Below are 115,343 nucleotides of genomic sequence, written 5' to 3'. Positions count from 1 at the left end.
TGGTGTGGCGTTTTCGTTCTCTCTTGTCTGGAGGGTTTCCAGTGATGGAGAACAACACACGTTATTTCCGAATCAACATTCGGTACGTGTTATCGGTTTGCCGGTCAGTAACGCGAGTATCCGGCGCATATAGTAGCTGTTTAGTACGTTCGTCAACGTTCGTCACTGACGGCAACCAATAGCGCATCTTTGGACATGAAAGAAGAATACGACCTCATTATCGTTGGCGGGGGCATTAGTGGCGCATCGCTGTTGTATACGGTCGCGAACTTCACGGACATCGAGAGCGTCGCGCTCATCGAAAAAGAAGACGAGATTGCCGCGATCAACTCGCATCATACGAACAACTCTCAGACGCTTCACTTCGGCGACATCGAGACCAACTACACCCTCGAGAAGGCCGAGACGGTCAAACAGGGTGCTGAGATGGTCGCGGGCTATCTCGAGGAGAACGACCCCGACCGGGAGATGCACAGCAAGCGCAGCAAGATGGTGCTTGCAGTCGGCGACGAGGAAGTCGCGAAACTCGAAGATCGCTACGACGAGGAAGGCTTTGGCGATCTGTTCCCGAAACTTCGCGCAATCGACCGCGAGGAAATCGCAGAGATCGAGCCAAACGTCGTCAAGGGCCGCGAGCCACACACAGACATGCTGGCACTGCAGACGCCCGACGGCTACACGGTCGACTACGGCGAGGTCGCCCAGTCGTTTGTTGATGACGTTCGCGACGAGGATGGCGTCGACGTCTACACGGGGACGGCAGTCGAGTCGATCAACGAAACCGAAGACGAGTTCCTCGTCGAAACAGAAGCTGGCTGGTTTGGGGCTGACTCGACGGTCGTCGCCGCTGGCTCACACAGCCTCCAGATCGCCAAGAAAATGGGCTACGGCGAGAACAAGTCGCTGCTCCCCGTTGCCGGAAGCTTCTTCGAAGCCAACCGGAACTTGCTCAACGGCAAGGTCTACACCCTGCAGATGAAGAAACTGCCGTTTGCAGCCGTCCACGGCGATGCCGAGGTCCACGACGGCACCCTCACCCGATTCGGCCCGACCGCGAAGGTCGTCCCGATGCTCGAGCGCGGAAATATCTCGACCGCCTCGGATTTCTATGACGTGTTCGAACTCAACCTCGATTCGTTCCTGAGCTACGGGAACATCCTCGCGGATCGGATTCTGTTCCCCTACGTGCTCAAGAACCTCGTCTACGACGTGCCCGCGGTCGGCAAACGGGCGTTCCTCCCGCACGTCCAGAAGGTCGTTCCGACGGTCGAACTCGAGGATATCGAGCGCGCGAAAGGCTACGGTGGCGTCCGCCCGCAGATCGTCAACACCGAGACGAAATCGCTGGATATGGGCGAGGCCAAGATCCACGGCGACGGCATTATCTTCAACATCACGCCTTCGCCCGGTGCTTCGACCTGCCTGCAAAACGCCAAGAAAGACACCAGACAGGTCCTCGAGTTCCTCGGCGACGACTACGAGTTCGCTGAAGACGAGTTCGAGGCTGCGACGATCGAGAACTTCCCGCGCGAAGGCGACGAGGAACAGGATACGGATCCAGTTCCTGCGGGTGACTAACGGGCAGATTCGGACCCTCGTACTCGCGAAAAAATGCTCGCTTCTTACAGTTTCGACTCGAGTTCCTGTGCCAGCCAGATCGCTGGTGGCAGGTCCTCTTCTTCGACGAACCGGACGATTTCGTCGCCATCATCGTCCTCGACGACGACAGTCGGAATGTACTCAATGCCGTATTCCTCGACGCCTGGCCCCTGCTTATCTTCGTCGACGGCAATTTCGTCGATACGCTCGTCGGGAACGTCGGCCGCCTCGAGTGCGGCCCCGAAGTCAGGGAGCAGTTTTCGACAGTCCTTACACCAGTCGCCGCCCCAGACCGTGTAGACGAGATCGTCGTTGTGTGCTTCGAGTGTGTCGACAGCGTCCTCATAGGAGGCTGCGTCCCACGTCGGATTCGGATTCATGGTCTCGAGACTCATACCCGGTGGTTACGCGCCAGGGGGCTTAACGACCGTGCTTCTGGCGGGGCGCTCCGATAGCATGGTCGAAACTGGTCCTCGAGAGCGCGCCCGCAGTCAGTACCGGCAGCCGGGACAATAAACAGTATATGCGTCGACTCGCTATGCGTTGCTAATGAAAGGGAGTATCCTGGACACGATTGGCTCACCGCTCGTCCAGGTCGAGTCGCCGGAGGGGGCGACCGTCGCCGCGAAGATCGAATCGTTCAACCCCGGCGGCTCGGCGAAAGACCGGCCGGCGCTGCAGATGATCCGAACGGCCGAACAAGCGGGCGTGATCGAACCCGGTGACCGACTCGTTGAACCAACCAGCGGCAACACCGGAATCGGCCTCTCGCTGGTCTGTGCCGCCCGCGACTACGATCTGACCATCGTCATGCCCGCCGACAAATCCGAAGAGCGCCAGCAGATTATGGCAGCCTACGGCGCAGATCTCGAGCTCGTCGACGGCGACATGTCCGACGCTCGCGAGCGCGCCGACGAACTCGAGGCCGAGGGCGCAGTCCAGTTGGGCCAGTTCGACAACCCGGCGAATCCCGACGCGCACTACCGGACGACGGGCGCAGAGATCCTCGAGCAGGTCGGCGACCGCGAAATCGACGCGTTCGTCGCGGGCGTCGGGACTGGTGGCACGATATCGGGTACCGGCCGGCGACTCCGCGAGGCGTTCCCCGAAATGGACATCATCGCCGTCGAACCGGAACGAAACGCCGTGCTCTCGACAGGCGAAGCCGGCAGTGACGACTTTCAAGGCATGGGTCCCGGCTTCGTCAGCGAGAACCTCGAGCGCGATCTGATCGACCGCGTCGAAACGGTTCGACTCGAGGACGCTGAAGACGAGTGTCGCCGCCTCGCTCGCGAGGAAGGCGTCCTCGTGGGCCAATCCAGCGGCGCGACGAGCCTCGTCTCTCAGCGTATCGCCCGCGAAATCGCCGATCCCGACCTCGAGTGTCCGGACGTTCCGGGCGCGTTCGACGAGTCGACGGCGACACCTGAACCTGACGGCGGGACGGTCGAGGACTGCCCGCTCGTCGTCACTGTCTTCTGGGATAGCGGTGAGCGCTATCTGTCGACCGGGCTGTTCGATATCGACGGCCTCGAGTCGTAGGACAAACGGCTTTTTCACCTACGCGAAGGGTCTTTATCCGTCGTGGTCTACGACTTGGTATGCCCCCACAGTCCTCCACTCGCCGCACACTGCTGTGTGCCGGTGCCGGGATACTCTCGCTTACAGCCGGTTGTCTCACTGATTTTGATGACACGGATGGGCCGACCGATGACGATGAGTCGGCCACAAACGAACGCGGAGACGATACCGAAACTGACGATGAGACAACTGATGCGGCTGACGAGACAGACGACGACACGGATGGCGACGACACCGGCCTCGAGTACGACATCGAACAGTACAGTCACTCTGATCTGCCCGAGAAACCAGACGTAACGCTGCTTACAGAGCAGGACGAAACGGATGACTGGCTCGCCGCTCGAGGCCTGGCCGACTCACTCGAGGAGTTCATTGCCGAGACGGTTTTCGAGCAGTCATCGCTGATCGCACTCGAGGCCGAGGCACCGACTCACTGCTACGAACTGATCGTCGAGGAGGTGTCGGTCGGTGATGAAAGCGAAGATGCCAGCGACACGCTCACGCTCGAGGCTGCAGTCCGCGACGAGACAGACGACGATACGATGTGTGCCCAGGCGCTGACGGCAGTCGGCGCGCTCGTTCGCGTCTCCATCGACGGCTCGCCAGTTACGGATCTCTCGGCTCGAGTCACTGCCGCTGATGGCACTGAACACGGAGTCGGTCTCGCGACTGCCTCTGCGAGTGAGTCGGATTCAACTGAGTAAGAGACGCCGGCTACGGCGAATATTCGTCTTCCGTGAGCCGAACGATGAGCGTCTCCTCGACATCGCGTAGATCGTACGTCGGCAACTCGCCGTTCGTCCGGCGAACGTACAGTGGTTCGACCAGTCGCGGCCGACCCGGACTCGAGGCCGTTTCGTCCGGTTGTGTCGTCTCCTCAGTCGTGGGAGCGTCGTCGGCCGACAACGCGTTCGACTCGCGCTCGAGGCCGTAGATTTTGCAGTACTCGCCCGTGTCTGCGGGCTCGAGGGTGCCGTTTCGGAGCGCCTCTGCGAGCGGGCGCGAGAGCCACTCGTCGGTGCTGACGCTTGGATCCTTGATCAGTGCTTCGTCGACGAACCGGGTGAGATACCACTGGAGGTCGTTGAGCAGCGAGACGGCGGCACCGATGCTGACCGTCCGCATCGCGAGTGCGTTATCGAACGGGCGGGTGAGATCGTAGGTTGCGAGTGCCTCACGGGACGTCTCGCGCGAGAGCAGTTCGTACTGGAGGGTACAGTCGGGATTCCCGATGAGACAGACGCGCGTCACTACCTGCAGGTGGGGGCGTCGATGTAATGTGGGTTTCGGGTTTCCCACGAGTCACGCTGGAGTGAGTGTCCGGTACCACTGACAGTCACTATTTCATAAAGATCACGTATGTGAACCCAAGCCCCGATGGGGAGACCGACTCTCCATTCGAGTGAATGGGAGTGATGATTGCTGGTGTAACGGGTTCGGGAGGCGCGTGTGTGGGGACGCGACCGACTCGAGTGCGAACGGAGGCGATCCTGTGGCGGGTGTAGCAAACACACCCGTTGATCGACTCTACGAGGGATCGAACGGACAGTACTACACCGAATGGGAAGTCTCACGTCAGTTTCGACGCGGGGCGTGGCAACTCTGTCTCCGCCAAACAACCCCCGACCGACAACTCGTCGAAACGGGCGGCAAGCGACTGTTGATGTTGACAGCTATCGACGTCTGTAACGCCCCGTCGTGGGTCGAAATCCGCGTTCGTGGCGAGAGCGCACGCGTCGTCGACACCCGCCGATTCTCGAGGTCAAACTCGAGTCACGACGAGTCGGGCGGATAAGGGCTGCATCTGTTAACCACGAGTAATTGGATCGTTCGGATTCCAATGACAGTCATGAACCGGCGAGCGTTCCTCGGTGCAATTGGCTCTGTTGCATCACTGGGGACGCTCGCCTACGCGACTCGAGATCCTATCGAGACTCTCGAGATTGGTGTCTGGTTCTCCGAGCAGGCGGCGACCTACGATGGCCTCAAGCGCCGAATCCGCGAGTACGTCATCCGCTGTTTCGACTTCGAGTTCTGGACGGTCGACCTCTCGTTCGGTGGCCCAGTTGCAGTCGGAACCGAAGACGGGGCGCGAGTAACGAGCCGCGGCGAGTGGCCGCTTCAAGTCGGGTCGGGCGCGATCAGTCTCGGCGACATCGATCCAGCACGCCACGTCAATCTCCTCGTGACTGATGGGCAGATGAGAGTGGCACCGACAGGCTACGGCATGCCCCGCATCGCCTCAGTTGGCGGCGCACGCCACATCGCCGTCCTCGAGTCGTTCGATGACGTCCTCGAGACCGGCCCGGAGACGGCGTTCCCATGGACCGTTCCGGTGACGACGCGAGTGCGGACGATGCAGGTGCTGTTGCACGAAATCGGTCACGCGCTTGGACTGGATCACGAACACGGGGCTGTCGTTCGTGAGGATGGAATCGGTATCGCGACGCCGATGCTCAGTACGTACGCGTTCGGGTCCGACTATGCCGGCGAGCAGAGCCACTGTGGATCGGTCTATCCGGTTCCAGAGAGCAGTCAGCGAGCGCTCAGTCTGTCTTTTTCGGCGTGTTCACGTCGCGCACTCGCCGCTCGCGCTGCTGACGATTAGGGAACTGGTTCAGCTGTCGAAAACGAGAACCCCAGAACGCCATAGTTCGGCGGGCCGCCACGGCCCGTCCCAGCGTTTTCGAACCAGCCACTGTCTCGTTCGATAGCGTTACTCGTCGTCGGAGTCGTCCTCACCGCGGACGAACTCGGCCTGTGCGTCGGCGCCCGCAGACGAACCCGCGCTTGGCCCTTCGATGAGCGCCTCGAAGTCGTCTGCCTCGTCGTACTGGTCCTGGTAGACCAGTGCGGCTTTCCCCATCGAGGTGATCTCGTAGAGGCCGGAGCGTTCGGCCGGGCCGATCTTCTCGACGAGTCCGTAGTCCTCGAGAACTGGCAGTCTGGTGTTGATGTTCTTTCGGCTCTTGCCCGTATGTGCTGCGAGGTTCGTTGCCACGTTTCGCCCCTTGTCCTCGAGTGCTTCGAGGATCAGGAAGTCAGTTGGTTGACGTAGTTTCACACTGGTTCACTCTCGTACGAATACTATATTTCCACTGGTAACTAAGACTTTCGGCTCTCGTTCCACAATACTGTGAATTCCTGTGCAATATCGCTGCATGATATCTATGCCGATGGTTCACAATCCCAGAATGTCGATTACACAAATCCAGTATTGCAGACCTGTTCGATGAAAAACAGCACTTGTCTTCGGGGAGACACTCATGACTCGAGGTCGCGAGTGTGTGTCATCGCTTTCGGGGCGTGACGGGTTCGCGAGCACCCGACTGTGACGGCGTGGCGTCGTCCTCGAGTATCGAGAGTCCGGCAGATCCGAGCCACTCGAGGAGGGCTGCAACGTCGGCGGGTGAGTCGACCCGATACGACGCCTGCGATGGCTGTTCATCGCCGACTCTGATCCCAATGCCGTCAGGCTCGACCGCCTGAAACGCGGATTCGTCGGTGACGTCGTCGCCGATGTAGATCGGCACCGTCGCGGGCGGACACGTCGATTCGATCAACTCGACGGCGTTTCCTTTTCCCCACGGCACCGATGGCCCGATCTCGAGGATGCGTTTCCCATCCGACACGGTCAGTGCGTCGCCACCGATACGGTCGACGACTGATTGTGTGAGACGAGCAATAGCGGGGCGTGCGGCGTCTGGGACGGCTCTGACGTGGACGGTCCCAGTCAGGCGCTTGTTCTCGATCCGTGCGTTTGGAATTGGCTCGAGGACGGTCTCGAGGGTCGAACAGACGTGATCGATTGTCGTCGCCCGCTTGCGTGCGATTGGATGGACCGCAACCGACTCGTTGCGTTCTAACTCGAGGCCGTGGTTTCCGGCGTAGATCGTTGGCCCGTCGATGCGCTCGCGGACGTCAGTGAGTGCGCGGCCGCTGACGATTGCTGTCGTCACGCTCGCTTCGCTAGCGAGGCTCGCAACTGCGGACTGGTTTGCTGGCGTCGGCGTCGCCGCGTCCGGCTCAGCGACGATTGGCGCGAGCGTCCCATCGAAGTCCAGACAGACCAGCAGCTGCGAGGCAGACTCGAGTGTGGTTCGAACCAATGGCAGTGCCTCCTCGAGCGGCGACGGAACGGATGCTGTCCCTGTCATCGATCAGGCAGTGGGTTCGTGGGGTTTGTAGTCGCTCGAGTCGCGGCGCGAGTCAGGATCATCTCGTTCGTCTGAGTGGGGATGAACGTGGTGTATCCAGTCGAACTGGGCATCCATCCACTGCTCGAGGTCGCCATCGAAGACGCGCTCGCGGAGCGTGGTCAGTCGACGCTGGCGCTCCTGGGTGGGCATCGAAAGGGCCTCTTCGATTCCGGAGGCAATGTCATCGACGGCGGTTGGGTCGATAGAGACCGCATGCGAACCGAGTCGATCATGTGCGCCTGCCTGGTCACTCAGGACGAGCGTCCCCGTCGCGTCGACGTTCGAGGCAACGAACTCCTGTGCGACCAGATTCATCCCGTCGATGAGCGGGTTGACGACCATGACGTCAGCGTGGCGGTACAGCCCACAGAGCGTCTCATGCTCGAGGTAGGCTTCCGTGTAGATGATCGGTTGCCAGTCGTCGGTCCCGAAGCGGTGGTTAATTCGCTTGGCCTCGCTGCGAACGAGTTCGCCGTGGTGCTGATAGGCTGGAATGTTCGTTCGCGAGGGCGTTGACTTCTGAATGAACGTAAACTCACCCTGCCATTCCGGGTTGTCTTCGAAGAAGCGCTCGAGGGCGGCGAATCGCTCGGGGATTCCTTTCGTGTAGTCGAGGCGGTCGACGCCGAGACCAACGGCAGTGTCCTCGTGGACATCGTACTCGTCGAACAGCGACGAAATCTGGCTCGAGTCGACCGAGCGGGCATCTCGGTCGTAGGACTCGGCATCGACACCCATCGGCGTCGCGACGGCACGCGTCGTCTGTCCAGCGTACGTGACAGTCCGCTGTTGTCGGTCGACATCCGCAGTCGGCAGGAACTGCTCGACGCACTCGAGGAAGCGGTCTGCGAACCGCTCGACGTGGAATCCGAGCAAGTCGTTGCCGAGGACGCCCTCGAGGAGGTGGCCTGCGGCGGGACAGCGCTGGAGGGCTGATGGTGTTGGCCACGGAATGTGCCAGAACTGGGCGACGGTTGTCGAGTCGGGAACGTCCTCATTGTCCTGAATCATCCGTGGTGCCAGCGCGAAGTGGTAGTCCTGTAGCCAGACAACCGACTCCTCGCTCGCGTGGTCAGCAACGGCGTCGGCGAAGCGCTCGTTGACCGTCTGATACCAGTCGAAGTCGTCCGAACGGTGGCAGATGAGATCGGTAAAGCCGTGACAGAGCGGCCAGAGGACCCGGTTGCTGAATCCGTAGTAGTACGAGTCGACGGCCTCGTCGCTGAGGTCGATCCGGCGCAGTGTGTATGCATCCTCCTCGGGTGGGACACTGACGCAGTTATGCTCGTCAGTGACCTTGAAGTCGGCATCGCCGTCACCCCAGGCGATCCAGGTGCCGCTGGTTTCCTGGACGACTGGGTCAAGTCCAGCGGTCAGGCCGCCGGCTGGTTCGTCGACCGAAATCGGTCGGTCACTATCGTCATCGCCATCCGTGCCACTGGCGTCCTCGTAGGTGTGGCGATACGGCTGACGATTTGAGACAACAATCAACGACTCGGGGTAGTTCGACCCGGTATCGAACGCTCGAGTACCGCCGTCGGCTCGTACCGACTGTCGATCCGAACTCGACGACGGACGCGCTGCAGTGAATCGCATTCGCTGCTATATCACAGCCCCACGACGGGTTGATTCGTGGCCTGCAACTGCATGGAGATTTAATAACCCGCCGTAGTGTTTCGAGCAGATGAACGGTCAATCAGTTTTAACGATCCAATTATCCATAATACATGACTAATTCTAAACACTTGTTCATGTGATTCGCTATAGCCTAGTCAACACCTCCACTGTGTGCGAGTAGTTCCACGCCCTCAGTCGCGTTTCGCACCCACAGCAGCGACTGATGGCCCGCTCCGGGATGTACTTCTGGACGCATGCGCTACGTTGTGTATGGAGTCACCGTTCGAACAGCGACTCACTGACTGTCAGTCTCGTCTCGAGGACGGACCGGCGCAACTGGCCGTGTGCGCCCCCGGATCGAATTTGACGTACCTCACCGGCTTCGACGAATCGCCGTCCGAGCGTCACCTACTATTGTTTATCCCGCATGCGAGCGCGGACGCATCACCAACGTTCGTCGCCCCCACGATGTACAACTCACAACTCGAGGACCTGCCGCTCTCGAGGCTGAAACTCCGGCTGTGGGACGACAATGACGACCCGCTCGAGGCGATTTCACGAACGCTCGAGTCGTTCGATCTCGACCTCGAGGGCGACGGCCAGCCAGCGATTCTCGTCGACGACCGCATGTGGGCGACGTTCATGCAGGATCTGCAGTCACTCTGTCCAGCCGCCGAGTTCGGCCTCGCGAGTGACGTTCTCGAGGGACTTCGGATTCGAAAGGACGAGGCCGAACTAGCGACACTGGCGCGGGCAGGCGAACTCGCTGATCGTGTGTCGATGGAGATTCGCTCGCGCGGCGAGCAACTGTGCGGGCTGACCGAGCGCGAACTAGCCGCCGAGATCGACCGACTGCTTGCAGAGTACGGTGGTCACGAGCCCGCGTTCGAGACGATTGTGGCGTCCGGGCCGAACAGTGCTCGCCCCCATCACCACAGCGGCGACCGGACGATTCAGCGCGGCGACCCACTCGTTCTGGACTTCGGCGCGTTCGTCGACAGCGACCTCGCGGGCGACACACAGTACCCCGGAGATCAGACGCGAACGATGGTCGTCGGTGACCCTCCCGAAGGCTACGAGACAATCCACGAACTCGTTGCCGAGGCCCAACAGGCCGCCGTCGACGCCGTCAAACCCGGCGTCACGGCCGGCGAGATCGACGCAGTCGCACGCGAGCACATCGCCGATGCGGACTACGGCGACGCATTCGTCCACCGAACCGGCCACGGCGTCGGCCTCGAGGTCCACGAACCACCGTACATCGTCGCGGACAACGACCGCAAACTCGAGGCTGGCATGGTCTTCAGCATCGAGCCGGGAATCTATCTCGAGGATCGCTTTGGGATTCGAATCGAGGATCTGGTCGCAGTGACTGACAATGGCGCAGAGCGGCTCAACGAGTCGCCGCGTGGCTGGGAGACGGGTGGCATCCATGAGCGCTGACGCACTGACGCGCTGGCGCTCACGGCGAGTCTGAATCAGTATCAGTAAAAGTAGAACTCGAGTTCGTGACCGCAGCCGTCACAGGTGGTCTCACGACCCTGAAGTCGGTTCGTTTCGTCGGTGCTGATGCCGGGGCCTGGTGGGACGAATCCGTTGACGGTGGCACCGCATTCAGGGCAGCCGATGTGCATTGATGAGCGATTCGAACGAGACATAGCCGGCTGTATTTGACCCCATTTGATAGTTATAGCAGTCGTACTGTCGCGTCTGCGAACAGTTTTGAATCGTTCGACGCGGTACGGGCGGCTTTCGGCAGGCGAATCGAGTGAAACGAACGCCACATACGCCGACACTCGAGGACGCGACGCCGATCTGTCAGCCCCTGCTTCGTGAGGTGTACCAACGAACCTTTGAGGACACCGGCTAACAGGCTAGTATGGAACGACGGACGTACCTCGGCTCACTCGGTGCGGCGAGTGTCACCGGTCTCGCTGGCCTCGCCGGTTGTCTCGACGACGCAATGGGGACTGTCGGACTCGGCGACGACAGCGACACCGTCCTTAGCCCGCCGGATCAGACTCGCGGTGATCCATCGCACCCGATTCACGGCGAGGCGTTCCCCGACTTTGCGATTCCGGACCCGATTGCCGACGAGACCGTCTCACTCGAGGATTTCATCGGCGACCGCGCACTTCTCATCACGTTTTTCTTCACTTCTTGTCCGGACGGTGCCTGTCCCGCACTGTTGACGCGACTTCGCCGCGTGCAGGAAGACGCACGCGAGAACGGCTACGAGGACGATATCGCGCTGTTAGCGTACACGTTCGACCCCGAACGCGACACGCCAGATGTTCTCGAGGAGTACGGCATCGAACAGAGCGTCGACTACGAGGCGGACAACTGGCATTTCCTCCGGCCGGAGAGCTACGAGGAGGGCGAACAGTGGCTCATGGAGGACTTCGGTATGGGGGTTGAACGAGTCGAGGACGAAGACGAGGATGCGGACGACAGTGAGCAGGACCACGACGGCGAGGATGACGACCACGATGGTCACAACGGTGACGACGCGGAAGGTGATAATCACGATAGCCACAACGGCGACGAACACGACAACCACGACCACGGCGAGTACACCTTCAACCACATCAATCTGGTCGTGCTCGCAAACAATCAGGGGATTACCGAACGCGCCTATCCACTGGCTGGGCCACTCTCGGAACGCGATGACCTCGGTGGCGATATCGGCGTCATCGTCGACGATGCTCGAACCGTCGCCCAGAACCAACCCGACGAGTAAGAACCAATGCGCAGACGTGACATCCTCGCAGGAATCGGCAGTGCAGGCGTCGTCGCCGGAGCTGGCGCGGTCGCCATCTACGGCCTCCCATCAGTCGAGGAACTCACCGGCGACGAGAGCGGCTACGCCGATGACCCCCTCGAGATCGAGACGGTCGACGCGCCGGGCAGCGACGCGGGGACAGTGCAGATTCCGGACCCCGACAAAGTGACGTTCGTCGATATCTTCGGCACCTGGTGTCCGCCCTGTATCGAGCAAATGCCAGCACTTGGCGAGGCCAGCGGCCGAATCGGCGACAGAGACGACGTACAGTTTCTCTCAGTAACCAACGAATCCATCGGCGAGAATCGGGCGATCACGATGGACGAACTCCTCGAGTGGTGGACCGATCACGACGGTGACTGGACGCTTGGGCTCGACCCACGCGCGGAACTCACCGAACGGTATCTACAGGGGGACTACCCGTCTGCGGTCGCCATCGATACCGCTGGCCGCGTCGTGTGGGGCGATTCCGGAATCAAAACCGCCGACGAACTCGTCGCTGGCATTGAACAGGCACTCGAGGCAGAGACCATGCTCGAGGACGAGTCCACGTAAGATGCTCGACGCTGCAGCCCTCTCTGCGCTGTCGTTTGCCCTGATTGCGGGCATTACGACGTTCTTTTCGCCGTGTGCGTACCCGCTATTGCCCGGCTACGTCGGCTACTACGTCAGCCAGACTGAGGGCGAACAGGCCTCACTCGGCGGAGCGCTCAGCCGCGGGTTCATCGCTGGTGCTGGCGTGCTCGTCACACTCGGCGTCCTCTTTCTCGTCGCGTTTCAGGTCAGTCACTCGACGCTGTCGAGTCTCGTCTACTTCGAGCCGATTGTTGGTGCGTTCCTCGTCATCTTCGGTGTGCTCGTCCTCTTCGACCGCGCGCCGTCGCTGTCAGTGGCACTCCCGAAACGGCGCTCGAGCGTGTTCGGCTTTGCCATCTTCGGCTCCGGGTACGCGCTGGCAGCCGCGGGCTGTGTCGCGCCGGTGTTCGTCGGCGTTGTCGCTCGAGCGATGTCGGCACCGCCGACGACTGGTGCGATGGTCGTTGGGACGTACGTCGGCAGCGTCGTCCTCTTGATGGTGTCGCTGACGGTGGCGACTGGCATGGGACTGGTTGCAGCGGGACAGTTCGCCAGCTACGGGCAGCGGCTCAAGCAGGTTGCTGGCGCGGTGATGATTCTCGCCGGACTCGGCCAATTGTATCTCTCGGTCGTCTTGCTTGGCGTCATTTAAGCGCCACCGGCGCCCCGTTCTCAAGACTGCGTCCAACCCCGGCAGCCGCAGGTCTGGCGCGTTTCACGGAGGCCGTTGAACGATTACTCCATGTATCAGGACGTGCTCCTTGCGACAGATGGCAGTGACGGGGCGAATCAGGCGACGGCACACGCAATCGACCTCGCCCAGCAACTCGAGGCATCGTTGCACGTCGTCACAGTCTCGGAAGACGGCCCACACAGCTCCGAAAAGCGCGACGAGTTGCGCCACGATCACGAAGACGAGGCTGTACAGGTACTCGAGGACGCTGAACGCGCGACGAGCGAGGCAGGCATCGACGCGACCACGACGCTTCGCCACGGCGTCCCACAGGACGAAATCATCGCGACAGCTGAAGAACTGGGCTGTGATCTGATCGTCGTTGGAACGGTTGGACGCTCCGGCCTCGAGAACGTCCTTGTCGGCAGCGTCGCCGAAGAAGTCGTCCGGAACGCGTCGGTCCCGGTCGTGACCGTTCGCGAAACGTAGCGTCTTGGTCGTTCCCCCTGTGCGGGTTCGCTCCCTCTCGGCTGCTCCAGTTGCCTCGAGCGCCCCAGCGTCCCGTAGGCGACTGTTACTCACAGATACGGAATCGATAATTAACCACTCGGGGGTGCAATCGCCACACAGTATGGGTCGTCGCTCGCGTGGCACCCGACGGGCAGGCACCCTCGAGGTGCGTCACCGATGAGCGACGGGACTGTCCGTCCTGCGGGCGACGTGTTACGCGTGCTCGTCGTCGGCGACTCGAGGCGGATCGAAACCGCGATACAGGCTCTTTCGTCGACGTTCGATCCTGCGTCGCTGGTTCGCGAGCAAACGATTGGTGGTGCACGCGAACGACTGGCAGACGCAGACGCAGGAATCGACGATCCCGTCCATTGTCTCGTCTGTGAGTTCGGGTCAGACCGGACGAGTCTCGATGACTCACAACTGCAGACACTCGAGGCCGAGACTGACGTGCCGATCATTACGGTCACAGACGGCGCAGACATTGCCGCGATTGATCGGGCGCTCGAGGCTGGCGCGACTGATATCGTCAACCCCGGCGATTCGCGGGCGCTCGTCGCAACGCGTGTCCGCAACGCTGCCCGACAGTACCAGCGTGCGGACAGCCGCGACGGTCGCCGGTCTGAGAGTGAACGGCGCTCGGAGACCGTTCTCGAGCACGCCGATGCGCTCGTCTTCGTCCTGACTGCGGATGGCTCGATCACGTACGCGAGTCCGGCTGTCGAATCTCGACTGGGCTACACCTCGAGCGAACTCGAGCGAACGAGCCTCGAGCACATCGTCCATCCAGATGACCGTGAGCGGGTACTGAACACAGTGGCCGCGATCTCGAGTGAGCCACTTGGATCGAGCGAGCGGACGGTCGTTCGCGTCGGTGACGGAGCCGATTCCTGGCGACGCGTCGAACTCACCTGCAGTAATCGGCTCGCCGATCCGGACGTCGCCGGCATCGTGGTCACGGCAACGGCGACGACAACCGAAACGGCGACTGATGCCCTCGAGCGAAACGATTCGCCGAGCGATCACGACCGCGCACCTGTCGCCGATGCGGCCGAAACCGACGTGGACACGGAAATCGAGGCAGGCACGCACGAGCGCCTCTCCCTCCTCGAGTCCGCTATCGACGCGCTCGAGGACGGCATCGCGATTCTCGAGGACGAGACCATCCGACTGGTCAACGGATCGCTGGTCGATCTCACCGGCGAGCGCTCGCTCATTGGCGAGGGCCTCGAGGAACTGTTCGAGGCCGACCTCGCGAAGACGATTCGCGAGCGTGCACGGTCGCCCGTCGTGCGCTGGATGGAACCCGTTCGTGGTGAGCTTCGAACCGACAACGAGTTGATCCCGGTCGACGTCGTCGTAACGCCGTTGCCGGACGAGGACGACCGGACGCTCTGTCTCGTCCGCGATAGACGTGACTCACCCGCTGCAATACTCGAGACGCTCACAGAGACGCTCGAGGAGTTACGTGAGGCGACAGCGCGGTCCCACGTGGCCCAGTCAGTCGCGAACGGTATTCGGTCCTGTGTCGGCGCTGAACTGGCAGTCTGGTATCGTCTCGAGTCGGAGACGCTCAGTGCCGCCGCGGTCGCAACGGCCGACGAGCAGCCACCGGTCGAACTGCCACCACTTGATCGAGAGGGAGTCGAAACCGACCATCTCGCAGTCGATTCGCCGACCGTCTTCGACCGAGTTGCTCTCGAGTCACTGCTCGAGCACGCGGGGATCCGAGCCGAGCGCGTGCTCGTTGTTCCAATCGGTGACCGCGGCGTCGTGCTTGCAACACACAGCGATCCGATGGCGTTCGAAGCGCTCGATTTCGGCCCGCCCAGAGCACTCGCGGATGCGGCAACTGTCTCCCTCGCCCGACTCAAGGCGGAGACACAGGCTCGAGATTGTCAACGCGCGCGAGAGCGACTCGAGGCAACACTCGCTCGCGAACGACAGGTTCGATCAATTGAGCGGGACCTGTTGCGTGCTGAGACCAGAGTCGACGTAGAAACGCGCCTCTGTGAGGGGTTGGTGTCGCTCACGGAAGGCCCCAAAATCGACCTGGCCTGGGTCGGCCGCGTCGCCACCGGCAGCGAGACCGTCTCAGCGCGGACGTGGGCCGGCGACGACGGAGACTTTCTCGAGTCACTCACAGTCACGGTCGATCCACGCGCCGGCTCGCCGACTGGGCAGACCGCTGCAACCCGTGACAGTACCGTCGTCGGCGACCTCGAGTCGGTCGTACGCGATCCGGACCGGGAGTCCGTGCCAGCGCTCGAGCAGGCACTCGAACACGGCATGCGCTCGATGGTCAGCGTTCCAATTGGGAACGGCGACTTCCAGTACGGGACGCTGACCGCATACGCCACCCAGCCCGCAGCGTTCGACGACGCGCTCCGCTCGACATGTGACCACCTCGCACAGGTCGCCGGCTACGCTATCGGCGCACTCGAGCGTAAACAGGCGCTGTTAGCCGACAGCCTCGCCGAACTCGAGATTATCGTCCGCGACGAGTCCGAACCGCTCTCGGCACTCGCCCGGCGTCTCGACTCGCGGATCGACGTCCGGTCGGTCGTCCCTCGATCTGGCGGTGGATCGACGGTGTACTGTACGATTCTCGAGGCGGATCCAAACGCACTCAACAGCATCGTAGATGCTCTCGAGGCAGTCGAAGCGGTTCGGTTCGTCGGTGACACTTCGGATGAGTCAGACACCAGCGATGCTAGCCAGCCAACACCAATCGAACTGACACTCGCTGACTCGACCGTCGCAGAAACGCTCGCTGAGTACGGCGGCGTCCTGCGCTCGATTACCCCCGCCGACGCACAGAGTCGACTCGTGATCGACCTCTCAAGCACCGTCGACGTCCGGGCGTTCGTCCGAACCATCGAGCGGACACATCCCGGCACCGAACTACTCGCTCGACGCGAGCGTGATCGGTCGACGCCATCGGCTCGAGCCTTCGATACTGAACTGCGGGATCGACTTTCCGAACGGCAACTGCGGACGCTCGAGGCGGCGTACTACGGGGGCTTTTTCGATTGGCCACGCGAGAGTACGGGCGAGGATGTCGCCGAGTCACTAGGGATTTCACAGCCGACATTCAGTCGGCACCTCAGGGTTGCACAGCGGAAGTTATTCGAGTTGCTGTTCGACGAACGCACTGATGAACGTTGATCAATCCCAAATTACAACAGAGCCCGTTCGCCTCGAGAGCCGGTAATACGTGATTTATTCCGGTGAGTTCCAGACAGCAGACTGATCGATGAATTAGTATTGGTATCTCTCTTCCAAGCATTTCCGTGTATAGCGTCTACGACCATGTACTCCCAGTCGAATCGTCCACGTAATGAGTGAGTCCCCGGTAACGACAACTTACATCGGTCATCTCCCTGGATGGCGGATGGACCTATGAGCATCGACATTGCCGACGCCGAACCTGAGGTTGACGTCGATGTTGAGGGCTCCGAACTCCGGTCCCAGGCTGACGGCGGAATCGTTGCACAACTTCGACTCGACCACTCGGCACTGTTCTTGCGCCCAACCCTCCGGCGCGCAACCGATGTCACCGTCGAACCCGACTACTGGACCACCGCCTCCTCCGGGCGCACACAGGTCTTCGTCACCGCCTACGGGTCGACGTTCGACGCCTTCGAAGCCGCCCTCGAGGTCGACTCGACTGTCACGAACCCCGTCCTCGTTGATCGCTATCCCGACCGGCGAGTCTATCGCCTCGAACGCACCGAGCGCACGCTCACGTTCGTCGACGAAACCACAGATGCTGAGGGCCGCATCCTCGACCTCTCGAGTTGTCGAAACGGCTGGTGTGTCCAACTTCGATTCCCGACTCGAGACGATCTGGTCACGTTCAACGAGTACTGTCGCGGGCAGGGTATTTCCCTGACTGTCGATCACCTGCGCGTCTCCGATGACGAAGACGACGGCGTGGTTGCGCTGACCGAGAAGCAACAGGAACTCCTCGCGGTCGCCCACGAAGAGGGGTACTTCGACGTACCCCGTGGCATCTCACAGGACGAACTGGCCGACAGACTCGGCGTCTCGAAATCAGCCGTCTCCCAGCGCCTCCGCCGCGCAATCGGTGAACTCTGTACGTCGGCGCTGTAAGAATTGACGCGTTCGTTTTCCGCTCGAGCACTCGCTCACTGAGAGGTGCAGTCGCAAACAAAAATCCCAGTCGCAGTACTACTGCCGGACAGTCCGGCTGGTTGTCCGGGAGTGTGAGGTGTGTCGGTCGACTCTTTTATGGTCTGACTCGAGACGCAGTCGCTGTCACCGCGTCACCACGGCGGTGGCGTCTGCAGGTCGTTACTCCTCGTCGTCTTCGTCTTTCATCGAACCGAGCTGGGAGATGAGTTCGTCCGTGGAGGCGTCGGATTCGAACGACATCTGCCCATCGTGATCGTGTTCGTGAACGTTGACGGCCTCGCCGTTGTCCTCGTCGTCACTCGTCTGTTGCTGCTGCTCGGATTCATCGTAGCTACCAAAACCCATATGCTACATACCACCCGCCGGTTCAAAGGTGTGGTGGTTCATGGCGGCTCCGAACGTGGCTCATACGTGTTTCAGAGCCGAACAGACTGCTTCGTTGAACACTCTCCTTACTTAAATCGCAGGTACTGCCGGTCGTACTCCGGCTCGCCCTGCCGGGGATGAATCGTGATGAACGACTCCGGCGGCATCGCTGCGAGGTCCGCCGGCAGCCCCGCGAGTTCGGCGTGCCAGCCCACGTCGCCACGCCGCGGCGAAATCGCGACGATCAGGTCGTCGTCCTCCGCCTCGTCCTCGAGTTGCTGGCGGAGGCGCTCCCAGCCATCGACCGATGCAAACTCGGCCGTGACGTCGTCCTCGACGAGTTCGAACAGATGCTCGAACTGATGGGCCGAGCCATCGACGACGAGGACGTTCAGTTCAGCACCAAGGCTTATCGCGAGGTGCGTGACCAGATGGACCGCCTCGTAGAATCCCTCGTGGTGGTCCGCACCGAGTGGCACCACAACGTGAATCCGTCGCGTCGTATTGATCGGGTGTCCGAGTCGACTGATGAGTACTGGCCGCTTCGAGCGCTCGAGGACCTGATCGATGATACTTCCGAAAATTCGGTGCTGGAAGCTCTGTGTTGCATCCCAGCCCATGATGATCTGATCTGCCTGCACTTCGACGGCCCCTTGCACGATCCCCGAGGCGACGTTGTGGTTTACTCGCGTTTCGGTTTCGACCGGCGTCTCAGCAGCGCTCCCCGCAGCTGCGAGTTCCTCGAGTTCTTCAGTGACGCCAGCAATGTATCGCTCGGTTTCATCGGCGTCCTGTCCGGGCTGGACGACGGTCATGACGTACACTGGCTCAGTGCTGTCTTCGCCTTTGATGACGAACGCGAGTTCCATGAGCCGCTGTTGGAGTTCGGCGTTGTGTGACAGCGGCAGCAAAATCGTCGGATCCGTAATCCCGGTGTCGTCGTCGCCGACATCTCGCTCGAGTGCAACGTCGGTTGCGGCCCGTTCGGTGAGCCACGGACTCACGACGGCGGTGACCAGCAACATGAGGACCACTGCGTTGAGCACCGCGGCATCGAACAGACCTTCCTCGAACCCGAGCAACGTAATCGCCAGCGCGGCGGCCGCTTGGCCGGTCGAAAGGCCGAAAATGACGTTTCGCTCAGCCGTGGTGTAGTCCTGTACTCGCGAGACGAGCCAGGCGGCCACGCCTTTCGTGACCAGCATGATCCCGATGATGAAGACCGCAATCTGGATCGTCTCGAGGCCATCGAAGATCACGGTCGGGTTGACGAGCATCCCGACGTGCAACAGGAAGAAGGGAACGAAGAAGGCGTTCCCGACGAACTCGATGCGATTCATCAGCGTCCCGCCTTCTGGAATCAGCCGATTGACGGCGATGCCGGCGACGAACGCGCCGAGAATGGGTGAGAGCTCGAGCAGTTCGGCGAGGCTTGCCGCCGCGAAGATGGCGACCATCACGAACAGGAACTCGAAGTAACTCTCCTGGCTAAATGCCTGGAAGAACCACCGTGAGAGTGGTGGAATAACGAACCAGGCAGCGCCAAAGAGGATGAGAAGCGACAGGCCAACTTCCGCGAACAGCAGGGCCGAGAGGTCGCCATCGGCAGCGCCCATCACGAGTGCAAGCACGACCAGTGCGAGCGTATCGGTAAAGAGAATGCCGCCGAAAACGGCCGTTACGGCACGATTCTTGGTTACGCCAAGCCGATTGACGATTGGATACGCAAGCAGCGTATGGGAGGCAAACACTGCAGCGAGCAAGAGTGAGGCCAATTCGGTGAGTCCCAACACCGTATACAGCGCGGCTGAACCAATGATGAACGGAATAAAGAAACTCGCCAGCCCGAAGATCGCCGCATTTTCAGGTGCCTCTTTGAACCCGCGCATATCGAGTTCGAGACCGACCGTAAACAGCAGATAGATCAGCCCCACCTCGCCGAGCAGTTCGATTGCATCGGAGTCACTGACGATCTCGAGAGCGTCGGGGCCAATGATCGCCCCGAGCAGGACGATGCCGACGATACCCGGCTGACCGAACCGTTTGACGAGCAACGGGCCGATCAGAAAGACCGCCATCGCGACGGTAAAGACCAGCACCGGCTCCTCAAGGGGAATATCGACGGCGGCGATGAATGGTGCGTACATGGCGTCGCTGGTTCCTGCGATCTCGTCGAGATGGCCTACCTGCGTCCGAGCGAGTGTTACAGATGGGACGGCATCGTTCTGTCCTCGGTTTCAGGTCGTATACCTGCCGTTGTAACCCGGATCACTAATAAAACGTTGGATTGCTGTCGCCACACGCCGGTTGTGCTACCCGCGTGTAACAGCATCACACAGCGGTAGCGTCTGAGACGAGGCGGTCACCCGAAACCACCCCGTTTTCACGGCCTACGGCTGAGTAGTAGCTGATATACGGCTGCTGGAGACACTGTATCCTCCCAATATGGCCGCGTTGGGTTGACATACTTCACCCGAGGAGTTGAATACTCTCCAAGTGTTGTTTTTGTACCCTAATTGGCGAATATTCATGGTAAAAACCCATCGTATGCAATGACTGTTTGTCTTCGATGGTTGTTCGATGGACAGTTGCTCGAGGTTGGCGTACAGCGATGCTACTGCGTGGAGTAGCCAATCTATAGTAATGGCCGCGGCTTGCTTTGTGCTCTATCATGCCCATGCACGCGCTCCGACCGCGACACGGTGTCGTGGACGCTCGGCAAGCCAGTGACCAGTGCACGCTGTGTCCCTCCTATCAATCCGACCGTTCGCGACTGACTGCTGTGGCTACTGCGCCTGAGCGCTTGCTTGCACGGTGATTAACAGATGTGTGGAATTATCGGTCACGTCGGCGACGGTAACGCACTTGAAACACTTATTACTGGACTCGAAAACCTCGAGTACCGCGGCTATGATTCAGCCGGAGTCGCTGTGCAGAACGGCTCCGGGATCAAGATCCAGAAGCGCTCTGGGAAAGTCGAGGAACTGAAATCAGCAATCGACAGTTCGACGCTATCGGGGGAAATCGGCATCGGGCACACGCGCTGGAGTACACACGGCCCACCAACTGACGCAAACGCACACCCGCATACGGACGGCACCGAAGACGTTGCAGTCGTCCACAACGGAATTATCGAAAATTACGCCGAACTCAAAGAGTGGCTTCGCGCGAAAGGATATGAGTTCACGAGCGACACTGACACCGAGGTCATTCCGCATCTCATCCAGTACTATCTCGACAGCGGGATGGACAGCGAGAACGCCTTCCGAACGGCAATCGAGGAACTCGAGGGAAGCTACGCCGTCACCGCGATGGTCTCCGACGAACACGTCCTCTACGCTGCCCGAAAAGGCTCGCCCCTGGTCGTCGGCGTCGAAGACGACGAATTTTTCCTCGCCAGTGACGTCCCCGCGTTCCTCGAGTACACGGACAGTGTCGTCTATCTCGAGGACGGCGACGTCGTCGTCGTCGACAACGACGGAATCGAGTTCACGGATTTGGCAGGAAATCCGATTCGACGCGAACCCGAAACGGTCGAATGGGACCCCGAACAGGCCGGCAAAGGCCAGTTCGAGCACTTCATGCTGAAAGAGATTTACGAACAGCCAACCGCCCTCACTCAGGCACTCGAGGGACGAGTCGACCCCGAAAACGGCCGCATCGCACTCGAGGACCTCGAGCTGGGGACGTTCAACGATATCGACAACGTCCAACTCATCGCCTGTGGGACGTCCTACCATGCGGCGTTGTACGGCTCGCTCACGCTGAATCAGGCGGGTATCAAATCGACGGCGCTGCTCGCAAACGAGTACAGCGTCGCCTCGCCGCCAATCGACGACAACACGCTCGTGATCGCGGTTACCCAGAGCGGTGAAACTGCCGATACGCTGAATGCGCTTCGCCAGGCGAACGAGGCTGGTGCAAACACGCTCACCGTGACGAACGTCGTCGGTTCGACTGCCGCACGCGAGGCCGACGACGCGCTGTTCATCCGCGCCGGTCCCGAAATCGGCGTCGCAGCGACGAAGACGTTCTCCTCGCAGGCGGTCATGCTCTCGCTGCTCGTCCAGCGTATCACCGAAGACATTCACGGCACGCCTGCAGCGACCGAGATCGAATCGTACCTGTCGGAACTGGCCGAGATGCCGGACCAGATCGAGGAATTGCTCGAGCGTTCCGACGCCGAGGCACTCGCCAGCCGGTACGAACAGAGTCAGTCGTACTTCTTTATCGGGCGTGGCCTTGGCTTCCCCGTTGCTCTCGAGGGCGCGTTGAAATTCAAGGAGATCACGTACGAGCACGCCGAAGGCTTCGCATCGGGCGAACTCAAACACGGGCCGCTGGCGCTGGTTACTCCCGACACACCCGTCTTCGCGGTCTTCACCGGCGAAGAAGACGAGAAGACGCTGAAAAACGCCGAAGAAGCCCAGACGCGTGGTGCACCCGTCGTTGCGGTCTGTCCCGAGGGTCATCGCGCTGTCGACGTGGCCGATGCCCACCTCGAGATTCCCGACACTGACGCCGATCTCGCCGGATTACTCGCGAACGTCCAGTTGCAACTGGTCTCGTACTACGCTGCAGACTTACTCGAGCGCCCAATCGACAAACCGCGGAATCTCGCAAAGAGCGTCACGGTCGAGTAACGAGAGCGATCAACTGGCGCGTTTTCTGGTATCTGTCTCAGCAGCGCGTAGAATCGTTCTCGACGGCACCGACGGCTATGGTCGGCCCGGCAGAGAACGGCACTCGAGTCCGAGTCTTCGAGGTCGCAGGACGCCAGCCACCCCCGTAGCAGTCGTCCACACGACGTCATCCGCGACTCGCACTCGGTGTCGGAATCGGATCGGAGGGACGTAGTGATCGAGTAATGGTGTGATACTGATCGACACCCTCCACGTAAACTACCCGCTCCGAGTTACATAAAGCCCACACTTGATTGATACGGTGTTGGGTGCTTGAGGCCGTGTCGTCCCCGTATTTCGGGATCGTCTCACCGTGACAGAAAACCGCTGCTCTCCGCGCTACCGATCCCGGTCGACCGTCTCGCCCGGATGCGTCGTCGCGCCAGTCTCGAGTTTGAGACCAGGTGTCAGACTCGTGTTGATGCCTGTCTTGACCTCGTCGCCAGCGACGACACCGAACTTCCGGCGACCAGTCGAGACACGGTCACCCTTGACAGTGAATTTTATGTCGCCGTCGTCGTGGCGGAGATTGCCAACTGTCGTCCCCGCGCCGAAGTTGACGTCGCGGCCGAGCACGCTATCGCCGACGTACGAGAGGTGTCCAACCGTTGCCCCCGGCGAGAGCACGCTGTTTTTCACTTCGACGGCGTGACCGACTGTCGCTCCCTCGTCGATCAGCGTCGCGCCACGGACGTAGGCGTTCGGCCCGACAGTTGCCCCCGAGCGGACCAGCACCGGTCCCTCGATGACCACACCCGACTCGACTGTCGCGCCCTCCTCGATCACAACGTTGCCCTCGAGTCGCGCCTGATCGCTAACCTCGCCATCAATCCGGCGCTCGAGCGTGTCGAGTTTCCACTCGTTGGCCTCGAGCAACTCCCAGGGTCGGCCGACATCCATCCAGCGCTCGAGCGTCACCGGCGAGACGGCGTACTCGTCGATAACCTGTGCGAGCACGTCCGTAATCTCGTGTTCGCCGCGCTCGCTTGCCGGCACCTCGAGCCACGCTCTGGCCTCCTCGGGGAAGGCATACGCCCCGGCGTTCGCGAGGTTCGTCGGTGGATCGGCCGGTTTTTCGACGATATCTGTGATTGTGCCGTCCGTCGTGCTCAACACGCCATAGTTCTGTGGCTGGTCGACTTCGACCGCACAGACTGCCGGACAGCGCTCGAACAGTTCGTCGATTGCCGCCGGATCGTAGAGATTGTCGCCGTTGAGGACCGCAAACGCACCGTCGATGTATTCTCGAGCCGCGTTGACTGCGTCGGCTGTTCCCGATTGCTCTTCTTGGATCGCGTAGTTGATCGGAACGTCTCGATACTCAGTCCCGAAATACTCCCGCACCGTGTCTGCTTCGTAGCCGATGACGAGGACGACCTCGTCAGCGCCGGCATCGATTGCGGCGTCGACCGTGTGAGCCGCCATCGGCCGATCAGCAACCGGGAGCATTGGTTTCGGCACTGCTGCAGACAGCGGTCGGATCCGCGTTCCTTCGCCCGCCGCGAGAACGACAGCTTGCATATCGACAATGTACGGCGATTCATGGGATAATTATACGGGTTCTACTCGTGCGTACAATTGTTGCAATTGGTCAGAGAGTGTGCTCAGGCAGAAGATCACTACCGACTCGCCGCTGCACGCCAACCGGGTCCTGTTCGTCACTGGTGTTGGCTGTTGGCGATCACAACACGGCCACTGTCCGGTACCTGATACACAGTCCACCGATTGTGGCCGTGAAATCGTGTATTTCTCGCCAGTAATTCCGTATTTCTCGAGTAGACTGCCCTCAGACAGCCGATCTCTAGTAGCTGGTGAAACCGGAATCATCGGGGTTAAATTAGAGACTAACACGGAATCTCGAGATTATGCGGTCTATATTAAATACCCTTCTGTGGCTACGAATTGTTGATGTCGACCGAATCATCCGACGCGAAGTGGACGCCGATGACGTCTCGAGAAGCAACAAGCGCGCCTCGCTGTGTCAACTGTGGTAACCAGGTTACCCCGCAGTTCGCCCGCGTCTTCGGCGACAACCGCGATGTCGTTCACGCTTGCCCCGACTGTGCAACCTACCGTGAAATGAAGACGTCTGATTTTATCCCGAAAGAAGCCCGATAACGCTGTTTTCGCGCATATCGTTCGTCCACATCACCACCGAGCAACCGGTATCTCTGCACTCACTCGAGCACAGCGCCCACTGGGTTACTCGCTCAGTGGCGTCTCGAGGCCGGCCGCATCGGCGACGAGCGACTGGGCCTCCTCGAAGATGTGCGCTGTCTCGTCCTCGCTGCGTGCCTCCGCCGTAATTCGGATGAGCGATTCGGTCCCGCTGGCACGGATGAGGAACCAGCCCTCGTCCGTATCGACGCGGACGCCATCGAGCGTATTCACGTTGTCACGGTCACTGACGTGTTCCTGAACGGCTGCCATTACGCCAGCCTTGTCCTCGACTTCGATTGAGGCTCGCTGAATCGGATACTGTTCGATCTCATCGACCAGTTCGGACAGCGGCCCGCGTTCGGCGACGAGATCGACGAGTTTGGCCGCCGCGAGCGGGCCATCAGGACAGCGGGTCTCTTCTGGCCAGATCCACGCTCCGCTCGGTTCGCCACCGAAGACCACGTCGTCTTCGGTCGTTCGCTCTGCGACGTAGACGTCGCCGACTTTCGTCCGCGTCAGCCCGGCACCCGCCGCCTCGAGTGCGTCCTCGACGGCGAGACTCGTATCGACCGGCGCGGCGGCGCGCTCGCCCTCGCCGACTGCGTCGCGGGCAAAGATCGCGAGCAGCGCGTCTTTCGGCACGAACGTCCCCGTCTCGTCGACGGCCATCATCCGATCTGCGTCGCCGTCGTGGGCGATGCCGAGGTCGGCGTCCGTCTGGGAGACGAGCGCTGCAAGCGTCTCGAGCGTTTCCGCGTTGGGTTCGCTCGGTCTGCCGGGGAACGAGCCATCCGGCTGGCCGTTTAGCGTGCGGACGTGACAGGCCAGATCGGCGAGCACGGACGGCGTAACGCCACCAGCACCGTTTCCGAGGTCGACGATAACCGTCGGCGCGTCAGCGGGTTCGAACGAGACGGCGTCTGCAATCGCCGCCGCGTGATTCGCTCGAACCTGTCCGCGACTGCGTCGCTGGCCGAGTTCGTCCCATCGCACGAGGTCGTAGTCCGCCTCGCGAATCCGGCGCTCGATAGAGTCGCGCTGCTCGGGGCCAAAGGCCTTCGCCGAGGGCGTCCAGAGTTTGATCCCGTTGTCCGTTGCGGGGTTGTGCGACGCCGTCACGACGATACCCGCGTCCGCATCCAGTGACTCGACCGCGCGTGCGACCGTCGGCGTCGACTCGAGGCCGACATCGAGGGCGTCTGCACCGCACTCGCGAAGCCCGGCGGTGACGGCGTCGACGAGCATCTGGCCGCTGTCGCGGACGTCACGTCCGATGACGACGCGTTCGTAGCCATCCGAGGCGACCGCGCGTCCGACCTCGAGAGCCAAGTCCGCCGTTACCTCCTCACCGACCGTTCCGCGTATGCCGCTCGTTCCGAAGAGTTCGGTCATAGTCGTGGGTGACGAGACGGATTGCCTTACTATATTGGGTCTAAAACGGATGTCCACAGTATCAGGGCTGTACTAGTCCGTCCGCTCGAGAGAGTCGCGGTTGTGCGCCACATGATTCTGTGAGGGGCCCTTTCCCGTTCTCGCGTAATCCGGCCCGTTCGACCGTGAATTCGCCGTTAGTACCTCCCTATATTTCTGAACTGTCGACACTGTATATACGCCACACTGTCGTGGGTTGTGATACGAACTCGCTATGAGCGCAACTGATCAGGACGTTTCCCGCGACCGTACCGCCGACGCTGAGTCCGAGGCCGAGACCGAAACTGACGGCGACAACCCTCCCTCCGTCGCGGACCTTCCACCCAGCGCAAAACTCGTCTACAAAGTCCTCGAGTACGAGGGCTCGATGACCCAGGAAGAGATCGCCGCAGAGTCCCGTTTGTGTTCGCGAACGGTCCGCTATGCACTCGGTAAACTCGAGGACGACTTCGTCACCAGTCGCGTCTGTCTCGAGGACGCCCGCCAGTCGAAGTACACTATCGGGAACTGACCACAGCCTCCCCCGTTCCACCCGCACAGATCGGCTGCTCGGGACGACGACAATCGTACTCGAGTGCGCTGGCGGCGATGCTGCTGCCGTCGATACTAACGAGCGACCCATTTGCCCGTCACTTACACGCGGGCACAGAGCGTTTCCTCGAGAAACACCTCAAAACTCCAGAGGCGCTCCTGTCTCCAGCCTAACCGAGCTTTCGGTACCGATCAATCGCCAGATCCAGCCCGAACGCGCCCCTGGTAATCGTGTAGTTGGTCTCGAGGCGTGGGTTGAACTTCGCCTTGTACCGGTTGATGCTCGGAACGCCAGCGCCGACGAGGTCGTAGCGCTCGAGGCCCGCACGGAGACCGTCGCGCATGACCGTCCAGTCGAGCAGGTCGTTGATCGGCAGGTCGATGTCGGCGTCGGGTTTGACGCCGCCTTGCCACCGGTAGCGGGTGGTGTCCGATTCGACGACGAGAATGCCACCGAGGACGTCGTCTTCGCCGGCGGAGCGACAGACGTACGGCCGAACGGAGCCGTCGGGCAACACCGCGTGCGCCGAGCGGACGAAATCAGGGCTCAGATGGAACGACCGGCCCTGATTCTCGTATCGCTGGCCGACCTGCTCGACGATGGCTTCGATATCGTCCGCGGTGCCCTCCTCGACGACGTAAGCGTCGTCGTCCGCGTTACGAACGTTACTGCGTGCGTCGCTACTGAATCGGTTCAGTAACTCCTCTTCGGTGCCCTCGAGATCGACCACGTACGTATAGCCCGGTTCGACCTGATACTGGTTCCAGGAGAACGGCCGCACGTCGTCGAACTCGGCGGCGACGATCCGCGTGTACAGCGGCGAGATTTCGGTTTCGATCCACTCGAGTGCGCCCTCGAGAAAGCGTTTGATTCGCTGGTCGGCTTTCCGCTGTTTGACCTTCTCGAGGTTGAGCGTCGCGGGACCAAGGTATGGCGACCACGAGCGCGGGGCTGGCGAGAACGCGCCAGTTACCGGGCCACGAGCGTACTCGAAGACGGGGAAGATGCCGACCGCTTCCTGCCCCTTGAATCCGGTGAGGAGATGGAGTGTCGTGCCGGTATCCTCGGCCTGCAGGCGGAGCGCTTCCGCGCGGAAGAAGGGATTTGTCCCGTTCGATTCCTCGACGTAGCGGTTCCACTCCTCGGCCTCGGTCCAGGGGTCGAGCGTCGTGACTTCGATGGTCATAGGTACCCGAGATCGGAGAGTCGATCCTCGACGGCGCGGTCATCGGTCGCCGTGATCGGCTCCGGCTCGTAGGCCGGGTACTCTGCTTCAGCTCCCGCGTCGATTATCGGCAGCGTCTCGCCATCCATCTCGGCATCGATTGGCACGTCGAACAGCGAACAGATCGTCGGCGCAACATCGAACAACGTCGCATCGTCACCCTCGAGCGACCGGTCCTCGTCGAACGCCGGCCCGGCCGCGGCAACGACGCCCGTTCGCTTGTGGTTCCACGACTCCATCGGCTCGCCAAACTGTTCCTGGCCGAGATCGGCGACGAGCGCATTGTTGAACTCCGTCGGGACGGTGACAATATCCGGTGCGTGCTCGAGGTACGGCCCCTCGAAGAACGATTCACGCGGGCCGACGGCATCGAACATCGGTTCGCCACTCGGTGTCGTCACGTCGGAAAGTTGCTTGATGAGATCCTTTCGCACTGACTCGTACTCCGATTCCGGTACCTGTCCGTTCGGCTCTCTGCCCTCGAGATTGATGCGCAAGCCGAGTTCGCTCTTCGAGCGCATGTAGACCGTCGATTCGGGGAAATCGACCTGTTCGCTGGCCGCGCGAATCATGTCGTTTGGCACCCGTCGGCCAATCGGTTCTTTGAGTCCGACGCGCTCGAGTGCACCTGCGACGCGCTGGGTCGTAATCCCAACTTTCGCGGCGACGTTCATCGCCTTCTCGAGTGGGCTTTCGTCGTGCTCGCTTGCGTCTTCACCCTCGAGTAAGTCGTTCTCCCAGGCCCGCGACCAGTCAGGCATCCCCTCGCCGCCGCTTCGGGCCTGCAGGTAGCCCTCGTCACGGAGGAACTCGTTGATCCGGAACTCGTCGCCCGTTATCTTGCCCATTCCGTGATCGCTGACGATCAGCACGTTCTCGGGATCGACTTCCTCGAGGGTTTCTTCGATCTGCGTGTCGACTTCGCTGTAAACAGCCTCGATGGCCTCCTTGTCGCCGGGTCGCTCGTGAAAGACGGAGTCTGTCTGTTGGAACTGCAGGAAGCCGAAATCGGGTTCCATCCGCCGGCAGAGGTATCGAAACGCCTCGCCTCGCAATTCGATTGTCTTCTCGTAGCCCTCGATAGAGTGGTCGGGTTCGGGCCCGCTCTGTGGATAGATCCGGTAGTCCCCACACTCCATTTTGACATCCTCGAGAATTCCCTCAGGGTGACACGCCGGGTCTTCAGGCGCGGTCATTCCGGGGATCAGCGCGCCATCGAACTCCGATGCCGGGTGCGTGACCGGCAGGTTGACGACGACACTCGTCAGCCCGTGTTCGGAGAGCAGTTCCCACACTGGTCGCTCTCGAACGTGCGTCGAATTGACGACATCCCAGTCGTAGCCATCGAACGAGAGAAAATCAAACACACCGTGTTTGCCCGGATTCTTTCCGGTGTACATCGACGGCCAGGCGCTTGCTGTCCACGGCGGTATCTGCGATTCGAGTGGACCGCTCGCTCCCATCTCGAACAGTGACTCGAGTGTTGGCGCTTTGCCAGCGTCGAACAACGACTCGAGAACCGGGCGACAGCCTGCATCGAGTCCGATGACGAGCAGTTGCATGTCGTCATCAGTAGTCGAATCTGTCATACGGTGTCGATTGCGGTCACCCGGCTTTGTTATGCGAGTGCTTTTTGACTGTAAGACGCGTTTTCACCCGATATTGGACCACCGATCTCACGGCGTCTGAGCGGTGTAAGCGATGCCTGTCACGACACCACCACTCGTATCGACCCCATCACTAAAGGTCCTGTTCGGGTTATACGATCTAATGCGCGTATGGTTGATGATCGGGGGATCACTGACTGGGAACCGTTGTCTCATATGATCAGTGCAGGACCATCGTTGTCGATCCGGTCACTCTCGAGACACCACTCGAGTCCAACAGGCGTCGACTCGTTCCTCGAAGAGTATTCAGCAGCGTACACCTTCTATGGTGCAGGGAAGGTAGCACTGCGCGACGGACTCGCCGGACTCGTCGAACCGGGCGAAAACGTCCTCATTCCGGCATACGTCCCAGATGCCGTCGTCGAGCCGTTTCACGAACTCGGCCTCGAGTCGCGATACTATCGTGTCGAATCCTCGTTCGCGCCGAATTTCGTCGACGTCGAGCAACGCATCGACGCCAACACGGCGGCTATCATGTCGGTCAACTACTTCGGATTTCCACAGCCCGGACTCGAGGAACTCCACCGACTCGTCGATGAGTACGACTGCTATCACATTGATGACAATGCTCATGCCCCATTGAGCGTCGACAATGGGACACTACTCGGAACCCGTGGCCATCTTGGGATCACGAGCCTCTGGAAACTCCTGCCGGTTCCAAACGGCGCAGTGCTCTTTCAAAACGATGCTGAGACCATCGAGAACTTCCAGCCATCACCGATTGCCGGCGTTCGCGATGGACTCGACGTCTCCGACTGCCAGTTTATCGTCAAATCTGTCGTCCAGAACCTCCTCGATGGGAACGAAACGATTCGTGACTCGCTCGATGCCATGTTTGCAACTGAGGACGATGACACCCCAGCAGTTGGCGGCCCACACGAACGGTACGAGGAAGGCAAACGACAGATGTCACGACTCACTGCCCATATCCTCGAGGAATCGACTCCAGACACGATTCGAACCCGCCGCCGGACGAACTATCAGACCTGGCAGCGACTGCTCGCCAGCCGCGACGACCTCGAGTTCGTCTATGACTCTCTGCCACGTGGCATCTGCCCGCAGGCGATGCCCGTTCGAGCCGACGAGCCACAGCAGTTCCTGACGGAACTCCAGCGCGCCGGGGCTGGCGGCGCATACAACTGGCCGCGACTCTCTCGGAGTGTTCTCGAGGACCCTGCCTACGAGGTGGCAACCCGTCTCTCGAGAGAAATCGTCGCACTGCCAGTCCACCAGCACGTCGATGCAGCCGCAATAGAAGACGTCGGAACACAGCTTCGGCGCTGACGGTGACTAATTCGTTTGCTCATCTCCGCTATCCTCACCAGACATTACTGGCTCATCCTCGGGGGGAACGAGCGCTGACCGAACGTCCGCCTCGAGGCCGTAGGTTCGCTGGTCGGTCCGACTGAGGAGCCCTTCACTTCGCAACTCCGAGAGGAGACTCTGGACGGCGACAGTCGACCGGTCGACCTGTTCGGCAAGCGGCACAACCTCGAGTGGCCCCTCGCGGACGAGAACGGCGAGAATCGCCTCGGTCGTCTCGAGTGAACACTGCGAGCGCTCGCTTGCACGCTCGAGTTCGGTGTCGACTGACTCTGTCTCGAGGCGGTCGGCGAGCGTCGAAATCGCTGTCGACCACTGTCCCGATGGACTCGCAGTTTGAGTCCGTCTTCGAGGTCGGGAGTCTGCGCCCTGACTCGAGTCTGGCTCGCTGTCGGCGTGGGTGAGGTCGGCGTAGCCACGGGTTGCTGCCTGACGGTCGTCGTCAGTTGCTGCATCCTCGCCAGCGACTGTGATCGAGTCGTCGTTGGTCTCGTCACGCTCGAGATTCCGTTCACGACTCACGGTCGGCCAGTTGCCACCTTCGTAACCCGAAAGTGGCCCGGCAGTTGCGTCCGTCCCGCGTGCGCTGCTGGCGCGGTCTCCATCCTGTTGACCGGCGACCACCAGTTCCGAATCATCGTCTTCGTTGTCGACATCCGTATAGCCGAACTCGAGTGGATCGCCACTCACCTGGAGAATCTCCTCGGCCGCATCAGCGTCAAGTTCGTTGGCCGCCGCCCGCGATGCCAACTCCTGAAGTTGCTCGCGAAGGCTCTGGTTCACCTCGCGAAGACGACGAATCGTCTCCGCTCGCGACTCGAGGTCGCCCTCCAAGGTTTCAATGCGCTGGTCGCGCGTCTCGAGGGTCTCCTCGAGGTCGTCGCGTTCGTCCTCGAGTGCAAGAATTTCGTCGTGAAGTCGGCGTTCGCCGTCGTCACCCGTTGGCAGTTGCGTCTGGAATAGTTCGGGCTTGGTCAGCGCATCAGCCATCTGCTTTGCGGCGTTCGAAATATCGCGTGCGGACTCGAGGTCGTCCTCTAAGGTCTCGATGCGTTTCTCTTTTTTCTCGAGTTCGTTCTCGAGTTCGAGGATGCGACTTTCTTCCTGTTCTTTACGCTCGGAGATGTTCTGGAGGTCGCCGACGAGCGCTTCCGAAACGGACTTGAGTTCGGGTCGTTCGAAGTCGTCGAGTCCCGGCGTTGCGCCGGCGTCGAAGGTTCGTTTGCGCCGGAACTGGACCTTTTGGACCTCGACATTTGTCCAGTCGGTCTGGACGAACCCCTGTCCGTCGCCCAACTCGGAGACGAGTTCCGAGTACTCGGTGTCGATAATTCGGCCGACAACGTTCGTATCGTTGTCCCAGGTTAGGCGATGCCAGACGAGCCAGTTCGCCTGCGTGATGAAGTCCTTCTTGACGTCGGCGGGGCGCTGGCTGATGCCGACGATACCGAGGCCGTGTTTCCGGCCGCGCTTGCTGATCTTGATCAGGAGATTGCCCGTCTCGCCGACGCCGCCACCTTCGGGAATGTACTCGTGAACCTCCTCGACGACGAGCAAGAACGGCTTCTTCAGTTTCTTTTCCTTGACGAACAGCTGCTGGGCGACCTTCTTGATGAGTTCGTCCGCCACGCCCTCGTCGAGATACCCCGACACGTCGAGGATGATCGGCACGTTCTCCTCGAGTGCAAGCGCCGCCATCTGTTCGGCGTGTTCGGGGCCGATCTGAATGTCACACTCTTCGTCCGCGCCCGCGTGGAGCATTTCGTACTCCTCTTTGAGGCCGTAGTACTCGCCGTCCGTGTCGATGATCAGGAGGGGGAAGCCAGCCTCGAGCAGTTCCTCGGCGATCACCGAGGCGGTGTTTGACTTCCCAGACCCGGATTTCCCGGTGACGAATCCGCGTCCGGTCAGCAGTTCGACGACGGGGAGCCACAGGTCGTGGCCGTCGTCCGTCTCGCCGACGAGAACCTTCCGTTGCTCGTCGTCGCTCACCGCATCCTCACCTCGAGCGGGGCCGCGTCGTTCATGCTACATACAGTTCGAACGCGGTCCCTTGAACGTTGGCCTCATGGGCGATACCATGGTGGGTGTGCACACACTACAACAACAATTATGTCAATTGCGCATAATCGTTGAAACAGGTTCGCTGATCGATGATCCCGAAAACGCTCACTCGCCACAATGGCCTGCTTGCACTCGCGGCGAGCAGTGGGCGTTGCACCCGTTATGGCCTCGGCACCTGGCTCGAGGCCATCGGCCGTGGACGGGATCTCGGTCACGCACTCCACTCGAGTTCGATTGGAGTCGCAATCGCGTCCGTCCGCGCCGTATAATCGTCGCTGGCCGGACGGAACCGATGACGCCGTTTTTCGGAGTCTCTCACCGCTGACGGGTGGTCCCGTCTGCGTGTTCTACGTCCGGCCAGCGGGGATGCCGTCCCCGTAGTGTACTGGCCACCACGCGAGCGCCGACCAGCGCTCGAGCGTCGAGTTCGACTCTCGACGGGGACCTATGACCGCACTCACACTGCAGGTCGAGGTATCGCTTACCGTTCGCGTTCCACTCAGCGCCACGGGGAGCCTCGCCGACGGCGCACTGGTCGTCGTCGAACGCGTCGACACCGTCGACCACGTCGCCGATGTCGACATCAAGCAGGTCTCACCAAGTCTCAACGATACGACCGTCGCACTCGACGCTCGAGTGGCCTTCACCGACGCCGAAACCGTCGCCTGCTGCGAGCGTGCCCTCGAGGACGGGTTCGGCGTGAAGTGCGTCGACCGAGTGGAAGCGGTCGAACCGGACGCGCCGCCGGTGATGGAGGTGGGCTAACACGAACGCCGTCACGAGAGCAGATAGTAAAATCGCGATTAAGCTAATCACGATTAAGCTAATCGTCAGTATTTTCGTCTGTGGCCTCGGAGTGTGTGTATGTCCCATCCGCAGTTCGTCAATCGCGAGGACGAACTCGAACTGTTGCGGTCGCGGTTTGACCGGGAGACGGCCGATTTGCTCGTTGTGTACGGGCGTCGCCGACTCGGCAAAAGCGCACTCGTTCGTGAGGCAATCGGTGAGCGCGACGATGCCGTATACTGGCAGGCAACCGAAGAGACTGCAGCCGTCCAACTCGAGGACTTCGTCGAAACGGCCAGCGAGACGGTTCCCCTCATCGAGGATCTCAAACGCGACTGGGAGACAGTGTTGCGAACGCTCGGCCAGCAGGATACTATCGTTATCCTCGATGAGTTTCCATACCTAATCGAATCGGATGAGTCCCTGCCGTCGAAACTCCAGCGAGTCTGGGACATGCACCTCGAGGAGACGTCGATGACGCTCGTTCTCGTCGGCTCGTCGATCAGCATCATGGAAGAGAAAGTGCTGGGCGGCGGCAGTCCGCTGTACGGTCGACGAACCGGGGCAATTGACTTACCACCGCTCGAGTTTGGGGACGCGCGGCGGTTCTATCCGAACTCGGAACCTGACTCGATCATCCGGTCGTGGGGCGTCTTCGGTGGAACGCCGTACTATCTACAGGCGCTGACGCAGTCGAGTACCCTCGCGGAAAATATCCAGACACATATTCTGTCGGAACACGGCGTCTTGCACAACGAACCCGAGTTCCTCCTTCGGACGGAGTTTGGCATTCGGGACCCACAAACCTACTATACGATTCTTCGGGCCATCGCCACGGGCAAACGCGAGGTGAGTGAAATTGCCGGGTTCGCTGGAATCGAATCGAATTCGGTGGGTTCGTACCTCTCGAAGCTCCGCCGACTGCGACTCATTGAACGAGATACCCCGGTTACGGCGAATCCGCAAACGACCAGAAAGAGTCGTTATCGACTCCGGGAACCGCTGTTTCAGTTCTGGTTCCAGTACGTCTACGGGCAGCAAGCAAAACTCGCCCAACTTGGCGATGACGCCTACGAGCAACTCGTCGAGCCGACGTTCTCGTCCTATATGGGCACCATGTTCGAACGAGTGTGCCAGCAAGCGCTCCCGGAACTCGTCCCAAAAACGTATCACGGCATCGGCTACTGGTGGCACGATCACCACGAACTCGATGTCGTCGGACTCGGCGGCGATGGCACGCTCGTCGCTGGCGAGTGTAAGTACACAACCCGACCAATGGATGAGGGTGATCTGGCCGACCTCGAGCGCAGCACCGCACAGATTCGGTGGACGCCACCGAACGGTGGCGAGTCGACACCGCAGTACTGCTGTTTCTGTCGATCCGGCTTTTCTGAGGGGTTGCAACAGACGGCTGCAGAACGAGACGACATCTCACTATTCACCCCGACGGACATCGTGAACGCCTACCGGTGACGCCTACGCCGCGTCGCTCGAGTCGCCTTCCTCTTGTGGCGCGTCATCGTCCTCGTCTGCTGACTCATCCGTTCGCTCGACCGTCTGTTCGCGGACGGTCATCCCTTTTCGACCGAGGTGCTGGAGTTGCCGGCGGGCGAAATCCTCCTCGCGCGTGCCACGCGTCGCGAGCACGTAGACTAGCGCGCCGCCGGCGGGGCGCATCGTCCGGCCGGCACGCTGTGTGCCCTGTCGACGGGACCCGCCCAGTCCGGACGCGACAATCGCCAGATCCGCCGTCGGGAGGTCGATCCCCTCGTCACCGACTCGAGAAATAATCAGTAGGTCGCGTTCGTTGCGCCGGAACTCCTCGAACAGCCGGCGGCGCTCGTGATGGCGCGTTTCGCCGCTGATGAAGGGTGCCTCGAGCGCGTCGGCGAGTTCGTGGCCCTGATCCAGATAGTCGACGAAGACGAGCGCCCTCGAGTCGGGATGAGCCGAGAGCAGATAGCGAACCTCGTCGATCTTCCCTCGATTCTCGGCGGCGATGCGGTACTTCTTGCGGCCCTCAGCTGAGACGTAGGCGTTTTGCTGTTCGTCCTCGCCCCACGGCACGTAGCGAATCTCGAGTTCGGGTTCGGCGACGAAACCGGCCTCAAAGAGGGCCTGCCAGTCGGTGCCGATTGGTGGGCCAACGAGGGTGAAGATCTCTTTCTGCCGGTCGTCTTCCCGGATCGGGCTCGCCGAGAGGCCAAGGCGATGTCGGGACTGCAGGCGGGTACTCCGGCGGTAGACGTCGCTCGGAACGTGCTGGCACTCGTCGAAAACCACCAGTCCCCACTCGCGGTCGTCGAACAGCGAGCGGTGGCGATCCATCCCCGCGATCTGGTAGGTCGCGATGGTGACGGGGCGGACGTTCTTCTGACCGCCGTGATACTGACCGATCTGGTGGGACTCGAGCGTCGTGTACTCCTCAATCGTCTCGGCCCATTGGCGAGCGAGGTCGCGACTCGGCACCAGAATCAGGGTTTCGCCGCCGACGTGTGCCATCGCGCCCATCGCGGCCACGGTTTTCCCGCTTCCTGGTGGGCCGACGAAGACGCCCTCGCCCGACTCGGCGAAGTGGTCGACCCACGTCTGTTGATAGTCCCGAAGCGACACCGCGAGGTCGATCTCGAGCCCGTCGCCCGACTCGAGGTCGCGATGATCCTGGACGGGGTAGCCCGCCTCGTAGAGAATGCGCTTGATCGCGGCCTCGGAGCCCTCGTGAACCCAATCTTCGGTTTCCGAGATGGGGGCGTGGACGTGTTCCTCGTCCAATTTCTGCCGGGCGACGTTGCCCATGACCTCGGGTGTCTCCGCCTCGAGCACGGTGTAGCCGTCGTCGTGCGTGTAGAGTCGGAACTGGTGGGCGCGGGTCCACTGGCTCTGGACCCACTCCTCGAGCGGGTCGGATCGCTGGCCGAGTGCCTGGCGCATCGTTCGCGCGAGGTCCGCGAAGTTGTCGTGGGGGGCCTGCCAGATATCTTCGGGTCTGAGCGCGTAGCGATACCCCTCCTCGCCGTTTGCATCCTCGAGATGGGCGAACTGGGCGAGTTGGGCGCGCGTGAACTGGTCCGGCCGGTCGACGACGATTTCGCGCCGTTTCGGAAAGACGACGACTCGCTCGCGCTCGGTCAGGTCCTCGAGTTCACTCGGATACCAGACGACCGGATCGTTCGAGACGGAGCGGCGCTCAAGGTCGCCACGCTCGGCGAGGGTATCGAGTTGCTCGTGTACCGTGTCATGGGGCAACTCGAGCGTTCGGGCCACTGCGCCGGCGGTGAGCACCGGAGTGCCCTCGCGCTGGCTGGCCTCGTGAAAGTCTGCAATCGTCAGTTCGTCCTCGCTGTCCGTCGACTCGGCAGCCGAGTCGGTCTCCTCGGTCTGCTCGTCTGTCGACGAGGGCGACGCCGACGGCGCTGTCGAACGTTCGTCAGTCACTGCCGAGCCTACCAGCGGCGCGAGTAAACCGATTTCGCTTGGCCGGTCGTGTGTGCCTACAGCGACGGCTAGCCATCCACGGTATTACTACGCTGTGGGAACTCCCGACCCGTTTAGGTTCCATTCGGCGAGTCTCATCTGCATGTCAACGTCGACGACGGACCACCTTGGTCCGAACGGAGAGCGCCCCTCGAGCATCCGGGGACGATATCAGTCCCTGCTCTGGGCGTCGATGGACAGGTTGGGTATCGCCGACAGCCTCGAGCGAAAGATGATGGCCGCAGTCGTCTTGCAGTTTTGCTCGACGCTTGCCGTCTTCGCGCTCCCCATCGTCTTTCTCGGACCGACCGAGGCGTTTGCCGTGTTCCCGACGGCACAGATCGCACTGACGGGCGTCGTCTTCGTCCTCGCCGTCGCCGCCTTCGTCAACACGCTGGTGATCACTCGCGAAGACGTGATCAGCCCGCTCGAGCGCCTGCGGGCAGACGCCGACCGAATCGCAAGCGGCGACCTTGAGGAGCGCCCGGCCGACCCCACACAGGCCGACGAAATCGGTGAATTACAGGCGTCGTTCACCGACATGCATGACTCGCTGACGACCGTTGCGGCGCAGGCCGATGCGCTCGCTCGCGAGGAGTTTGACGCATCCGTCCTCGCCCAGCGTGTCCCCGGCGAGTTCGGCGACTCGCTCGAGAGGATGCAGACCGGCCTCGAGAGCCGGATCGATGACCTCGAGGAGAGTCGCGAGCGGATCGAACGCCAGCGCGAGCGTGTCGAACAGCGAAACGCAGCCCTCGAGGCCGATGCCGAACGAATTCGTGCCGTCCTCCAGCAGTGCGCCGAGGGAGACTTCACCCGGCGTGTCTCACTCGAGAGCGACCACGATGCGATGGCCGACATCGCGACCGGACTGAACGCGACGCTCGACGATCTCGAGGCGACGATTTCTGAGATTCAGTCACTGGCAGACGAAGTCGACAACGTCGGAACGGAGGTCTCGACGAGTATCACGGAGATCGAACGCGCGAGCGAAGCGGTGAGCGAGTCAGCTGATGAAATCTCGAGCGCCACCGACGAGCAAAACGACCGATTCGAGGGCGTGCTTGACGAGATGAGTGCGCTCTCGGCAACAATCGAGGAAATCGCTTCGACTGCAGACGGCGTCGCCGAGGTCTCAGATCACGCCGCAGACAGCGCTCGAGACGGCCGACAGACAGCAGATGAGGCACTGGACGCACTCGAGCGACTCGAGGACCGATCTACGGAAATTGTCGACCGAATCGAGCAATTGGACGAGGAACTGGCCGAGGTGAGCAACATCGCCGATCTGATCGATGGCATCGCGGAGGAAACGAACCTGCTTGCAGTCAATGCCTCAATCGAGGCGGCACGGGCGGGCGGCGACGGCAGCCGATTCGCTGTCGTCGCGGACGAAATCCGCTCGCTCGCGGAAGAGACGAGCGACGCGACGACCGAGGTCGACGCCATCGTCACCGACGTTCAGGAATCTGCTCGAGCGAGCGCGGCGGAGGTCCAGTCGATGCAGGAGGAACTGCTCGATGGAACGGAGACGATTGCGGAGAGTCTGTCAGTGTTGACGACGGTTGCAGATCGCGTCCAGGAGGCAAACGAGGGCGTGCAGTCGATCAACGACGCGACGGACGAACAGGCGACCACGAGCCAGCAGGTCGTGGCGATGGTCGACGACGCGACCGACCAAAGCGAGCAGACACTCCAAGAGACGACCAGTGTGGCGGCGGCCGCCGAGGAACAGACTGCCACAATCGGCGAACTCTCAGATGCGGCAGGATCGCTCTCGCAGACGGCCACGGAACTCAACAGTCAGGTTGCGGCGTTCACGGTCGAGCAGTCGTAGGCCAAGTGGTCGAAGCTATATCTGGCTGGCCGTCCTATCTATAGGTATGCTCCGCGCCATCCTTCCAGAGGGCCAGATCGTCTGTGAACGATACGAGCGAGATAAACAGGGACTCGAACTCTACGACGAAGACGATGAGTTCGTCGCGTTCGTCCCGTATGCGAACCTCCACGCACTGGTCGACGAAGAGACCTACGGCAGTGACGAACGGTCGATAATGTAGTGCCCTGGTGAGAAAAACGGCGTTCTCGAGTCCACGCAGTCACGTCGTCGCCGGTGACCGATCAATCGCCTCGAGTTGCTCGCGGTACCTATTTCTGACAGTGACGACGGTTGTCTGGGCAGTTTCTGCGACGGCGCGTTGTGGAATCGTCTCCTCACAGAGTAAGCCAGCAGCGTAGATCGCTGCGGCGGCGAAACCGGTCGGTGACTTGCCCGAGTGCAGTCCCTGATCGGTCGTCTCGTCGATGATCTCGACGGCCATCGTCTCGACGTCTTTGCCAACGTCGAGTTCCGAGCAAAATCGCGGCACGAACTGGCGCGGATTCGTCGGCTCGAGATTGATGTTGAGTTCGTCGGCAATATAGCGATACGTCCGGCCAATCTCTCGCTGATCGACGCGGGAAACAGCGGTTACTTCCTCGAGACTGCGCGGAATGTCTTCCTTACGGCAGGCCGTGTAGAGTGCGCTCGTCGCGACACCTTCGATTGATCGGCCGCGGATGAGATCCTGCTCGAGTGCGCGGCGGTAAATGACGCTTGCCGTTTCTTTGACAGGGTCTGGGACGCCGAGTGCGCTGACCATGCGGTCGATTTCTGAGAGCGCGTATTTCAGGTTGCGCTCGCCTGCGTTTTTGGTGCGAATGCGTTCTTGCCAGACCCGGAGTCGGTGGATTTGGCCCTGCTTGTCGGCGGACATCGTGTGGCCGTTGGCGTCTTTGTTGCGCCAATCGATAGTCGTCGTCAGGCCACGGTCGTGCATCGATTGGGTGAGTGGCGCGCCCACGCGTGAGAGTTCATCGTGTTCTTGGGCGTTGAACGCCCGCCACTCGGGGCCGTAGTCGATTGGGTCTTCGGTGAGAACGAGCCCACACTCTTCACAGACGCGTTCGCCGCGATCCGGATCGTGAATTATCGTATCGGTTTCACAGTCGGGACACAGCTCAGCCGCCGTCTCTGTGGTCTCACTTCTGGCGTTATTGATAACGGACTGTGTCATCAGTAGGTTTCCAACCCGTGCTGACACTGTAAGGGGCTCACATGGTTTCACAAGAAACTCCGACTTACGAATGCCGGTTTCTGCATAGCAGGTATATATACCTCGTGCCAGCACTTCGTACGTTACAATCACGATTGCGGACCCACCAATTACCACAGACTGTCCACACAGTACTGGTGCCTTGAATACCCTATAGAAAACGACACGAAGGCCCTGATCGTCCGCTCAAACGATCAGGACTCGCGTCGAGATTGTGTCCCATCGATTGTCATCGGGCGAAGCAACCCCGCTAGATCACTTCGACCCAGTGCGAACAACGTGAACACACATCATGAATGCTATTCATCGTTCCGTTGCGGTCTCCGCATAAATCAGCAATTCACCGTGTAAATCCTCATTTCGGTGTCGAACCGTCAATCGCACTTATGTCGGTGGGGACAAACGTTCGTTCAAATTCCGTCTCGGCACCGTATAGTATGTCCCCACCTCACCCACTCCTCAAATCACCTGCCTCGTCCGTACGCTGGCGATACACGCCTGCAAGCACCTGCTATGCCGACGATACTCCCCCGCCGACTCGCCAGTCGGTTCCTCGGGACTCAAGCTGGGGACCACCACAAGCAAGAAGTCGGTCCGTACCGACTTTGCAGCCGGTGCGAAACGTGGCCGTGTTTAAGAGTTTCAGTGTTGGTGTACAACTTGGTGTGTCAATCGTGACTACGAATCGCCGTTCGGAAGTACAGCGGCCGCTGTTAGACCGACAGCACGGTGGTAGGTCGTCCCCAACCCCCGATTTCGACTATCGACGGCTCTCCAACATTTACATGACAATGAATCAGCTCAAAACACCGACTAACGGAGGCAGAAACTAATGTCATCAGTCGATACCTCCCTCCCTGATGAACTCGCCTCGTCAGCCCCCGAAGACGACGACGAATCCCTCTCAAAGGACGTCATTTTCGAACTGCTTAAGAATCGCCGTCGTCGCGAAGTCCTGACGTATCTCCTCGAGGCAGAAGAGACTGTGACACTCGGTGAACTCGCCGAACAGATCGCTGCCTGGGAGAACGATACGGACGTCAACGCGCTCAGTTCCGATCAGCGAAAGCGGGTCTATGTTGCACTCTATCAGACACATCTGCCGAAGATGGACGATGCGGGTATCGTTGAGTACGACCAGGATCGCGGACTGATCTCACTGTCAGATAACGCTGACTTGCTGATGATGTATCTCGATACAGACTCCCATCAGCAAGATCGGTGGGACCGCTGGTACGCCGTCACCAGCGTTGTTGGGGCGACCGTTCTCGGGTCATCGCTGGTAGGCGTGCCACTTCTCTCTGCTGTGTCTCCCCTTGCAGTAGCTGGCGTTGTCATTGCCGCATTCATTGGCCTGTCAGCCGTTCATGCAACGCTAAACCACCAGCGCGAACAGACAGTCAACGGAAAACTCTCACGCATCGATTAACGGCTCCGTCACGACGTCGCCTGTTCACTGATTGGTGTCCGCAACTTCACGTTCCGACGGTTTCGCACCGATTGCTGGGAGTGACTCACTATCAAATCAATTCGAGAAGAACTTTTACTCACGGCGCTCATAGGTCGAGTTGGCTCCCGGCGACCGTCATCCAGTACCGGAACAGTTCGCGTGCCAGCCTGCTGTTCCCGACGCGGGAGCCCTTTCATTCATCGGAACCACATCTCGAGCGACGGCCGATTTCAGACGGACCACTGGTATAGTAACAACTGCAACTATGTACACACTGATCGCCGAGCTGTCTGGCGATCAAGTGTGTATTGACTTGCAGTGGCTACTATAGTCACGGAATTCTCGTCGCGAGCCGACTGTTTCTGTCGGGCGGAGACTCCTGCTGGTCTCCCAGCGTACACGACGACCAGCGAAAACGAAACCGCGACCGCAAACGCATCTCGTCTCTCCCGTTGACTCGAGCGGCGAGTTATTGGTCGCGTGCGTTGTACTGGACGTCGACGGATGCGTCACCAAGCAGCGTGAAGTCCTCGATATCGCCGTCGAACCAGTAGGCATCGAGCCAGTTGCCGACTGCACCGCGGACGGACTGGCCTTCGATGACGTCTTCCTCGTCAATCGATGCGCCGCGGTAGTCAGATTTGACGACTGCGCCGCTGACCTCGAACGCGTAGGTACTTGCACCATCATCGTCCGTGCCATCGATAACGAGTGCGTGTGGCAGGAGTTCGTAATCGCCGTACTCGCTCGGGTCGATTTCGTCGCCGTCGACGGCAATTGTCGCCTCGCCCTCGGTAATCGTGACGTCCGTAATCGCACCGGCAAAGCGGAACGTCTGGCTCCCATCACTGACTGCGCTCTGGACGGTCGATCCTGAGATAATCGTCGCCTCCTCTGTCGGATCGTCGTCCGACTCGAAGTCGATCTCGCCGTCGACTGTGATCTCGAAACTTGTTGGGACGCCCGTGCCCTCGACCTCGAGAACGTGTGGCAGATCCTCGCCGAACTCTGCGGGGTCGATTGCCTCGTCGTTGACCAGAATCGTTCCCGGTCCGTCAACGGTGAGCTGTGTGATCTCGCCGTTGAAGCGGAACGCGTCCTTCCAGTCGGCGACGCTGCCGTGGACGAAGCCGTCTTCGATGACGTCTTCGTCGTCGATGGATGCGCCCTCGTAGTTCGATTTCTCGACGTCGCCGTCGACGTCGAACTCGTAGCGCGTCGCGCCCGAGTCGTCTCCCTCGATGAGAATGACGTTCTCGAGAACGTCATCGAAATCGGCGGGATCGACGGATTCGCCGTTGACGCGGACTTCCGCCTCTCCGTCGACGGTCAGGCGTTCGATTTCGCCCGCAAACCGCCAGGCGTCGCGGTAGTCCGCGACGGTGCCTTCGGCGTGGGTGCCGGTAACGGTCGCGCCCTCGTCGATTGTCGCATCCTCGTCAGTACTCGGTTCGACCTCGTCGCTGACGACGAACTCGTAGCTCGTCGCGCTAGTCGTTCCGTCACCGTCGAAGACGACGACGTTCGGCAGGTCGTGGTCGTCGTCGATGTCGTCTTCTGCTTCGTTCCCGTTGTCAGGAGAGCCGCTTGCAGCTCCCGCGGCCGCCTCCTCCGCAGAGGTTGGGACACCGCGTGGCATCGAGAGATCAGCCGAACTCGAGACGCTCGAGCGGTTGAGGCCACCACCGTGGACGTTGCCTTGAACGCCGCCACCGGACATGCGAGCGGAGCCGCTGCCTCGCATGACCATCGCGTGTGCGTACCGGCCGGCCGCGAAGTTGGAGTCGTCGATGGAAACGGTTCCGCCGGGCCAGACCCAGACGGGTCGGCCGGAATCTTCAGTGTAGCCACCCCAGCCGCGTCCGTAGTTGGTGTTGTCGTTGTAGGCGACGCAGTTGACGATGGCGTCGTTTCCGCCGGCGACGCGGTACGTCGAGACACCGTTGTTCTTGCCGTAACAGTTCTCGAAGCGGACGGAGCCGCCGTGTGCGGTGTTTGAACAGTAGAATCCGTTGTTCGGCCAGCCCTGTACGTTCATTTGTCGGAACGTCACGTCACAGGAGGCGTCGCGGTGATAGAACACTGCACCGGGCCCGTGGACGAAGCTTTCGCCCTCTTTGGTCGAGCCATCACCCAAATAGACGTTCTCAATCAGGACGTCACCGCGCGGGGCGGTGATCGAGATCATGAAGCCGTCGCCGCGGTGGAGTCCCTTGAATCCGATATTTCGGATTACGGAGTTCCCACCCTCGACGAGCAGGACGACGCTGTTCCCGTTCGTGAGATCGAACAGTTTGTTCTCGTAGGTTTCGCCTCGGCCAATCCGAATGACCTGCCCGCGTGCGGTGATCTCATCGTAGTCATCGCTGCTTGCAGCGGCCGCACCGGAGAACGCAGCCGCCGCAGTCGTTACGCCCGCAAGGCGCATATACGACCGTCGATTGAGTAATCCAGTATTACCGCCGCTGGCTCCCGTTACCGGGGAGTCAGCATCCGTCTGTTCTGCATCCAGTACCGAAGGTTCGCGTGCCATTGCAAACGGGTAATAATACACTATCGGTATAAACTTTCCGCTCGAGAATATTTAAATTTTGGCTATAGTCACTATTTCCTGAACAAATATACAGGAATTCATGGATAAATGGCCTCAAAATCATATCAAAAACCATCAGGAGACTGTGCGGGTAATACTCTCTTACCCAACAGGAACATGTCACACGTCCCGCCTCGAGCGTAGTAATCATCACTTACACTGGTAGGTATCAAAGAGCAGAACATCATACACTGGCTCGAGGACGCTTCTCGAGCGGGATTTCGTTTGGTCGGGGTCGATTTCACTGCCGGGAGAACTGTGATGAGCACACCTGTTGGTGTCGGTGAAAATCGTCAGGTAGAACGTGTCGTCAGTTGCGAAACTCAGCAGCTCAGCCCAGTGAAATAACCAAAAACGAGACCGCGAACAACGGAGGTGACGCCACCAGCGATTGCGTCAGGGGGACCAGTGGAGGGCGGAACGTGGAGGGAGGCAGCGTCAATGGAGGGCTGCGTCAGCGAGGGACCAATTCGCGTTATTCGCCGAGTGCGGCTTCTTCGGCGCTCGTCGGGACACCATCGGGAACGAACGGCTCCGGTTCGGTGCCCGTCTCCTCGAGTTCGACGCTCGAGCCGGCGTGTTCGGCGATGCCAGCGGTGTCGTCGTATTCACAGTCGATGACGTCGACGGTCGTGCCGTTGCCGTTTGCGCCCGCGTCGATTGCGGTGTGGTGACCGTTCATGTCGATCTGGCAGTTCTCGATTTCGATGGTACCGGGTGCCCAGGCCCAGATCCCACGGCCGGCGTAGTCTTCGTCGTCGACGTAGATGCTCGAGTTCGTCACTTTGCTGCCTTCAGTGGCGAGGCGGAAGTGAGAGACGTGGCAGTTCGCAGCGAAACTCTCGTCGATGTGGAGGGTGCCGCCACCGGCGTTGCCGGGTGCAGAGCCATAGATCGCGTTGTCCGCGAAGCCCTGGATGTTGAGGTGCTGGAAATCGACGTGGCCGGAGTGGTCAGGGTCGACCCAGAAGGCGGTCTGACCGTGGCCGGTCGAGGCACCGTTTCGCTGGTCGGAGCCGTCACCGAGGTAGATATTCTCGATTGTACTCGAGCCACCCTGCTCGCAGACGCCGAACGTCGCGGAGCCGGTGCCGGAGGTGTTTCGGCCGTCGAAGCCGATGTTTCGGATCGTCCAGTCGGAGCCGTAGGCGTTGATGATGATATCACCACCGGTCGACATATCGATGAGTTTGTTCTCCCAGGTGTCACCATCGCCAACCTGGATCGTCTGACCGGTTGCTTCGATAACCTCGTAGTCGTCGTCGGCGGCCGCCGTGCCGACCGCACCGAGTGAGGCTGCACCAGTCGCAACCGCAGCAATCGACTGTACGTAGCTGCGTCGGCTTAATTCGGCATTACGGCCTGTAGTCTGAGAAACGTCCGTCTCGGACGTACGGGGGTACTGCGCCATACACTTTCGTAACCAGCCCTTACACTCATAAACTTTTCTGTGCCATAATGGGTTGAATTTACAGATTGTATTTCTGACTGTTGGAGAATAGTTACAATGTACGACAGATTCTTCACGAATATATGAATTTAGGGACGTCGGTTCCACCCCGTCAATATCAAATTTTCCCGGTAAATACGTTCTTACTTCGCTCGAGCGGCGCTCACACTGTTGTTTGCAGTTGTGTCGGCGTTGCTACTGGTTCGAATTCACCACTCATCACACCGAGAGACCGTCTCGTATACGAGTCGATTTACTGTCTCTCGAGCGTCATAGCTGTGCGCGCGAGCCTACCAGGTGTCCTGTTCAGCGAAGGTGACTGTCCAGTTCAGTGGGTCGGTAATCGCTCGGCCGGCGACGGTCCACTCGTGGCCGCCATCACCCGCGAGTGGATACGTCACCTGCGTCGTCGGCTGTGTCAGTTTGGAAAATGGAAGTGACTGATCTGAGCGGAAGCCAAACTGTGCGAGCAGGTCCGATGGGATCGCCCGACCGCTGGCTGCCACCATCGCAACGTCGCGGCGATCCGCGAGGATCCGCTCGAGGATCGCAACCAGCCCGTCGCGTCGGTCCGGTGTCGTTCCGAGCGGTGCCACATCGGACAGACAGGTTTCTTTCGTCCCGTCGTCGGTCCGCGTGCCGGTGATGATCCCGGCGAGTGGCTCCCCACCGCGCGTTGCGACGTAGGCGTCGTAGGACCACAGCGGATTATTGAATCGCCACTCGTAGAACGTCTCGTCGCGATTCGCGTGAATCGTCCCCGGTCTCGCCTGCTCGGCGAGTTCGACGAACTGCTCGACCGGGACGTCCGCGAATCGACGAACGGTCACGTCACGTGGCGACCGCACAGTCACATCGCGCGTGCGAAGATACGCACCCGCGAAGGGTCTGGCGAATTTCGCCAGCGTCTCGAGGCGTTCGTTATCTCCCGCCAGCGCATCGGGTCGCTGGACGCGATAGTAGGTTGGCACCTCCTCGACGATCTGCCAGCCGTGTTTGAGACTGCCCGAGAGCGTCGCCTCGTTCGGGAAGTTAAAGAACAGCGCGGCCTCGCGGTCACGGTAGCGCTCTTTGAGCCGCTCAGTCGTCCGCGAGTACAACCCGCGCCGGCGGTGGTCCTCGTGGACCATCACGTCCGCCGGCTGGAGCCCCTGATAGGTCTCCTCGCCGATACGCAACTCGAGTGCGAACGCCGGTTTCGTGCCGACGATGCGGCCCTCGTCGGTTGCGACGATCATCGGGACGTGGTCGCTGTAGGGGTTGTCCTCGTACTTCCAGCGGAACCACTCGTCGTTTCGGTCGCCGAGGACCTGGTCGTACAACTCGAGGAAGTCGTCTCTGTCATCGGGTTCGTAGGGACGGATGACGTAGGGGTCGTCCTCGTCGTCCGGTGACGTGATGTCGGCCTCAGCGTCGGTCGCCGTTGACTCGTCGTCCCCTGCCGTTTCTGTCGGTCGGTCGGTCTGATCGGTAGCCATAATCGGTTAGTCGTCCTGTGACTGACTGGTTGGGAACCCCATTGCACCGACGTCCGATTCGCTGGCAGTCGGTTCGGTGTCCGGTTCGGGACCGGGCTCCGGCTTCGACGGCTGGTCAGCGTTTCCCAGCAGTTCCTCGCGGTGTTCATCGAGCAAGGGGGCACGCGCCCCCGGCTTTGGGGGTGTCTTTGTCATCTTGATCGGTGTCCCAGCGATTGTGACCGTCTCGTCGCTGTCTGGCAGCTCTGACTCGACGAGCATCTCGCGCTGATAGGCGTGCTCGCACTCGTAGACGTCCGAAACGTCCTGGACGCGCCCGCTCGGGACCGAGCCGTTGAGCAACTCGAGGGTTTCTTCGACGGTCTGTGCGGCGACCCACTCGGCGATTCCATCCCGGAGTGTATCGCGATGCTCGAGGCGGTCTGCGGCGTCGGGGTAGTCGACGGCCCACTCGGGGCGGTCCATCCGCTCGCAGAGGCTCTGCCAGTGGCGGTCGGTCAGTGCGGCGATGACGACGTAGCCGTCCTCGGCCTCGAAGGCGTTGTAGGGGAAGAGTGTGGGGTGAGCATTGCCACAGCGTTCTGGCACCTCGCCGGTGTAGGAGTACTGGTAGACCGAGCGCTCGGCCAGACTCAACATCGAATCGTACATCGCGGTGTCGACGAACTGGCCGACGCCGGTGCGGTCGCGGTAGTGCAGCGCCGAGAGAATGTTGACCGTGTGCAAGACGCCCGTGAAGATGTCGCCGATGCCGAAGCCGACTTTCGTTGGCGGGCCATCGGCCTGGCCGGTCTGGTGCATGACGCCGCCGAGCGCCTGTGCGACCAGATCGAACGCAGGTTCGTCCTGTTTCGGACTGGGGACGGTCCGCGGGTCGCCAAAGCCACGCATCGCCGCATAGACCAACTGTGGATTCAGTTCGGCCAGTTTCTCGTACTCGAGGCCGAACTTTTCCATCGTTCCCGTGCGGTAGTTTTCGACGACGACATCCGCCGCTTCGACGAGCGACAGGAAGTCTTCGCGATCCTCTGCAGTGGTAAAATCGAGTTCGATGCTTCGCTTGCCGCGGTTGATACTCTGGAAGTAGCCTCCGAAGTTGTCGTCATCGTCGTGAAACGGGGGTGTTTCGCGAACGAAGTCACCGCCCGGCGGCTCGATCTTTACGACGTCTGCGCCCATGTCGGCGAGCAACATCGTACAGTACGGGCCGCCCAGCACTCGTGTCAAGTCCAGCACACGAACGTCGTCGAGAGCAGGCATGATCGTACTACCATCGAACGGTCGTACGGGGCTTTGTTATGGCCTGAATTTGTCGTTCCTCGAGTGCTTACTCATCGCTAGCGACGGCGTACATGTCGAACTCGTCGTTCGAAATAACCTTGTCTGCCGCTGGATCGTACTGGATCCCCTCGAGTGCTGCGTCACTGTGGTGTAAGCCCTGATAGACCTGTGTTTCGCGGGTGACGTCGAATTCGGTAACAGTGAAATAGTAATCCGAATCGTGATAGGCCCCGCTGTAATTGCCCGCTTCGAACTGTTCAGAGTCGATCTCACCGCTGTCGTGTGTCGCCCCACTCAGAACGTCCTCGCGGTCGAGGCCGTTGATACCGTGGTCATACCGGTACGGATCGTATCCCATCCCGACGTGTGGGCGGTCTTCGGCTGCGTGCTCGAAGCCGGACTCGTAGCCGCTGAACTTCTGATCGGTAATGTGCTGACTTGGGCTGTAGATGATCGGCGAGGCGTAGACGGTCATCAACCCAAGAACGAGGAACGCACCGAGTGTGAGCGCCGCGACCGTGTTCGCACCCGGGCGAGTCACATAGGTCGACAGCCCACCGAAGAAGTGCGCGAGTGCAATCCCGGCAAGGATCGTTAAGATCACGTAAATGAACCCGACCTGTCGGAACGCCATTGTTGGCGTGCCGACGAAGTAGACGAGGAAGACCCCACCAAGCGGGATCAACGCGAGACTGAGATAGGTAACATGTGTCGCCGTTGCCCGACTTGTCTTCGTCTTGCCGAGCCACATCGCTAGGACGAACAGGCCGACAATCAGGCCGATCACCGCCGCCTCGAGGAACATCGTGACGAACAACTCCTCGATACTGCCGCCGATCTCGAGCAGCGAGGCTTCACGCTGGTCGACTTCCTGTCCAGCACCGACCTCATCGGAGAGAACGCCGTCGACGAGGCTGACAATCGCGTTCCGGAATCGCTCGTTCGATGCCGCCCAGACGGTGAAAAAGCCGCCGAGAACGGCCGTGTGTGCGTAGGTCGTCGGCTGCTCGAGAATGGGGTGGTCGTCGTAGCGCCAGCGGGCGAGGAGCTGAATCCCGGCGATTGCACCGACGAGGACGACGACGTTGACCATCTGTTGTGGGTGGACTAACAGGAGGGCAATCGCGGAGAGATAGAGCACGACGCTAAACGGCGAGAGTCCAAGTGGGAGTCGCTCGATTGTCGCCTGCCGATTCAGGTAGGCAACGAGCGCGAAGATGACAACCGGTGCCAGAAACAGAGCATTGGAGTTCGAGTGGACGCCCATGTGCGTCGCGATGTTGTTGATCGGCAACACCATCCACGAGACGACGGCGGCGAAGCCGACCGCCGCTCCCGGACCCGCGATCTCTCTGACCGTCAACGGCACGAAGATCAGAAACGGGATGAACAGGAGTAAGATCGTAAACAGGAGCGCGCGCTCGAGTGGAATTCCCCCGAGGAAGTGAAACACGACACCGATTGAGTGGACACCTGGGTAGAGCAGTTCGTGAGGGTACATGCCACCCTCGACGATGTCGCGCGTCCAACCGAGGTGAGAGAGTGCATCGCCCATCCCCGAAAACCGGTAGTTTCGCAGGATCGGGAGCGCGACAATCGCTGTGACGACCAGACTGCCGAGGCCGATTCCAACTGCTTGCTGTCGCCCCCGACAGGCGAGTGCCGTTCCGACGCCGATTGCCATCGCAATCGCAAACCCGATCCAGACGGCCGTCGGGGTTCCAAGATACACCGACGGCTCGTACCCCGTCGCAGGGTTCGCCCTGGCCACGAGGATGCCAGCTGCCGCCGCGAGAAACCCGAGTGCAAACGTGAGGTTCAGTGTCGCTCGTCTCATGCCAATTCATCACCAGAACAACGGCGTCGCGGTTCGCTGTCGATACGCATGTCTTTGCGAGCACGTCGTCGATAACTGGGTTTGTTATACGGCTCCTATCGCTTCGTTCCCGATCCCGCCCGAAACGCCGCCTCGAGCAGGGGCGCTCGTTCGGGGCTGAAAGGCCTCATTGCCCGCATTCCGTCGCAACACGATAACTCCACTCAGCCCGAATCAACCGCTCGCCGAAACGGTCGCGACCCCCATCCCTCTGTCGTGAGTACGACTCCCTTATCGGCTGTTGACCGTCTGCTATGGATCGATTTCAGGAATGGTGACCGATCAACGATTCTGATGGTTTTTGTACCCGTTCGTGATGGGTTGGGTCACACAATGTCATCGATTGTCATCGACTCACCCACTGCGGAGGGGGACACCGTCGAGTGTGTGGTTCGCCCGTCCGCCGATCTCGCTCGCTTTTTCACTGGAAAGCCGTTTACGACCAGCTACGACTGCTCTATCGAGGACGTTCCCGAGAGCGTCCTGGTGATTCCCGTCCTCGCAAACGTCTGTCCCGTCGCCTGGGCCAACGGCGCGGACGTCTACGTCGAGACGGTCGACGCCACCTTCGCGCGCGCACTCGAGGACGTCAAAGCCTCGTTACTCGAGATGTACGACTTCCTCGAGGGTGGGACGCTGTACGCTAAAGAGACGACCACGTCCGAACCGCTCGAGCGCGCGGCCGACGCGAGCGACAGCGCCTTGCTCTTTACCGGCGGCGTCGACTCGACAAGTTCCTACGTCCGCCACCGCGAGGAGTCGCCCACGCTCGTCAGCATCCGCGGCTGGACCATCTCCCCCGGCGAAGCCGGCGAGACTGACTGGCAACACCTCCAGAACCGAGTTACTGGCTTCGCCGACGAGCGTGACCTCGAGACGGCCTTTATCGAGACGAACACGCTCGAGGCGCTCGACCACGCGATGTTACTCGCACACTACAAACGGTTCGTCGACGGGGCCTGGTACAGCTCCGTCGGCCACGGCCTCGGCCTGCTCGGCCTCTGTGCGCCGATGGCCTACGCGCGCGGGATCGAGGATCTGTACGTCGCTGCGACCCACTGGGACGGCATCGACCTCGAGTGGGGTTCGCGCCCGGATATCGACGACTACGTCCGCTGGAGCGGCACGCGCTGTCATCACGACGCCTACGAACTCACCCGACAGGAGCGCCTCGACGCCATCGCCGACTACGTCGAGACGGACGCCCCCGACCTCCAACTCCAGACCTGCAACGTGCGGATGGACGGCAACTGCGGCGAGTGCGAAAAGTGCTATCGCACCGCCGTCGGCCTCCGACTCTCCGGCCTCGAGCCGAGCGACCACGGCTACGACTTCGCCGACACGGAGTACGCCGCGATCCGAACCGCACTCGAGGAGGGCCAGTGGATTCTCGGCCAGGACGAACGCTACATGTGGGCAGACATTCGCGACCGCGTTCGTGAGACCGAGCCCGACTCCCCCGAGGAGGAATCGTTCTTCGAGTGGCTCGACGGAGCCGATCTCGAGGCACTGGTCGATAACTCCGAGCCGCCGCTCTCACATCGACTCTTTCGCGCGGGCGCGCGTAACGCACCAACGCCGGTCTACAACGCGGCGTATCCGGTGTTGAAGTCGGCAAAAGGTGGATTGGATCGGGTTCGCGGCCGGTAGGGAGTTTGGGAGAGCGCTCGAGAGTGCGTTTTGACGGACTGACGAGGAAAGTAACTATGTCTGCGAACTGAACGCACCACACGTGAACGAGCCATTCGTTCCCTTGCTCTGTGAGTAGTTTATCAGCGATCCAGTGAATTTAGATCCTAGTTCAGTGATGTTTGAGACGATGGGCACTATTGAGGCTGTCTGTTTCGACCTCGATGGAACGCTTTGTGTGAGAGATCAGTCCGATGAGGAGGTCTATGAAGCGGTATTTGACCGGGTAGAGGCTCCAGCGTTTTTTGATTTGGCTGATATATATGCAGTCGATTACAGCTCCCTTCCAGAAGCCAACTCCGATAGAGAACATCACGAACATATCTATCGTGCTATTGCTCGGAACGTCGGTGCTGATCCGAGTTATGCGCCCAGACTTGCTGAGGCGACACTCGAGGTACTTGATCCGACCGCTGTCTCGTTCCGAGACGGTGCAAACGAGGTATTGGAATATGTCCGAGAAACGTATGCTGTTGGACTCATCACTGCTGGTTCCGAGGAGACACAACTCCCAAAGTTAGAGACGCTTGGTATCCAGGATGCCTTTGACGTTACTGTCTGCTGCGGGCCCGGGACTGGAATCGAATCGAAGCCTAATCCAGAACCATTCGAGATTGCTCTAGACGAACTCGGAAGTTCCCCTGCGCGGTCCATCTACGTGGGGAATCAGCATGATCGTGATGTTGTTGGTCCCCAGCGTGTCGGCATGCAAACTGCATGGGTGCCGGAAGAAGATGTCTCGTCGAATCCGAAGCCAGAACCGACGTTTCACCTCTCATGGATGCACGAAATCACCGACATCCTCTAACTACTCGTTTGATCTACACCCTAGCGTTTCCGCATGATGGGGGAGATATTCGATAGATATAGGTACTATTCTGGCCGCGAGTTTCACACCTTCCAGTGACTGCTGTTGCTCAGGAGGGAACGAACGGAAGAACGAGTTCACAACCTGCAGATCCACCACCAGACGACCGCGTGCGTTCGTTTTATTCCATGTAGCCGAGTCCTTTCAGCCGATCCTCCACATCGTCGAAGTCCTCGTCGACCTCGCCGTCCGGACTCGAGGAGCCAGTCAGGACGTCGGCGCGTTCGACTTTCGTCCGGGCGGGCGTCGCTTCCTCGTCGAATGCGTCGAAAAGGACGCGTCCGTCCGCATTGTCTGGAACTGGTTGCCCGATGCCGTGAAGCAGCGTCGGCGCGATGTCGACGACTCGAGCGCCGCGCAGCGTTGCACCCTCGTCGATTGACGGGCCGCGACAGAGGACAATGCCTTCGCTGCGGTGGCTGGCGGCGTAGTTGCCGGTGTCGCCGAACGGTTCGTCGGCGATACCGTTTCGGGCGTCGTAGCCGTCGATGCCTTTGACGATCAGATCCGGCGAGTCCTCGTCGGTCGGGAACAGGTCGTCGCCGTCGTAGACGGTGAGCAGTGTCGTGTCGTTTTCGTCGGTCACTGACTCGAAGACCTCGGTAAGTTCGTCTTTGATCTTCGAGATATCGGTCGGATCGACGACGCCGTTGTCAAATCGCTCGGTGTCGTTGATGTAGACGTTGCCGGCGTCGTGGACGAACGCAATCGTCTCGTCGTAGTCGACATCATAGAGCGCGTGATCGCCGGGAATCTGCTCGGCGACGGTATCGAGCAAGCTTCGCGGAAGATTCGAGATCAGCATCTCCTCGGAGATCCCCACCCGGTCGAGCATGTCCGTAATTCGCTCGCGCGAGATGCCCAGACTCGCGAGTGCGCCACGGGTTCCCTCGTCCTCTCGGCGGAAGAGATAGCCCTCTCGCTCCAGAATGTGGTTGACGTAGATCAGCTCGTTAATCTCGCCGAAGCCGTGGTCGGAGACGACGTAGAGGTCTGCGTCGTGCTCGTCCGTGTAGTCCATCACCTCGCCGAGAATGTCGTCGAGTTTTTTGTAGTGCTCGAGGATGCGATCCATATCCCAGATGAGGTGCTGGAAGCGATCCGGCGCGGTGTAGACGAAGAAAAACAGTTGCCAGTCGTCGCCGGCTTCCTCCATCTGGAGGTTCATGACCTCCCGGCGCTGGCTGAGCATGGTGTCGACAGCGCCCTCGAACTCGTCGAGTCGGTCGGCGTAGTCCGGATAGTCGAGGCTGATGTTGTACTCAGGAATGCGCTCTTTGAGTTTCTCACTGAGTTCCGGCGGATGCGTGAACTGCTGGTCGGTCGAGGGTGTCATCATTCCCGTAACCATCGTCCCGTCGATCTCTCGAGGCGGGAACGTCATCGGCACGTTGCCGACGTGGGACGGGCCGAGTTGCTCCCATAGCGCCGGTTGTTGCATGTCGTGGCTCGTATACATCTCGTGTGTATACTCACTCGAGAGGTTCTGGAAGCCGTAGAGTCCGTGTTTGTCCGGCCAGACGCCGGTTGCAATTGAGGGCCACGCAAGCGGCGTCGTCGCTGGCGTCGTGCTCTCGAGCGGCCCTGACGCGCCTTCTTCGCGCAGTCGGGCGAAGTTCGGGAGTTTGCCGTCGTCGCTCCATTGGTCGATCAGTCGCCACGGTACGCCGTCGAGTCCGAGAACGAACGCTCGTTCGGACGGAGTGGTAGATCCGCTCATGAGTCTAAAGGGGCTGCTATCCAGCAGGTGGCCGGATGACTGCTTTGTTATAGGGAGTGTTCACAGTAGTTGCAATCCTAACCTGTCGCGTTCGGTTGCGTTAACACGATGAATACCGCCCTTTCTCGCTGTTCGATTGGATTACCGTTGGTCAGCTTGTGAGTCACACAGACAGAGTTGTTCGCCTCACGAAACGGTTCACCCGAGTGAGCGCTGCTGTCGCTCTGGTGAGTGTACGCCCGCACCTGCAAGGGCCTGAATAACAAAAGCCGGTCCCAGAGTCCCTTCCGTGTATGTCGAGAACGCGTGGTGGCGTCTGTGGGTAGTGTCGTGCTTTCGCTTGATGCTGAACTCGGGTGGGGATTTCACGATCTCGAGTCCCCGCCACCGAGCCGTGTCGAAGCCGGCCGCCGCGGCTGGTCGACCATGCTCGAGTTGTGCGAGGAATACGATATTCCTGCGACCTGGGCCGTCGTTGGCCACCTGATGCTCGAGTCCTGTGATGGCCGTCACGAGGAGCACCCGGCACCAGACGGCTGGTTCGACCGGGAGCGCGGCGAGTGGACGGATCGCGAGGACTTGCGGTTCGCCCCCGATCTCGTCGATGCGTTGCTCGCATCTCCCGTCGACCACGAGTTTGCGAGCCACTCGTTTTCGCACGTCTTATTCGGCGACGCAGCAACCGATCACGCCCTCGCGAGGGCCGAACTCGAGCGAGCAACGGCGATTGCCGATGAGTGGGGCCAGTCAGTCGACTCGTTCATTTATCCGCGAAACGATGTCGGGCATCGAGATGTGCTGGCCGAGTATGGACTCACTGCCTATCGCGGGAAGTCGCCGACGGAGGACGGCCTCCGCGGGATTGTAGATACACGATTCCGGGATCAATCACTGCTCGTCGAGCCAGCCGTGGACGAGTTCGGTCTGGTTAACGTGCCCGCATCGATGTTCCTCTTTGGCTTCGAAGGACCGGCCCGAACCGTTGCGGAGTCGATCTGGACCGATCCGATGGTCGCACAGGCACGACGGGGAATCGACGAAGCAGTTCGGTCGGACGGCATCTTCCACATGTGGCTGCATCCGAACAACCTTACTCACGAGCGCGATGATCGGCGAATGCGTGCAATCCTCTCGTATCTCGAGCATACGCGTTCGAAAACCGATCTGGCCGTCGAAACCATGGGCCAGGTCGCACGCCGTGTCGCCGCTGCAACCGATGCCAACGGACAGGTAGTCGCCGTTGACGGCCACCCGACAGGCGATGACTAACCACTCGTCTTCTCGAGTTGAATCGACTGTTGCCGTCTGTTGGACGCAGTAACCCCACTTGACAGCCGCCCGATTTTGTATCGGATACCGGCACAAACAGGATCTCTATAGCGAGGAAGCAGCGACTACGAACCGAGGCGGCACAGTACGACATTGATAACAAAACCTGCGAACGCCACCTGTAGGAACAGATGCCACCAACACGACTTCTCAGCCGGTGGACCGACTCGAGTGCGCTCTCTGTTGGCGTTCTCGGCGTTGGAAACATCGGTCTCGTCCATCTGAAATCGGCACGGGCAATGCCCGGTGTCGACGTAGTTGCGGCCGCTGATGCGGTCCCGGAAAACCGCGAGCGTGCCGAAACCGAAGGTGTGACTCGTACGTACGACGACTATGCAACCTTACTCCATTCTGAGGATCTCGACGCAGCAATCGTTGCGCTTCCGCCGTTTTTACACGCAGACGCCGTCGAGGAGGCCGCCGCCGCCGGCGTCGACGTGTTCGTCGAGAAACCGTTCGCTCGCTCGACCGCGGAGGCCGACCAGATGCTTGAAACCGCAGCAGCGGCCGGCATTCACGTCAGCGTCGATCACACGCTTCGCTACCAGCCGGATATGGTCGGCGTCAAAGAGGCGTACGAGGACGGCTCGGTCGGTCACGTCCCCTACGCCTCGATCACGCGACTCAACGACGGCCCGCTTGGGCGGCCACCAATCCAGAATCCGCCCCCGTCGTGGCCGCTCGATCCCGACGCGGCCGGCGGCGGCTCCCTGCTCGAGCTTGGAATCCACTGCTTCGACGTCCTCGAGTGGCTCTTTGGCGACCTCGAGGTCGAGAGCGCGGCGATGGGTGAAACGCTCGACGTGCCCGTCGAAGATGCAGCAACTGTCCTTATGCGCGCGCCCGAGACACAGACGACCATCACGCTTCACTGTGGTTCCTACCAGTGGGAGCAGTTGCCAGAGGTGAACACCCGATTGCGACTCGAGGGGATCACGGGCACGATCAGCAACCAGAATCACCTGCGAGACAACTTCTACGCGGGCGCGGCGAAATCCGCCCTCGAGAACGTCGCCAGCCGGGTGGGTGGCGACCGGACGGTTTTCGGACCGACGTATTACTTGCAGGCACACTATAAGGCACTCGAGGACTTCATCGACGCGATTCGCAACGATGAGACGCCGCCGGTCGACGGCGAGGTCGGGCGGCGGACACTCGCACTCGCGGAAACCGCCTACGAACTGGCCGAGGAAACCGACCGCGGCGAAGTTCCGCCGCCGGAGGTGACCTCCTGATGGCCCAGCATACTGTTCGCGGAACGCCCACCGACGCCGACGACCGCCGCGGCGGCTGGACGCCCGATCTCGACACGCGGATGGTCCGTCTCGAGGCCCCGGTTCGAGCCGTGGTTGACCCCACGCTCGAGACACTCGCCCGGTCGGAGCCAGATCGGATTACCATCGTCCCCGACGCTCACTATCCGTTCCATCCATCGACTGGCATGGTGACCGATCCAGCGGTTGTCGGTGCGCTCGTCTCCCAACTCGAGGATCGCCTCGACGCCGAGATCGCTGTCGCGGGGGCGACCGACGAGATCATCGACTTCGACCGCACGGCCGAGTATCTCGGCTATTCGAGCCTGCTCGAGCGATTCGACGCAACAACCGTCGATCTCGCCGACGAACAGCGAAGCGATACCCAACGCGAGGTCGACGGCTGGTCGGTCACCGTCTCAGTTCCGAACCGACTCCTCGAGGGAGAAGTGATCTCTGTGCCGACGCTGCGTCCGACCGAAGCGGGACCGATTGCGGGCGGCATGCACCGTCTCGCGGAGTTCATCGACTCGACCGGCGATGACACACTCGCTGCGGTCGCTGCGACGCGTGCCATCGATCCGGCCGTCTCGATTCTGGATGCGACGGTTGCCTACGGCGACGAACCATACGCTGCCGATGCACTCTTTGCTGGCACCGCCCCCGCGGTCGATGCACTTGGAACCTCGCTCCTTGGCCGGTCGATCACCGACGACGACGTGCTCACCACGGCCGTCGGCATGACTGACGACGATAAGGCACTCTCGCTCTCGCTCGAGCAAGTCGGAACCGGCGACGTCGATCTGGACGCGATCCGCACACGACTCGAGGGCGGCGAGTTGCCGCCGACGGGCGAGATGCACCCTGTGGTAACAACAGCGTATCGCCTCTATGCCGGCGTCAGCGGCGACGCCGTTCCACCACAACTCGAGCACTAACCATGACAAGCAAAATCGCAGCTGTGACAGGGGCAACGGGCTTTCTCGGGACACATCTCTGTGAGCGCTTACTCGAGGACGGCTGGACCGTCCGCGCGCTCTCTCGACCCACGTCTGATCGGGGCGACCTCGAGGATGCCGACCTCGAGTGGTACACCGGCGACGTGTTCGATACCGAAACCCTAGAATCGATGGTTACTGGGACGGACGCCGTCTTTCACCTCGCGGGAATCGGTCTCTGGAGCGCCGGTCCGGAGACGGTCAAGCGGGTTAACCGCGACGGGACGGCGACTGTGCTCTCGGTCTGTCGCACCAGCGAGGACGTCGGCCGACTGGTCTTTACGAGCACCGCGGGAACGCGCCAGCCGAACGAAACCTCGCCGTTCGCGGACGAGACTGACGTCGCCGAACCAATCGGCGCGTATCAGTCCTCGAAAGCCGAAGCCGAACAGCTGGTCGACCGCTACGCAGCTACCGGCGGCGACGCGGTCACCGTCCACCCCACGTCCGTTTTCGGTCCCGGCGACGAGTCGTTTACGCCCCAACTGCTCTCGATGGGCCTCGAGCCGACGATGCCGGCGTATCTCCCCGGCGGGCTGAGCATCGTCGGCGTCTCCGACGTGGTCGACGGCATCATCGCGGCCTACGAGAAGGGCGGCTCCGGCGAACACTACATCCTCGGCGGCGAGAACCTGACCTACGACCGCGCCGTCTCGCGGATCTCCGACCACCTCGGCGGCGTCCCGGCACGGATTCCCGTCCCCGCCCAGGCGATCCACGCCGCCGGGCCGGTCGCCGAAGCCGTCGGTACCGTGACGGACCACCAGGTGTTCCCGTTTAACCGTCGGATGGCCAAACTCGCGACCGAGCGGCTGTTCTACACCTCCGAGAAGGCTAAAACTGAATTGGACTACGAGTACGCGCCACTCGAGGAGCACTTACCCGAGACGGTCACCTGGTACCGCGAGGAGTTCCGGTAACAGGCATCGCGGTCGAAGTCGCGCTGATACTCTCGTTTCGCTGTCTGTTTGTTCGACGCGAGAGCTGTACGTGAAACGGCGTCGGTACCGAAAAATCAGCACTGCTCAGTCGAGCGGTTCCGGCGCTCGAGCGACATCATCCGGTGACGATTCTGAGACGCGTGTGCCAGAAACCCGTTCGTACACGTCGATCATCTGATCGGCGGTTCGCTCGACGCTGACCTCGCGGGCGGCCTCGCGGCCGTTCGGTTCGATGTCCGACTCGAGGATGGACACGAGTTCGTCGATTAGGTCGCTGTCGTCGTCGGAAACGAGCGATGGGGAGACGCCCGCGAGTCGTTCGGAGACGTCGCCGACGTCGACGGAGACGACGGGCGTATTGCACGCGAGGGCTTCTTTGACTGAGTTTGGTGATCCCTCGCTTCTCGAGGTCAAAAGCAGTGCGTCGGCGGCGTTCATGTAGTCCGGCACGGTGTCGTGATCGACGCCGTGGACGGCCTGCAATCGAACTGGCCGCTCGAGGCGGCCGTTGACGGCGTTGACGATCCGGCGCGCTCGCGGGTAGTTTTTTACGTCGCGCTCGGGGAGATACGGAAAGAGGATCTGGTAGTCGTCTTCGTCCCAGCCGACCGCACGCCGAGCCTCGGCCTGTGGTTTGGGCTGGAACTTCTCGAGGTCGACCCCGTCGGGGATCACCTCACACGGGCGACCGAGCGTCGATTGCATCTCCTCGGACATGACGACAAGTTCGTCACACAGCGGCGCACAGGCGCGACTCACGGGGCCGACTGGCCCGTACAGGTCTGAACCCCACAGCGAGAGCACGACCGGCTTGCGAAGCTGTGCGAGTGCCATCGGCGCGATCAGCCCGTAGTGAGCGTGGACGAGATCGTAGTCGTTGCCGGCTTCGGCGATGACTTCCGGGAAGTATCGAAGATAGTCAATCGGGCTTCGGGAGTTCCCCCCGTCTCCCTCACCCGAAACCGAGAGCGTGGAAAACGAGACACCTCGTCGCTCGAGCGCGCGCATCTGCTCGTTCATGAACGGCGCATCGGCGTTCGTCGTCAGCGTGAGGACGTGCATCTCGGTTGCCCCAACAAAGGACTACCCACGGCTTTGTTATCCCTCACTTTTTCTGAAACGTCCGGAGACGCTCTCGAGAGCGTTTCTATACGGAGTACTGTCTTCTGCGAGAGAACGTTGTAACGACGTGAAACCGACAGTAGCATCGGCGAACACGGGTTGCTGTCGGCTCACTGCTCGAGTCGGTGGACGACAAAACGTTCGATCTGGTCGAAACCTGCGTCTGTAATCGATGATTGCGTGTCCACTCACGATGTCTGTTACACCTGCAAGAAGAGCAACCGCAGTATCCGATTCGACAACCGAGGTTACGTCGCGCTTGGATTCGTGCCAGCGTCGGGGTCCGTGTTCGTGCTCGTTCCAGTTCCGGTCTCCGGATGCGAGACCACGTGCGAGGGCTCTCGGCTCGAGTCCTGATCGGCGCTGGCAGCCCCGTTCGATCCGGCTGGCGCGCTCGAGTCGGCCGACTCAGCCGCGTGTTCGGCCGCCGTTGTCTCGTAGCTGGTCCTCTCGAGGGCTTCGTTCTCTGCGGCGTCCATCGCGATTGCGACGCCGAGCGAGACGACACCGAGCAAGAGGGCGACGAACGACGCGAGCACGCCAGTAAAGCCCTCTTTCCCGCGGAACTCTCGAGCGAGCGAGGTGATCGTACCTGCAACCCCTCCAGCAAGTCCGGCCGAGCCAGCGGCGTAAAAGACCACTGCGGGGTTGAATCCTTCGACGACGTAGCGACGGTTGAGCCGCCAGCAGAAACTCCGCAACAGCAGCATGGAGACGTAGCGGATGAACGACGTGTACGTGATACTCGATTCCTCATCGCCGTAGACTGCCGACATCGACACATCGGCCACCCGGCGTTCGTTGACGTTGAGATGGGCCAGGATGTGATTGAGGAAGCCGTACTGATCGGTGATCGACTCGAGGTCGAGTTCCTCGATGGTCTCTCTCGAAATGGCGGTGTAGCCGTTCTGTGGGTCGCCAACGGTCCAGTAGCCCGAGGCGAACTTCGAAAGGCCAGTCAGCATGGCGTTTCCGAAGAGGCGAAACGAGGACATGCCGTCTCGATCCTCGGCCGTGAGGAGTCGGTTCCCCTTCGCGTAATCGGCCTCGCCGGTGACGACGGGGTCGATGATTTGATCCATGATCTCGGGGTCCATCTGACCGTCGCCGTTTAGGACGGCGACGACGTCGATCCCGTCCTCGGCGGCGCGCTTGTAGCCGGTTTTGACCGCTGCGCCGTAGCCACGATTTTCGTCGTGCTGGATCGGGACGACACGTCGGTCGTCGCCGCCGTCGGCGAGGGCCACCTCCGATTCGGGTGTCTTCTCCTCGTTGAGCTGGGCTGCCACGCGCTGAATAACGCTCCAGCTTTCGTCTGGCGAGGCGTCGTCGACGGCATAAATTCGGTCGACGTACGCCGGCACAGTCTCGATGACGTTCCCGACGAACGCCTCTTCGTTGTACGCCGTCACGACGACGCCAATTGTGGTGTCCTTATACATCGGAGCCTCCGTCTGTTCGGGTTGCACCGGGTTCCGCCTCGGTCTCGGGCTCGGTACTTGCTCCCGCCTCGAGTCCAGTCGTCTCGCTGTCGACTGCCGGACGTGGCGGCCGTCCGTCACTGCCGCCAGCCAGGGTGTAGACGCGGTGGTGGGTCGCAGCGAGGTCGAGTGCATCCCGGCTGTCCACGACGACCATCGGCTCGAGGGCGTCCCACTCGATCTGCTCGAACTCCGCCTGTGGTGTAACGAGAACGACCGCATCGAGCGTGTCGGCTTCAGTTGCAAGGTCGTCGACCTCGAGCGGGCGTGTGCCGTACTCTGCGGGATCGACGAGCGGATCGACGCCGAAAACGTCCGCACCGCGGTCCTGTAGATTCTCGATGACGCCAAGCGCCGGCGACGCGCGGGTTTCCTCGACGCCCGCTCGGTAGGTGATCCCGAGGACGGCAACCGAGGCGTCCGCGAGATCGGTACCCGTGGCGGCGAGTTCCTGCTCGAGGCGGTCGACGACGACCGCTGGCATGCCGTCGTTGACCGCTCGTGCAGTTTGGGTCACCTCGAGTGGCTCCTCGTTCTGTGAGAGCAAGAAGTGCGGATAGTACGGAATGCAGTGGCCGCCAACGCCCGGACCAGGCTCGTGTAGCTGGCACATCGGAAGGTCGTTTGCGGTCTCGATTGCCTCGCGGACCGAAATGCCGAGTTCATCCGCGAGTCGGCCGAGTTCGTTCGCCAGGCCGATATTTACGTCGCGGTAGACGCCTTCAAAGACCTTGACCGACTCTGCGGTCGTCGCGTCCGAAACCGGATGGACCTCGTTGTCCGAAATTTCGTCGTAAATAATACTCGCCGCGCGGGTGCTCTCGTCGTCGACGCCGCCGACGACCTTCGGGTACGCACCGCGGATGTCTGCTAACGCACGGCCGCTCGAGGTGCGCTCCGGACAGAAGGCAAGCCCAAATTCGTCGCCCGAGAGCTCGCTTTCTTGCTCGAGGTGGGGCTTGATCACGTCGCGACAGGACGTTGGCGGCAGCGTCGACTCGGCGATGACGAGATCGCCCGGCGACAGACCCGCCGCGATATCGTCGGCGACGGATTCGACGGTTGCGAGGTTCGGCTGGTTGTCCTCGTCGATCAGCGTCGGCACGATGATGACGTGGATGCGCGCCTCGGCGGCCGCTTTCGCACCATCGGTCGTCGCCTCGAGTCGGCCGGCACCGACGTGTTCGGCGACGAGGTCGTCGAGTCCGGGTTCGCCGATAACGTGACTCTCGCCGCCGTTGATCGTCTTGACGACGGACGGATCGACGTCGACGCCGGTGACGTTGCCGGTCGTTTCGGCGTAGATGCTCGCAAGCGGCAGGCCCATTTTTCCCAGACCGTAGACGGCGACAGGAATTTCGCCGCTGGTGAGCAGGTCGTGTTGGCGCGGTTCATCGACGCTCGAGTCGTAGAGTGCGGGTGCGTCCACGGTGTCGTCCTCGCTCGCTGTCAAGGCGCTTCCACCTCCCGTTCGTCGGTCTCGTGTTCACGGTCGGATACCACCGCACCGGGCGTCTTGCCCTGTCGGTTGTCGACCAGTTGGTCGATGGTCTGGACCGCCTCGAGCGCCTCGATGCCGTCCTGTGGGGTGACCTCCGGTTTGTCGTTCCGTCGAACGCTCTCGACGAACGACGCTAACTCGTGACGCAGCGGTTCTCCGTTGTCGATGCGAGGGCGTTCGACGACGCTCTCGTGGCGATACCGTTTCTGGCCTTCGTCATTGACATACTCCGGATAGGAGTCCCGATGGATCAGCACCGACTGCTCGAGGTAGTCGACTTCGACGAAGCACTCGCGGGCAGTCACGTTCAGTTTTCGGACCTTCTTCTGGGTGACGCGACTGGCGGTCAGCGAGGCGACGATGTCGTCGTACTCCATCGTCGCGGTCGCATAGCGGCCGTCTTCGGTCCCCATCGCCGTAATCGAGTTCGGCGTCGACTCGAGGATCGAGCCGACGATATCCACGTCGTGGACCATCAGATCGAAGACGACGTTGCCGGGTGCGGTCCGGTCGATTGGCGGGCCGAGTCGCTCGGCCTCGAGACTGATGACATCGAGTTCGTCGATCAGTTCGCCAACCGTCTGGACGGCTGGATTGAATCGTTCGATGTGGCCAACCTGAAGGACGAGTCCACGGTCCTCGGCCAGTGCGGCCATTCGCCGGCCTTCCTCGACCGTCTTCGCGATTGGTTTCTCGACAAGGACGTTGACACCCGCCTCGAGACAGGTCGTCACCAGATCGTAGTGGACGTGCGTCGGGACGGCAACTGTGACGACCTCACAGCGCTCGAGCAACTCCTCGAGCGTGAGCGCGTCGGTGCCGTACTTCTCAGCGACCTCTTTGGCGACGGCAGTGTCGTGGTCGGTGACTCCGGCTAATTCGACGTTCGGTAATTCACTGTATACGCGTGCGTGGTTTGCGCCCATCGCGCCAACGCCGATGACGCCTGCGGGCGTTCGTGTTCGAGAAAGTGTGTGTTCCGTGCTCATTGGGAGGTGTAGTGATCGGTAACTGCTTTGACAACGGTTCGTCGCTCGACGTCGGATAGTCCGGGGTGGACTGGCAGGGACAGGACGGTCTCAGCTGCTCGCTCGGCTTTCGGGAACGACGCGGCAGCCGTACTCAGCGACTCGTAGGCCGGTTGCTGGTGAATGGGTGTATCGTAGTAGATCGCCGAATCGACATCGTACGCCTCGAGCGTCTCCGCGAGCGCATCTCGCTCGGCCGGACTGTCGGTTTGGACCGTGTACTGATGGTAGACGTGCCGGTAGCCACGAGGCTCCGTCGGCGTCTCGAGTGGCAACTCTGCGAGGTGCTCGTTATAGTAGGCGGCGGTCTCACGACGAGCCTCGTTGAAATCTGGGAGGCGCTCGAGTTGGCCGGATCCAATTGCGCCCGCGATGCTCGTCATCCGGAAGTTATGCCCGAGGTCGAGATGCTCGTAGCCGCCAGTCCCGCTCTGGCCGCGCCCATGATTGACGAACTGCTGGGCGCGCTGGGCGACGTCCTTGCTATCGGTCGTGATGATGCCGCCCTCACCAGTCGTCATGTTCTTCGTCGGGTAGAACGAGAAGCACGCGGCATCGCCAATCGAGCCGACGCGCTCGCCGTCGATCCGCGCGCCGTGGGCCTGACAGGCGTCCTCGAGGACGAACAGGTCGTCGTCGTCCGCGAGTGCGTTCAGGGCTGGCATGTCCGCCGCCAGTCCGTACAAATGCACCGGCAGCAGGCCGACGATGTCTGACCGGCGCTTGAGGACCGCTTCGACGGCATCGGGATCGAGCGTGTACGTCTCCGGGTCGATATCCGCGAAAACGGGCGTCGCGCCAGCGAGCCGAATCGCGTTCGCGCTCGCGACGAACGAGAACGGAGACGTGATCACCGCATCGCCTTCGCCGACGCCGAACGCCTCGAGGGCGGCGTGCAGCGCGGTCGTTCCGTTCGAGGTTGCAACGGCGTGGTCGGCAGTACAGTAGGTTGCAAACTCGTCTTCGAAGGCGCGGACTTCGGGGCCGTCTGCGAGCCCACCGCCGTCGATCACAGACTGGACGCGCTCGACGACTGCGTCACTGACGTCCGGCTCTGCAATCGAGACCGAGCCCTCGAGTTCCTCGGTCGCCGCCGTCTCGCTCGTCGGCGGCTCTGTTGGTTCCGTGTCGATGCGCCTGGCGTGGTCCGACTCACTCTCAGTATCGACGTTCGTCTCACTCATGCTATCACGCGATTTCGTTCGGTCCCTCGAGCGGTTCGGGGAGGTCCTGAATCGTCGCGGGCGTTCCGACCGCGAGACTGTTCGCCGGGACGTCGTCGGTGACGACCGACCCTGCTGCGACGAAGGCGTTCTCGCCAATCGTCACACCGGGTAGTAGCGTCGCGTTCGCACCGATTGAGGCCCCATCTTCGAGCGTTGGCCCCTCGAGTCCGTTGTCCGTCCGGACCGGGTACTCGTCGTTGGTCAGGGCAGCGCTGGGGCCGATGAAGACGTTATCGCCGATGGTCGTGTTCGTCGGAATGTAGACGTTCGTCTGCAGGCTCACGTGCGAGCCGATGGTCGTCTCGCCGTCGATGACCGTTTTCGTCCCGACGAGGACGTCGTCGCCGATGGTCGTGTTCTCGCGGACGAGCACGTCGTGGCCAGTGGTGAACTCGTCGCCAACCGTTACGTTGCCGTAGACGATTGCGCCGGCTCGGATCGTCGCCTCGTCGCCGAGTCTCGTCGGTTCGTCGAACTCGCCGTAGCCGACGGTTGCCTCGTCGTCGATTGCACAATCCTCGCCGCGAACGACCTGGCTGGGAAGTGCCTCACTCATCCGGGGCACCCCCCAGCTGTCGTGGCCTGTACAGATACTCATCGCGTGTTCGCTCGCTCGAGCGAGGCGCAGACGCTGATGGAGGGCCTGTTGTCCGTCTGTGACCGCGTACTCGGTGTGGTAGGTAATGCTGTGTCATCGGAGACTCGATCCGCTTGGGAATCATGCAGATACACCGGGTAACGAGGTTTTGTTATCCCGGCCCTGACGGATCCGTAGCCCAGAACTACAGGCCGCGTCTGGCCGCTCGAGGACTGGCTGAACCTCTCACTAGCGTGGCGATTCGAGACGCAGCGACGCTGTGTCGGAGACACTGATGGTCCGAGACGTGCTGAAACGTCGGCTCAGACGTCAGTCACGAACGCCAACTGGTACAATTCGATTTCGAAACGGTAGCCGAGTGATAGTAAAGGGTCAGCGGCTGGGAATCGGTACTGTGAGGTATCCGACCATCCCCGAACGATATTCGAGTCGGGAACGCGAGGGCACTCATGTCTGAGCACGAATTGACACAAGCCGAACTGTTCGATGTGTTCAGTAACGCTCGACGACGACGGGCGGTGCAATACCTGAAACAGTGTGGCGGCGGCTGCGATCTGGCACCGCTCGTCGAACAGGTAGCCGCCTGGGAGAACGACACCGACCCCGACGAGGTCACCCGCACGCAGCGCCGGCGGGTCTACATCTCGTTATATCAGACCCACCTGCCGATGCTCGAGGACCATGGGATCGTCGACTGGGATCCCGATGGCCACCGTATCGAGTTGTTGCCGAGCGATGAGGTGTTCGAGCCGTATCTCGACCGCCACCTCGGCTCCGACCGACCCTGGCATCGCCTCTATGCGGCATCGACGGTCGCTGGTGTCGGTTTCTTTGCCGTTGCCTGGCTCGCCGTGGGTCCGCTTACGGCCGCCGCTGCGCCGGTAATCGTTCTGGCGCTGTGTCTCGTCATCCTCGCGATCTCGATTGTACAGCACGTCTCGCGCCGACCGGATCTACAGGTTCCGTTCGGTCTCGCGGGTCGATAACGCACCCATCGCGTTCAGTCCGTCGTAGCCCTCCGTGTAACTGTTCTCCGCGCTGTGTCCCACTTGCGACTCGAGCACTTCCAGAGTCAGGAGAGCGTCCCACAGCCTCGAGTCTGGACTGCTGCTGATTTGTCAGCCTCGAGTCTGGACTACTCTCACTCGTCAGCCTCGAGTGTTCAGCACAAGCGCTTTCCAGCGCGAAACCTGCCTCGAGCGTCTGTGTGTCGGGGGTGAGCCACACTGTAGACAGCACGGCTGTACGCTGGACAGCAACCGTGTCGACGGGTGGATTGCCGTGTGATAGCGTCACGTCATCGATAATTGACTTCCGCACTCGAGATTCACCTGTTCTGGTACCACGCCATACCTACTGTCTCCTCTCGGAGAAGGACCCGGACACGCACGCGATCACAAGCGAGACTGTCCGCTCCAGTCAACTGCGACGCTCGAGAGACGCTCACACCTCGTAGCTCAAAAAGCCGTCAGCGATTAGCCGTCTTCGTCGTCACCGGCATCCTCGGTGACGGTGATCCAGAAGTAGGCATCTTCGTCGGCGTTTTCGTTCGTTGGCTCTGCTGGGACGTCGTCGTCATCGTAGAGCAAGACGCTGATTCGAACGGTGTCGCCGTCTTCTGCAGTCGGGGTAATTTCTCGTTCACCCAGGCCAGTGCTTCCATCCGAGATGCTGCCGTCGATTGTCCGCAGTTCGGTCCGGTCGATGATCTCACCGTCCTCGATGACCTGTTCCTGGACGACGAGGGTGTATTCGGCGTGTTCTCCCTGGTGGTTCTCGACTGAGAGCGTCACGGGGACGGACTCACCTGGTTCGATCTCGTCTGGGATCTCGCCGGCAACAAGGTCGCCATCGTCGGTTTCTGTGTACAGCCCCAGTTCGGTAAAGCCGCCACCGGCAGCTGGGAACAGAAAGCCAACGAGTAACGCGCCGGCAGCGACAGCGACGGCCACCACGAGCACGATGGACGAAAGCGTTGCAACAGCGCTTTCATCGTCGTGTACGCCGGCCACCGCAGCCGTAAACGACACGGTAAATCGCTCCGCTTTCGGGACTCTAATGCGGCGGAGTGCACCGAGTTGTGCTGCAACGACGGTAAGTCCTGCAAGGGCTGCAGCAAGCGATCCAGCGCCGAGCCCCCACTGCGTCACCGGAAGCGCAAGGACGACAAGTGGCAACATCGAGAGCGACAGGACGAACGAGAGCCCCAGTCGTTCGACGGTGTTGATCCCTCGAGGCCGTTGTTCGACCGTTGTCGCGGCTGTCTCCCGTGCGGCGCGTTCAACCGCCGGAAACAAAAACGAGGTGAGTGCGTAGCCGGGGAGAAACAGCGCAAGCGGGAACGCGACGAGCAATCTGAGCGGACTCTCTGCCGGGACGGACGTGATGAGGAGAAATGCAAGCGCCGCTGCAAGAGACACGATTGCAAGGTCCATCGGATACTCCCGCACGCGCCCGAGTCTAGTCTCTGCGGCTGTCGGAAAACTCATCGAGATCCCTCCTGGCGGCGAAGATCAATGACTGCGCTCCAGGACGATTCGGTCGTCATTATCGTTGGATCACTCACGCCACTAGTGTTTTGTTATGCCCGTGTTATCGCTGAGAAACCGATACTCGAGTGAGAGACAGCCCTTCCGGTCGTCGGTGATTGCCTCGAGGAGAGCGTCTCGGACTGTTCGGTCCTAAAACTCGACGTACTGCTCTTCCCACTCGCGACGTTCGTCGATTCGCTGTCGACCGGCCTCGGTAATCGCGTAGTAGTTGGTTCGCCTGTCGAGTTGGCCTTTCTCGACAAGCTCTTTGTTGACGAGCGTATCGAGATTGGGATACAGGCGACCGTGATTGATTTCTGCGCTATAGTACTGTTCTACCTCGTCTTTGACTGTCTGGCCCGATGGTCGATCAGCACCCGCGATCACGTACAACAGATCCCGCTGGAAGCCGGTCAGATCGTGCATTGCTCAATCACAGTGATCGTTCCACTGAGTAGATATTTGTTATCCGTGTCATACAGCGTTGTTAGGAATCCTTTCATGTATCGTTCCGAGATTTAAATAGATATTCTCACGACCGTCTGTGCGACTGAACCATCTCGAGCAACTCGATTGTCGAAGACAGTCTCTCCTCGAGTGTACCATGCGCGTCGCAGCAGCCGAGAGACACAGACGACAGATCGGCTCGCCGAAGTACCAGTTTCAGTATCCTTTCTGGTCGTCCTCACGTCGCTGTCGCGAGTGATCGCGCGTCGTTAGTGCTGGTCGGCATTCGCCAGTGCAACGTCGATCCCTTCGGCACCGATCTGTACCTGGAGGTGTTCGACCGTGGCCTCGTAGGCGGTCGTATGTGAGCCATCGCTGTCGAATCGAACACACTCGCTGAGGAGGTCACTCTCGAGGAGGTTGTTGATGCGACGGTAGACGGTAGCGGAAGAACTGTCCGTTCGCTTGGTTAGTTCTTTGGCTGTTTTCGGGCCTTCGCTGGTTGCGATGAGAATCGTTCGCGCACATTCGTCGCCGAGGACGTCGAGTTGTGCAGTTGGGTTGGCGGTCAGTTCCGATTGCGTGTTGGGTGCGTGAGTGGACATATGTAGGCTGTCGTTGTGGTTCCGTTGGTTCGCTCTCGAGTTCGAGAGGGGTGTTCCGTGACGATTGACCTCATCTCGTCCCGTTTCAGGGCGGTTTGGGTCCCGTCCAACGATACAATTGGTAAGCGATGAGGGTATTTTATAACGATGTACATTACAGATTGTAGGACAGTCATTCGATTCAGAAACATTGTATTTCGACCAGGAAATGAGTCATTTCATCAGTGGTTTTCGTCGATAAACCATCACTTTGCCATGCGAACCCGGGACAATCGATCTGAATTCACGTTGAGACCCGACAGTCACATCTCACTCACTACTCGGTGTGTTGGGTGCTTCTCGCGCGATATTCGGCGGCAAGCGTGTGTTTCCACCCCATAGACACCCTCGCTCGAGTGAACGGTCTCCCGCCTTTATTCACGTCTATCCCCCTGAGTTGTACTGTGCTCGGACGAGTCCGACTCCGGTGCGGTGACTCGTTGCAGGATCGGTGGCGACGCTCGTGTGGCTCCGATCACTGCAGGAGTCTCACACCATCGGCCACATGGCCGACTCGAGGCCGTCCACGCACTCACCCCCTACCATGAACTCTCGACAACAGAATTGGCGACCGATGGAATCGTCGACGGCAGGCGCACGCTGTCGAAATTGTGGGACACACGTCACCCAGCAGTTCGCCCGCGTGTTCGGCGATAACGGTGACGTCGTCCATGGCTGTCCCGGCTGTACGACGTACCGCGAGATGCAATCGGGGAGTCACCTCCCTGGCCCAGACTCGGAGTGAGACAGGTTTCTGTCCGTCATTTCTGGCGCACTCGCGACACGACCAGCGGGCGCGCCGGTACATCGGTACAGCGATCCGTTTGAGACGGTCGTTGTTTCGACCACCGCAGCCGTTTCTCGAGGTTTCCCTCGTTGTTATCATCTGATTTTCGCGCCGAACTCGAGTCAAACATGTCGGTTGCGGCCTCCGTCCATACTTCCTACAGAGACTAGTTGAAAATAATACAGCAGGTTAAAGTCGGTGGTTCGCAAACAGGAAGGATGTATGAAGGGAAGCGATGGATTGCCTGTTGATAGCGAGTTCGTGATCTGTTCCTAATCAATGTCCGTCCAGACGAGTCGCTCCGAGTCGCTCGCAGAAAGCGAGGTGTTTCACATCCTCGGCAACGACAGGCGTCGTGCAATCGTCCAGCTCCTGGCACGCGAGTCAGGCCACGTCGATGTCTCCGACGTTGCAACCGAAATCGCCGAAACCGAATCCGACAGTGGGTCTGTTCCGAACAACCTCTATAAAAGCGTCTACGTCTCGCTACAACAGACACATCTCCCACAACTCGAGGAGGATGGTGTCATTGAGTACGATTCGGATGCCAAGACGATTCAGGCTGGCTCGCACTTCGACGACGTGCTCGTGTATATCGATGGCCACACCGACAACCCATCAACATTCTTACAACTTCATTTTGCCGCGTGTGTCCTTGGACTCGCAGTCATCGCACTTATCGGCCTCGAGATTCCGCTCCTCTCGAGTGTTGATCCCGTGCTGTGGAGTGTGTTCGTGTTGCTCGCCGTCGCTGCCAGTAGCCTCTATCGGCTGCTGGCCTGAGACTGGGAGATCGCACACACCGGCTCATTGCACGACTCCATCAAACTGGGCTCGCATCCGTCCGTGACTGGCAAGCGGTGAGTTCGTTCCTCGAAAAAAGCAGCGGCGTGTCGCTTACTGAAGCGCGGCGACGCCAGCAGCAGGCGTGTCTCCGTCAGCCTCGCCGTCGATTGGCTGTGACGTGTCGGTCTGGTCAGCGTCGTCGCTGTGATCGACATCGTCCGTCTCGTCGGCGTCTGCATCAGCCGTCTCTGTTGTTTCCGTCTCGTCAGCGTGTGTCACCGACTGGACGGAGAGTTCGTCGATGGTAATCGAGAGCGTGAACGCGACAGCGTCAGTCGGAGCGTCCGACTCCGTGTCATCGGCCGCGTACTCATCAGCCGACTCAGTGGCGGTCTCAGCAGCAGGCTGCTCTGTCAGCGGCAGTTCCATCCCGCCAACAAGCGCGACTACCGTCGCCTGTTCGACCGTTACCTCGAGTTCGAGGTCAGACACTGCCGGCTCGCTGTCGGCTGCCTCATCAGCTGATTCGTCGGTCGCGTCCGCGTCAGTCGTCGCTTCGCTGTCAGTCAGTTCCTCGTCGTCAGTAGCGTCGTCATCGGCCACAGCGTCCATCTCGAGGACATCGTGGCCGTCGTGGACGAGGACGATGGTCGCCTGTTCGATAGTGACCTGCAGGTGGTCAGCGTCGGTCTGTGTTTCATCGTCTGCGGCGGCGTTGTCGCCTTCGTCGGCGTCAGCCGCAGTGTCTTCAGCTGCAGCGTCGTCGACAGCACCATCGTCAGCACCGTTTTCGAGGGCAGCATCCTCGAGTGGCGCGTCGATGTCCGTTGCGAGCACGAAGATCGTCGCCTGGCCAACCGTTACTTGTTCATCGTTGTCAACAGCGTCGTCACCCGCTTCAGCAGCATCGTGACCGTCGGCTGCAGCCTCGTCTTCGGTGTGTGGCAGTTCAACATCGTCGACGACGATGAACGCCGTTGCATCGCCGATTGTCACTTCCGCACCGGTCTCATCTACGTCCTCGAGATCATTCTCCTCTTGTTCAGTCTGTGCTGCATCGTCCTCGTGAGCGACTGCGTCGTCATCGGTCGCGTCCTCGCTCGAGTCTGCAGCATCAGCGTCCATCTCCGCAGGCAGGTCCGCTCCCGCATCGATTGTCGTGAGCGTTGCCTGCTCGATTTCGATATCGAGGTGGTGGCTGTGTAGGTCATCCTCGAGTCCGTTCGTGTCGGCATCCTCGAGGTTGGTCGCCTCGTTGTTGTCGGTGTCTGCGTCAGTATTCACTGCCTCGTCTGCGGGGTCTGTGTCGTCAGCAGCGTCGGTTTCGGTGTCGGAGTCAGCCACGTGGTCACCAACAACGACGATGTTCGCCTGCTCGATGAGGACGCTCATCGGAACATCGCGGTCGTCGTCGACCGCCTCAGGCGCGTCGTCAACTGGCTCCTCAATCTCGTCTTCAGTTTCGTCCGTGTCCTCTTCGACTTCTTCCTCAACCTCATCTTCGGTCTCGTTCAAATCTTCTTCAACTGGTTCCTCAACCTCGTCTTCGGTCTCGTTCAGGTCCTCGTCGACTTCCTCTGCAGTCTCATCCTCAGTCTCGTCTAGCTCCTCATCAACCGTATCCTCTGTCTCTTCAGGCTCGTCTGCATCCACATCCAGGTCATCCTCGAGCGTGACGACTGCCTGTTCGGTGACCGGCTCGTCGTTGAACAGGTACGGCGTATCGTCCTCGCCCTCAGTCTCGACGAAGTCGAACTCCTCGTTGTCGTTCGTATCGAGGTGTGCCATCGCGATGAGCGTCTCGTCATCCGCTGGTGGCGTCTCGAGCGGTATTTCGACGTCTTCGTGCGTGCCGGGCTCGAGATATTCGGAGGAACCGATGACGCTCTCGAGGACGTTCCCGACGAGGAGGCTACTATCGTGGATCACCACGAAGCCGCCGTCCTCGAGAGTCACGTCGTCGACAACGACGGTTTCACCGTCGGTCGCTTGCTCCTCGAACGTCACCGAGGCTGGCGGATCCGCGGCGGCGTCATTGTCTTCAGACTCGGGCTCGAGTTCGTCCGAGTCTTCGGCTGGGTCGTCATCGTCCTGTTCCTGTACGGTCGTGAGTGCGTCGGCTGGTGCAGTGTCCTGCTCGTCGGCGGCTGTGCCGGGTGTCGCGCCGGCACCGGCAACCATCGCCCCGCTCGAACAGATCATCAGCAGTGCAACGAACACAGCGAGTACCCGATTGCGTGTTGTCATAGTCTCGTGAAGCATCGTCACCTCGCCGATTCAGGGGTATAAACCGAGCCAACTATTTCACGGGAAACAGGATCCTGCGACCAGATACGGACGATTTGGGGATGTTCGCGACCATCGAAACACGTGATTGTCATTGCTAACCGACTGAAATGGTTACTGAATCATCACAAGCGCTCGAGCGGTTGGTGACTTCCCGCCGGATGGTGACGACGGCTGCAAGAGACAGTGGAGACTACTCTTGTCGGGCCTGTTCGGGTGATTTCGACGCCGTTGGCTCGTGACCCGGGAGACAGACCAGGTTCTCGCGACCGAGTCGAAGCTTCGTAATCTGGCCGTCATCCTCGAGTTCGGCCAACAGGCGACTAACTTTGGCTTTTGACCAGTCGACGGAGTCGACGATCCGTGACTGTTTCATTCGCCCACCGTTGTCCGTGACGAGCTGTTGGACGCGTTCTCGGTCCGTCACGAACTCGTCGCTGTGGTCGTCCTGCTGGGTGGCCAACTGCGTGCGCTCACTCAATCGGTTTCGGACGGCGAGGACGCCGCCAAGCACTGCGAGTGCGACAATGCCGAACATCGCCGCGATGTGTGGACTCCCCGCAATCAGCACCGGAACGTCGGTTGCGACTGAATTAGTGCTCGTCATAGTGTGACTGTGGCGTGGGTCGGTTACTCGAGTCGATACGGTCACAGTCGGGCAGCAGTGTATGTATCATGGTCTGTGAGAGGGTGTGGTCTGTGTGACACTGGAATCGCTGTCTCAGTGGGTTCCCGAACGACCGAGGGACCGGTCAGTTCGTGCTGTCGCCGCCAATGACCGCGTGCTCGAGGCACTGCGCTCGACTGTCGGCGGACGGATCGAGCGGACTCGCCTGCAGTGCCGGATGTTCCCCATCGTGGATCGAGCGATCTCGACCTCATCCGGCGTCCTGACAGTTGTGGCGTGGCAGTGACGACACACGGGAGTCAGACGAGTCGGTGTAGGTCGGTATCGGTGAGTCGCAGACGAATCACGAGTACCGATACGACGCTCCAACAACCCGCCCAGACGACTGTCATCGCGGTGTATACCGAGGACCGGAATAAACTCGGTCGGACGTTCGGTACGATTTGCCCGGATTCAGTGTGACTTCAGCGAGTAATCCTCAAATTCATTGATGAGACGCCATCTCAGCGCTGTTTGGGCTTTCATTTGCAAGCACCCGAAACTGTTGAGTGTGAACGGACGACAAAACACCGTGCCTGAGACCGGCTCCCAGCCGAGCTATCCGCATGGCGGAAAACGCACACTCGAGGGCGGGGACAGGAGACGCCCCGCTGTGCTCAGCCCACACGGACCGACATTGCGTTTGCCGGTGATCGTTGCCCCGTCGGAGCGATCACCGGGAGTGAACGACAACGCCCCGTCTCAGACGCCTGGGACGCCGACGGCATCGAAGCCGGTGACACCGACGAGTGCAAGCACGTACAGGACGATTAGCACCGAGACCCAGGCGACAATCGTGATTGCTGCTGCATCGACCCAGCCGCCCGGGTAGCGTGCGTTGACCACCGCGAGGTACGCCACGAGGACAAGTGCCGGTCCAAGCAATGGGATCCAGCCGAAGAAGAACCCGACGAGGGCCCAGACGACTGCCCCGATCAGCGCGGTGATAATTGCGTACGTGTAATCATCTGCATCGACAATCACTTTCGCTCCGGCGTAGATGCCTACGGCACCGATGAGCAGGCTTACACCGAAGACGATGAGGCTATCAATCATGCACCAGATACCCAGCAGCGAGCCCGATAGTTATCACTCACCTACACGAACCTGATTGGTTACCTGACATTTTGGCACTTGAACTGCCTTGTGGGCAATATCGGGCTACCAGCCGCCTCGCCCAAAGCATTTATTGGGCGTCAACAGCCCGCTCGGCAGCCTGATCCGACCTCGCCAGCGACTCAGCCGACACCAGTGAGCGAATCCCCGACTCGAGGCTAATACGAGCCTCGAACCCAAGCCCAGAGGCTGCCTTCGAGACGTCCGCACCGCTGTGGCGGATGTCACCGGGCCGGGGATCTTTGTGAACAATCGGCGACTGGGACTCTGTGGCATCGCGAATCGTCTCCGCAAGGTCGCGAATCGAAATCCGCTCACCCGTGCCGACGTTGTACGCCTCGCCCACGTTGTCAGTCGTCGCCGCGCACAGATTCGCACGGACGACGTCGTCGACGTGAACGAAATCACGTGTCTGCTCGCCGTCGCCTTCAACGGTGATCGGTTCGCCAGCTCGAGCCTGCTCGAGGAACGTCGAGATGACGCCGCTGTATGGCCCTTGTTGGCGCGGGCCGTAGGCGTTGAAGTATCGCAGTGCGACCGTCTCGAGGTCGTACAGCTCTTCGTAGCGTCGGACGTACTGATCGAGTGCGAGTTTCTGAATGCCGTACGGTGACGTGGGGTCCGTCGAGGCAGTTTCGGGTACCGGGAGTTCGTCCGGATGACCGTAAATCGCCGCACTCGAGGCGACGACGACGCGGGCGTCTTCCTGTCGGGCCTGCTCTAACACGAGGAGGCTGGCCTCGAGATTCGTCTCGTTGCTGGCTCGCGGTGCGGAGACGCTCTGGGCGACGCTGACCATCGCAGCCTGGTGGAAGATGATGTCGACACCGCGTGCGGCTTGTTGGAGCGCTATCGGATCGGTGATGTCGCCGTCAATGACCGTCACATCTTCAGGAAGGAACGACCGGTCGCCCGTCGAGAAGTTATCCAGAACTCGAACCTCATTGTTCGGGACCAGTGCCTCGACGAGGTGGCTTCCGATGAAACCGGCACCGCCAGTGACGAGAATCGTCTGGTCGCGAATCGGTGGCGAACGCATTGGAGAGTGGACAGTTTCCGGGCGGTTTAGTATACCATCCATACCGGACAGTATTCAGTGCTTATACGCCCGAAGACGGTGATTTGACCGCCGATCACGATCTGTGTGCGGCCAACAGAAGCTATTATGCACCCGCCTCGGCAAGCGCATGCCAATGACTGTCGATCTCGTCATCCGCAACTGTACCGTCGTGACGCCCGCCGGTCGCGAATCCGAGACGGGCGTCGCCGTCGAGGATGGAACTATCGTCGCCCGCGGCCGCGACGACCAACTTCCCGACGCCGAGCGCGTCTACGATGCCGAGGGCGCACTCCTGGTCCCCGGCATCATCGACGGCCACATTCACAACCGCGAACCTGGCCTCGAGTACAAAGAAGACTGGGAATCCGCCACTCGAGCGGCCGCTGCAGGCGGCGTGACGACCGTCGTCGGCATGCCAAACACCGACCCCGTGATCGACCGCCCCGAACACCTCGAGCTCAAGTTCGACCGCGGTGAAGCGTTCGCACACGTCGATTTCCAGAGCTACGCGGTCGTCACGAGCGAAAATCTCGATCTGATTCCCGACATCGACGAGGCCGGCGCGCTGGGATTCAAAATCTTCCTTGGTTCAACAGTGGGCGACGTGCCGCCGCCGAACGACGGCGAGATTCTCGAGGCAATGGAGCGAATTGCAGAGACAGGCAAGCGACTCGGCTTCCACGAGGAAAACGGCGAGATCATCGACCACTACACCGAGAAATTCAAAGCCGAGGGCCGAAACGAACCCATCGATCACTCCCATTCTCGACCGGTGATCGCCGAACAGGAAGCCGTCGAGCGGATGATCACCTTCGCCGAACAGACAGGGACGAAGGTACACATGTTCCACGTGTCGTCCGGTTCAGCCGCCGAGGCCGTTGCCCGCGGCAAAGACCGCGGCGTCGACGTGACTGCTGAAACCTGCCCCCACTACCTCTGGTTCACCGAGGAGGTCATGCGCGAGAAAGGCAACCCAGCCAGAATCCAACCGCCGATTCGCGACGCCGACGAGCGCGCGACACTCTGGGATGTCGGCATCGACGACGGCGCAATTGATTGTATCGCGACGGACCACGCCCCACATACCCCCGAGGAGAAGAAAGTCGACGACCCGTTCGGCAACATCTGGGATTCGATCTCGGGCTTCGTCGGCCTCGAGACCGAAGTCCCCGCCCTCCTCACGTTCGTCAACGAGGGACGACTCACGCTCGAGGAGTGGGTGTATCGCCACTCGACCCGTCCTGCACAGGTCTGGGGGATGTACCCGCAGAAAGGGTCGTTGCAGGTCGGCACTGACGCGGACTTCACCATCGTCGATCCGGATCTCGAGTGGACGCTCGAGAGTGCTGACGAACTGCACTCGAAAAACTGCGTCACGCCGTTTATCGGCGAGTCCTTTACGGGCAAAGCCGTCGCAACCGTTGTCCGCGGCGAACTCGTCGCCGAAGACGGCGAGGTCGTCGGCGAGTCCGGGTACGGGACTCGAGTCCGCGTCAACGAGTAACTCTCACGCGAGCGCGCGTAAGAGGCACTAGTCTCTTGCTAGTTGGATATCCCGTCCTAATTTGTATACCGTTGCGATAAGTACCGCGAGCATCGTCCCAGCACCGGCCACCAGCAACACCGCGCCATAGGTGGATATCGTAAGTGCAGGCGGACTCGAGGAGGTCCCCTCACTGAATAGCGAGCCACCAGCCAACCAGACGAGCCACCCGATGATAAGGTATGCAAACAGCGTTCGATACTCGCTGGTGACGTAGCCAAGCGCCTCGCCAGTACTGACCCAGTGTGGCTCGTCATCCGACTCAGTCGGGTCGTCGGATGCGGAGGGTGTAGACATACAACACTCACTCGAGGTGACAGTAAATAGTGTTCCGGTCAGCCGTTTGTCACTCGAGGTCGGCACCCACCGCCTCTTCAATCGAGTTAAAACCGTCTCGCTTGAGGAGCGCGACCAGTCCGCGATTGATCCGTTTCGCCGTCGACGGCCCCTGATAGACGAAGCCGGTGTACAGTTGCACGAGCGACGCGCCCGCGCGAATCTTTTCATACGCGCTGACCGGCGAGTCGACGCCACCGACGCCGATGATTGGCAGGTCGCCATCGGTATGCTCGGCGATGGAGCGAATCACGTCAGTCGAACGGTCTTCGACCGGCTTGCCGCTCAAACCGCCCCACTCCTCACGTTTGGGCGACTCGAGGCCGTCGCGAGTGGTCGAGGTGTTCGTCGCGACGATGCCGTCGAGTCCGAGTTCCTGTACGATGTCGACGAGTTCGAGCACTGCCTCCTCGGGTTCGTCGGGGCCGATCTTGACGAGCATCGGCACGTCTGTGTGGGTTTCAGCCTCGAGCGTCTCGAAAATCGTGTGGAGGTGTTCGGGAGAAGTTTCGTCAAACTCGTCGGGCGTGTTTGGACAGGAGACGTTGACGACGACGTAGTCCGCAAACGGCGAGAGCCGCTCGAACACCCGTCGATAGTCCTCGATAGCTTCGCGCTCCGTCGAGACGTTCATCTTCCCGATGTTGACGCCGAGCGGGAAGCTAGGCGTGCCATCGGCTTCGAGTCGATCTCGGACCTGCGTCATCCCCTGTCCGTTGAAGCCCATCCGGTTGATCATTCCCTCGTCCCTGCGGAGGCGAAACAGCCGCGGACGGTCGTTGCCCGTCTGTGGGTGGGGCGTCACGGTGCCGATTTCGACGAAACCGAAGCCGAGTGCACGGAGTGCGTGGGTGACTTCGGCGTTCTTATCGAAGCCGGCGGCGACCCCGACGGGGTTCGGGAAAGTGGTGTCGAACAGGTCGACCTCGAGAGCTGGATGGTCGTACTGGTACGCAGCCGACAGTGCCGCTCGAGTCGGCCACGTCGATTGGGCTACCCGGAGCGTTTGCTTGCCGAGATCGTGGGCCGTCTCGGCAGGAAGTTGAAACGCGAGGGGGCGCACCCGCGAATACAGCGTCATATGTCGTCTTGTGGCCGGCCGGTACGTAAACGACTCGGAGCGGATCTCGACCGGCTGTGTCGTCACTCTTGGTAGCAATCAAACAATTCGTCCGATTCTGTCTGTCTCGGCTGCTCATTTCGGGGAATCGTAAGCGCGAATAAGGAGGTTCTCCTGATTGAAAGCCTCGAGACAGCACGGGAGCCTGGGCGGAATCGGATACTCGTCAATTGTTTCGGCGAATAAATCCGAGCTTGTCCGGATAAATAAATTATTATAAAATATCTATTCGTGGTCTGGAACATCTATCGAATAGCGAAATAGTTTTCCTACGGCTACCGCTTGAGTCGACTAACAACGCGAGTCATGAGTATCCAACGACGGTCACCAGGAGGGATGTACCGTGGCGGCTAATCGAGTGCGTACACCGCTGTCTGGCCGGGTGACCGTCCGGCAGTCGTGTGGCGCTGGCGTGCGGACGAGCACCGCGCCGGCTGACAGCGACCGCGGAGGTGGTCGATGTGACTGGGACTAACGGCCTCCTCGTGCCAATCGCACCATCTGCGACGCTCGAGGAGACCGTCTCCCACGCAGTCAGCGTCGCAACCGACGGTGAGAAACCAGTTCCAGTCCACCTCGTCACAACAGTCTCTGGCCATCACGTCGAGGATGATCTGGATCGCTACGAGGACGTTCTCGAGCGCGCTGAACGGCGTGCTCGCGAGGCTGGCCCCGATTCGCTCACCGTGGACACAGCATTGCTCGGCGCGGACCGGTACGTCGCCGGTCCGACGGACCACATCGAGTTGTTCGTCGAGTACGCGGCCGACCACGGCCTCGAGCGTGTCATCCTCGATCCGAACTACGCCATCGACGCAACATCGCCGACACTGCAGTCGGTCGAATCGACACTTGCACGGACGCCACTCGAGTGCGAGCGTGCACCAGTATCTGCGTCGGGCTGGCAGCCGACCAGCGGCGAACTCGTTCGTGCTGGTGTTATTGGCGTTGTCGCGTTCGGCTTCTACATTGCACTTGGCGGTCCAACGTACACGTTCGCGCTCGGGTCAGGCGTCGTCGCCGCGGCAATCGCCGCGCTGTTGCTTCGAAACGCTGCCTTCGAGACGACGCCGAAACCGCTCTCGTCGCTCCAGACTGTGGGTCGCGGTCTGATCTTCGTGCCATACCTGCTGTGGGAGATTACCAAGGCGAACGTGCTGTTCGCATACGTCGTCTTACACCCCTCGTTGCCAATCGACCCCGGACTCGACCGGATCGATGCCGCTGTCAGCGATGGGATCTCCGTGACCACGTTCGCAAACAGCATCACGCTCACACCGGGAACGCTCACAGTCGATGCGGAGGGCCACCACCTGCTCGTCCACTCGCTTACCCCCGGCGCTCGAGACGACGTTGTCGACGGCGTCCACGAGCGCGCCGTTCGCTACCTCTTCTACGGCCGTGAGGGACTCGAACTCCCCGGTCCCGGCGAACGGAACGATGACGAGCCACTGCTCGGCCCGGCAGCCGACGCCGACCGCGCTCGAGCGCGCACCGATGGAGGTGACCGCGATGACTGAGTTTCTCAACACCGTCTTACTGGGCGCGGCGGCGCTCGTCGTTGTCCTCGCGCTAATCGTCCTCTATCGCGTCTTTGCCGGGCCGACGACCCACGACCGGGTTGTCGCGATCAACGTGATCGGAACGAGCATCGTGATCGTGCTGGCGTTGATCTCGGCGGGACTGGACCGACCCGAGTACCTCGATATCGCGATTGTCTACGCGCTGTTGAACTTCGTGTTGAGCCTCGTCGTCGGTCGCTTTACCTACCAAAGCGGTGAGGTGGACTGGCGATGACACTGCTTACTGCCCTCATTATCCTGTGTGCTGCAATCGGCGTCTTCTTCACGTTCGTCGCCGCCGTCGGCATGATCCGGCTGCCAGACGTCTACACGCGATCACACGCAGCGACGAAAGCCGACACACTCGGTGCCGGTTTCTCGATTCTTGCCGTTGCGCTCTACTTCGGTACGGCTGGCGAAGTCCTGCGAGCGCTGTTGCTGATCGTGTTCATCTACTACACGAACCCGACTGCAGCTCACGCGATTACCCGTGCCGCCTACAGTCAGGGAATCGAGGTCTGGACGGCTGACGACACCACGGAGGACTCACAATGATCTGGCTCGAGCTTGGACTGATCGCGTTCGTCGTTCTCGCCGCACTGTACGTCGCGTTCGCACGCGATGTTGTCGGGACAATCGTCATGTTCGCGGGCCTGACACTCGCGATTGCAGTGATCTGGGTCCTGCTGGCCGCTCCCGACGTTGCGCTGATCGAAGCAGCTGTCGGCGCCGGGGTCACCTCGGTCCTGTTCCTGATCGCGCTGAAGAAGACGACCGGAATTTCGGCCTCCGATGACGATGCTGAGACCGGTTCGGCCGCGGAGACGGACACTCCGACGACGGATGGCGGCGAGGTCGTCGCCGATGCTGAAGCAGGCCAAAGCAGTGATGATTCGAGCGGGTTCCACCCGCTCAACCTCCCCGCTGCCCTACTCATCGCGGCACTCGCCATCCCACTCGGCTATACGTTCCTCTCGCTGGATCCAATCGGTGAAACCGCTGCTGTCGCCACAGAGTACGCGACTGGCGACGCAACGCCTCACACCTATTACCTCGAGAACACGCTCGGAGATACCGGCTTCCCCAACGCTGTCGTCGCCGTCCTGGTCGTCTACCGTGGCCTCGACACACTGGGTGAACTCATCGTCGCGTTCGCAGCGGCTGTGAGCATTCTGATCGTCTTGCAACGGGAGGATATCCTATGACTGGGCCTGACGAGACGGACGACGGCCCATCCGAACCCGTCGAATCCGATGGCGGCCAGGACGCAGACGATGAGCCGTTCGCCGACGCCTCGAGCGGTGACGAAGAGATCCACGGCTATCCCTCGGACGCACCCGACGAAGCCGAGCAGCCGGACTCGAGTGCACAGGATACAGCTCAGGATGCGACGGTCAAGCCGGATCTCGAGGAGATAGCTGATGAGCCACCGACGGTCGTCACGCAGAGTCCGGTTGTCAAGACGGCCGCGCGGATGTTGACGCCGTTCGTCGTCGTTTTCGGTGTCTATCTGACGCTCTTCGGGACCAGTCTTCCCGGCGGCGCGTTCCAGGGAGGGGTTGTCATGGCCTCTGCAATCGTGTTGATTGCACTCTCGTTCGGGTTCGAGCCAACGCGGCAGTGGCTCGACGCGCGAGCGCTTGCCGGGTTGTTTGTCCTCGGGACCGCGCTGTTCGGCGGGATTGCCTTCAGTGGCATCATCGTCGGTGACGCGATGCTCGACCTCGAGGGGTACCCCCTCTCAGTCGAGGATATGGTCAAATTGGTCGAAGTTGCAATCGCTGCGCTCGTCAGCGGTGTGATCATCGGTGCAGTCATCTGGCTCGCATCCGGTGTCGGTGACGAGTCTGATGGAGGTGAGTCGCTATGATCGAACAGATTGATGCCTATCACTACTACTTCACGTCGTTCGCGTTGTTCCTGATTGGGGTGTACATGATGATCGACAGTCGGAACCTGATCAAGAAAGTAATCGGGCTCAACTTCGCCCAGATCGCCGTCTATCTGATGCTCGTGACGATTGGCTACGTCGACGGCGCGACGCCGCCGATCATCGGCTTCGAGGAACCCCACTCGAACCCGCTGACGCACGTCCTCGTGCTGACGGCGATTGTCGTCGGGGTTGCACTGACTGCACTCGCCCTCGCACTCGTTATCCGGCTCCACTCGGAGTTTGGGACGGTCGACACCCGCGAAATCGAGGCGATGATCGCAGCCGACGAAGTCGACGATGACAGCACCGGAGGTGGCAGCGATGATTGAGCCGACGATCCTCGCGACTGCGGAGACGACCGACTCGCTCCGCCCGGTTGCAGTGTTGCTCATCCCGCTGCTCGCTGTCGGTCTGATCTTCCTCTCGAAGAATCGGCCGAACCTCCGCGAAGCGTGGTCGCTGCTCGCCGGACTGGCGATGTTCGGGATCGTCCTCAGTATGGCTCCGGACGTGCTCAACGGGCAGGTCCACGAGGCTCACCTCGGCACGTTCGTCGAGGGTATTGAATTGACCTTCCGCGCAGACCGTCTTGGAATGCTCTTCGCGCTGGTCTCGAGCGGACTGTACGTCCTCACGGCGGTCTACAGCATTGGCTACATGCGTGGCCATCACGAGCCGTTCCAAACCCGATTCTTCGCGATGTTGTGTCTGAGCGTCGGCGCAGCGCTCGGGATCGCCTTCGCGGCGAACATCTTCGTCCTGCTGGTGTTCTACGAGGTCCTAACGCTTGCGACGTACCCGCTTGTCGCTCACGACGAGTCGAAAGAAGCCCGCACGTCGGGCTATAAGTACCTCGCGTACGCGCTCACGGGCGGGCTCGCCGTTTTCGGCGGAATGATTGCGGTGTTCTGGCTCACGGGCAGCATCACGTTCACCCGCGGCGGCATCGAGGGCATCGGCGACGTTGCAGCCTCCGACCCGTGGGCTGCACGCGCCGCCTTTGCCTTGCTCGCCGGCGGGTTCGCGGTGAAAGCCGGCGTCATGCCCGTTCACGCCTGGCTACCAAGCGCGATGGTCGCGCCAACGCCCGTCTCGGGACTGCTTCACGCAGTCGCGGTCGTCAAAGCCGGTGCGTTCGGTATCGCTCGAACCGTCATCGACGTCTTCGGACCGGGGACGGTCGCCGATCTCGGGATCGCCATCCCGCTGACGATTCTGGCTGCGGCGACGATCATCATCTCGAGTCTGTTCGCGTTGCGCCAGGACAACCTCAAGGCGCGGTTGGCATACTCGACGATTGCCCAACTGTCGTATATCGTGCTGGGGCTGTCGCTGGTGAACTACCTCGGGCTGATGGGTGGATTGCTCCATATTCCGGCCCACGCCTTTGCGAAGCTCACACTGTTCCTCTGTGCTGGTGCGCTGTACGTCGAACTCGACGTGAAGTACATCAGCGAAATGGCGGGCATCGGGAAACGGATGCCGATTACGATGAGTGCGTTCACCGTGGCCAGTTTCAGTATGGCCGGCATTCCGCTGATGGCCGGCTTCATCAGCAAGTGGAACATCATGGGCGGCGGCGTCGAGGCCGGCGGTGCGTACCTGCTCGTCGTCCCCGTGCTTGTCCTCTCGGGTGCGCTCAACGTCGCGTACTTCTGGCCGATCATCTACACGGCCTTCTTCGAATCCGAAGAGCAGGCCGACGAGAAGCCAGTGCTCGACAATCCCTTCGGCGGCGCGCCGGGCGAGCGAGCGTACCGTCCCGATGGCGGCACGCGCGATGACGGCCACGACGACGCACACGAAGACCACGATGAACACGACGACCACGGCCACCACGGCCACGACCAACTCCCGCCAGCCGACGGCTGGCGACGCGCCAATTTGCGCGGTAGCGAAACGACGCTCCTCATGCTCGTTCCACTGATGACGACGGCAACGCTGATGCTTATCTTCGGTATCGCCCCCGACTACATGGGCTTTTTCGAGCTCATTGAGGGAATCGTCGCAGGCACGGAGGTGGCCGAGTAATGAACGAACTGCTCTCGATTCCACCGTCGCTGTTCGTCGTCGTTGCAGCCCTGCTCGTGCCACTCGTCTCCCGACGACTTGCCCACGCGGTCGCGACGCTGTCGCTCGTCGCCGTTGTCGCCTGGGCGCTGCTCGTCCCCGAGGGAACCGGCCCGACGTACCTGTTCATGGGCCTCGAGATCATCACGGTCCAAGTCGATACGTTCACGCGCCTGATGGCGATTATCTTCGGCGCGTTCGGGGCCTCCGCAGTCGCGTTCGCGTACTTCGCTGACACCGGGCGACGTCACCTGCTGTGGGGGCTTGCCTACGTGATCGCGTCCATCTGGACCGTCACCGTCGGTGACTGGCTCGGCCTGATCATCGGCTGGGAGATCATGGCCATCGCCAGTACGATCTTCGTCTGGCTCTCCGGCGGCACCGCCGTGCGAGCGGGCTATCGCTACGCGCTCGCACACGGTATCGGTGGCAGCCTCCTGCTGGGCGGGATCGTCCTCTATCTCGTCTCGACTGGCCTCGAGCCGACCGCGTTGCATTTCGACGGCACGGGGATCAGCGGAATACCGATCACGGTTGCCGGCACGACGGTCTCGCTGGCTGCGGTGCTGGCCGGTCTCGGGATTGGCGTCAACACGGCCGTAATCGGGCTTCACGCCTGGCTGCCGGACACGTATCCCAAACCGCACGTTGCGACATCGGTGTTCCTCGCGTGTTACACCACGAAGTCGGCGGTTTATGCGGCCTACCGCGCATTCCCCGAAGGGAACGCGATTCTCGCGTTCGTCGGCGCTGCGATGGCGATCTACGGCGCGAGCTTCGCGCTGGCTCAGAAGGACATGCGCCGCCTGCTGTCGTATCACATTCAGTCACAGGTCGGCATCATGCTCGCCGGGATTGGCGTCGGCTCGGCGCTCGGGATTGCCGGTGCGTTCGCCCACCTGTTCAACCACATCCTCTACAAGGGGCTGTTGTTCATGGCCGCCGGCATCCTGATCCTCCAGCTCAAAGAGGAGAAACTCGACAAGTTCGGCGCTATCGGCACCTCCGCGCCGATTGCACTCGTCGTCTTCCTCGTCGGGGCCATGTCAATTAGTGGCGTTCCCGGCTTCAACGGCTTCATCAGCAAAGGGATGGTGATGGACGCCGCGGACTACGACTTCGCATCGGATGTCGTCCTCGCCGGCTTCTCGTTCGACATCCTGTTCTGGATGATCGTCCTCGGCAGCATGGGGACGTTCGCGTCGTTCATCAAGTTCGGCTACTACGCCTTCCTGCAGGGCGACCCAATTGAGATGCCCGACGCGAACCGTGGCCACGCGATTGTCGCCGGCTCGGTCGCTGCCGCGTGTATCTTCTTCGGCATCTACTACCAGGCACTGGTCGCGTACCTGCCGATGGCCGGTGAACTCGAGCTTGATCCCTACTCGTTCAGCCACCTGCTGAAAGCCGGCTATCTCGCCGGTGGTGGTATCCTGATCTTCGTCCTCGGTAAACCGATCATCAGCCGGCTTCACGGCGGCTTCGACGTTGATCAGATCTACGATCCGGTGACGTTCTACGGGGTCCGGTCACTTTCGGGCGGCCTCGGTTCGATCTACAACGGCGTCAATACCCTCGTCGTCACCACGGGCTGGCGGCTGGTTCGATCCTCACACGACCCAAGTGCGTCGATCCGGAGCGTGCTGCCCGAACGCTGGCACGACCGATACGACCAGCGATTGCAGCAGACACCCGGGAAAACCGGCGGCAAGCTCGGTATCGGCTGGACGATCTACGTCGCCGCCGGCGTGCTCACGCTCGTACTCACGCTTGCACTCTTTGTTAACTGACCATGATAGGACACACTCACACCGATACGATCTCCACGGAGACGGCCTCGAGACGGCCAGGAGTGACGGATAGCGAGGACGACCGAGGCGTCGTCGGCTCCGCCGGAGGGACTGGCGTAGCCACGGAGGTGTACTGCCATGGCTGAATACGAGTGGCTCGCCGGGGCGATTGTCCTCGTGCCACTGCTGACTGCGGCGCTGCCGATTGCCGCAAGCCTTCGCTGGAAGCGCGTTGGCTGGGGAATTGCGACGAGCATCGTCGCAACGATATTTGCCGCCGCAGCGGTGCTAACCTGGGAGATCTACACGAATGGCCCCGTCGAGTACATGCTCGGCGACATCCAGTGGCCCTACGGGATCGAACTCTACGCCGACGAGTTCTCGATGCTCGTCGTTATCCTGATACTCGGGATCGCACTCGGTGTACTCACCTATACCCGAATCGGCGGCCCGCGTGGAAACACCTTCTACGCCGGCTTCCTGTTGCTCACCGGCGGGATGCTCGGTGTCGTCATGACCGGCGACGTGTTCAATCTCTACGTCTTCCTCGAGATCATGGCGATTTCGTCGTACGCACTGGTCTCGTCCTCGAAGTACCGCTGGTCGACCTACGCGGCGTTCAAGTACCTGCTGGTCGGCACCGTCGGGGCGTCGTTCTACCTGCTCGGCGTTGCACTCGCGCTGTCGGCGACGGGCACGCTGAACATGCACCATCTGGGAGAGCAACTTGCGGTCGCGGGCTACGACGAACCGGTCGTCATCACGTCGTTCGTGCTGATGGGCGTCGGCCTCGCGATCAAGATTGCACTGTTCCCAGTACACACCTGGCTGGCGGACGCCCACGCCTCTGCGCCTGACGGCATCAGTGCCGTGATCTCCGCGCTGATGCCCGCCGTTGCAGTGTATGCGTTCGCCCGGATCATCTTCACCGTCTTCACCCCTGAGTTCCTCGAGGTGAATCCGATGATCTCGCAGTTGCTACTCGTGGGTGCACTCCTGAGCCTCTTTGCGGGGAGTTTCTTCGCACTCCTGCAGGATCACATCAAGCTCGTGCTCGCATACTCGACGGTGTCGCAGTTCGGGCTGATTCTCATCGGGATCGCGGTTGCGAACGAAACCGCGATGTTCGGCTCGATGTTACAACTGTTCGGCCATGGCATCGTCAAAGCCTCGCTGTTCCTCCTCGCAGGGATGTTCGCCCTGCGATTTGGCGGCATTCGGACCGTCGATGAGTACGCCGGGCTCGCAAAACGGGCGCCGGTCATGGCCGGGGCCTTCGCCGCACTCGGTATTGCAATGATCGGGCTCCCGCCGACGGTCGGGTTCGTCGGCAAGTGGTACATCGCCCTCGGTGCCTTCGAGGAAGGACTCTGGATCGTGTCGGCGCTCGTCCTCGGCAGCACGATGCTGTCGGCGGGCTACATCCTCCCGTTCATTAATCGGATCTACTTCCACCCGTTCGACGGCGAAGACGTCGATCCGACCGCAATCACGTACGGGATGCTCATGGTCCTCGTGATCGGTGCCGGACTCGGACTTACGCTTGGATTCCTCTCCTCGGAGATCCAGACGTTCCTCAGCGAGGCTGTGGCTCGCCTCGTCTGAGCCGCACACATTCACCACGTTTTTCAGGTATTCTGCTCGAGAAGTCCAACAACTAGTCCCGACTCGAGGTTACTCCGTCGACGACTCCGAATCCGACAGCGAGTCGGTGAGCGACTCGGAGACGTCGGTGTCTGAGTCCGCACCGGTCGGTGACTGGCCTGCTGATCCGACGGTAACGATAGTGTCTGGGTCGTACGGAACCGCAATCGAGCGCTCGGTCAAAGCGGCACGAAGCATCGGCTTTGAACCTGAGGATTCCTGTCGCCCCTCGTCTGTCACACGATCACTGCGGACGCCGCGAGGCGTCAGGTAATCGCCGTCGACCTCGAGTCCGGCGTCTGCACAGAGTCGTTTGAGCACCGAGCGGGCCCCTTCGGTCGTGATTGCGGGCGGTGCGATTGCGCGGTCGCGGGCGAGTTCCGTCGCCGTGTGCGTTGCACAGAGATCCTCAATTTCGGCCTCATCATGGCCACGCTCTCGCAGCGTTTCTTTGACGTGCCTCGCAATCGAGGGGGCGTGGCGGGTCGGAAACAACGGCCAATCGTTCGATGGCGGGTCGAGGACGACGCCATAGCGCCGAAGCGGCGTTCTGGCTGGCCCGAGCAATGTCACGTCCTCGTAGCGCTGGGATTTGCCGAGGACGCGAATCGTCCCCGCATAGAAGTCGACGTCGTCCCAGGTCGCTCCTGTTCGGCGGTCGTCTTCGGGGACGCGAAACAGTTCCGACCCTCGGACGGACGAGTGTGCGAGCAAGGCCACCATCGCGTACTCGCGCAGTCGCGTGCGGCGCTCGTCGCGCTCGAGTCGCTCGCGGTCGGCCTCAAGTGAGCGCGTTCGAACATAGGCCTCGAGTTGCCGCCGTTGGGCCGCGCTCCAGCGGTCGTCACTCGCCCCGTCCGCACCAGTTGTCCGTCTGCTGGGAAGGGCGGCTTCGGCGCGGTCGGTTGCGGCGGGGTTTGCGGGGAGGATACCGCCGCGAACGCACCACGAAAAAAACGCCCGGACGACGGCGTAGTAGGTGTTCGCCGTCGACGCCGTGTACTCGCCGCGGTCGGTTCGGTCGGCCAACTCGAGTGCGTACGCGCGCATGTGGTCCGCCGAGAGGTCGTCGATTGCTCGCACGTCGAACTCGTGCTCGAGCCACTCGGCAAAGCGACCCAGTATCGAACCGGCTTTGGCTGCGTAGGTTCCCGCGCCAGCGGTTGCAGGATCGCCGTCGCCGACAGCCTTTCGCTCGAGATAGACATCGATGGCGTCTGCGAGTGCGATATCAGCAGCGGCAGTGGCGTCTGACTCGTCGCTGTGCTCGGTCACGGTCTTGTCACCTCCCTCGTGCCGGTACTGCGCGGAACGTGCGGTTGTCGTGATGAGACAGCCCCGGCTCCGACAGACACAGCGGACTCGAGATACTCTCTGAATCGAACTCGGTGTTCACACGCGCCACGGCGAGTCATCGGTTCGTCCCCAACTGACCGCTGAACACCAATCTGTGTTTCGGTCTCGAGAGTCGAGAAAGAAAAGACAGCGACGTGACTGGAACCGAAAACAGCGGGCTTACTCGAGGTAGCCAAGATCAGCGAGTCGGTCTTCGACGGCTGCATCGGCGGTTTCGACGGAGTCGGTCTCGTCGAGTCGTGGATACGATTGATGACCCGAGGAGTCGACACAGGGGAGTGGCTGGCCGTCCATCTGCTCGTCGACCGGGACGCCAAGCGTCGCAAGCACGGTCGGTGCGACGTCGAATAGGTGTGCATCCCCGACGCTGCGCGTCTGGTTGATAGCCGCGCCTGAGGCGGCAAAGGTTCCCTGCAGTTTGTGATTCCAGGGCTCGGTTGGCGGCCCGAACTGCTCGTCTCGCAGGGTTGCGGAGATGAAGTGTTCGAAGTCCGCAGGGATCGTGACGATGTCGACGGCGTGCTCGGCTTCGGGGCCGTGGAAGTACTCCTCGCGTGGGCGAACGGTTTCGAATACTGGCTCACCCTCCGGCGTCCGCGCGGAGCGCAAGGCGTCGATGATGTGTGTCCTCACAGTCTCGTACTCCGCTTCCGGGACCACGCCGTTCGGCTCTCTCCCCTCGAGATTGAGCCGGACGCCGAGTTCGATGCGCGAGCGGACGTAGGCCGTCGACTCGGGGAAATCAACCTGCGTTGCGCCGGCGCTGACCATGCCAGCCGGCGCGTGCGATGCGACCAGTTCATCGATGCCGAGGCGCTCGAGGACGGCCCCGATTCGCTGGCTCGTGAGGCCGACGCGAGCGGCACTCGCCATCGCTCGTTCGGCGACGCTCGGGTCGTGTGTTGTCTCGTCCGTCCCTTCTTTGAGCGCCCCGTCTCGGACCGTCGCCCACGTCGGCATTCCGTCACCGCCGTGTTCCGTCTCGACGAAGCCCTCGCGACGAAGATACTCGTTGACGCGGAACTCCTGTCCCTCGTAGGGTCCCATCCCGTGATCGCTGGCGATGATGACGGTGTCCGGATCGTGGGTCTCGAGAATCGTCTCGAGTTGGCGGTCGACCTCGCGGTAGATCTGGCGGATGGCTGCGTCGTTGTCAGGCTCTTTGTGGAAGATCGAGTCCGTTCCCTGAAACTCGACGAAGCCGAACTCGGGGTCGTACTGATCGGCGAGATAGCGAAACGCCTCCCCGCGCATACGCGCGCATTCACTGTAGGCCTCACCGAGGTCGTCAGCGTCCTCGTCGGGATAGACCCGATACTCGCCGATTTCCTCGCGAACCTCCTCGAGGAGGCCGGCCGGCTGGCACTCGGGGTCTTCCGGGGCGGTGTAGCCGGGGATCAACGCGCCGTCGAACTCCCGTGCGGGGTGGGTTACGGGGACGTTGACGACGACGCTCGTCATGTCGTGTTCGTCGAGCAGTTCCCAGATCGCCCGCTCGCGCACGTCGCTTGCGTTGACGACGTCCCAGTCGTAGCCGTCGAACGAGAGAAAGCCGAAAACGCCGTGTTTGCCGGGGTTCTTCCCCGTGTAGAGAGAGGGCCACGCCGACGCCGTCCAGGGCGGGATCTGTGACTCGAGGGGGGTACTGACCCCCTGTTCGTAGATCGACTCGATTGTCGGCAGCTCGTCGTCGTCGAACATTGGTGCGAGCACCCGATCACACGCGGCGTCGACACCGACGAGCAGTGTTTGGAGGGAGGATCCGTCGTCCATCGAGCGTGTCTGCATCAGGTCAGCCCTTGGTTATGCAGGCGGTTCCCAGTCGAATCCGGACCCTTCGGTGCTGATGAGACGAGTGTCCCTTGGTTGTCCGCACCGCGAGACAGTCAGTCGGGTATTTCTCCGCAAGAGATGAACCCGTGCCGCTTTATCAGTCACGTTCACAGTCGTCCGTATGGCATACTATGCGGATCAACCAGCACACGCCGGCAAACGGCAGGCTGGCCTTCTCGCACGTGCGTTGGCGTGGATCGTCGACGGCGTCGTTTCGGTTATCGCGCTGGTGGCGATCTTGGTGCCACTCCTGGCCCTGTTCGCCCCGAGCGGGATGACCCTCGAGGACGCAGAGGGCATCGGGTCGCTTGTCGGGCTCGGTTTCCTTTTCGTCTACTATATCGGCACAGAAGCGGCATGGAGCCAAACCCCTGGCAAGATGGTGCTCGGCATTCGGGTCGTCCAGACCGATGGCCGGGAGTGTTCCACCGGCGGTGCAATCGCTCGAAACATCACGAAAATACTCGGCGGTGCGGCGCTGTTCCCGGTGCTCGTCGCCGTCCTGTTGATCCTCTCGACGGACGATAATCAGCGCCTCGGCGACATCTTCGGCGAGACGACGGTCGTCAACGTGTAGGCACAGACCCACGCACACTCCAAAAACGGCCGGACGAGTTACTTGACCGAATCGTACATCGACGCTAGCTGGCGCATCCCCCACTTACCGTACTCGAGGCTGTAGTAGGTCTCGAGTTCGGGGTTGAACTTCGCCTTATAGCGGTTGATCCGGCGCGTGTCCGCACCCACGAGGTCGTAGGTCTCGAGGCCGCGCTCGTGACCGTCGTCCATAATCGCCCAGTCGAGCAGGTCGTTCGTCGGCACGTCGACGTCGGTATCGGTGCGAACGCCGCCCATCCAGCGACCGGTCCGGTCGCCATACTCGAGTGCCAGAATCCCGCCGACGAACTCGTCGTCGACTCGGAGCGTGTACGGGCGAACGGCACCGTCTTCAGCGGCGTCGTTGAGATCGAGGATGAACTCGACGGGGACGCCGAAGCTGATATCCTGCGATTCGTAGCGGTTTTTCACCTGTTCGTGGATCAGCCGAATGTCCTCGTCGCCGCCGACGGTGACCTCGTAGTCGTCTTCGTCGGTGTTGCGAATGTTACTTCGCGCGTCACTGCTGAACGTCATCAGCAACTCGTCCGTCTCGGGCGTGATGTCGACCGCGTAGGTGTACTCCGGCGTCGCATCGTACTGGTTCCACTTGAACGGGCGCGAGTCCTCGAACGCCGTCGAGGTGCGGACGTGGCCGTACTTCGGCGCAAGTTCCTCTTGAATCCACTCGAAACAGCCGTCCATAAAGCGCTGACGGCGGCGCTCGCGCTTTCGCTGTTTCAGCTTCGCCATGTTCAGAAACGCCGGCCCGAGATACGGCACGCGAAGGTGTGGCGGCGGCGAAAACGCCGTCGTCACGAACTTCTTCGAAATTTCGAAGACCGGAAACAGGCCGACGGGTTCCTGTCCTTTGAACCCGATCAGCGGATGGAGGGTTGCATCGGAATGGGCGGCTTGCACCCGCAGCGCCTCGAGTTCGTGACAGAGCGTCCCCTGTGGCGAACGGCTGACGTGACGATTCCACTTCTCGAGGTCGTCCTCGGTTGCGATGCGAACATCGATGCTCATCTGTTCGACCACCCGGCTGCGAATACTCGCATATCGCTGGTCGCTCGACGTACCATACGAACACGCTCGCCCCACGCGCACTTTGTAAGCAGCCTGTTTCCAGACCGCCACTCGAGTGATCGACTCCCGTAATCAGTGACGACTTCGCAGGCGGGTGCGCGTGTCCTCGAGTCGAGGCTCGCGAACGAAGCATCTCATCCAAATTGTGCCGAACAAGCGCTCTTTTGTCGATTTTACGCCATACGTATCGCACTTGAGGACAGAAACACTGCGAGATACGTCCGGTTATGCGACCAGTAACAATAGCTGACTCTCCTGAAGAGCGACTACCTGGGAATAGATGACAGATCGTTCACCGCAGCCGTCACATCCGTCTACAGCCGTTCGACAGGGAGGTAAACACGTCCTTGGGCAGTTACCGACTGACCTGATCACCACTGCAGGGTTCGTCATCGTCGCAGCCGTGCTCCTTGCGGTCGTCGACATCGGGTCGCCGGTCGTCCGCGCCGCACTCGGCTTCCCGCTGCTCTTTCTCGCACCGGGATACGCGACCGTCTCGATGCTCTTTCCGCGACGCACACCGGCTCGCTCAGTCGAGGAGACTGGACTGATCGGGCAGGTACAGGAGTTCTCCGACCTCGAGCGCCTCGCACTCGCGTTCGGCCTGAGCGTCGGACTGATTCCGCTGCTCGGACTCGGAATCGCCGTCGTCTCGCTCGGCTTTACGCAGGGAGTCGTCGTCGCCGTGGTCAGCGGATACACGCTGCTTGGGGTGTGTGTCGCCTCGATCAGACGGATTCGCGTTCCCCGAACCGAGCGGTATCAGTTTTCGCTCAGTCGGCGACTGGGCGCTATCCGCACGGCGATTCTGGGGACGAACTCGACCGTTCAGGCCGCCGCGAACGTCGTCCTCGTCGCCAGTCTGCTGATCGCGCTGACGTCTGTCGGCTACGCACTCGCTGACCCGCAGTCTGCTGAGGAGTACACCGACCTCCAACTGCTTGCTGAGGACGACGCAGGTGAACTCGTCGCCGCGAACTACACCTCAACGGTCGAGTCCGGCGAGTCGATCCCGTTCGCCATCGGACTCGAGAATCAGGAAGGTGAGTCGACGGAGTACACGGCCGTGATCCAGGAGCAGTGGATCAGCGACGGCGAGGTCTTCGACCGAACGGACCACGACCGGACCGACTATCAGCTCGAAGACGGTGAAACTGTACAGGACGATATCTCGGTGACGCCAGACGCCGACTCCGGCGACGTTCGCATCGCCGTCTTGCTGTACGATGACGAGGTTCCCGACGAGCCATCGACGGAGAACGCCTACCGCTACGGCTACGTCTGGACTGAAATCACCGACGACATCGACGCTGACGACGACTGATCGACACTCGAGTGGTTCGGTCCGTTCTCGCCAGTTTGCTTCTCGCGTTCGGTACTGTAGACGAGCAGCGCTGTCTCGAGCGTTCGATATCTGTTGGTGCTGTGGACGAGACGACGTCGGAGTGTCTCTGACTGCCCACTTGGGGAGACGGACCAGCAACGACAGAGTGCACAGAGAGTGAGTGACGTCGTCTCTGGGCAGTTGTGATCCGAGTTGAGTCGATGACTCGAGAGATCCCTCCGTTAAGACTCGCTTCCGGCTGGTTTTCGGCGAACGTTTCACACAGTGAGACGGTATTGAGACGCTTACGGTCAGCAAGTAGTGTATAACAAGGGTGGAAATTGGCAAAGACGCTGGCAGCTTCGAATGTCACAGCACTCAGCCATCGACGACGGACTTCTCCGGACGGTGGCACTCTCGATTGGCTTTTTCGCGCTTGCCGGGAGTGCACTCGTTGCACGCGGATCACCAGCGACTGGATACGAGGTATCGATGTATGCGATGACGCCGTCTCTGGTCTGGGTCGGCCTCATGATCGCCATGGCCGTCGCCCTGACCATTGCATTCGTTCCGCTCCGTGGCGAGCCACGGGGTGGCCGTCCGTTCGCGATTGCACTCGGCGGACTCACGATGGTCGTCTTCGCTGCCCTCCCGATTATCCGCGGCTATCGATTTCAGGGCCACTACGACGCACTGACACACCTCGGCTGGGCACGCGGAATCAGCGAGGGAACGATGTCCCCGTTCGAACTGTTCTATCCCGCGATTCACGTGACGACGGTGTTCATCAACACTGTCATCGAGATTCCGCTCTCGAGGGCGATGTTGTTCGTCGTCCTCATTTCGATGCTAGTCTTCTGTGTCTTCGTCCCGCTCTGTGTGGGAACCATCGTCGGCGACCAGCGCGCAGCCATCATCGCCGCGTTCGCCGGTTTCTTACTCTTGCCGATTACGACGATCTCGATGTACCTCGAGGCGCACGCGATGTCCCAGGCGGTGTTCTTCTCGGCACTCCTCCTGTTCGTGTTCGTCAAGTACGTCCGCTCGGACCTCTCGACGACGCGCATCTCCGCGATTGGCGCTGCCTTTTCCTTGACCGGAGTTGCAGCGGTCGTCTACCACCCGCAACTGGTCGTCCACCTGATCGCTGCATTCGTCGGCATCTGTGCCATCCAGTTCCTCGCGAAACGGATTTCGGCTGACGGGCAGATCGCCGGACAGACGCCGGTCTACGGACACACGATCTTCCTCGTCGGTCTCTTTCTGGTCTGGTCGGCCGACCACGGCTTCTTCGGCGGCATGTTCGAGCACTTCATCGGCGCGGCCGTCGACTTCTTCCGTGGCAGCGGTTCAGCCGGTGACACAGTTGCAACACAAGGAATGTCGCTGAACGCACTCGGCTCGGGCCTGCTCGAGGTGTTCCTCAAGCTGTTCACGCCACACCTGGTGTTTGCCCTGCTCGTCGGCGGCCTCGTTCTCGGCCTGTTGTTCCGGCGGGATTCACACTGGTTCGAGCGTGTCTCGGCTGAAGTGACCTACTTTGTCGTTGCACTGATCGTCCTCGTTCCGGTCTTCGGCGCGTACGTCTTTGCGCCCGGCTCGAGCATGTTCTTCCGCGTGTTCGGGTTAATGATGGTGTTCGTGACCATCCTCGGTGCGATTGCGCTGCACGGGCTTTCGGGACGACTTCTCGAGGGGCGCCCGACCGTTGCGGTGGCGGCCGGCCCGCTGCTCGCTGTTGGCTTTACGCTCCTGTTGGTGCTGTCGTTGGTTGCGATTGTCCCATCGCCGTACACCTACAACGCCTCGCCACACGTCAGCGAGACGACGATGAGCGGCTACGAAACGGCGTTCGACAACCGAGATGATGAAATCGACTTCCTCGGACTCCGTGATGGGCCGAACCGATACGACGACGCAGTCAACGGCAACGAAAACCGAAGTTGGGCACACGCCGACGTCGACGCCGCCGAGTTCCGTGAGGGCGTCTCCGGCCAGTACGAAACCGACCGCTATCTCGCACTCACGCAGATCGACCACGAGCGCGAACTCGACACCTACGACGAACTACGCTATACCGAAACCGAACTCGAGGCCGTCGCGGACGAGCCGGGCGTCAATCGAATTCAATCCAACGGCGAGTTCGACCTCTACTACGTCCCCGGTGCAACCAGCGAGGTCTAACCGGATCGGCACTCGAGTCTCGCCGCGTCGACCGGTAACAGCGCCATAACAAGGTGCGTTTCACTGGATGATGCTACTAACTTGATGACGTGGGATTGCACCCGTCGAATTCGCCCGCTCTCGTCTCGAGGTCGTTCTCGTGGCACCTCCACTGGGTCCGTACGCCGCGTCCGTCGACGCAGTGCGAGAGTTACGAACCGAACTGATGAATCGAATCGAACGACCCTCAATTCGTCCATCACTGCACGCCGCAGTATCACGTAATGGCTACGACAGATTCAATCGTTGGCGGATTCAAAGCGAACCTCGCCAGCAAAGTCATCGAAATCGCCGTCAACGGCTTGCTCATCTTGCTGTTGACTCGCGTGTTCTTGACGAGCGAGGAGTACGGACTGTTCTCACTGGCGATTGCGATCTTCTCGATTGCCGTCTTCTTCAGTCGGATGGGACTGGCGAAGTCGGCTGCTCGCTACGTCACCGAGTATCGCAAGCGCGACCCGTCGAAGATTCCGCTCATCGTTCGACGGTCGTTGCTGTTCAATCTCGTCACAATTGCAGTCGTCTCGGCACTCGTCGTCGCCTTCCGCGAGCCAATCGTCGCACAGTTCGGCGAACCCGAACTGGTGTCGATGTTCTCGATTGGCGTCCTGTTCATTATTGGGCAAACGCTTCGCTCGTACGTCTACTTCCTCTGTCAGGGATTCAACCGCGTAACCTGGAGTGCACTGCTCTCAATTGTCTCGAATGTCGGCATCTTCGCGTTCGTCGTTACCCTCCTCGCGCTCGGCTTCGGGATTCCCGGTGCCGTCCTCGGCTACGCCGTCGGCTACGGACTCGGCGCAACGGTCGGCTTGATCGTCCTCTATCGCTGGGTCTCGACGATGCCAGACGAGATCGTCGCCACCGATAGCGAGTCCGCCAAGACAGGGACTGACTCGAGCGAGAAGGGACTCACCCGCCGCATTCTCGAGTACAGTCTGCCGCTGTCCGTGACCGGTGCCTCGTCGATCATGTTCAAACGCGTCGATATCGTCCTCGTCGGGGCGTTTCTCACACCCGTCGCTGTGGCTTACTACACGCTCGCAAAACAGCTCACGGAGTTCGTCACTGCGCCCGCGAGTTCGCTCGGCTTCGCCGTTGCGCCGACGTTCGGTGAGTCGAAATCCAGCAACGACATCGGGCGGGCCTCAAGCATTTACGAGACGGCACTCGAGTACAATCTCCTGTTTTACGTTCCGGCAGCCGCAGGGATGGTACTCGTCGCCGATCCGGGGATTCGGTTCGTCTTCGGCGACGACTACCTCGGTGCAATTGCGCTCGTCCAGTTACTTTCGGTCTTCGTCGTCCTCCAGTCGATCAACAAGATCACGAACGACGCACTCGATTACCTCGGTCGCGCCCGCCACCGCGCGATCTCGAAAGGCGGGGCAGCCATCGTGAACGTCGGACTCAATCTCGCGCTCTTGCCGACGATTGGCGTCGCCGGAGCCGCGATATCGACGGTGGTCAGTTACGTGCTCATGGTCATCGTCAACCTCTATCTGATCCACCTCGAGCTCTCGCTCTCGCTTCGCGCGCTTGCAGTCACCGTCGTCAAGACCTGCGCAATCGCTCTCGGGATGTCCCTCATCGTCGTCGCATTCCTGCCGTACGTCTCTGGCGTCATCACGTTGCTCGCCGCAGTTGGCGTCGGCGTCGCCGCGTGGCTCGCGCTGGCGGTCGGCAGCGGCTTGCTCGACATTCGCTGGGCGATGTCCCAGTTGAGCTAAGGCGGCACTGTTTTCGCAGTCGTCTCGATTCGTGGGAAGTGAGACCAACCATCGACAGCGTCGCGCTCTCGAGGGCGCACGGGCAGTTCCTCGCGCGCACCATGGCTGAAACGAGTTTTCACCATCTCGAGAGGCGCCAAATAAGGAATACAGCGCCTATTCTGCAGCTATAGGTGTCGTCGACATACTATCCTCACTGACTTCCACTCGAGCGATAGTCTCCGCAAACTCTGACGATCAGGGTTTAAAGACTAATCAGTTGAAGAGAGTATTACTTCGCCGGAACAGTCTTCGATTGGGATGTAATGAGCGAGAACACGGATCCACGACCTGAAGACAACTCGCTGCTCGGCCGCCGCTCGTATCTCAAAGTCGCAGCCGGCGCAGCCGCACTCGGTATCGCCAGTACCGGTGCAGCAGCAGACGAAGACTACGACGTTATCGAGGTTTCTGCAGGAGACACCTACAGCGTTACTCTCGGCAGCGGTGACACCTTCGAGAACACGCTGATCGACATCACCGCACGCGGTGCGAAGTACCAGATCAACGCCTCCGGTTCTGACTGGCTCATCCGCAACGTCGGCGTCCGCGGCGAGTGGGACGGCTACAGCAAGGCGGAGCCGCTGATCGCCAGCGTCTCCCGGAACGGCACCGGCCGAATCGAAAATCTCTATCTCGGCGACGGCGCACCCGACGACACCTACCCTGGCGCGACTGGTATCTACGTCGCGAACAGCCACGCCGGCGTCCTCGAGATCGACCGCGTGAACATTCAGGGGTATCCCGACAACGCGATCTACGGCAGCTCGCCCGGTGACCTGTCTCGCCACCCAAGCGGTGGCGGCGGTGGCGGCGAGGTCCACATCACGAACTCCTACGCGGCAGACTGTCGCGCAGGTGGGTTCCGGATCGGCTCGTCGGGATCGTACGCGGAGAACTGTGTCGCCGTCGGCTGTGACCGCAACTTCTGGGGATTCTACCACGACACGGAAGCCATCGACTGTGACTTCTCGGACGCTCGCTTCGGCGACGTCGGCACGGGCGACGGCCACTGGGGCCACAACGCGACGGTGACGGTGACGAACACGCGGTACGAGACGACCGTCAACCACTCGGGCCGAATCAACGGCAGTTCCGCGGGGTCGCCCCAGCGAACCGAGCCGAGCGATGTCGAGGGTGTGCCACTCAGCGCCGAAGACGCGGCCTCGGGCTCCTCGAGTGAGTCGCCGGACGAGAGTGATGAGAGCGATGACGACGCCGAAATCGACGGCCACGTACTCGCATTCGTGACCGACCCGGACGCCCGAAACGCCAGCTACGAATTCACGGCCGAGGGCGCTGTCGACTTCTACGACGCACCGTATGAAAGCCCATCCGGCGGCGCTATCGAGGGCGGCACGTACGAGGATGAGGACTTCATCGATGCCGACGGCGAGACCGTCCACGCTGGCGGGACCACCGGCGGCGGCCATGGCGATGCGTTCGTCGTCGACGGCGCAGTGACCGAGATCGACCTCGAGCAATCCAACCTGATGTGGGTCGAACTCGACGGCGAAGAGAAATCTCTCGAGGCGATTATCGACGAAACTGGCGGCCGCGAAGACGACGAGGAGACCGATACGGAGGGAAATCTGCTCTCGTTCGTGACTGAACCGAACGCCCGAAACGCGGCCTACGAATTCACGGCAGAGGGTGCCGTCGAGTTCACTGAAGCACCATACGAGAGCCCCTCTGGAGGAAGCATCGAGGGCGGCACCTACACAGGCGAGGACTTCATCGACGCCGACGGCGACACCGTCCACGCCGGCGGGATCACTGGCGGCGGCCACGGTGACGCCTTCCTGATCGAGGGCTCGGTGACGTCCATCGACCTCGAGCAGCCAGACGTGATGTGGGTCGAACTCGGCGGCGAAGCAATGAGCGTCGAGGAGATTATCGAGGAAACTGGCGGTGACGACGAGGACGATGACGGCGAGCAGCCCTCGAAAGCCATCGTGATCGACAGCACCGAAACCGGTGCCGAAGCGTCCTACACGTTCGAGGTCTCGGGAACCGTCGAGAAGGCGACCCACCGAGATTCCTCCATCGATGACAGCGATATCATCGACGGCAACAGAGTCGAAGGTTCCGTCGACGACTCGCGCGACGCCTACTGGTTCAGCGGCGACATCACGGACTTCTGGCTGAACGGCGACGCCTACGTCGACATCGAGTACAACGCCCGCTAAGACAGGGAACTTCGTGTGGACTCCCGTCTCGAGGCGCTGACGCGGTCACTGACCGATTGCGCCACGAGTCAGGCGTCCGACTGACACACGACCCCGAAGGTTCGCTCTTTTTCGCGGTCTTTCGTTTCGGCAGTGTTTTCGAGGAGTGACGACACTCTGCCAGCGGACTCGAGTGCGGGAACTCCTACTTGAACGTCCCGGAGACGCGCTGGTAGGCCGACTTCGCGAGCGTCATCTCGAGGCCGGACGATTCGACGACGTAGTAGGGACGCAACTCGCCGTTGAACTTGCCTTTGTACTCACAGAGGCGTTCGGTGTTCGCCCCGACGAGGTCGTAGCCGGTGACAGACTCGAGGTCGGGATCGGTGACGATATCCTCTAAGATCGTGCGGTGGATGAGGTTGTTGACGCTGACATTCTCGTAGGAAGCGACGACGCCGCCCTGCCAGTAGTACGCCAGGTCGTTCGAGAACAGCGAGAGGATGCCACTTTTGTACTCGCCATCGGGTGTGCGGGCGACGTAGACGCGCCAGCGGTCGTCGTCCAGACTCGAGAGCAGGTCGCGAACGAACTGGCGGGACATCGGTGCGGTGTCGTCGTACTCCTCGTACTGGGCGACGACGTCGTCGTAGATCCGCAGGGCGCTGTCGACGCCTTCGGTTTCAATCGTCAGATCGACCTCGTCGACGCGGCGCATCTCGTTTCGCAGACTCTTGCTGAACCCGCTCATCGCGTCCTCGATATCCTGGGCGTCCTCGAGGTCGACGACGTAGGTGAATTTCGGCTCTATCGAGGCGTCGTTCCAGTTGTACGGTCGCGGGTCCTCGTAGCCGACGGGGCAGGTCATCCGGAACAGCGTCGAGCGCTTGTCGGTCTCGAGGTCGGCCATGACGGCGTCGGCGAGTTCGCTGTTGATCCGTTCCCACTTGCGCTGTTTCGGGCTGTTCGGGTTGATAACCGGGCCGAGTCGGGGCACGCCAAGAGAGAGCGGCGGCGAGAATACTGTGCGGCCGACCGATTTCTGGTCGACGAACACGGGCAGCAGGCCAACGGCTTGTTGGCCCTTGTACGCGCCGTAGAGTCGCATCTCTGCGTCAGTGTGTGCGTCGAGCACGGCGAGTGCGTCCGGGTCGTGAAACACCTCGATACCGGATCGTGGCAGCGCATCGCCCCACTCCTCGAGCGTCAGTCGTTCGATGTCCATGTACGCACATCGATGATGGGTTGGTGTTTTGTTATCTCGGCGCTACTTGATCGTAACGAGTCCTGAACGGTCTCGAGTGCGTGAGACTGACTGCGTGTCGCATCCGACAGCAGTTGCTCGAGGCCACGCAAAATCCAAAAACAACTGCCGCGTTCGAGTCAGTCTCGAGTCGACGGAAGGGTTGTGGTCTCGTTCCCAAGCGTCGTGAGAATGTTCCGCCAGTCCTCACCGGCCTCGTCCATCGAGACCGACTCGCGGATTTCCGGGGCAGCCTCGGCGAGCGGGGCTCGATACTCATCCTCGAGACAGCGTTCCATCGCCGCCGCGAGCGCCCGTGGGTGGCGGCTGTCGACGACGACGCCGTTTTCGCCGTCCGTGACGGCGTCAGTTACCGAGCCGATATCGGGGACGACAGCGGGCAGGCCGGATGCCATCGCCTCGAGCATCGCAAGCGGCAGAGCATCCCGACGCGAGGTCAACACGAACGTATCCGACTGGCGGTAGTACGACAGCGGTTCGTCGACCCAGCCGGCGAAGTCGATCCGATCCTCGAGGCCGTGGGCGGCGACCGCGTCGATGACCTCGGTTCGGAGCGCGCCGTTGCCGACCATGACTGCATTGAACTCGTTGCCGCGCTCCTCGAGTTCGGCGAGTGCCTCGACGAACAAGACGGGATCCTTCTCGGGGCCGAAGCGGCCGACCCAGACGAAGTCGTACTCGGTGTCAATATCGGCCGGAATCGGGTGGTACGTGTCGGTGTCGATGGCGTTCGTCAGGATGTGGATGCGCTCGCGCTCGAGGCCGTACTCGAGGAGTCGCTCGGCGTGGTCGGAACCGGGGACGGAGACGGCGTCGAACTGTCTGAACGCCCAGCGCGGCCCCGCGCCGTACCACTGCTCGGCGTGGTGGTCGAGGTCGATCCCGATGATGCCGAGGAACGCCTGATAGCCGTAGATGTGCTTCAATGCGAGCGCGTAGAGGCCGTACGGCACCAGCGAAATCGAGGCGACGGTGTCGTACTCGTTGCGATACCCCTCGAGCAGGGCGACGACAAAGAGCATGAGAACGCGCAGGATTCGCGGCCCGAAGTCGGGCACCTGCACGTAGTTCGCGTTCTCAATGTCGCCAACGTGGTCTGGATCGAGACAGACCAGCGTCGTCTCCTCGGCGATGTCCGCAAGCGGCCCGTAGTGTAAATCGTTCTTGTGCCCGAGTCCGGTCAGGACCAGCACTCGAGCGTCTTCCGGATCGCTCTCACCCATCGCCTCGACCGGTGCTCGCCAACGCGCTCTGTCGTCCATCTCACCGGTGCCGTCGCTTCTGGAACCGCCACGCGTTCCATCGCTGTCTGCCTCGGTGGTTGTCTCGCTCATGCGTTTGGGTGTGGCGTCGACTCGAGGTGCTCAACGTCGATCTCGGAGTCGAGTGCTGTTTCTTGCCCGCCGGCGGCCTGACAGGCTAGCAGGAACTCCGACATCGCATACGACATCCAGCCCTGACACCAGCGCATCAAGGTAACTCGTTTCATGTGATGGCGGTACTGTCGATAGTAGAACCGGCCCTCCTCGCCCTCGACCTGCAGGTTTGCGAGCACCCAGCGCAGGATTCGGTCGGCGAACTCGAGGTCGCCCTCCCGAGTAAAGACGAGAATGCCCTGCGTACTCGCGTGGATATCGCGGGGATAGGCGTTCGATTCGTCGAAGTTCGGCGCGCCGTCGAGTTCGAACAGTTCCTCGCGGTAGAATTCGAGTGCTTCCTCGAGCGTGTCGCTGTAGCGGCCGGCGTCGATGACGTCGCGATAGCGCTGGAAGACCTCGATGATGAAGCCGTTGTGGTGGCTGTCCATCGAGAGGTGGGAGGCGTCGGCGGGGATGCGGTAGGGCCAGCCGCCGATGTCGGTCTGGTTGGCCGCGACATGATCCAGAATCTTCGTTGCGCGCTCGCGCAGGTCCTCGTCGCCGAAGTGCTCGTAGAGGTCGATCAGCATGCCAGCGCCGAGGGCCGCGGAGTTGAGCGTATAGGAGTCGTCGGGATGGTTCAGGTGGTAGTCGATTTTTGCGCCCTCATCGACTTCTCGGTAGTTCAACTCCTCGATGAGGAAGTCGACCGCGGTGCGAGCGATTTCGGCGTACTCGTTACCGAGTCCGTGTTCGGTCGCCTGTACAAGTGCTTTAACGCCGTAAGCTGTCGAGACGATATCAGGGTCACTCGGCACACCCTTTGTGTGGAAGTGTTGAATCTCGTGTCGGTGGCCGCCACAGAAGCCGCTATAGCCCTCGAGGCTTTCGTTGACGAGCCACTGGGCGAGGTGGTCGGCTTCGGCGCGGGGATCGAACCGTCGCTCAACCTCCTCGTTGGCGCTCGTATAGGTGTCGAAGTTCAGATTCGCCATCGTAAACAGCGCCGTTCCCTTGTAGTTTCGCCGGTCCTCGACGCGCAACAGCGGCCTGATGTTGACCGGCGTCCGTTTGACGAGTTCCTGAACGACCAGGTTCACGAAGCGATTCTCGACGGGGGCAGCTTGTAACAGCTGGCTGCTCATCCCGTCGCCGTAATCCGGCCCGGAATAGTCACGACGACGAGCGTACGCGAGCGTCGAATCCAGAACTGAGAGATAGTGATCGACGGCTCGAGGACGGTCATCCGTCTCGGCCTGCGTGGTGGGTTCGGGAAGTCCTTGCGACTGCATCAGTGGGTGGTCCGTCGGAAATCCCATTATTATACGCCTGCTACCGATTTCGCCGTCATGACAGGGGGAGACTGCCCGCAGTTCGCCGGGCCAAAACTGGCGGTACGAGCCAGATAACAAACCCTCGCCATCGGGAGTGATCAGATACGGTGCCTTTCACATGAAGTACCTGTTTTTCACTAACACCCCGGCGCACGTTCATCTGTACAAACACGCCGTCGAACGGTTGCGTGACCGTGGCCACGACGTGCTCGTCCTCGCGCGGGACTACACCTGCACGACGGACTTGCTCGAGTGGTACGACCTCCCCTACACGGTCTATGGCTCCTGTGATACCTCGAAAGGATCGCTGCTGAGCCAGTTGCCAGCCCATTACGTCCGCGCAATCGCGAGCGCTCGACGATTCGATCCGGACCTCATCTTCGGGATGGGAGGCTACGCAGCCCACACCGGCGCAGTCACCCGCACACCCACAGTCTTGCTCATCGACTCCGAGCCGGCGTCGTTCGATCACACGATTTCGACGCCGTTCGCTCGCACGATTCTCACGCCGAATACGTTCCGAAAGGACCTCGGCGAGGACCACCACGTCTTCCCCGGGCTCAAAGAGTGTGCGTACCTCCACCCCGAAGTGTACGAGTCGAACCCCTCGGTCCGCGACCGACTCGGCCTCGCAGAAGACGAGTCCTACGCAATCCTCCGGCTCAACGCCTTTGGCTCCCAGCACGACGTGGGCAAACAGGGAATCACGAGCGAGGATCAGCGCCGAATCGTCGAGCGACTCAGCGAAGATGCGACGGTGCTCGTCTCCGACGAAGGCGGTGATGCCGACCTCGAGGGACTGCCAGCCCGGCCGTTCGATCTCCACCCGGCGCTGCTCCACGACGTGCTCGCCGAGGCGGACTTGCTGGTCGCCGATACGCAGACGATGGTCACCGAGGCCGCACTGCTTGGCACGCCGGCAATTCGCTCGAACTCCTTCGTTGGCGAGGACGATATGGGCAACTTCGTCGAACTCGAGAATCAGGGCCTGATCCACAACGTGGCCTCAGCGGATGATATCATCGAACAGGCAACGGCCCTGCTCGAGGCCGACGATACAGCAGAGACCTGGCGGCGTCGACGCAACGGCTTCCTCGCGGACAAGGTCAACCTGACGGACGTGATCGTCGACGTTGCAACTGCACAGGGCTACGTCGACGGACTCGACAGCCTCTCGCAGTTCAGCCAACTGGCCGCACGCGAGCCGGCACAGTCGGTCGGTGTCGGCGGCGACTGATACGGATTGCTGTACCGATGTACCGGCGGTGAGTCGACCCGTGTGAGACGAGTCTCGGTGGGCGAGTGCAGCGAGTCCACCGTTGCACCCGCAACGCGGGCAGCGGGTGCGCCAGAAATGACGTACAGTAAACCGTATGTGTTCTGCGCGCTGTTTGTTTCTCTGTCCTTGCGACCCGCCGGGGGAAGCACTATGTGACTCTTCGATGTTGACTCGGTGGCCCCATGGCTGACTCCGGCGACGACCCGGTCTACTACGTGATCAGTGACCTCCACATGGGCGGTGACGAACAACTGGGAACCGTCGACTTTCTCCCGGAACTGCTCGCCTTTCTCGAGCGCCTCGAGGACACCGACGAGAACGCCCAGTTGCACATCAACGGCGACGCGTTCGGACTGTGGGAGGTGACCGAACACGACGGCATCGACAAACTCGAGGCACTGATCGAGCGCTATCCGGATCTGTTCGCGCAGTTACGAGCGACTGGCGCGGCGATTCCGATCACGCTGTTGCCGGGCAATCACGATAGTGAGTTGGCTGCCTTCGACGAGTACGTCGACCTGCTCGCCGAGTACAACGTCGAACTCGTCCAGTCCGAGTCGATCACGCGCCCGATTGGCGACCGGACGATTCACTTCGAGCACGGCCATCAACAGGACGAGAACAACCGATTCGAGGACTTCGGAAACCCCTACGAGACGCCGCTTGGGTACTACTACAACACGCTCGTGACGAGTCGTGCCGGTCGGCTCTCCGAGCGCGGGCGATACAACTGGCTCAAAGACGTTCAGGCGGTGACGCCGACCGAGCGCGTCCCGCGCTGGCTGCTCTCGAAGTACTTCTACCGGGAGATGAATCCGCTCTTGCGCTACGGCTTGCTTCCGTTTCTGTTGTTGTTCAACCTCAGCGTCCTCCTGGCGGTGCTTGCGGGTCTCGACGTCGCCGGCGTCTGGACGATACCAGTCGAGACGGCCGATGCCGTGCTGACACAACTGGGGCTCGTCGGCGAGGCCGTCCACTTTTTCCTCGTCGCCGCCGTCGTCACCGTCGGCTCGCTGCTGGTCGTGAGCGTTCCCGCCTATCTCATCCTCCGCGATTTCGGCCACACCGTCGAGCGATTTGGCGTCCTCGAGGGGGATCTCACCGTCGACCCCGAGCAGCCCTACATCGAGGCCGCTCGAGACGTGTTCGCCGAAAATCCGGAGACGGCGGTGTTCTGTTACGGCCATACGCACCGGCCGACGACGACCGAGGTCGAGGGCCGGGTGCTCGTCAACACTGGGACGTGGCTCAAGCGCCTGCATCGACGCGACGTGGTCACCGGCGTGCTCCCGCCGGTCTTTTACCCGTCGTATCAGCTGTGTGTCGTCCGAATCGCCACAGAATCGGGGTCGGTGGTCGTCGACTACGAGGAGATCGCGAAAGCGGACCCGAGCGCCGAGGAGTTGACGCTCACCGAACGCGTGCTCACGCTCGGGCGCGCGCCGACGCCGACGCTGCCTGATCGAACGGTCGTCTCTCCCGATGGCACCAACGACACTGACGAAACAGCCGAGCGCGTTGATGAAACGCTCTCCTCTCGAGAGTGAGCAAAACCAAAAACCGAAACGAGCAATCAGCGCTACCGTTGCAATCGCCCTCGAGCGACGAGCAGCGCACCTACCACCGCGAGTGCGCTCAGCGCGCCTCCGGCCGCAAAGCCGGGCATCGAGGAGGCACCGCCATCGTCGGTGTCGCCGCTCGAGGCCGAGCCGTCGTCAGTCAACTCGTCCTGCTGTTCGGCGATCATGAGTCCCTCGAACGACGTGATCTCGGCGCTGTAGCGGTATTCTGCGCCAGTCTGGTCAGTGACCTCCGTCGGCACCTGCTCCCACTCGTCGCCGTCGGCTTCGTAGAGTGCGATTTCGTCCGGCGAGAGGTGCTGTTCCTCGAGCGTGTTCGCATCGACGCTGAAGGTAACCGTCGCGCTCGAGCCCTCGAGTGAGTCGCTGGAGACGGCCAGCGAGGACAGTGTCTCGATGTCGCTCGGGGCGGCAGGGAGTCCGTCGGCGTCGTTTGCGAACGTCACCGAGGCGTTGCCCTCGAGGTCGGTCACGGCGATGCCGTCGAACGTCGCGGCGGCGTCGGTGCCGGTGAGTGGCTGCAGCGCGACCTCGTCGGACGCGTCCGCGCCCTCGATGGTTGCGGTGAGTTCGTCGCCGTCGCCATCACTCGGCTGGTCGTAGCTAACGGACGGATCGTCGCACGTGCCGGTTCGGATCGTCACCGGCTCCTCGAGCGAGAGGTCAATGCTGTCGGGATCGTCGACGTCACCTGAGAGGGCTTCCCAATCGTCTATCGTGCCGTTTTCGTGGAAGTCCGGATCGTAGATGTCTTCGTCATCGTAGAGCGCTGCGTCCTCGTTGAACGCCGGGTGGATCGTCATGGCGAACTCGTCATTGAGGCCGCCCTGAATCGCACCGCCGTCGGTTCGGGCTTCACTCCAGATCCAGTCGGCACCGATCCAGCCGTCCTCGTCGTACCACTCGACCATGTTCGTCTCGCCCTCGTAGAGGTCGTCCTGGACGACCCACTCCGTCTCGGCTGGCACGCCGCTAATCTCGAAGGTTGCAACGCCACCCGTCGTGTCGCCATCGACCTGATCGTGGATCATGACGAGACTCAGGCCGTCAGTTCCCTGATGGAGGAACAGCACGCTCGTGTTGTCCTCCTGGAGGTGCTCCGTGCCGTAGGAGCTGTACATCCGGTCGACACCCTCCGAATGTGTCTCGTGATTCCGGTAGTCGTAGAACGCCTCGACAGTGCCACTCGAGGACAGCGCCTCAATCTGGTGACAGTCACCCGCCTGTTCGACGACGTAGCCGTCGTTCGTCGGTGGCGTCGTGGTGTTCGCTGCAACCGGCTGTGCAACCGCAGCGAGGCCACCGAACGCGACCAGCGCGACCAGCGCGAGCGCGAGTGATTTGTCGTTCATGGCTCACCTCGTGCTGCTGATGGGCCGGTCGGTGGCGTCTCCTCGAGAACCCGATTCGCTTCGGCGTACTGTGGCGGCTGCGTTCGCTCGCTCGCCGTATGCTCGAGTGCGCGTCTCTGCTGTAACTCGTGGTCTTTCGCGTGCTCGCGTTCGCACTCGAGTGCCAGTGCCGTCCGGAACTCGCCGGGCGAGCCAACCCACGCACCCAACTCGAGTGCGCGTTCGACGACCCACCGATACAGCTCCCGGTGACCGGGATACTCCTGCTCGTTGAAAAAGCGTGGATGCCAGAGCACGGTCATCACGCCGCCGTGGTTCATCGCCTCGAGCAGCAGTCGCTCGCAGGTCCGCTGGGCAGCCTCGAACGTCTTCCCGGGATCCGGCAGTGCCTGATCCATCACCGTCAGCGGGAAGACAACGAACTCGTCGCCGAACGGCCGAACCGGGTGATAGCCCTCGTGAAAGCCACACTCGGTACTCGAGCCCAGACTTGCATCGTACTCGAGCCCAATCGCGCGGTGGTGGCCCCACGTCTCGGGAGTCTCGAGCCGGAGGTGATGCTGACGTCCGCCGCGGACCGGCCCGTCGAGGACGGACTCGAGGGTGGTTTTCTCCTCGTGAAGTCGCTCTCGGTCGGTTGCCGTGTGATACGAGCCGTGAAGGCCGACCTCCCAGCCGCCGTCATCGAGTGCCTGAATCACGTCCACAATCTCAGGGGCGGTCACGTCGTACCGGCCGAGATGTTGCACCCAGTTCGAGGGCGAGAGCCACTCTCGAGGCGGTCGATCCGCCAGCAAGTGCTGCTCGTTCAGGAAGTAAAACGCCGACCGAACGCCCAGGTCGGCCTCGAGTTCCATGATCTCCTCGAACTGCCAGTAGGGGTTCGTGTCGTCGAGTGCCGACCGAAGGTGATAGCCGGGTCGCTCCTGTGTCGCGTAGTACAGCGACCGAATCCCCTTGTACGGCCGGTCGACGTCGTGGGTGAGACACAGTGCGAACTCCGCATCACCCGGCAGTGTCGTGACGCGAGACGCCTGCTCCGTCTCAGTTGGCTCGGCCGTCGCTGTGACTGGCACGCTCGAGTCAGTTGGCCGCGCACTCGAGTCGGTCGACTCAGGCATGCTTCCACCCACTGGCTCGAGCCGGTCGTTCGTGACAGCGACTTTCGAGGGGCCGCCCACGCCGGGTACCACACCGCTGCGAGGAGGGGGGAGACTGCAGCGACTCACGTGGGGCGTGCGTCGAAAATCGATAGCACCGGTTCGTATCGCTCATTACAGCTAGACTCTCATCGGAAACGGGAGGATAGTAAATGACGACATTACTCGGAGAATGGAAGTCCATACCAGCAACACAATCGAACGCCTGCTGTTGATTCGGCGGGCCGGTGGCAGCCATTGTGCCCCTTGCGAGACTAAGATTGACCAGGGAGCAGTGCACGAACTCCTCGCGTGACCCAGATCACCAGTTCGCGGAGAACCGGTGCGCCGTCGTACAGCCAGAGCAATGCAACGACGCTCGCCAATCCGAGCTGTACCCACATGTACGTCGAGAGATCGCCTGCGAGGAAATCATGATGATACCGGTTGAAAAACAGCCAGAACTGGTCGGTAAACCCCTGCCCGTGGTCGTGTTCGGTCACCGTCTCGAGCGGCCAGAGCATCAGTTCCGGGTAGGCCTGTCCCTCCCGAAGGTAGCCATCGAGCACGTCCGAGGGCAGATGGAGCAGGTACCCCACCCCGAACGCGATCCCCGCCGGCCCTCGTCCGACCCAGTGTGCGAGCAACCCGACCGCAATCGAGAGCGGAACCGCGAAGAAAATCGAGTGTCCCAGTGCATACCCCGACTGAAAGACGCCGTACTCCCAGGCCAGCGGCTTATCAATCAGATCCGGCAGGACGGACGCAAACACCGCTGCAAACGCCTCGAGTCCGGTCGGCGAGCGCCGAAACACGAGGTGACAGACCAGTGAATATGCGAGATAGCCAACGATTGCGTGTTCCCACGGCCACATCACCATCACCCAGCGGCTTCGCGGGGTTAGTTATGGCTCGAGTACCGACATCGGTCGAACGATTGCCCTATGCTATCGGTTGGCGATCTATCCGCTGTTGTACACAGCATAATTGATGAATACTGCGGGTACAGACCCGAGAAAGGTCGAGTAGAGATTCGAGACGACGTCCCGTGGTCTGAAACACCCACCCAGAGAGTGTTTTCTGGGCCAGAAAAACCGGACCGCTTTTGATACCGATACCAGAACGATTCAGTTACCAGTGAGTGAGGAGCCTGATCTTTCGACGGTGCTCGCCATTCTCGACGACGAGTACGCGCGGGACATCCTCACACATACGAGCGTCGAACCCATGTCTGCCAGTACCCTGAGCGAGCGGTGTGACGCATCCCTCCCGACGATCTATCGACGACTTGACCGACTCGAGGAATGTCGCCTCGTGACCGAAGCAACCGAACTCGCGTCGGACGGGAACCACTACAGCGTCTACAGCGCAAATCTGGACCGTCTGGAACTCTCACTCGAGGACGGAACGTTCGAACTCGAACTCAGCTACGAGGACGAAGACGACGTTGCCGACAAATTCACGCGTATGTGGGAGGGGATGCGATGAGCAGCAACGCCGTCTGGGTCGACGAGGCAACCCTGTTCGAGCTACTGACCATCGCGAGTTTGTTCCTCGTTGCACTGATCGGCACGATCATCGCATACCAGGCGTACCGCGGCTACCGGCGCAACGATGCTTCCTCCATGCTGTATCTCGCCGTCGGCCTCCTGCTGTTGACGCTGTGTCCGTTCCTCGTCAACGTCGTGAGCACCAGTTTCACCGACGTCGATCAGATCGTCACCGTCTTCCTCGAGAACGTAAGCCGGTTGCTCGGGTTGCTCGCGATTATGTACTCGCTGTACGGACGTCACTAGCGTATTGGAAGCCGACAGCTGGCAACTACGGATTCGAGTCTGAGAGAGAAAGAGTATACAGTTGTAGGAGTCCTCTCTGAGAAACGGCTTGTTCATGAGCATTATTTCGATAGCAGGTCACGCTCACCGGCCAATACGCTGAGCGCGGCTAACGTGTGATACAGCCGGTACGAACAGGACACAAACGGTGCGACAGTGAGGGCCGAAGCGGGCTGAACGAGCAGACAGCCGACCGGCTGTGGCAACCGAACTGATCGGGTACCCCCTGACCGGTCGACGAAACCGTGGTGGCGAGCCACGGGGGGAAGTGATCGAACGGATGGACACGATGTGGGGCAGTTCGTGTCGTGTGGAGAGCAGTTCGTTCGATCTTGGATCGGGCAGTTCGAGACGTGTGCAATCGGGCATCACACGCCTCTATCACTCCCTTTCGACGCCACCATAATAGTGATGTGAGTGCATTTTCTGAGTCGGAAAATGCCTGTATACAACACGACTGGACGCTGACAACAGGTACTTGGTCGCGCCCTGGCGATGGATAGTATGGAGTACCTCGCCGGCACCGACTCCGTCCACACCACCGCCGCCATCTGTGACTACCTCGAGGATCGCGCGACGAGCGACGACAGTGTCACGGTCGTTGCCGCTGTCGATGACGCGACGACACGGCAGGACGCACAGGAAGCGCTCACTGTTGCCCCAGTCCGCCTCGCAGGCGTCGGTCACGTCGAGACAGCTGTTCACGACGGCCAGCCCGAATCGGTCCTCCCAACAGTTGCCGACGAAATCGACGCTGATGAACTCGTTGTCGGCGCGTACAGCGGCAATCCGACTGCAACCACCACCGTTGGATCAACGACGACTGCGCTCCTCGAGCGAACAACCCGACCAGTTGTTGTCGTCCCGATTCCGGAGCTATAGCGCGGTTGCACCCCCTACTCGACAATCAACACCGGCGTCGTTGCGTCTTCCGACACCTGCTCCGAGACGCTCTTTCGCAGGAATCGCTCGAGGCCGCGATTGCGCCCCATCACGATCAGATCGATCCCGTGTTGCTGTGCGTAATCGAGAATCGCCTCGTGTCGAAGTCCGTGGCGAACCGTCGTCTCAACATCGGTGACGCCAGCCTCGGCCGCCTGTTCGGCCACGTAGTCGACGGCCTCCGTGCCAGCATCCTCGAGATCGCTGAAGTCCATTCCCGGTGCAATCGCACTCGAGTGGATGACATACAGCGCGTGCAGGGTCGCGTCGTGGACGCCCGCGAGTTCAATCGCCTCCTCGATTGCGCGCTCAGTGTTCGCACGGCCGTCAGTCGGAATTAAGATATCGTCGTACATGTCTCGACTGTTGGGACGAACGCTCAAAATTCGGTCGCCACCTATCCGGCGTCTGGAAACGGTTCCTCGAGTTCGATACCTGCATGCTCCTCGCGAACAGCATCGATATAGGCCTCAAGGTCCGGGTTTGGCCTCGAGATGTCTCCTGTGCCGGGAACCGATGGTCCCACCGTCGTGAAGCCCTCGACACCGGTGATGATCGGGCCGTAGGCGAACTGCTGCTCACTGAACACGCTCGAGACGGTCACGGTTCGCTCGCCGTCGACACCACCGATCGGCTCCGTGATCGTTCCGACCAGCCCCGACTCGTCCCACCAGAACACCGCGAGCAACACCTCCTCGAGATCGCCGGTAATCTGGACCGTCTCGGGGTCACGGAACGCGACCGTGACAGCGTCTGTGTCGGTTGCGTCCTCGAGGGGGTCAGTTTCGACCTGATTCTGACGCTCTCGGCCGCCGTCGGTTCGAAGTGGGCGGTCGCTCGTGGACGAGTCCCGCGTGTCGTCGGCCGCAGTCGCTGTCGACACCAACTCTGAGTCGTCGCTTAAACATCGGTAGCACACGCGCGGGTTTGCCATCGGCTCTCGTCGACCGAATCCAGGCATAGATGCGTGTTTGCCAACCCTGCGTATCAATCATTTTTCAGCGTTCGATGAGAGTCACAACACGGAGAGACTGTCCGGTGAGTCGGGTCGTCACGAGACGCTGGCCAGCAGACCTGTATCCGAATCTTCAATTACTCCTGCTGAGAGACTCGAGTCATGAGCGAAGCAGACGCTGTCGAACGCGTCGACGAACCGGCTACCGTTGCCTCACTCGCATCCGATCTCCGCGATCTCGATATTGCAGCCGGTGATACGCTGTTTGTCCACTCCTCGCTGAGCGCACTCGGGTGGGTCTGTGGCGACGCACCGGCCGTCGTCGACGCCCTCCAGACCGTACTCACCGACGCTGGCACGCTCGTCATGCCAACCCACTCCCCGCAGTACACCAACCCGGCCGACTGGTCGGCCCCGCCCGTCCCCGACGACTGGATTGACCCCATCCGCGAGCAACGGCCAGCCTACCGACCCGAAACGACTCCGACTCGAGGCATGGGCGCGATTCCCGAGTGTTTCCGGAACTATCCCGGCGTCATCCGCAGCGCCCATCCAACCGTTTCCGTCGCAGCCTGGGGTGCTGACGCTGACGCCATCGCCGGTGACCACGCCCTCGATTACGGTCTCGGCGAGTCGTCGCCACTCGCCCGCCTCTACGACCACGATGCCGCCGTCCTGATGCTTGGCACCGGCCACGAGACGAACACGTCGCTCCACCTCGCCGAACACCGCGCAGCAATTTCACTCGAGACGACGACCAATCGCGTGCCGATCATCGACAACGGCGAGCGCGTCTTGGTCGACTACAAACTCCTCGACGGCCACACGGACGACTTTCCCGACCTCGGCGCGGCGTTCGAAGCACAGGCTGAACCCACGACGGGCACAGTCGCCGACGCAACCGCACTGCTCATTGAGCAACCGGCACTCGTCGATTTCGCAGTTGAGTGGCTCGAGGAGCATCGGGAATCTTGCCCACAGTAAGCGCTGGAACAGCGATTTTGCGAACGTAAAGGCGTCCAACAGCTCTATACTCGAGAACAGACAGGGTACCACATGATCGGGTTAGCACGAGGAACCGTCGAACTCTGCGAGTATCACGCAGAGTGGAAACACCGCTACGAGGACGAACGTGCCCGACTCGAGGCAATCGCTGGTGAGCATATCAACAGTATCGAACACGTCGGCAGCACCGCTATCGAGGGCATGCCCGCCAAACCGGTCATCGACATGCTCGCGACA

Annotated in this window: 102 protein-coding genes (1 of these 102 only partly in view); 55 read left to right on the top strand and 47 right to left on the bottom strand. The window is 61.1% G+C overall.

Going from position 1 to position 115,343, the window contains the following annotated elements:
- Positions 1–195 precede the first annotated feature (195 nt).
- The gene (locus tag B2G88_RS04295) at positions 196–1,578 is read left to right on the top strand and encodes an FAD-dependent oxidoreductase (protein WP_087714065.1); all 1,383 of its coding nucleotides are present in this window, start codon (positions 196–198) and stop codon (positions 1,576–1,578) included.
- A 44-nt stretch (positions 1,579–1,622) separates the two neighbouring features.
- Here B2G88_RS04295 and B2G88_RS04290 read toward each other — a convergent pair whose 3' ends face one another.
- Positions 1,623–1,994 (bottom strand): TlpA family protein disulfide reductase, encoded by a 372-nt coding sequence (locus B2G88_RS04290; protein WP_054862080.1) that lies wholly within the window; start codon positions 1,992–1,994, stop codon positions 1,623–1,625.
- Between the two features lie 154 nt (positions 1,995–2,148).
- On the opposite strand from B2G88_RS04290, the gene B2G88_RS04285 reads away from it, so the two are divergent.
- Both B2G88_RS04285 and B2G88_RS04280 read left to right on the top strand, forming a co-directional pair.
- Positions 2,149–3,141 (top strand): PLP-dependent cysteine synthase family protein, encoded by a 993-nt coding sequence (locus B2G88_RS04285; RefSeq protein WP_087714064.1) that lies wholly within the window; start codon positions 2,149–2,151, stop codon positions 3,139–3,141.
- A 59-nt stretch (positions 3,142–3,200) separates the two neighbouring features.
- Positions 3,201–3,884, top strand: a complete 684-nt coding sequence (locus B2G88_RS04280) for a hypothetical protein (protein WP_087714063.1) — start codon at positions 3,201–3,203, stop codon at positions 3,882–3,884.
- A gap of 10 nt (positions 3,885–3,894) precedes the next feature.
- On the opposite strand, the gene B2G88_RS04275 is transcribed toward B2G88_RS04280, so the two are convergent.
- The gene (locus B2G88_RS04275) at positions 3,895–4,431 is read right to left on the bottom strand and encodes a DUF5804 family protein (RefSeq protein WP_054862079.1); all 537 of its coding nucleotides are present in this window, start codon (positions 4,429–4,431) and stop codon (positions 3,895–3,897) included.
- 241 nt (positions 4,432–4,672) lie between these two features.
- Here B2G88_RS04275 and B2G88_RS04270 point away from each other — a divergent pair, with 241 nt between their 5' ends.
- Both B2G88_RS04270 and B2G88_RS04265 read left to right on the top strand, forming a co-directional pair.
- The gene (locus B2G88_RS04270; RefSeq protein WP_054862088.1) at positions 4,673–4,975 is read left to right on the top strand and encodes a hypothetical protein; all 303 of its coding nucleotides are present in this window, start codon (positions 4,673–4,675) and stop codon (positions 4,973–4,975) included.
- Positions 4,976–5,020: 45 nt separating this feature from the next.
- The gene (locus tag B2G88_RS04265; protein ID WP_342744098.1) at positions 5,021–5,788 is read left to right on the top strand and encodes a zinc metalloprotease; all 768 of its coding nucleotides are present in this window, start codon (positions 5,021–5,023) and stop codon (positions 5,786–5,788) included.
- A gap of 108 nt (positions 5,789–5,896) precedes the next feature.
- Here B2G88_RS04265 and B2G88_RS04260 read toward each other — a convergent pair whose 3' ends face one another.
- The 3 genes from B2G88_RS04260 to B2G88_RS04250 all read right to left on the bottom strand — a co-directional run bounded on the left by B2G88_RS04260 (position 5,897) and on the right by B2G88_RS04250 (position 8,975).
- The gene (locus tag B2G88_RS04260; RefSeq protein WP_054862078.1) at positions 5,897–6,244 is read right to left on the bottom strand and encodes a winged helix-turn-helix domain-containing protein; all 348 of its coding nucleotides are present in this window, start codon (positions 6,242–6,244) and stop codon (positions 5,897–5,899) included.
- Positions 6,245–6,470: 226 nt separating this feature from the next.
- Positions 6,471–7,337, bottom strand: coding sequence for a trehalose-phosphatase (gene otsB, locus B2G88_RS04255; RefSeq protein WP_087714062.1), 867 nt, complete (start codon positions 7,335–7,337; stop codon positions 6,471–6,473).
- Between the two features lie 3 nt (positions 7,338–7,340).
- Positions 7,341–8,975 carry an alpha,alpha-trehalose-phosphate synthase (UDP-forming) gene (locus B2G88_RS04250; RefSeq protein ID WP_087714061.1) on the bottom strand — a complete coding sequence of 545 codons (1,635 nt, stop codon included), beginning with the start codon at positions 8,973–8,975 and terminating at the stop codon, positions 7,341–7,343.
- 291 nt (positions 8,976–9,266) lie between these two features.
- Here B2G88_RS04250 and B2G88_RS04245 point away from each other — a divergent pair, with 291 nt between their 5' ends.
- Positions 9,267–10,439 carry an aminopeptidase P family protein gene (locus B2G88_RS04245; protein ID WP_054862076.1) on the top strand — a complete coding sequence of 391 codons (1,173 nt, stop codon included), beginning with the start codon at positions 9,267–9,269 and terminating at the stop codon, positions 10,437–10,439.
- A 41-nt stretch (positions 10,440–10,480) separates the two neighbouring features.
- Here B2G88_RS04245 and B2G88_RS19430 read toward each other — a convergent pair whose 3' ends face one another.
- On the bottom strand, positions 10,481–10,654 hold the full coding sequence (locus B2G88_RS19430; protein ID WP_176393143.1) for a GntP family permease: 174 nt from the start codon (positions 10,652–10,654) through the stop codon (positions 10,481–10,483).
- A 221-nt stretch (positions 10,655–10,875) separates the two neighbouring features.
- Here B2G88_RS19430 and B2G88_RS04240 point away from each other — a divergent pair, with 221 nt between their 5' ends.
- From B2G88_RS04240 to B2G88_RS04215, 6 genes are all read left to right on the top strand, one after another.
- Complete coding sequence (locus tag B2G88_RS04240) at positions 10,876–11,736, top strand: SCO family protein (protein WP_087714060.1); 861 nt, start codon at positions 10,876–10,878, stop codon at positions 11,734–11,736.
- Positions 11,737–11,742: 6 nt separating this feature from the next.
- Positions 11,743–12,333: a TlpA family protein disulfide reductase gene (locus B2G88_RS04235; protein WP_054862075.1), complete on the top strand. Its 591-nt coding sequence runs from the start codon at positions 11,743–11,745 to the stop codon at positions 12,331–12,333.
- Position 12,334: 1 nt separating this feature from the next.
- Complete coding sequence (locus B2G88_RS04230; RefSeq protein ID WP_087714059.1) at positions 12,335–13,006, top strand: cytochrome c biogenesis CcdA family protein; 672 nt, start codon at positions 12,335–12,337, stop codon at positions 13,004–13,006.
- Between the two features lie 90 nt (positions 13,007–13,096).
- Positions 13,097–13,516, top strand: a complete 420-nt coding sequence (locus tag B2G88_RS04225; RefSeq protein WP_054862074.1) for a universal stress protein — start codon at positions 13,097–13,099, stop codon at positions 13,514–13,516.
- A 198-nt stretch (positions 13,517–13,714) separates the two neighbouring features.
- Positions 13,715–16,705 carry a bacterio-opsin activator domain-containing protein gene (locus B2G88_RS04220; protein WP_087714058.1) on the top strand — a complete coding sequence of 997 codons (2,991 nt, stop codon included), beginning with the start codon at positions 13,715–13,717 and terminating at the stop codon, positions 16,703–16,705.
- Between the two features lie 234 nt (positions 16,706–16,939).
- Positions 16,940–17,653, top strand: coding sequence for a helix-turn-helix domain-containing protein (locus tag B2G88_RS04215; RefSeq protein ID WP_087714057.1), 714 nt, complete (start codon positions 16,940–16,942; stop codon positions 17,651–17,653).
- 201 nt (positions 17,654–17,854) lie between these two features.
- Here the strand turns inward: B2G88_RS04215 and B2G88_RS04210 are convergent, their stop codons facing one another.
- Both B2G88_RS04210 and B2G88_RS04205 read right to left on the bottom strand, forming a co-directional pair.
- A complete protein-coding gene (locus B2G88_RS04210) occupies positions 17,855–18,040 on the bottom strand; it encodes a DUF5786 family protein (RefSeq protein WP_054862071.1) in 186 nt (61 codons plus the stop codon).
- A 107-nt stretch (positions 18,041–18,147) separates the two neighbouring features.
- Positions 18,148–20,208, bottom strand: a complete 2,061-nt coding sequence (locus B2G88_RS04205; protein ID WP_087714056.1) for a cation:proton antiporter — start codon at positions 20,206–20,208, stop codon at positions 18,148–18,150.
- A gap of 678 nt (positions 20,209–20,886) precedes the next feature.
- Between B2G88_RS04205 and glmS the strand changes: the two genes are divergently transcribed.
- A complete protein-coding gene (glmS, locus tag B2G88_RS04200) occupies positions 20,887–22,704 on the top strand; it encodes a glutamine--fructose-6-phosphate transaminase (isomerizing) (RefSeq protein ID WP_087714055.1) in 1,818 nt (605 codons plus the stop codon).
- A gap of 378 nt (positions 22,705–23,082) precedes the next feature.
- Here the strand turns inward: glmS and glmU are convergent, their stop codons facing one another.
- Positions 23,083–24,264: a bifunctional sugar-1-phosphate nucleotidylyltransferase/acetyltransferase gene (gene glmU, locus B2G88_RS04195; RefSeq protein WP_087714054.1), complete on the bottom strand. Its 1,182-nt coding sequence runs from the start codon at positions 24,262–24,264 to the stop codon at positions 23,083–23,085.
- Positions 24,265–24,651: 387 nt separating this feature from the next.
- Here glmU and B2G88_RS04190 point away from each other — a divergent pair, with 387 nt between their 5' ends.
- Positions 24,652–24,861 (top strand): DUF7563 family protein, encoded by a 210-nt coding sequence (locus B2G88_RS04190; protein ID WP_054862070.1) that lies wholly within the window; start codon positions 24,652–24,654, stop codon positions 24,859–24,861.
- Positions 24,862–24,945: 84 nt separating this feature from the next.
- On the opposite strand, the gene glmM is transcribed toward B2G88_RS04190, so the two are convergent.
- Positions 24,946–26,295, bottom strand: a complete 1,350-nt coding sequence (gene glmM / locus B2G88_RS04185; RefSeq protein ID WP_087714053.1) for a phosphoglucosamine mutase — start codon at positions 26,293–26,295, stop codon at positions 24,946–24,948.
- Positions 26,296–26,548: 253 nt separating this feature from the next.
- On the opposite strand from glmM, the gene B2G88_RS04180 reads away from it, so the two are divergent.
- A complete protein-coding gene (locus tag B2G88_RS04180; protein WP_087714052.1) occupies positions 26,549–26,845 on the top strand; it encodes a MarR family transcriptional regulator in 297 nt (98 codons plus the stop codon).
- A gap of 190 nt (positions 26,846–27,035) precedes the next feature.
- Here B2G88_RS04180 and B2G88_RS04175 read toward each other — a convergent pair whose 3' ends face one another.
- Both B2G88_RS04175 and B2G88_RS04170 read right to left on the bottom strand, forming a co-directional pair.
- Complete coding sequence (locus tag B2G88_RS04175; RefSeq protein ID WP_087714051.1) at positions 27,036–28,052, bottom strand: lipid II:glycine glycyltransferase FemX; 1,017 nt, start codon at positions 28,050–28,052, stop codon at positions 27,036–27,038.
- The gene (locus B2G88_RS04170) at positions 28,049–29,680 is read right to left on the bottom strand and encodes an alkaline phosphatase family protein (RefSeq protein ID WP_087714050.1); all 1,632 of its coding nucleotides are present in this window, start codon (positions 29,678–29,680) and stop codon (positions 28,049–28,051) included. Before B2G88_RS04170 ends, B2G88_RS04175 begins: the two co-directional genes overlap by 4 nt.
- A gap of 234 nt (positions 29,681–29,914) precedes the next feature.
- Here B2G88_RS04170 and B2G88_RS04165 point away from each other — a divergent pair, with 234 nt between their 5' ends.
- Positions 29,915–31,042 carry a DegT/DnrJ/EryC1/StrS family aminotransferase gene (locus tag B2G88_RS04165; protein ID WP_087714296.1) on the top strand — a complete coding sequence of 376 codons (1,128 nt, stop codon included), beginning with the start codon at positions 29,915–29,917 and terminating at the stop codon, positions 31,040–31,042.
- A 6-nt stretch (positions 31,043–31,048) separates the two neighbouring features.
- Here B2G88_RS04165 and B2G88_RS04160 read toward each other — a convergent pair whose 3' ends face one another.
- A complete protein-coding gene (locus B2G88_RS04160; protein WP_087714049.1) occupies positions 31,049–33,073 on the bottom strand; it encodes an ATP-binding protein in 2,025 nt (674 codons plus the stop codon).
- A gap of 161 nt (positions 33,074–33,234) precedes the next feature.
- Between B2G88_RS04160 and B2G88_RS04155 the strand changes: the two genes are divergently transcribed.
- The 3 genes from B2G88_RS04155 (at position 33,235) to B2G88_RS04145 (ending at position 35,404) form a co-directional block, all read left to right on the top strand.
- The gene (locus tag B2G88_RS04155; protein ID WP_054862069.1) at positions 33,235–33,414 is read left to right on the top strand and encodes a hypothetical protein; all 180 of its coding nucleotides are present in this window, start codon (positions 33,235–33,237) and stop codon (positions 33,412–33,414) included.
- Positions 33,415–33,592: 178 nt separating this feature from the next.
- Complete coding sequence (locus tag B2G88_RS04150; protein ID WP_054862068.1) at positions 33,593–33,910, top strand: hypothetical protein; 318 nt, start codon at positions 33,593–33,595, stop codon at positions 33,908–33,910.
- A gap of 99 nt (positions 33,911–34,009) precedes the next feature.
- Positions 34,010–35,404 (top strand): ATP-binding protein, encoded by a 1,395-nt coding sequence (locus tag B2G88_RS04145; RefSeq protein WP_087714048.1) that lies wholly within the window; start codon positions 34,010–34,012, stop codon positions 35,402–35,404.
- Between the two features lie 3 nt (positions 35,405–35,407).
- Here the strand turns inward: B2G88_RS04145 and B2G88_RS04140 are convergent, their stop codons facing one another.
- A complete protein-coding gene (locus tag B2G88_RS04140) occupies positions 35,408–37,366 on the bottom strand; it encodes a DEAD/DEAH box helicase (RefSeq protein WP_087714047.1) in 1,959 nt (652 codons plus the stop codon).
- A 142-nt stretch (positions 37,367–37,508) separates the two neighbouring features.
- On the opposite strand from B2G88_RS04140, the gene B2G88_RS04135 reads away from it, so the two are divergent.
- Both B2G88_RS04135 and B2G88_RS19425 read left to right on the top strand, forming a co-directional pair.
- Entirely contained in the window at positions 37,509–39,242 is a 1,734-nt protein-coding gene (locus tag B2G88_RS04135) for a methyl-accepting chemotaxis protein (protein WP_087714046.1), read from the top strand.
- Positions 39,243–39,288: 46 nt separating this feature from the next.
- Positions 39,289–39,465 carry a hypothetical protein gene (locus B2G88_RS19425; RefSeq protein WP_176393172.1) on the top strand — a complete coding sequence of 59 codons (177 nt, stop codon included), beginning with the start codon at positions 39,289–39,291 and terminating at the stop codon, positions 39,463–39,465.
- Between the two features lie 39 nt (positions 39,466–39,504).
- Here B2G88_RS19425 and B2G88_RS04130 read toward each other — a convergent pair whose 3' ends face one another.
- Positions 39,505–40,461, bottom strand: a complete 957-nt coding sequence (locus B2G88_RS04130; protein ID WP_087714045.1) for a transcription initiation factor IIB — start codon at positions 40,459–40,461, stop codon at positions 39,505–39,507.
- Positions 40,462–41,332: 871 nt separating this feature from the next.
- Between B2G88_RS04130 and B2G88_RS04125 the strand changes: the two genes are divergently transcribed.
- The gene (locus B2G88_RS04125) at positions 41,333–41,929 is read left to right on the top strand and encodes a DUF7344 domain-containing protein (protein ID WP_054862067.1); all 597 of its coding nucleotides are present in this window, start codon (positions 41,333–41,335) and stop codon (positions 41,927–41,929) included.
- Between the two features lie 490 nt (positions 41,930–42,419).
- Here the strand turns inward: B2G88_RS04125 and B2G88_RS04115 are convergent, their stop codons facing one another.
- From B2G88_RS04115 to B2G88_RS04095, 5 genes are all read right to left on the bottom strand, one after another.
- Complete coding sequence (locus tag B2G88_RS04115; protein ID WP_087714043.1) at positions 42,420–44,483, bottom strand: hypothetical protein; 2,064 nt, start codon at positions 44,481–44,483, stop codon at positions 42,420–42,422.
- 535 nt (positions 44,484–45,018) lie between these two features.
- Positions 45,019–45,954, bottom strand: a complete 936-nt coding sequence (locus B2G88_RS04110) for a hypothetical protein (RefSeq protein WP_054862065.1) — start codon at positions 45,952–45,954, stop codon at positions 45,019–45,021.
- Positions 45,955–46,283: 329 nt separating this feature from the next.
- On the bottom strand, positions 46,284–47,471 hold the full coding sequence (locus B2G88_RS04105; RefSeq protein WP_054862064.1) for a GNAT family N-acetyltransferase: 1,188 nt from the start codon (positions 47,469–47,471) through the stop codon (positions 46,284–46,286).
- A gap of 6 nt (positions 47,472–47,477) precedes the next feature.
- Positions 47,478–48,731, bottom strand: a complete 1,254-nt coding sequence (gene mct, locus B2G88_RS04100; protein ID WP_087714042.1) for a succinyl-CoA:mesaconate CoA-transferase — start codon at positions 48,729–48,731, stop codon at positions 47,478–47,480.
- A gap of 67 nt (positions 48,732–48,798) precedes the next feature.
- Positions 48,799–50,589, bottom strand: coding sequence for a hypothetical protein (locus tag B2G88_RS04095; protein WP_054862063.1), 1,791 nt, complete (start codon positions 50,587–50,589; stop codon positions 48,799–48,801).
- Between the two features lie 372 nt (positions 50,590–50,961).
- Here B2G88_RS04095 and B2G88_RS04090 point away from each other — a divergent pair, with 372 nt between their 5' ends.
- Positions 50,962–52,278 carry a hypothetical protein gene (locus B2G88_RS04090; protein WP_087714041.1) on the top strand — a complete coding sequence of 439 codons (1,317 nt, stop codon included), beginning with the start codon at positions 50,962–50,964 and terminating at the stop codon, positions 52,276–52,278.
- Between the two features lie 169 nt (positions 52,279–52,447).
- Positions 52,448–53,125 (top strand): HAD family hydrolase, encoded by a 678-nt coding sequence (locus B2G88_RS04085; protein WP_176393171.1) that lies wholly within the window; start codon positions 52,448–52,450, stop codon positions 53,123–53,125.
- Between the two features lie 181 nt (positions 53,126–53,306).
- On the opposite strand, the gene B2G88_RS04080 is transcribed toward B2G88_RS04085, so the two are convergent.
- Positions 53,307–54,905 carry an alkaline phosphatase family protein gene (locus B2G88_RS04080; RefSeq protein WP_087714039.1) on the bottom strand — a complete coding sequence of 533 codons (1,599 nt, stop codon included), beginning with the start codon at positions 54,903–54,905 and terminating at the stop codon, positions 53,307–53,309.
- Positions 54,906–55,223: 318 nt separating this feature from the next.
- On the opposite strand from B2G88_RS04080, the gene B2G88_RS04075 reads away from it, so the two are divergent.
- From B2G88_RS04075 to B2G88_RS04060, 4 genes are all read left to right on the top strand, one after another.
- The gene (locus tag B2G88_RS04075; protein WP_087714038.1) at positions 55,224–56,174 is read left to right on the top strand and encodes a polysaccharide deacetylase family protein; all 951 of its coding nucleotides are present in this window, start codon (positions 55,224–55,226) and stop codon (positions 56,172–56,174) included.
- 191 nt (positions 56,175–56,365) lie between these two features.
- Positions 56,366–57,469 carry a Gfo/Idh/MocA family protein gene (locus B2G88_RS04070; RefSeq protein ID WP_054862061.1) on the top strand — a complete coding sequence of 368 codons (1,104 nt, stop codon included), beginning with the start codon at positions 56,366–56,368 and terminating at the stop codon, positions 57,467–57,469.
- Entirely contained in the window at positions 57,469–58,425 is a 957-nt protein-coding gene (locus tag B2G88_RS04065; protein WP_087714037.1) for a DUF362 domain-containing protein, read from the top strand. Before B2G88_RS04070 ends, B2G88_RS04065 begins: the two co-directional genes overlap by 1 nt.
- Before the next feature lie 2 nt (positions 58,426–58,427).
- Positions 58,428–59,405, top strand: a complete 978-nt coding sequence (locus B2G88_RS04060; RefSeq protein ID WP_087714036.1) for an NAD-dependent epimerase/dehydratase family protein — start codon at positions 58,428–58,430, stop codon at positions 59,403–59,405.
- 105 nt (positions 59,406–59,510) lie between these two features.
- On the opposite strand, the gene B2G88_RS04055 is transcribed toward B2G88_RS04060, so the two are convergent.
- The 6 genes from B2G88_RS04055 to B2G88_RS04030 form a co-directional block, all read right to left on the bottom strand.
- Positions 59,511–60,488 carry a glycosyltransferase gene (locus B2G88_RS04055; RefSeq protein WP_087714035.1) on the bottom strand — a complete coding sequence of 326 codons (978 nt, stop codon included), beginning with the start codon at positions 60,486–60,488 and terminating at the stop codon, positions 59,511–59,513.
- 308 nt (positions 60,489–60,796) lie between these two features.
- Positions 60,797–61,990 carry a glycosyltransferase family 2 protein gene (locus tag B2G88_RS04050; protein ID WP_087714034.1) on the bottom strand — a complete coding sequence of 398 codons (1,194 nt, stop codon included), beginning with the start codon at positions 61,988–61,990 and terminating at the stop codon, positions 60,797–60,799.
- Positions 61,983–63,482 (bottom strand): nucleotide sugar dehydrogenase, encoded by a 1,500-nt coding sequence (locus tag B2G88_RS04045; protein ID WP_054862060.1) that lies wholly within the window; start codon positions 63,480–63,482, stop codon positions 61,983–61,985. The genes B2G88_RS04050 and B2G88_RS04045 overlap by 8 nt, the downstream gene beginning before the upstream one ends.
- Positions 63,479–64,519: a Gfo/Idh/MocA family protein gene (locus tag B2G88_RS04040; protein WP_087714033.1), complete on the bottom strand. Its 1,041-nt coding sequence runs from the start codon at positions 64,517–64,519 to the stop codon at positions 63,479–63,481. Before B2G88_RS04040 ends, B2G88_RS04045 begins: the two co-directional genes overlap by 4 nt.
- Positions 64,516–65,742 carry a DegT/DnrJ/EryC1/StrS family aminotransferase gene (locus tag B2G88_RS04035; RefSeq protein ID WP_087714032.1) on the bottom strand — a complete coding sequence of 409 codons (1,227 nt, stop codon included), beginning with the start codon at positions 65,740–65,742 and terminating at the stop codon, positions 64,516–64,518. The genes B2G88_RS04040 and B2G88_RS04035 overlap by 4 nt, the downstream gene beginning before the upstream one ends.
- A gap of 4 nt (positions 65,743–65,746) precedes the next feature.
- Positions 65,747–66,340 carry an acyltransferase gene (locus tag B2G88_RS04030; protein WP_087714031.1) on the bottom strand — a complete coding sequence of 198 codons (594 nt, stop codon included), beginning with the start codon at positions 66,338–66,340 and terminating at the stop codon, positions 65,747–65,749.
- A 491-nt stretch (positions 66,341–66,831) separates the two neighbouring features.
- Between B2G88_RS04030 and B2G88_RS04025 the strand changes: the two genes are divergently transcribed.
- Positions 66,832–67,368 (top strand): DUF7344 domain-containing protein, encoded by a 537-nt coding sequence (locus B2G88_RS04025; protein WP_054862059.1) that lies wholly within the window; start codon positions 66,832–66,834, stop codon positions 67,366–67,368.
- Between the two features lie 489 nt (positions 67,369–67,857).
- Here the strand turns inward: B2G88_RS04025 and B2G88_RS04020 are convergent, their stop codons facing one another.
- The 3 genes from B2G88_RS04020 to B2G88_RS04010 all read right to left on the bottom strand — a co-directional run bounded on the left by B2G88_RS04020 (position 67,858) and on the right by B2G88_RS04010 (position 69,965).
- Positions 67,858–68,871, bottom strand: a complete 1,014-nt coding sequence (locus tag B2G88_RS04020; protein WP_087714030.1) for a DUF1616 domain-containing protein — start codon at positions 68,869–68,871, stop codon at positions 67,858–67,860.
- Positions 68,872–69,063: 192 nt separating this feature from the next.
- Complete coding sequence (locus tag B2G88_RS04015) at positions 69,064–69,339, bottom strand: PadR family transcriptional regulator (protein WP_054862058.1); 276 nt, start codon at positions 69,337–69,339, stop codon at positions 69,064–69,066.
- A gap of 290 nt (positions 69,340–69,629) precedes the next feature.
- Positions 69,630–69,965: a winged helix-turn-helix domain-containing protein gene (locus B2G88_RS04010; RefSeq protein ID WP_054862057.1), complete on the bottom strand. Its 336-nt coding sequence runs from the start codon at positions 69,963–69,965 to the stop codon at positions 69,630–69,632.
- Positions 69,966–70,578: 613 nt separating this feature from the next.
- Between B2G88_RS04010 and B2G88_RS04005 the strand changes: the two genes are divergently transcribed.
- Together B2G88_RS04005 and B2G88_RS04000 are read left to right on the top strand one after the other, a co-directional pair.
- On the top strand, positions 70,579–70,749 hold the full coding sequence (locus tag B2G88_RS04005; RefSeq protein WP_394335702.1) for a DUF7563 family protein: 171 nt from the start codon (positions 70,579–70,581) through the stop codon (positions 70,747–70,749).
- 321 nt (positions 70,750–71,070) lie between these two features.
- Entirely contained in the window at positions 71,071–71,574 is a 504-nt protein-coding gene (locus B2G88_RS04000) for a DUF7344 domain-containing protein (RefSeq protein WP_087714028.1), read from the top strand.
- 114 nt (positions 71,575–71,688) lie between these two features.
- Here the strand turns inward: B2G88_RS04000 and B2G88_RS03995 are convergent, their stop codons facing one another.
- Positions 71,689–73,824: a DUF7282 domain-containing protein gene (locus tag B2G88_RS03995; protein WP_140408817.1), complete on the bottom strand. Its 2,136-nt coding sequence runs from the start codon at positions 73,822–73,824 to the stop codon at positions 71,689–71,691.
- Between the two features lie 232 nt (positions 73,825–74,056).
- Positions 74,057–74,470 carry a helix-turn-helix transcriptional regulator gene (locus B2G88_RS03990; protein WP_245835291.1) on the bottom strand — a complete coding sequence of 138 codons (414 nt, stop codon included), beginning with the start codon at positions 74,468–74,470 and terminating at the stop codon, positions 74,057–74,059.
- 94 nt (positions 74,471–74,564) lie between these two features.
- Here B2G88_RS03990 and B2G88_RS19015 point away from each other — a divergent pair, with 94 nt between their 5' ends.
- A complete protein-coding gene (locus tag B2G88_RS19015; protein WP_140408816.1) occupies positions 74,565–74,777 on the top strand; it encodes a hypothetical protein in 213 nt (70 codons plus the stop codon).
- Positions 74,778–75,232: 455 nt separating this feature from the next.
- Here B2G88_RS19015 and B2G88_RS03985 read toward each other — a convergent pair whose 3' ends face one another.
- Positions 75,233–75,586, bottom strand: coding sequence for a hypothetical protein (locus B2G88_RS03985; protein WP_087714026.1), 354 nt, complete (start codon positions 75,584–75,586; stop codon positions 75,233–75,235).
- Positions 75,587–75,716: 130 nt separating this feature from the next.
- Positions 75,717–76,685 (bottom strand): NAD-dependent epimerase/dehydratase family protein, encoded by a 969-nt coding sequence (locus B2G88_RS03980; RefSeq protein ID WP_054862053.1) that lies wholly within the window; start codon positions 76,683–76,685, stop codon positions 75,717–75,719.
- A gap of 154 nt (positions 76,686–76,839) precedes the next feature.
- On the opposite strand from B2G88_RS03980, the gene allB reads away from it, so the two are divergent.
- Positions 76,840–78,210, top strand: coding sequence for an allantoinase AllB (gene allB, locus B2G88_RS03975; RefSeq protein WP_087714025.1), 1,371 nt, complete (start codon positions 76,840–76,842; stop codon positions 78,208–78,210).
- A gap of 27 nt (positions 78,211–78,237) precedes the next feature.
- On the opposite strand, the gene B2G88_RS03970 is transcribed toward allB, so the two are convergent.
- The gene (locus B2G88_RS03970; RefSeq protein WP_087714024.1) at positions 78,238–78,546 is read right to left on the bottom strand and encodes a hypothetical protein; all 309 of its coding nucleotides are present in this window, start codon (positions 78,544–78,546) and stop codon (positions 78,238–78,240) included.
- 49 nt (positions 78,547–78,595) lie between these two features.
- The gene (locus tag B2G88_RS03965; RefSeq protein ID WP_054862086.1) at positions 78,596–79,666 is read right to left on the bottom strand and encodes a quinone-dependent dihydroorotate dehydrogenase; all 1,071 of its coding nucleotides are present in this window, start codon (positions 79,664–79,666) and stop codon (positions 78,596–78,598) included.
- Positions 79,667–80,166: 500 nt separating this feature from the next.
- Between B2G88_RS03965 and B2G88_RS03960 the strand changes: the two genes are divergently transcribed.
- Genes B2G88_RS03960 through B2G88_RS03920 form a run of 10 tightly spaced genes read left to right on the top strand, consistent with a single transcriptional unit; the run spans position 80,167 to position 88,665 of the window.
- Positions 80,167–81,225 (top strand): monovalent cation/H+ antiporter subunit E, encoded by a 1,059-nt coding sequence (locus B2G88_RS03960; RefSeq protein WP_087714295.1) that lies wholly within the window; start codon positions 80,167–80,169, stop codon positions 81,223–81,225.
- Positions 81,218–81,502, top strand: a complete 285-nt coding sequence (locus B2G88_RS03955; protein WP_054862085.1) for a cation:proton antiporter — start codon at positions 81,218–81,220, stop codon at positions 81,500–81,502. Before B2G88_RS03960 ends, B2G88_RS03955 begins: the two co-directional genes overlap by 8 nt.
- Entirely contained in the window at positions 81,499–81,822 is a 324-nt protein-coding gene (mnhG, locus tag B2G88_RS03950; protein WP_054862052.1) for a monovalent cation/H(+) antiporter subunit G, read from the top strand. The genes B2G88_RS03955 and mnhG overlap by 4 nt, the downstream gene beginning before the upstream one ends.
- Positions 81,819–82,472, top strand: coding sequence for a DUF4040 domain-containing protein (locus B2G88_RS03945; protein WP_087714023.1), 654 nt, complete (start codon positions 81,819–81,821; stop codon positions 82,470–82,472). Before mnhG ends, B2G88_RS03945 begins: the two co-directional genes overlap by 4 nt.
- A complete protein-coding gene (locus B2G88_RS03940; protein WP_087714022.1) occupies positions 82,469–83,137 on the top strand; it encodes an MnhB domain-containing protein in 669 nt (222 codons plus the stop codon). The genes B2G88_RS03945 and B2G88_RS03940 overlap by 4 nt, the downstream gene beginning before the upstream one ends.
- On the top strand, positions 83,134–83,529 hold the full coding sequence (locus B2G88_RS03935; RefSeq protein ID WP_054862050.1) for a sodium:proton antiporter: 396 nt from the start codon (positions 83,134–83,136) through the stop codon (positions 83,527–83,529). The genes B2G88_RS03940 and B2G88_RS03935 overlap by 4 nt, the downstream gene beginning before the upstream one ends.
- Positions 83,522–85,231, top strand: coding sequence for a proton-conducting transporter transmembrane domain-containing protein (locus B2G88_RS03930; protein ID WP_087714021.1), 1,710 nt, complete (start codon positions 83,522–83,524; stop codon positions 85,229–85,231). Before B2G88_RS03935 ends, B2G88_RS03930 begins: the two co-directional genes overlap by 8 nt.
- Positions 85,231–87,060, top strand: a complete 1,830-nt coding sequence (locus B2G88_RS03925; protein ID WP_087714020.1) for a Na(+)/H(+) antiporter subunit D — start codon at positions 85,231–85,233, stop codon at positions 87,058–87,060. The genes B2G88_RS03930 and B2G88_RS03925 overlap by 1 nt, the downstream gene beginning before the upstream one ends.
- Positions 87,061–87,062: 2 nt before the next feature.
- Positions 87,063–87,206, top strand: coding sequence for a hypothetical protein (locus B2G88_RS19420; protein WP_176393169.1), 144 nt, complete (start codon positions 87,063–87,065; stop codon positions 87,204–87,206).
- The gene (locus B2G88_RS03920) at positions 87,199–88,665 is read left to right on the top strand and encodes a monovalent cation/H+ antiporter subunit D family protein (RefSeq protein ID WP_054862049.1); all 1,467 of its coding nucleotides are present in this window, start codon (positions 87,199–87,201) and stop codon (positions 88,663–88,665) included. Before B2G88_RS19420 ends, B2G88_RS03920 begins: the two co-directional genes overlap by 8 nt.
- 69 nt (positions 88,666–88,734) lie before the next feature.
- On the opposite strand, the gene B2G88_RS03915 is transcribed toward B2G88_RS03920, so the two are convergent.
- Positions 88,735–89,979 (bottom strand): tyrosine-type recombinase/integrase, encoded by a 1,245-nt coding sequence (locus tag B2G88_RS03915; protein WP_087714019.1) that lies wholly within the window; start codon positions 89,977–89,979, stop codon positions 88,735–88,737.
- A 240-nt stretch (positions 89,980–90,219) separates the two neighbouring features.
- Entirely contained in the window at positions 90,220–91,833 is a 1,614-nt protein-coding gene (locus B2G88_RS03910) for an alkaline phosphatase family protein (RefSeq protein ID WP_087714294.1), read from the bottom strand.
- Positions 91,834–92,014: 181 nt separating this feature from the next.
- Between B2G88_RS03910 and B2G88_RS03905 the strand changes: the two genes are divergently transcribed.
- Entirely contained in the window at positions 92,015–92,470 is a 456-nt protein-coding gene (locus B2G88_RS03905) for an RDD family protein (protein ID WP_054862048.1), read from the top strand.
- A 38-nt stretch (positions 92,471–92,508) separates the two neighbouring features.
- Here the strand turns inward: B2G88_RS03905 and B2G88_RS03900 are convergent, their stop codons facing one another.
- Complete coding sequence (locus B2G88_RS03900; RefSeq protein WP_087714293.1) at positions 92,509–93,519, bottom strand: GNAT family N-acetyltransferase; 1,011 nt, start codon at positions 93,517–93,519, stop codon at positions 92,509–92,511.
- A 340-nt stretch (positions 93,520–93,859) separates the two neighbouring features.
- Between B2G88_RS03900 and B2G88_RS03895 the strand changes: the two genes are divergently transcribed.
- The 4 genes from B2G88_RS03895 to B2G88_RS03880 all read left to right on the top strand — a co-directional run bounded on the left by B2G88_RS03895 (position 93,860) and on the right by B2G88_RS03880 (position 101,084).
- Positions 93,860–94,903, top strand: coding sequence for a DUF1616 domain-containing protein (locus B2G88_RS03895; RefSeq protein WP_054862047.1), 1,044 nt, complete (start codon positions 93,860–93,862; stop codon positions 94,901–94,903).
- A gap of 366 nt (positions 94,904–95,269) precedes the next feature.
- Entirely contained in the window at positions 95,270–97,087 is a 1,818-nt protein-coding gene (locus B2G88_RS03890) for a DUF6541 family protein (RefSeq protein ID WP_054862046.1), read from the top strand.
- Positions 97,088–97,350: 263 nt separating this feature from the next.
- Entirely contained in the window at positions 97,351–98,856 is a 1,506-nt protein-coding gene (locus B2G88_RS03885) for a flippase (protein WP_054862045.1), read from the top strand.
- A 305-nt stretch (positions 98,857–99,161) separates the two neighbouring features.
- Positions 99,162–101,084, top strand: a complete 1,923-nt coding sequence (locus B2G88_RS03880) for a hypothetical protein (RefSeq protein ID WP_087714018.1) — start codon at positions 99,162–99,164, stop codon at positions 101,082–101,084.
- A 184-nt stretch (positions 101,085–101,268) separates the two neighbouring features.
- On the opposite strand, the gene B2G88_RS03875 is transcribed toward B2G88_RS03880, so the two are convergent.
- The 3 genes from B2G88_RS03875 to B2G88_RS03865 all read right to left on the bottom strand — a co-directional run bounded on the left by B2G88_RS03875 (position 101,269) and on the right by B2G88_RS03865 (position 104,977).
- Positions 101,269–102,288: a GNAT family N-acetyltransferase gene (locus B2G88_RS03875; RefSeq protein ID WP_087714017.1), complete on the bottom strand. Its 1,020-nt coding sequence runs from the start codon at positions 102,286–102,288 to the stop codon at positions 101,269–101,271.
- Positions 102,289–102,446: 158 nt separating this feature from the next.
- Positions 102,447–103,661 (bottom strand): glycosyltransferase family 4 protein, encoded by a 1,215-nt coding sequence (locus B2G88_RS03870; RefSeq protein ID WP_087714016.1) that lies wholly within the window; start codon positions 103,659–103,661, stop codon positions 102,447–102,449.
- Positions 103,658–104,977: a prenyltransferase/squalene oxidase repeat-containing protein gene (locus tag B2G88_RS03865; protein ID WP_245835308.1), complete on the bottom strand. Its 1,320-nt coding sequence runs from the start codon at positions 104,975–104,977 to the stop codon at positions 103,658–103,660. Before B2G88_RS03865 ends, B2G88_RS03870 begins: the two co-directional genes overlap by 4 nt.
- A gap of 160 nt (positions 104,978–105,137) precedes the next feature.
- Here B2G88_RS03865 and B2G88_RS03860 point away from each other — a divergent pair, with 160 nt between their 5' ends.
- Together B2G88_RS03860 and B2G88_RS03855 are read left to right on the top strand one after the other, a co-directional pair.
- Complete coding sequence (locus B2G88_RS03860; protein WP_087714015.1) at positions 105,138–106,256, top strand: DUF354 domain-containing protein; 1,119 nt, start codon at positions 105,138–105,140, stop codon at positions 106,254–106,256.
- 224 nt (positions 106,257–106,480) lie between these two features.
- Positions 106,481–107,845: a metallophosphoesterase gene (locus B2G88_RS03855; protein WP_087714014.1), complete on the top strand. Its 1,365-nt coding sequence runs from the start codon at positions 106,481–106,483 to the stop codon at positions 107,843–107,845.
- A gap of 32 nt (positions 107,846–107,877) precedes the next feature.
- On the opposite strand, the gene B2G88_RS03850 is transcribed toward B2G88_RS03855, so the two are convergent.
- From B2G88_RS03850 to B2G88_RS03840, 3 genes are all read right to left on the bottom strand, one after another.
- Positions 107,878–109,230, bottom strand: a complete 1,353-nt coding sequence (locus B2G88_RS03850) for a PGF-pre-PGF domain-containing protein (protein WP_087714013.1) — start codon at positions 109,228–109,230, stop codon at positions 107,878–107,880.
- A complete protein-coding gene (locus B2G88_RS03845; protein ID WP_245835307.1) occupies positions 109,227–110,351 on the bottom strand; it encodes a polysaccharide deacetylase family protein in 1,125 nt (374 codons plus the stop codon). Before B2G88_RS03845 ends, B2G88_RS03850 begins: the two co-directional genes overlap by 4 nt.
- A gap of 293 nt (positions 110,352–110,644) precedes the next feature.
- Positions 110,645–111,244, bottom strand: a complete 600-nt coding sequence (locus tag B2G88_RS03840) for a metal-dependent hydrolase (protein WP_087714292.1) — start codon at positions 111,242–111,244, stop codon at positions 110,645–110,647.
- 262 nt (positions 111,245–111,506) lie between these two features.
- Between B2G88_RS03840 and B2G88_RS03835 the strand changes: the two genes are divergently transcribed.
- From B2G88_RS03835 to B2G88_RS03825, 3 genes are all read left to right on the top strand, one after another.
- The gene (locus B2G88_RS03835; RefSeq protein ID WP_054862044.1) at positions 111,507–111,857 is read left to right on the top strand and encodes an ArsR/SmtB family transcription factor; all 351 of its coding nucleotides are present in this window, start codon (positions 111,507–111,509) and stop codon (positions 111,855–111,857) included.
- The gene (locus B2G88_RS03830; protein ID WP_087714012.1) at positions 111,854–112,165 is read left to right on the top strand and encodes a DUF7521 family protein; all 312 of its coding nucleotides are present in this window, start codon (positions 111,854–111,856) and stop codon (positions 112,163–112,165) included. Before B2G88_RS03835 ends, B2G88_RS03830 begins: the two co-directional genes overlap by 4 nt.
- Before the next feature lie 543 nt (positions 112,166–112,708).
- Positions 112,709–113,086: a universal stress protein gene (locus tag B2G88_RS03825; protein WP_054862042.1), complete on the top strand. Its 378-nt coding sequence runs from the start codon at positions 112,709–112,711 to the stop codon at positions 113,084–113,086.
- Between the two features lie 14 nt (positions 113,087–113,100).
- Here the strand turns inward: B2G88_RS03825 and B2G88_RS03820 are convergent, their stop codons facing one another.
- Together B2G88_RS03820 and B2G88_RS19860 are read right to left on the bottom strand one after the other, a co-directional pair.
- Positions 113,101–113,502, bottom strand: a complete 402-nt coding sequence (locus tag B2G88_RS03820; RefSeq protein WP_054862041.1) for a universal stress protein — start codon at positions 113,500–113,502, stop codon at positions 113,101–113,103.
- 41 nt (positions 113,503–113,543) lie between these two features.
- Complete coding sequence (locus tag B2G88_RS19860; RefSeq protein ID WP_245835290.1) at positions 113,544–114,080, bottom strand: hypothetical protein; 537 nt, start codon at positions 114,078–114,080, stop codon at positions 113,544–113,546.
- A gap of 183 nt (positions 114,081–114,263) precedes the next feature.
- Between B2G88_RS19860 and B2G88_RS03810 the strand changes: the two genes are divergently transcribed.
- Positions 114,264–115,085, top strand: a complete 822-nt coding sequence (locus tag B2G88_RS03810) for an aminoglycoside N(3)-acetyltransferase (RefSeq protein ID WP_087714011.1) — start codon at positions 114,264–114,266, stop codon at positions 115,083–115,085.
- A gap of 72 nt (positions 115,086–115,157) precedes the next feature.
- Positions 115,158–115,343 carry the start of a GrpB family protein gene (locus tag B2G88_RS03805; RefSeq protein ID WP_087714010.1) on the top strand. Its footprint extends 339 nt past the window's final position, so only the first 186 of its 525 coding nucleotides appear in the window; it begins with the start codon at positions 115,158–115,160; its stop codon lies off the right edge, out of view.

Source organism: Natronolimnobius baerhuensis (assembly GCF_002177135.1).
Taxonomy (GTDB): domain Archaea; phylum Halobacteriota; class Halobacteria; order Halobacteriales; family Natrialbaceae; genus Natronolimnobius; species Natronolimnobius baerhuensis.
This window is presented reverse-complemented; position numbering and strand designations above follow the sequence as displayed.

Coding starts and splice junctions, on each gene's coding strand:
- B2G88_RS04295 (WP_087714065.1), top strand. CDS start 196: ATGAAAGAAGAATACGACCTCATTATCGTTGGCGGGGGCATTAGTGGC.
- B2G88_RS04290 (WP_054862080.1), bottom strand. CDS start 1,994: ATGAGTCTCGAGACCATGAATCCGAATCCGACGTGGGACGCAGCCTCC.
- B2G88_RS04285 (WP_087714064.1), top strand. CDS start 2,149: ATGAAAGGGAGTATCCTGGACACGATTGGCTCACCGCTCGTCCAGGTC.
- B2G88_RS04280 (WP_087714063.1), top strand. CDS start 3,201: ATGCCCCCACAGTCCTCCACTCGCCGCACACTGCTGTGTGCCGGTGCC.
- B2G88_RS04265 (WP_342744098.1), top strand. CDS start 5,021: ATGACAGTCATGAACCGGCGAGCGTTCCTCGGTGCAATTGGCTCTGTT.
- otsB (WP_087714062.1), bottom strand. CDS start 7,337: ATGACAGGGACAGCATCCGTTCCGTCGCCGCTCGAGGAGGCACTGCCA.
- B2G88_RS04250 (WP_087714061.1), bottom strand. CDS start 8,975: ATGCGATTCACTGCAGCGCGTCCGTCGTCGAGTTCGGATCGACAGTCG.
- B2G88_RS04245 (WP_054862076.1), top strand. CDS start 9,267: ATGGAGTCACCGTTCGAACAGCGACTCACTGACTGTCAGTCTCGTCTC.
- B2G88_RS19430 (WP_176393143.1), bottom strand. CDS start 10,654: ATGTCTCGTTCGAATCGCTCATCAATGCACATCGGCTGCCCTGAATGC.
- B2G88_RS04240 (WP_087714060.1), top strand. CDS start 10,876: ATGGAACGACGGACGTACCTCGGCTCACTCGGTGCGGCGAGTGTCACC.
- B2G88_RS04235 (WP_054862075.1), top strand. CDS start 11,743: ATGCGCAGACGTGACATCCTCGCAGGAATCGGCAGTGCAGGCGTCGTC.
- B2G88_RS04230 (WP_087714059.1), top strand. CDS start 12,335: ATGCTCGACGCTGCAGCCCTCTCTGCGCTGTCGTTTGCCCTGATTGCG.
- B2G88_RS04225 (WP_054862074.1), top strand. CDS start 13,097: ATGTATCAGGACGTGCTCCTTGCGACAGATGGCAGTGACGGGGCGAAT.
- B2G88_RS04220 (WP_087714058.1), top strand. CDS start 13,715: ATGAGCGACGGGACTGTCCGTCCTGCGGGCGACGTGTTACGCGTGCTC.
- B2G88_RS04215 (WP_087714057.1), top strand. CDS start 16,940: ATGAGCATCGACATTGCCGACGCCGAACCTGAGGTTGACGTCGATGTT.
- B2G88_RS04210 (WP_054862071.1), bottom strand. CDS start 18,040: ATGGGTTTTGGTAGCTACGATGAATCCGAGCAGCAGCAACAGACGAGT.
- B2G88_RS04205 (WP_087714056.1), bottom strand. CDS start 20,208: ATGTACGCACCATTCATCGCCGCCGTCGATATTCCCCTTGAGGAGCCG.
- glmS (WP_087714055.1), top strand. CDS start 20,887: ATGTGTGGAATTATCGGTCACGTCGGCGACGGTAACGCACTTGAAACA.
- glmU (WP_087714054.1), bottom strand. CDS start 24,264: ATGCAAGCTGTCGTTCTCGCGGCGGGCGAAGGAACGCGGATCCGACCG.
- B2G88_RS04190 (WP_054862070.1), top strand. CDS start 24,652: ATGTCGACCGAATCATCCGACGCGAAGTGGACGCCGATGACGTCTCGA.
- glmM (WP_087714053.1), bottom strand. CDS start 26,295: ATGACCGAACTCTTCGGAACGAGCGGCATACGCGGAACGGTCGGTGAG.
- B2G88_RS04180 (WP_087714052.1), top strand. CDS start 26,549: ATGAGCGCAACTGATCAGGACGTTTCCCGCGACCGTACCGCCGACGCT.
- B2G88_RS04175 (WP_087714051.1), bottom strand. CDS start 28,052: ATGACCATCGAAGTCACGACGCTCGACCCCTGGACCGAGGCCGAGGAG.
- B2G88_RS04170 (WP_087714050.1), bottom strand. CDS start 29,680: ATGACAGATTCGACTACTGATGACGACATGCAACTGCTCGTCATCGGA.
- B2G88_RS04165 (WP_087714296.1), top strand. CDS start 29,915: ATGATCAGTGCAGGACCATCGTTGTCGATCCGGTCACTCTCGAGACAC.
- B2G88_RS04155 (WP_054862069.1), top strand. CDS start 33,235: ATGATCCCGAAAACGCTCACTCGCCACAATGGCCTGCTTGCACTCGCG.
- B2G88_RS04150 (WP_054862068.1), top strand. CDS start 33,593: ATGACCGCACTCACACTGCAGGTCGAGGTATCGCTTACCGTTCGCGTT.
- B2G88_RS04145 (WP_087714048.1), top strand. CDS start 34,010: ATGTCCCATCCGCAGTTCGTCAATCGCGAGGACGAACTCGAACTGTTG.
- B2G88_RS04135 (WP_087714046.1), top strand. CDS start 37,509: ATGTCAACGTCGACGACGGACCACCTTGGTCCGAACGGAGAGCGCCCC.
- B2G88_RS19425 (WP_176393172.1), top strand. CDS start 39,289: ATGCTCCGCGCCATCCTTCCAGAGGGCCAGATCGTCTGTGAACGATAC.
- B2G88_RS04130 (WP_087714045.1), bottom strand. CDS start 40,461: ATGACACAGTCCGTTATCAATAACGCCAGAAGTGAGACCACAGAGACG.
- B2G88_RS04125 (WP_054862067.1), top strand. CDS start 41,333: ATGTCATCAGTCGATACCTCCCTCCCTGATGAACTCGCCTCGTCAGCC.
- B2G88_RS04115 (WP_087714043.1), bottom strand. CDS start 44,483: ATGGCACGCGAACCTTCGGTACTGGATGCAGAACAGACGGATGCTGAC.
- B2G88_RS04110 (WP_054862065.1), bottom strand. CDS start 45,954: ATGGCGCAGTACCCCCGTACGTCCGAGACGGACGTTTCTCAGACTACA.
- B2G88_RS04105 (WP_054862064.1), bottom strand. CDS start 47,471: ATGGCTACCGATCAGACCGACCGACCGACAGAAACGGCAGGGGACGAC.
- mct (WP_087714042.1), bottom strand. CDS start 48,731: ATGCCTGCTCTCGACGACGTTCGTGTGCTGGACTTGACACGAGTGCTG.
- B2G88_RS04095 (WP_054862063.1), bottom strand. CDS start 50,589: ATGAGACGAGCGACACTGAACCTCACGTTTGCACTCGGGTTTCTCGCG.
- B2G88_RS04090 (WP_087714041.1), top strand. CDS start 50,962: ATGTCATCGATTGTCATCGACTCACCCACTGCGGAGGGGGACACCGTC.
- B2G88_RS04085 (WP_176393171.1), top strand. CDS start 52,448: ATGGGCACTATTGAGGCTGTCTGTTTCGACCTCGATGGAACGCTTTGT.
- B2G88_RS04080 (WP_087714039.1), bottom strand. CDS start 54,905: ATGAGCGGATCTACCACTCCGTCCGAACGAGCGTTCGTTCTCGGACTC.
- B2G88_RS04070 (WP_054862061.1), top strand. CDS start 56,366: ATGCCACCAACACGACTTCTCAGCCGGTGGACCGACTCGAGTGCGCTC.
- B2G88_RS04065 (WP_087714037.1), top strand. CDS start 57,469: ATGGCCCAGCATACTGTTCGCGGAACGCCCACCGACGCCGACGACCGC.
- B2G88_RS04060 (WP_087714036.1), top strand. CDS start 58,428: ATGACAAGCAAAATCGCAGCTGTGACAGGGGCAACGGGCTTTCTCGGG.
- B2G88_RS04055 (WP_087714035.1), bottom strand. CDS start 60,488: ATGCACGTCCTCACGCTGACGACGAACGCCGATGCGCCGTTCATGAAC.
- B2G88_RS04050 (WP_087714034.1), bottom strand. CDS start 61,990: ATGTATAAGGACACCACAATTGGCGTCGTCGTGACGGCGTACAACGAA.
- B2G88_RS04040 (WP_087714033.1), bottom strand. CDS start 64,519: ATGAGCACGGAACACACACTTTCTCGAACACGAACGCCCGCAGGCGTC.
- B2G88_RS04035 (WP_087714032.1), bottom strand. CDS start 65,742: ATGAGTGAGACGAACGTCGATACTGAGAGTGAGTCGGACCACGCCAGG.
- B2G88_RS04030 (WP_087714031.1), bottom strand. CDS start 66,340: ATGAGTGAGGCACTTCCCAGCCAGGTCGTTCGCGGCGAGGATTGTGCA.
- B2G88_RS04025 (WP_054862059.1), top strand. CDS start 66,832: ATGTCTGAGCACGAATTGACACAAGCCGAACTGTTCGATGTGTTCAGT.
- B2G88_RS04020 (WP_087714030.1), bottom strand. CDS start 68,871: ATGAGTTTTCCGACAGCCGCAGAGACTAGACTCGGGCGCGTGCGGGAG.
- B2G88_RS04015 (WP_054862058.1), bottom strand. CDS start 69,339: ATGCACGATCTGACCGGCTTCCAGCGGGATCTGTTGTACGTGATCGCG.
- B2G88_RS04010 (WP_054862057.1), bottom strand. CDS start 69,965: ATGTCCACTCACGCACCCAACACGCAATCGGAACTGACCGCCAACCCA.
- B2G88_RS04005 (WP_394335702.1), top strand. CDS start 70,579: ATGGAATCGTCGACGGCAGGCGCACGCTGTCGAAATTGTGGGACACAC.
- B2G88_RS04000 (WP_087714028.1), top strand. CDS start 71,071: ATGTCCGTCCAGACGAGTCGCTCCGAGTCGCTCGCAGAAAGCGAGGTG.
- B2G88_RS03995 (WP_140408817.1), bottom strand. CDS start 73,824: ATGACAACACGCAATCGGGTACTCGCTGTGTTCGTTGCACTGCTGATG.
- B2G88_RS03990 (WP_245835291.1), bottom strand. CDS start 74,470: ATGACGAGCACTAATTCAGTCGCAACCGACGTTCCGGTGCTGATTGCG.
- B2G88_RS03985 (WP_087714026.1), bottom strand. CDS start 75,586: ATGATTGATAGCCTCATCGTCTTCGGTGTAAGCCTGCTCATCGGTGCC.
- B2G88_RS03980 (WP_054862053.1), bottom strand. CDS start 76,685: ATGCGTTCGCCACCGATTCGCGACCAGACGATTCTCGTCACTGGCGGT.
- allB (WP_087714025.1), top strand. CDS start 76,840: ATGACTGTCGATCTCGTCATCCGCAACTGTACCGTCGTGACGCCCGCC.
- B2G88_RS03970 (WP_087714024.1), bottom strand. CDS start 78,546: ATGTCTACACCCTCCGCATCCGACGACCCGACTGAGTCGGATGACGAG.
- B2G88_RS03965 (WP_054862086.1), bottom strand. CDS start 79,666: ATGACGCTGTATTCGCGGGTGCGCCCCCTCGCGTTTCAACTTCCTGCC.
- B2G88_RS03955 (WP_054862085.1), top strand. CDS start 81,218: ATGACTGAGTTTCTCAACACCGTCTTACTGGGCGCGGCGGCGCTCGTC.
- mnhG (WP_054862052.1), top strand. CDS start 81,499: ATGACACTGCTTACTGCCCTCATTATCCTGTGTGCTGCAATCGGCGTC.
- B2G88_RS03945 (WP_087714023.1), top strand. CDS start 81,819: ATGATCTGGCTCGAGCTTGGACTGATCGCGTTCGTCGTTCTCGCCGCA.
- B2G88_RS03940 (WP_087714022.1), top strand. CDS start 82,469: ATGACTGGGCCTGACGAGACGGACGACGGCCCATCCGAACCCGTCGAA.
- B2G88_RS03935 (WP_054862050.1), top strand. CDS start 83,134: ATGATCGAACAGATTGATGCCTATCACTACTACTTCACGTCGTTCGCG.
- B2G88_RS03930 (WP_087714021.1), top strand. CDS start 83,522: ATGATTGAGCCGACGATCCTCGCGACTGCGGAGACGACCGACTCGCTC.
- B2G88_RS03925 (WP_087714020.1), top strand. CDS start 85,231: ATGAACGAACTGCTCTCGATTCCACCGTCGCTGTTCGTCGTCGTTGCA.
- B2G88_RS19420 (WP_176393169.1), top strand. CDS start 87,063: ATGATAGGACACACTCACACCGATACGATCTCCACGGAGACGGCCTCG.
- B2G88_RS03920 (WP_054862049.1), top strand. CDS start 87,199: ATGGCTGAATACGAGTGGCTCGCCGGGGCGATTGTCCTCGTGCCACTG.
- B2G88_RS03910 (WP_087714294.1), bottom strand. CDS start 91,833: ATGGACGACGGATCCTCCCTCCAAACACTGCTCGTCGGTGTCGACGCC.
- B2G88_RS03905 (WP_054862048.1), top strand. CDS start 92,015: ATGGCATACTATGCGGATCAACCAGCACACGCCGGCAAACGGCAGGCT.
- B2G88_RS03900 (WP_087714293.1), bottom strand. CDS start 93,519: ATGAGCATCGATGTTCGCATCGCAACCGAGGACGACCTCGAGAAGTGG.
- B2G88_RS03895 (WP_054862047.1), top strand. CDS start 93,860: ATGACAGATCGTTCACCGCAGCCGTCACATCCGTCTACAGCCGTTCGA.
- B2G88_RS03890 (WP_054862046.1), top strand. CDS start 95,270: ATGTCACAGCACTCAGCCATCGACGACGGACTTCTCCGGACGGTGGCA.
- B2G88_RS03885 (WP_054862045.1), top strand. CDS start 97,351: ATGGCTACGACAGATTCAATCGTTGGCGGATTCAAAGCGAACCTCGCC.
- B2G88_RS03880 (WP_087714018.1), top strand. CDS start 99,162: ATGAGCGAGAACACGGATCCACGACCTGAAGACAACTCGCTGCTCGGC.
- B2G88_RS03875 (WP_087714017.1), bottom strand. CDS start 102,288: ATGGACATCGAACGACTGACGCTCGAGGAGTGGGGCGATGCGCTGCCA.
- B2G88_RS03870 (WP_087714016.1), bottom strand. CDS start 103,661: ATGAGCGAGACAACCACCGAGGCAGACAGCGATGGAACGCGTGGCGGT.
- B2G88_RS03865 (WP_245835308.1), bottom strand. CDS start 104,977: ATGCAGTCGCAAGGACTTCCCGAACCCACCACGCAGGCCGAGACGGAT.
- B2G88_RS03860 (WP_087714015.1), top strand. CDS start 105,138: ATGAAGTACCTGTTTTTCACTAACACCCCGGCGCACGTTCATCTGTAC.
- B2G88_RS03855 (WP_087714014.1), top strand. CDS start 106,481: ATGGCTGACTCCGGCGACGACCCGGTCTACTACGTGATCAGTGACCTC.
- B2G88_RS03850 (WP_087714013.1), bottom strand. CDS start 109,230: ATGAACGACAAATCACTCGCGCTCGCGCTGGTCGCGCTGGTCGCGTTC.
- B2G88_RS03845 (WP_245835307.1), bottom strand. CDS start 110,351: ATGCCTGAGTCGACCGACTCGAGTGCGCGGCCAACTGACTCGAGCGTG.
- B2G88_RS03840 (WP_087714292.1), bottom strand. CDS start 111,244: ATGTGGCCGTGGGAACACGCAATCGTTGGCTATCTCGCATATTCACTG.
- B2G88_RS03830 (WP_087714012.1), top strand. CDS start 111,854: ATGAGCAGCAACGCCGTCTGGGTCGACGAGGCAACCCTGTTCGAGCTA.
- B2G88_RS03825 (WP_054862042.1), top strand. CDS start 112,709: ATGGAGTACCTCGCCGGCACCGACTCCGTCCACACCACCGCCGCCATC.
- B2G88_RS03820 (WP_054862041.1), bottom strand. CDS start 113,502: ATGTACGACGATATCTTAATTCCGACTGACGGCCGTGCGAACACTGAG.
- B2G88_RS19860 (WP_245835290.1), bottom strand. CDS start 114,080: ATGGCAAACCCGCGCGTGTGCTACCGATGTTTAAGCGACGACTCAGAG.
- B2G88_RS03810 (WP_087714011.1), top strand. CDS start 114,264: ATGAGCGAAGCAGACGCTGTCGAACGCGTCGACGAACCGGCTACCGTT.